This is a genomic window from Arthrobacter sp. MDT2-34-1 (assembly GCF_059091365.1).
The window spans coordinates 797,568-912,910 of the sequence record NZ_JBNHGO010000001.1 but is presented as its reverse complement, the minus strand read 5'-3'; the positions used below and the strand labels follow the sequence as shown (position 1 = coordinate 912,910).

General features: G+C 67.9%; 102 protein-coding genes, 1 tRNA gene and 1 pseudogene (2 of these 104 cut by a window edge). 60 read left to right on the top strand and 44 right to left on the bottom strand.

Annotation, left to right across the window (positions count from 1 at the left end; genetic code table 11):
- The 22 genes and pseudogenes from AC5RVV_RS04180 to murA all read left to right on the top strand — a co-directional run.
- Positions 1 to 782 carry the 3' portion of a homoserine dehydrogenase gene (locus tag AC5RVV_RS04180; protein WP_494001276.1) on the top strand. The gene continues 544 nt to the left of window position 1, outside the view, so the window shows 782 of its 1,326 coding nt (coding positions 545-1,326); the start codon falls outside the window, past its left edge; the stop codon is at positions 780 to 782.
- Entirely contained in the window at positions 783 to 1,883 is a 1,101-nt protein-coding gene (thrC, locus tag AC5RVV_RS04175; RefSeq protein ID WP_494000135.1) for a threonine synthase, read from the top strand.
- Complete coding sequence (gene thrB, locus AC5RVV_RS04170) at positions 1,876 to 2,862, top strand: homoserine kinase (protein ID WP_494000134.1); 987 nt, start codon at positions 1,876 to 1,878, stop codon at positions 2,860 to 2,862. Before thrC ends, thrB begins: the two co-directional genes overlap by 8 nt.
- A 320-nt stretch (positions 2,863 to 3,182) precedes the next feature.
- A complete protein-coding gene (rho, locus tag AC5RVV_RS04165; RefSeq protein ID WP_494000133.1) occupies positions 3,183 to 5,291 on the top strand; it encodes a transcription termination factor Rho in 2,109 nt (702 codons plus the stop codon).
- Between the two features lie 204 nt (positions 5,292 to 5,495).
- A complete protein-coding gene (prfA, locus tag AC5RVV_RS04160; RefSeq protein ID WP_494000132.1) occupies positions 5,496 to 6,575 on the top strand; it encodes a peptide chain release factor 1 in 1,080 nt (359 codons plus the stop codon).
- A 6-nt stretch (positions 6,576 to 6,581) separates the two neighbouring features.
- A complete protein-coding gene (gene prmC, locus AC5RVV_RS04155) occupies positions 6,582 to 7,427 on the top strand; it encodes a peptide chain release factor N(5)-glutamine methyltransferase (RefSeq protein WP_494000131.1) in 846 nt (281 codons plus the stop codon).
- Positions 7,428 to 7,445: 18 nt separating this feature from the next.
- Positions 7,446 to 8,105: pseudogene (locus AC5RVV_RS04150) on the top strand (L-threonylcarbamoyladenylate synthase); the annotation flags it as partial.
- 11 nt (positions 8,106 to 8,116) lie between these two features.
- Entirely contained in the window at positions 8,117 to 10,075 is a 1,959-nt protein-coding gene (locus AC5RVV_RS04145) for a polysaccharide biosynthesis protein (protein WP_494000130.1), read from the top strand.
- Positions 10,072 to 11,073: an MraY family glycosyltransferase gene (locus tag AC5RVV_RS04140; RefSeq protein ID WP_494000129.1), complete on the top strand. Its 1,002-nt coding sequence runs from the start codon at positions 10,072 to 10,074 to the stop codon at positions 11,071 to 11,073. The genes AC5RVV_RS04145 and AC5RVV_RS04140 overlap by 4 nt, the downstream gene beginning before the upstream one ends.
- A gap of 95 nt (positions 11,074 to 11,168) precedes the next feature.
- The gene (locus tag AC5RVV_RS04135) at positions 11,169 to 11,390 is read left to right on the top strand and encodes a hypothetical protein (RefSeq protein WP_494000128.1); all 222 of its coding nucleotides are present in this window, start codon (positions 11,169 to 11,171) and stop codon (positions 11,388 to 11,390) included.
- A gap of 730 nt (positions 11,391 to 12,120) precedes the next feature.
- Complete coding sequence (locus AC5RVV_RS04130) at positions 12,121 to 12,636, top strand: Cg1360 family ATP-synthase-associated protein (protein WP_494000127.1); 516 nt, start codon at positions 12,121 to 12,123, stop codon at positions 12,634 to 12,636.
- Entirely contained in the window at positions 12,626 to 12,898 is a 273-nt protein-coding gene (locus tag AC5RVV_RS04125; protein WP_494000126.1) for a hypothetical protein, read from the top strand. The genes AC5RVV_RS04130 and AC5RVV_RS04125 overlap by 11 nt, the downstream gene beginning before the upstream one ends.
- Positions 12,899 to 12,984: 86 nt before the next feature.
- Positions 12,985 to 13,791: a F0F1 ATP synthase subunit A gene (gene atpB, locus AC5RVV_RS04120; RefSeq protein WP_494000125.1), complete on the top strand. Its 807-nt coding sequence runs from the start codon at positions 12,985 to 12,987 to the stop codon at positions 13,789 to 13,791.
- A 64-nt stretch (positions 13,792 to 13,855) separates the two neighbouring features.
- On the top strand, positions 13,856 to 14,071 hold the full coding sequence (locus tag AC5RVV_RS04115) for a F0F1 ATP synthase subunit C (protein ID WP_494000124.1): 216 nt from the start codon (positions 13,856 to 13,858) through the stop codon (positions 14,069 to 14,071).
- Between the two features lie 46 nt (positions 14,072 to 14,117).
- Positions 14,118 to 14,666, top strand: a complete 549-nt coding sequence (locus AC5RVV_RS04110) for a F0F1 ATP synthase subunit B (protein ID WP_494000123.1) — start codon at positions 14,118 to 14,120, stop codon at positions 14,664 to 14,666.
- Positions 14,666 to 15,475 (top strand): F0F1 ATP synthase subunit delta, encoded by an 810-nt coding sequence (locus AC5RVV_RS04105; protein WP_494000122.1) that lies wholly within the window; start codon positions 14,666 to 14,668, stop codon positions 15,473 to 15,475. The genes AC5RVV_RS04110 and AC5RVV_RS04105 overlap by 1 nt, the downstream gene beginning before the upstream one ends.
- A 103-nt stretch (positions 15,476 to 15,578) precedes the next feature.
- Entirely contained in the window at positions 15,579 to 17,216 is a 1,638-nt protein-coding gene (gene atpA, locus AC5RVV_RS04100) for a F0F1 ATP synthase subunit alpha (protein ID WP_494000121.1), read from the top strand.
- A 71-nt stretch (positions 17,217 to 17,287) separates the two neighbouring features.
- Positions 17,288 to 18,181, top strand: coding sequence for a F0F1 ATP synthase subunit gamma (locus AC5RVV_RS04095; RefSeq protein WP_494000120.1), 894 nt, complete (start codon positions 17,288 to 17,290; stop codon positions 18,179 to 18,181).
- Between the two features lie 59 nt (positions 18,182 to 18,240).
- On the top strand, positions 18,241 to 19,704 hold the full coding sequence (atpD, locus tag AC5RVV_RS04090) for a F0F1 ATP synthase subunit beta (RefSeq protein ID WP_494000119.1): 1,464 nt from the start codon (positions 18,241 to 18,243) through the stop codon (positions 19,702 to 19,704).
- Between the two features lie 5 nt (positions 19,705 to 19,709).
- Positions 19,710 to 20,006: a F0F1 ATP synthase subunit epsilon gene (locus tag AC5RVV_RS04085; protein ID WP_494000118.1), complete on the top strand. Its 297-nt coding sequence runs from the start codon at positions 19,710 to 19,712 to the stop codon at positions 20,004 to 20,006.
- Between the two features lie 6 nt (positions 20,007 to 20,012).
- Positions 20,013 to 20,444, top strand: a complete 432-nt coding sequence (locus tag AC5RVV_RS04080) for a DUF2550 domain-containing protein (protein WP_493989254.1) — start codon at positions 20,013 to 20,015, stop codon at positions 20,442 to 20,444.
- 104 nt (positions 20,445 to 20,548) lie between these two features.
- Positions 20,549 to 21,829, top strand: a complete 1,281-nt coding sequence (gene murA / locus AC5RVV_RS04075) for a UDP-N-acetylglucosamine 1-carboxyvinyltransferase (protein WP_494000117.1) — start codon at positions 20,549 to 20,551, stop codon at positions 21,827 to 21,829.
- Positions 21,830 to 21,933: 104 nt separating this feature from the next.
- Here the strand turns inward: murA and AC5RVV_RS04070 are convergent, their stop codons facing one another.
- Entirely contained in the window at positions 21,934 to 22,137 is a 204-nt protein-coding gene (locus AC5RVV_RS04070) for a cold-shock protein (protein WP_494000116.1), read from the bottom strand.
- Between the two features lie 322 nt (positions 22,138 to 22,459).
- A complete protein-coding gene (gene nucS, locus AC5RVV_RS04065) occupies positions 22,460 to 23,155 on the bottom strand; it encodes an endonuclease NucS (RefSeq protein WP_494000115.1) in 696 nt (231 codons plus the stop codon).
- A gap of 99 nt (positions 23,156 to 23,254) precedes the next feature.
- On the opposite strand from nucS, the gene AC5RVV_RS04060 reads away from it, so the two are divergent.
- Entirely contained in the window at positions 23,255 to 23,581 is a 327-nt protein-coding gene (locus tag AC5RVV_RS04060; protein ID WP_494000114.1) for an Rv1322 family protein, read from the top strand.
- A gap of 7 nt (positions 23,582 to 23,588) precedes the next feature.
- On the opposite strand, the gene AC5RVV_RS04055 is transcribed toward AC5RVV_RS04060, so the two are convergent.
- Positions 23,589 to 24,926, bottom strand: a complete 1,338-nt coding sequence (locus tag AC5RVV_RS04055; RefSeq protein ID WP_494000113.1) for an AI-2E family transporter — start codon at positions 24,924 to 24,926, stop codon at positions 23,589 to 23,591.
- Positions 24,927 to 25,248: 322 nt separating this feature from the next.
- Between AC5RVV_RS04055 and AC5RVV_RS04050 the strand changes: the two genes are divergently transcribed.
- From AC5RVV_RS04050 to AC5RVV_RS04015, 8 genes are all read left to right on the top strand, one after another.
- Positions 25,249 to 27,039 (top strand): DUF8094 domain-containing protein, encoded by a 1,791-nt coding sequence (locus AC5RVV_RS04050; RefSeq protein WP_494000112.1) that lies wholly within the window; start codon positions 25,249 to 25,251, stop codon positions 27,037 to 27,039.
- Between the two features lie 78 nt (positions 27,040 to 27,117).
- Entirely contained in the window at positions 27,118 to 28,077 is a 960-nt protein-coding gene (locus tag AC5RVV_RS04045; protein WP_494000111.1) for a tetratricopeptide repeat protein, read from the top strand.
- Positions 28,078 to 29,190 carry an NADH:flavin oxidoreductase/NADH oxidase gene (locus tag AC5RVV_RS04040; RefSeq protein WP_494000110.1) on the top strand — a complete coding sequence of 371 codons (1,113 nt, stop codon included), beginning with the start codon at positions 28,078 to 28,080 and terminating at the stop codon, positions 29,188 to 29,190.
- Positions 29,191 to 29,238: 48 nt separating this feature from the next.
- Positions 29,239 to 30,195, top strand: a complete 957-nt coding sequence (locus AC5RVV_RS04035) for an ABC transporter ATP-binding protein (RefSeq protein ID WP_494000109.1) — start codon at positions 29,239 to 29,241, stop codon at positions 30,193 to 30,195.
- Positions 30,177 to 31,748 (top strand): transporter, encoded by a 1,572-nt coding sequence (locus AC5RVV_RS04030; protein ID WP_494000108.1) that lies wholly within the window; start codon positions 30,177 to 30,179, stop codon positions 31,746 to 31,748. Before AC5RVV_RS04035 ends, AC5RVV_RS04030 begins: the two co-directional genes overlap by 19 nt.
- 91 nt (positions 31,749 to 31,839) lie before the next feature.
- A complete protein-coding gene (locus tag AC5RVV_RS04025; protein ID WP_493979734.1) occupies positions 31,840 to 32,148 on the top strand; it encodes a DUF3039 domain-containing protein in 309 nt (102 codons plus the stop codon).
- Positions 32,149 to 32,235: 87 nt separating this feature from the next.
- The gene (locus AC5RVV_RS04020) at positions 32,236 to 33,666 is read left to right on the top strand and encodes an MFS transporter (protein WP_494000107.1); all 1,431 of its coding nucleotides are present in this window, start codon (positions 32,236 to 32,238) and stop codon (positions 33,664 to 33,666) included.
- The gene (locus AC5RVV_RS04015; RefSeq protein WP_494000106.1) at positions 33,663 to 35,450 is read left to right on the top strand and encodes a DEAD/DEAH box helicase; all 1,788 of its coding nucleotides are present in this window, start codon (positions 33,663 to 33,665) and stop codon (positions 35,448 to 35,450) included. Before AC5RVV_RS04020 ends, AC5RVV_RS04015 begins: the two co-directional genes overlap by 4 nt.
- Positions 35,451 to 35,465: 15 nt before the next feature.
- On the opposite strand, the gene AC5RVV_RS04010 is transcribed toward AC5RVV_RS04015, so the two are convergent.
- A complete protein-coding gene (locus AC5RVV_RS04010) occupies positions 35,466 to 36,083 on the bottom strand; it encodes an isochorismatase family protein (protein WP_494000105.1) in 618 nt (205 codons plus the stop codon).
- Positions 36,080 to 37,411 (bottom strand): nicotinate phosphoribosyltransferase, encoded by a 1,332-nt coding sequence (locus AC5RVV_RS04005; protein WP_494000104.1) that lies wholly within the window; start codon positions 37,409 to 37,411, stop codon positions 36,080 to 36,082. Before AC5RVV_RS04005 ends, AC5RVV_RS04010 begins: the two co-directional genes overlap by 4 nt.
- Before the next feature lie 143 nt (positions 37,412 to 37,554).
- Between AC5RVV_RS04005 and clpS the strand changes: the two genes are divergently transcribed.
- The 12 genes from clpS (at position 37,555) to AC5RVV_RS03945 (ending at position 48,831) form a co-directional block, all read left to right on the top strand.
- On the top strand, positions 37,555 to 37,887 hold the full coding sequence (gene clpS, locus AC5RVV_RS04000; RefSeq protein ID WP_494000103.1) for an ATP-dependent Clp protease adapter ClpS: 333 nt from the start codon (positions 37,555 to 37,557) through the stop codon (positions 37,885 to 37,887).
- Positions 37,888 to 38,463 (top strand): DUF2017 domain-containing protein, encoded by a 576-nt coding sequence (locus AC5RVV_RS03995; protein ID WP_494000102.1) that lies wholly within the window; start codon positions 37,888 to 37,890, stop codon positions 38,461 to 38,463. It begins immediately after the preceding gene.
- 377 nt (positions 38,464 to 38,840) lie between these two features.
- Positions 38,841 to 39,797 (top strand): glutamate racemase, encoded by a 957-nt coding sequence (murI, locus tag AC5RVV_RS03990; protein ID WP_494001275.1) that lies wholly within the window; start codon positions 38,841 to 38,843, stop codon positions 39,795 to 39,797.
- A complete protein-coding gene (locus AC5RVV_RS03985) occupies positions 39,794 to 40,588 on the top strand; it encodes an MBL fold metallo-hydrolase (RefSeq protein ID WP_494000101.1) in 795 nt (264 codons plus the stop codon). The genes murI and AC5RVV_RS03985 overlap by 4 nt, the downstream gene beginning before the upstream one ends.
- 169 nt (positions 40,589 to 40,757) lie before the next feature.
- Positions 40,758 to 41,546 carry a ribonuclease PH gene (rph, locus tag AC5RVV_RS03980; RefSeq protein ID WP_493979743.1) on the top strand — a complete coding sequence of 263 codons (789 nt, stop codon included), beginning with the start codon at positions 40,758 to 40,760 and terminating at the stop codon, positions 41,544 to 41,546.
- 52 nt (positions 41,547 to 41,598) lie between these two features.
- A complete protein-coding gene (rdgB, locus tag AC5RVV_RS03975; RefSeq protein WP_494001274.1) occupies positions 41,599 to 42,210 on the top strand; it encodes an RdgB/HAM1 family non-canonical purine NTP pyrophosphatase in 612 nt (203 codons plus the stop codon).
- Between the two features lie 680 nt (positions 42,211 to 42,890).
- Positions 42,891 to 44,396: an HNH endonuclease gene (locus AC5RVV_RS03970; protein ID WP_494000100.1), complete on the top strand. Its 1,506-nt coding sequence runs from the start codon at positions 42,891 to 42,893 to the stop codon at positions 44,394 to 44,396.
- A gap of 109 nt (positions 44,397 to 44,505) precedes the next feature.
- Positions 44,506 to 45,183, top strand: coding sequence for a DedA family protein (locus AC5RVV_RS03965; RefSeq protein ID WP_494001273.1), 678 nt, complete (start codon positions 44,506 to 44,508; stop codon positions 45,181 to 45,183).
- A 521-nt stretch (positions 45,184 to 45,704) separates the two neighbouring features.
- Positions 45,705 to 46,094, top strand: coding sequence for a GntR family transcriptional regulator (locus AC5RVV_RS03960; protein WP_494000099.1), 390 nt, complete (start codon positions 45,705 to 45,707; stop codon positions 46,092 to 46,094).
- A complete protein-coding gene (locus AC5RVV_RS03955) occupies positions 46,091 to 47,017 on the top strand; it encodes an ABC transporter ATP-binding protein (protein WP_494000098.1) in 927 nt (308 codons plus the stop codon). Before AC5RVV_RS03960 ends, AC5RVV_RS03955 begins: the two co-directional genes overlap by 4 nt.
- Complete coding sequence (locus AC5RVV_RS03950) at positions 47,014 to 47,703, top strand: hypothetical protein (protein ID WP_494000097.1); 690 nt, start codon at positions 47,014 to 47,016, stop codon at positions 47,701 to 47,703. Before AC5RVV_RS03955 ends, AC5RVV_RS03950 begins: the two co-directional genes overlap by 4 nt.
- Positions 47,704 to 47,814: 111 nt before the next feature.
- Positions 47,815 to 48,831 carry a 3'-5' exonuclease gene (locus tag AC5RVV_RS03945; RefSeq protein ID WP_494000096.1) on the top strand — a complete coding sequence of 339 codons (1,017 nt, stop codon included), beginning with the start codon at positions 47,815 to 47,817 and terminating at the stop codon, positions 48,829 to 48,831.
- Positions 48,832 to 48,857: 26 nt separating this feature from the next.
- Here AC5RVV_RS03945 and AC5RVV_RS03940 read toward each other — a convergent pair whose 3' ends face one another.
- Both AC5RVV_RS03940 and AC5RVV_RS03935 read right to left on the bottom strand, forming a co-directional pair.
- On the bottom strand, positions 48,858 to 49,784 hold the full coding sequence (locus AC5RVV_RS03940; RefSeq protein WP_494000095.1) for an SDR family NAD(P)-dependent oxidoreductase: 927 nt from the start codon (positions 49,782 to 49,784) through the stop codon (positions 48,858 to 48,860).
- Positions 49,785 to 49,788: 4 nt separating this feature from the next.
- A complete protein-coding gene (locus AC5RVV_RS03935) occupies positions 49,789 to 51,006 on the bottom strand; it encodes an ADP-ribosylglycohydrolase family protein (protein ID WP_494000094.1) in 1,218 nt (405 codons plus the stop codon).
- A gap of 146 nt (positions 51,007 to 51,152) precedes the next feature.
- Between AC5RVV_RS03935 and AC5RVV_RS03930 the strand changes: the two genes are divergently transcribed.
- The 4 genes from AC5RVV_RS03930 (at position 51,153) to AC5RVV_RS03915 (ending at position 57,888) form a co-directional block, all read left to right on the top strand.
- A complete protein-coding gene (locus AC5RVV_RS03930) occupies positions 51,153 to 52,202 on the top strand; it encodes an MIP/aquaporin family protein (RefSeq protein ID WP_494000093.1) in 1,050 nt (349 codons plus the stop codon).
- A gap of 91 nt (positions 52,203 to 52,293) precedes the next feature.
- Entirely contained in the window at positions 52,294 to 53,454 is a 1,161-nt protein-coding gene (locus AC5RVV_RS03925) for an exonuclease SbcCD subunit D (protein ID WP_494000092.1), read from the top strand.
- Positions 53,451 to 56,489, top strand: coding sequence for an AAA family ATPase (locus AC5RVV_RS03920; protein WP_494000091.1), 3,039 nt, complete (start codon positions 53,451 to 53,453; stop codon positions 56,487 to 56,489). The genes AC5RVV_RS03925 and AC5RVV_RS03920 overlap by 4 nt, the downstream gene beginning before the upstream one ends.
- Positions 56,490 to 56,571: 82 nt before the next feature.
- A complete protein-coding gene (locus tag AC5RVV_RS03915) occupies positions 56,572 to 57,888 on the top strand; it encodes an MFS transporter (RefSeq protein ID WP_494000090.1) in 1,317 nt (438 codons plus the stop codon).
- A 72-nt stretch (positions 57,889 to 57,960) separates the two neighbouring features.
- On the opposite strand, the gene AC5RVV_RS03910 is transcribed toward AC5RVV_RS03915, so the two are convergent.
- Positions 57,961 to 58,674 (bottom strand): IclR family transcriptional regulator, encoded by a 714-nt coding sequence (locus AC5RVV_RS03910; protein WP_494000089.1) that lies wholly within the window; start codon positions 58,672 to 58,674, stop codon positions 57,961 to 57,963.
- Positions 58,675 to 59,006: 332 nt separating this feature from the next.
- On the opposite strand from AC5RVV_RS03910, the gene AC5RVV_RS03905 reads away from it, so the two are divergent.
- Entirely contained in the window at positions 59,007 to 60,398 is a 1,392-nt protein-coding gene (locus AC5RVV_RS03905) for an MFS transporter (RefSeq protein WP_494000088.1), read from the top strand.
- A gap of 117 nt (positions 60,399 to 60,515) precedes the next feature.
- Here the strand turns inward: AC5RVV_RS03905 and AC5RVV_RS03900 are convergent, their stop codons facing one another.
- Complete coding sequence (locus tag AC5RVV_RS03900; protein ID WP_494000087.1) at positions 60,516 to 61,184, bottom strand: phosphoribosyltransferase; 669 nt, start codon at positions 61,182 to 61,184, stop codon at positions 60,516 to 60,518.
- A 369-nt stretch (positions 61,185 to 61,553) separates the two neighbouring features.
- Between AC5RVV_RS03900 and AC5RVV_RS03895 the strand changes: the two genes are divergently transcribed.
- Positions 61,554 to 63,098 (top strand): MFS transporter, encoded by a 1,545-nt coding sequence (locus AC5RVV_RS03895; RefSeq protein WP_494000086.1) that lies wholly within the window; start codon positions 61,554 to 61,556, stop codon positions 63,096 to 63,098.
- Between the two features lie 5 nt (positions 63,099 to 63,103).
- Here AC5RVV_RS03895 and AC5RVV_RS03890 read toward each other — a convergent pair whose 3' ends face one another.
- The 5 genes from AC5RVV_RS03890 to AC5RVV_RS03870 form a co-directional block, all read right to left on the bottom strand.
- Positions 63,104 to 63,952: a Rieske (2Fe-2S) protein gene (locus AC5RVV_RS03890; protein WP_494000085.1), complete on the bottom strand. Its 849-nt coding sequence runs from the start codon at positions 63,950 to 63,952 to the stop codon at positions 63,104 to 63,106.
- A 181-nt stretch (positions 63,953 to 64,133) separates the two neighbouring features.
- Positions 64,134 to 65,231, bottom strand: a complete 1,098-nt coding sequence (gene hpaD / locus AC5RVV_RS03885; protein ID WP_494000084.1) for a 3,4-dihydroxyphenylacetate 2,3-dioxygenase — start codon at positions 65,229 to 65,231, stop codon at positions 64,134 to 64,136.
- Between the two features lie 31 nt (positions 65,232 to 65,262).
- Positions 65,263 to 66,792 (bottom strand): 5-carboxymethyl-2-hydroxymuconate semialdehyde dehydrogenase, encoded by a 1,530-nt coding sequence (hpaE, locus tag AC5RVV_RS03880; protein ID WP_494000083.1) that lies wholly within the window; start codon positions 66,790 to 66,792, stop codon positions 65,263 to 65,265.
- Between the two features lie 110 nt (positions 66,793 to 66,902).
- Positions 66,903 to 67,592 (bottom strand): GntR family transcriptional regulator, encoded by a 690-nt coding sequence (locus AC5RVV_RS03875; protein WP_494000082.1) that lies wholly within the window; start codon positions 67,590 to 67,592, stop codon positions 66,903 to 66,905.
- On the bottom strand, positions 67,568 to 69,040 hold the full coding sequence (locus tag AC5RVV_RS03870) for a fumarylacetoacetate hydrolase family protein (protein ID WP_494001272.1): 1,473 nt from the start codon (positions 69,038 to 69,040) through the stop codon (positions 67,568 to 67,570). Before AC5RVV_RS03870 ends, AC5RVV_RS03875 begins: the two co-directional genes overlap by 25 nt.
- A 299-nt stretch (positions 69,041 to 69,339) precedes the next feature.
- Between AC5RVV_RS03870 and AC5RVV_RS03865 the strand changes: the two genes are divergently transcribed.
- The gene (locus tag AC5RVV_RS03865; protein WP_494000081.1) at positions 69,340 to 70,308 is read left to right on the top strand and encodes a zinc-binding dehydrogenase; all 969 of its coding nucleotides are present in this window, start codon (positions 69,340 to 69,342) and stop codon (positions 70,306 to 70,308) included.
- A gap of 88 nt (positions 70,309 to 70,396) precedes the next feature.
- Here the strand turns inward: AC5RVV_RS03865 and AC5RVV_RS03860 are convergent, their stop codons facing one another.
- From AC5RVV_RS03860 to AC5RVV_RS03835, 6 genes are all read right to left on the bottom strand, one after another.
- Positions 70,397 to 71,404 carry a serine/threonine-protein kinase gene (locus AC5RVV_RS03860; protein ID WP_494000080.1) on the bottom strand — a complete coding sequence of 336 codons (1,008 nt, stop codon included), beginning with the start codon at positions 71,402 to 71,404 and terminating at the stop codon, positions 70,397 to 70,399.
- Between the two features lie 87 nt (positions 71,405 to 71,491).
- A complete protein-coding gene (locus AC5RVV_RS03855; RefSeq protein WP_494000079.1) occupies positions 71,492 to 72,298 on the bottom strand; it encodes an alpha/beta fold hydrolase in 807 nt (268 codons plus the stop codon).
- A 2-nt stretch (positions 72,299 to 72,300) separates the two neighbouring features.
- Positions 72,301 to 72,633, bottom strand: coding sequence for a biotin/lipoyl-containing protein (locus AC5RVV_RS03850; RefSeq protein ID WP_494000078.1), 333 nt, complete (start codon positions 72,631 to 72,633; stop codon positions 72,301 to 72,303).
- A complete protein-coding gene (locus AC5RVV_RS03845) occupies positions 72,626 to 73,600 on the bottom strand; it encodes an alpha-ketoacid dehydrogenase subunit beta (RefSeq protein ID WP_494001271.1) in 975 nt (324 codons plus the stop codon). The genes AC5RVV_RS03850 and AC5RVV_RS03845 overlap by 8 nt, the downstream gene beginning before the upstream one ends.
- A 118-nt stretch (positions 73,601 to 73,718) precedes the next feature.
- Positions 73,719 to 74,765, bottom strand: a complete 1,047-nt coding sequence (locus tag AC5RVV_RS03840; RefSeq protein WP_494000077.1) for a thiamine pyrophosphate-dependent enzyme — start codon at positions 74,763 to 74,765, stop codon at positions 73,719 to 73,721.
- 181 nt (positions 74,766 to 74,946) lie between these two features.
- Positions 74,947 to 76,353 (bottom strand): amino acid permease, encoded by a 1,407-nt coding sequence (locus AC5RVV_RS03835; RefSeq protein WP_494000076.1) that lies wholly within the window; start codon positions 76,351 to 76,353, stop codon positions 74,947 to 74,949.
- Between the two features lie 100 nt (positions 76,354 to 76,453).
- Between AC5RVV_RS03835 and AC5RVV_RS03830 the strand changes: the two genes are divergently transcribed.
- Entirely contained in the window at positions 76,454 to 76,927 is a 474-nt protein-coding gene (locus AC5RVV_RS03830) for an Lrp/AsnC family transcriptional regulator (RefSeq protein WP_493979767.1), read from the top strand.
- Here the strand turns inward: AC5RVV_RS03830 and AC5RVV_RS03825 are convergent.
- Positions 76,866 to 77,441 (bottom strand): hypothetical protein, encoded by a 576-nt coding sequence (locus tag AC5RVV_RS03825; protein ID WP_494000075.1) that lies wholly within the window; start codon positions 77,439 to 77,441, stop codon positions 76,866 to 76,868. The genes AC5RVV_RS03830 and AC5RVV_RS03825 overlap by 62 nt on opposite strands.
- 261 nt (positions 77,442 to 77,702) lie before the next feature.
- Between AC5RVV_RS03825 and AC5RVV_RS03820 the strand changes: the two genes are divergently transcribed.
- The 6 genes from AC5RVV_RS03820 (at position 77,703) to AC5RVV_RS03795 (ending at position 84,503) form a co-directional block, all read left to right on the top strand.
- Positions 77,703 to 78,410, top strand: coding sequence for an NUDIX hydrolase (locus AC5RVV_RS03820; protein WP_494000074.1), 708 nt, complete (start codon positions 77,703 to 77,705; stop codon positions 78,408 to 78,410).
- A gap of 149 nt (positions 78,411 to 78,559) precedes the next feature.
- Positions 78,560 to 79,888: a quinolinate synthase NadA gene (gene nadA, locus AC5RVV_RS03815; protein WP_494000073.1), complete on the top strand. Its 1,329-nt coding sequence runs from the start codon at positions 78,560 to 78,562 to the stop codon at positions 79,886 to 79,888.
- Positions 79,885 to 81,591 carry an L-aspartate oxidase gene (nadB, locus tag AC5RVV_RS03810; protein WP_494000072.1) on the top strand — a complete coding sequence of 569 codons (1,707 nt, stop codon included), beginning with the start codon at positions 79,885 to 79,887 and terminating at the stop codon, positions 81,589 to 81,591. Before nadA ends, nadB begins: the two co-directional genes overlap by 4 nt.
- On the top strand, positions 81,588 to 82,490 hold the full coding sequence (gene nadC / locus AC5RVV_RS03805) for a carboxylating nicotinate-nucleotide diphosphorylase (RefSeq protein WP_494000071.1): 903 nt from the start codon (positions 81,588 to 81,590) through the stop codon (positions 82,488 to 82,490). The genes nadB and nadC overlap by 4 nt, the downstream gene beginning before the upstream one ends.
- Positions 82,487 to 83,629, top strand: coding sequence for a cysteine desulfurase family protein (locus AC5RVV_RS03800; protein ID WP_494000070.1), 1,143 nt, complete (start codon positions 82,487 to 82,489; stop codon positions 83,627 to 83,629). Before nadC ends, AC5RVV_RS03800 begins: the two co-directional genes overlap by 4 nt.
- A 97-nt stretch (positions 83,630 to 83,726) precedes the next feature.
- On the top strand, positions 83,727 to 84,503 hold the full coding sequence (locus AC5RVV_RS03795; protein ID WP_494000069.1) for a hypothetical protein: 777 nt from the start codon (positions 83,727 to 83,729) through the stop codon (positions 84,501 to 84,503).
- Between the two features lie 25 nt (positions 84,504 to 84,528).
- Here the strand turns inward: AC5RVV_RS03795 and AC5RVV_RS03790 are convergent, their stop codons facing one another.
- The 9 genes from AC5RVV_RS03790 to AC5RVV_RS03750 form a co-directional block, all read right to left on the bottom strand.
- On the bottom strand, positions 84,529 to 84,987 hold the full coding sequence (locus tag AC5RVV_RS03790) for a MarR family winged helix-turn-helix transcriptional regulator (protein ID WP_494000068.1): 459 nt from the start codon (positions 84,985 to 84,987) through the stop codon (positions 84,529 to 84,531).
- Complete coding sequence (locus AC5RVV_RS03785; RefSeq protein WP_494000067.1) at positions 84,980 to 86,089, bottom strand: LLM class flavin-dependent oxidoreductase; 1,110 nt, start codon at positions 86,087 to 86,089, stop codon at positions 84,980 to 84,982. Before AC5RVV_RS03785 ends, AC5RVV_RS03790 begins: the two co-directional genes overlap by 8 nt.
- Before the next feature lie 187 nt (positions 86,090 to 86,276).
- The gene (glf, locus tag AC5RVV_RS03780) at positions 86,277 to 87,443 is read right to left on the bottom strand and encodes a UDP-galactopyranose mutase (protein WP_494000066.1); all 1,167 of its coding nucleotides are present in this window, start codon (positions 87,441 to 87,443) and stop codon (positions 86,277 to 86,279) included.
- Complete coding sequence (locus AC5RVV_RS03775) at positions 87,437 to 87,745, bottom strand: hypothetical protein (protein WP_494000065.1); 309 nt, start codon at positions 87,743 to 87,745, stop codon at positions 87,437 to 87,439. Before AC5RVV_RS03775 ends, glf begins: the two co-directional genes overlap by 7 nt.
- Positions 87,742 to 90,144 carry a family 1 glycosylhydrolase gene (locus AC5RVV_RS03770; protein WP_494000064.1) on the bottom strand — a complete coding sequence of 801 codons (2,403 nt, stop codon included), beginning with the start codon at positions 90,142 to 90,144 and terminating at the stop codon, positions 87,742 to 87,744. The genes AC5RVV_RS03775 and AC5RVV_RS03770 overlap by 4 nt, the downstream gene beginning before the upstream one ends.
- A gap of 341 nt (positions 90,145 to 90,485) precedes the next feature.
- Complete coding sequence (locus AC5RVV_RS03765; protein ID WP_494000063.1) at positions 90,486 to 91,625, bottom strand: FUSC family protein; 1,140 nt, start codon at positions 91,623 to 91,625, stop codon at positions 90,486 to 90,488.
- A 33-nt stretch (positions 91,626 to 91,658) separates the two neighbouring features.
- Positions 91,659 to 94,961 carry an efflux RND transporter permease subunit gene (locus AC5RVV_RS03760; RefSeq protein ID WP_494000062.1) on the bottom strand — a complete coding sequence of 1,101 codons (3,303 nt, stop codon included), beginning with the start codon at positions 94,959 to 94,961 and terminating at the stop codon, positions 91,659 to 91,661.
- Positions 94,962 to 95,003: 42 nt separating this feature from the next.
- Entirely contained in the window at positions 95,004 to 96,497 is a 1,494-nt protein-coding gene (locus AC5RVV_RS03755; protein ID WP_494000061.1) for a malate:quinone oxidoreductase, read from the bottom strand.
- Between the two features lie 175 nt (positions 96,498 to 96,672).
- Complete coding sequence (locus tag AC5RVV_RS03750) at positions 96,673 to 98,352, bottom strand: ABC transporter substrate-binding protein (protein WP_494000060.1); 1,680 nt, start codon at positions 98,350 to 98,352, stop codon at positions 96,673 to 96,675.
- Between the two features lie 127 nt (positions 98,353 to 98,479).
- Here AC5RVV_RS03750 and AC5RVV_RS03745 point away from each other — a divergent pair, with 127 nt between their 5' ends.
- A complete protein-coding gene (locus tag AC5RVV_RS03745; RefSeq protein WP_494000059.1) occupies positions 98,480 to 100,210 on the top strand; it encodes an ABC transporter ATP-binding protein in 1,731 nt (576 codons plus the stop codon).
- Entirely contained in the window at positions 100,200 to 100,511 is a 312-nt protein-coding gene (locus tag AC5RVV_RS03740) for a hypothetical protein (RefSeq protein ID WP_494000058.1), read from the top strand. The genes AC5RVV_RS03745 and AC5RVV_RS03740 overlap by 11 nt, the downstream gene beginning before the upstream one ends.
- A 13-nt stretch (positions 100,512 to 100,524) precedes the next feature.
- Here the strand turns inward: AC5RVV_RS03740 and AC5RVV_RS03735 are convergent, their stop codons facing one another.
- The 5 genes from AC5RVV_RS03735 to bcp all read right to left on the bottom strand — a co-directional run bounded on the left by AC5RVV_RS03735 (position 100,525) and on the right by bcp (position 105,250).
- Positions 100,525 to 101,490, bottom strand: coding sequence for an ABC transporter permease (locus AC5RVV_RS03735; protein WP_494000057.1), 966 nt, complete (start codon positions 101,488 to 101,490; stop codon positions 100,525 to 100,527).
- Entirely contained in the window at positions 101,491 to 102,492 is a 1,002-nt protein-coding gene (locus tag AC5RVV_RS03730; RefSeq protein WP_493979914.1) for an ABC transporter permease, read from the bottom strand.
- 147 nt (positions 102,493 to 102,639) lie between these two features.
- Positions 102,640 to 104,331 carry an ABC transporter substrate-binding protein gene (locus AC5RVV_RS03725; RefSeq protein ID WP_494000056.1) on the bottom strand — a complete coding sequence of 564 codons (1,692 nt, stop codon included), beginning with the start codon at positions 104,329 to 104,331 and terminating at the stop codon, positions 102,640 to 102,642.
- Between the two features lie 275 nt (positions 104,332 to 104,606).
- Positions 104,607 to 104,691: transfer RNA gene (locus AC5RVV_RS03720), tRNA-Leu, on the bottom strand.
- Positions 104,692 to 104,776: 85 nt separating this feature from the next.
- Positions 104,777 to 105,250 (bottom strand): thioredoxin-dependent thiol peroxidase, encoded by a 474-nt coding sequence (gene bcp / locus AC5RVV_RS03715; RefSeq protein WP_494000055.1) that lies wholly within the window; start codon positions 105,248 to 105,250, stop codon positions 104,777 to 104,779.
- A 113-nt stretch (positions 105,251 to 105,363) separates the two neighbouring features.
- Between bcp and AC5RVV_RS03710 the strand changes: the two genes are divergently transcribed.
- Positions 105,364 to 105,822 (top strand): MarR family winged helix-turn-helix transcriptional regulator, encoded by a 459-nt coding sequence (locus AC5RVV_RS03710; protein WP_494000054.1) that lies wholly within the window; start codon positions 105,364 to 105,366, stop codon positions 105,820 to 105,822.
- A gap of 146 nt (positions 105,823 to 105,968) precedes the next feature.
- Here the strand turns inward: AC5RVV_RS03710 and AC5RVV_RS03705 are convergent, their stop codons facing one another.
- From AC5RVV_RS03705 to AC5RVV_RS03665, 9 genes are all read right to left on the bottom strand, one after another.
- The gene (locus AC5RVV_RS03705) at positions 105,969 to 106,373 is read right to left on the bottom strand and encodes a GlcG/HbpS family heme-binding protein (RefSeq protein ID WP_494000053.1); all 405 of its coding nucleotides are present in this window, start codon (positions 106,371 to 106,373) and stop codon (positions 105,969 to 105,971) included.
- 36 nt (positions 106,374 to 106,409) lie between these two features.
- Positions 106,410 to 107,444, bottom strand: coding sequence for an aldo/keto reductase (locus tag AC5RVV_RS03700; protein ID WP_494000052.1), 1,035 nt, complete (start codon positions 107,442 to 107,444; stop codon positions 106,410 to 106,412).
- A gap of 133 nt (positions 107,445 to 107,577) precedes the next feature.
- Positions 107,578 to 108,351 (bottom strand): cysteine hydrolase family protein, encoded by a 774-nt coding sequence (locus tag AC5RVV_RS03695; RefSeq protein ID WP_494000051.1) that lies wholly within the window; start codon positions 108,349 to 108,351, stop codon positions 107,578 to 107,580.
- Positions 108,352 to 108,361: 10 nt separating this feature from the next.
- The gene (locus tag AC5RVV_RS03690) at positions 108,362 to 109,156 is read right to left on the bottom strand and encodes a gluconate 2-dehydrogenase subunit 3 family protein (protein WP_494000050.1); all 795 of its coding nucleotides are present in this window, start codon (positions 109,154 to 109,156) and stop codon (positions 108,362 to 108,364) included.
- A gap of 46 nt (positions 109,157 to 109,202) precedes the next feature.
- Complete coding sequence (locus AC5RVV_RS03685; RefSeq protein ID WP_494000049.1) at positions 109,203 to 110,858, bottom strand: GMC family oxidoreductase; 1,656 nt, start codon at positions 110,856 to 110,858, stop codon at positions 109,203 to 109,205.
- Between the two features lie 37 nt (positions 110,859 to 110,895).
- On the bottom strand, positions 110,896 to 112,080 hold the full coding sequence (locus tag AC5RVV_RS03680) for a sugar ABC transporter substrate-binding protein (protein ID WP_494000048.1): 1,185 nt from the start codon (positions 112,078 to 112,080) through the stop codon (positions 110,896 to 110,898).
- A gap of 63 nt (positions 112,081 to 112,143) precedes the next feature.
- On the bottom strand, positions 112,144 to 113,181 hold the full coding sequence (locus AC5RVV_RS03675; protein ID WP_494000047.1) for an ABC transporter permease: 1,038 nt from the start codon (positions 113,179 to 113,181) through the stop codon (positions 112,144 to 112,146).
- 2 nt (positions 113,182 to 113,183) lie between these two features.
- Complete coding sequence (locus AC5RVV_RS03670) at positions 113,184 to 114,275, bottom strand: ABC transporter permease (protein WP_494000046.1); 1,092 nt, start codon at positions 114,273 to 114,275, stop codon at positions 113,184 to 113,186.
- Positions 114,275 to 115,343, bottom strand: partial view of a sugar ABC transporter ATP-binding protein gene (locus tag AC5RVV_RS03665; protein WP_494000045.1) — the 3' portion only. 671 nt of this gene lie beyond the right edge of the window; the window shows 1,069 of its 1,740 coding nt (coding positions 672-1,740); its start codon lies beyond the right edge, outside the window; it ends in the stop codon at positions 114,275 to 114,277. Before AC5RVV_RS03665 ends, AC5RVV_RS03670 begins: the two co-directional genes overlap by 1 nt.

Sequence of the window (115,343 nt, the reverse complement as noted above, 5' to 3'; positions counted from 1 at the left end):
AGGAGCTCGGCTACGCCGAAGCCGACCCGACCGCCGACATCGAAGGCCATGACGCCGCCGCCAAGGGCGCCATCCTGGCCGGGCTGGCCTTCCACACCGCGGTCGACCTGGCCGACGTCCAGTGCCAGGGCATCAGCTCCGTCTCCGCCGACGACATCGCCGCGGCCCGGGACGCCGGCTACGTGATCAAGCTGCTGGCGATCGCCGAGCGGCTGAGCGGCGCCGACGGCCGCGAGGGCGTGTCCGTGCGCGTCCACCCGACCCTGCTGCCGCGCCAGCACCCGCTGGCCGCCGTGCACGGGGCGTTCAACGCCGTCTTCGTGGAAGCGGAAAACGCCGGCGAACTGATGTTCTACGGCCAGGGTGCCGGCGGCGCGCCGACCGCCTCGGCCGTGGTCGGCGACGTGGTCAGCGCCGCCCGGCGCATGGTCGGCGGCGGCCCGGGCCGGACCGAAACGGCGACCGTGGACCTGCCCGCCGTCGGGCTGGACTCGGTGCGCACCAGCTACTACATCGGCCTGGACGTGGCCGACCGGCCCGGCGTGCTGGCCCAGATTGCCGGCGTTTTCGCCGAGCACGGGGTCTCCATCGAGACCATGCGCCAGACCATCCACACCGAGGGTCCGCTGGATCCCGCCCACGACGGCGGCGAGGTGACCGCCGAACTGCGCTTCGTCACCCACCGGGCCTCCGAGGCGTCCCTGGCCGCAACGGTCGAGGCCGTGCGCGGGCTCGACATCGTCAACGCTGTTACCTCTGTCCTGCGAGTAGAAGGAATCTAAGTGGCCCACCAATGGCGCGGCGTCATCCGTGAATACGCGGACCGGCTGCCGGTATCGGAGCAGACCGAGATCATCACCCTCGGCGAAGGCGGCACCCCGCTGGTGCAGGCCAAGGCCCTCTCCGAACTGACCGGATCCGAGGTCTACCTCAAGGTGGAGGGGATGAACCCCACCGGCTCCTTCAAGGACCGCGGCATGACCATGGCCATCACGGCCGCCGTGGAGGCCGGCGCCAAGGCGGTGGTCTGCGCGTCCACCGGCAACACCTCCGCGTCCGCTGCCGCCTATGCCACCCAGGCCGGGCTGAAGTGCGCGGTGCTGGTGCCGGCCGGCAAGATCGCCATGGGCAAGATGAGCCAGGCGATCGCGCACGGCGCCGAAATCATCCAGATCAACGGCAACTTCGACAACTGCCTGGAAGTGGCCCGCAAGCTCTCCGAGGCTTACCCGGTGTTCCTGGTCAACTCGGTGAACCCGGCGCGCATCCAAGGCCAGAAGACGGCGGCCTTCGAGACCGTCGACTACCTGGGCGACGCCCCGGACATCCACGTGATGCCGGTCGGCAACGCGGGCAACATCACCGCGTACTGGAAGGGGTACCAGGAGTACGCCGCGCCGTACGAATCGGCCGTTGCCGGCATGCTCCCTCCGGTCGCCACCAAGACCCCCGTGCTGTGGGGCTTCCAGGCCGCCGGCGCGGCGCCGTTGGTGCTGGGACACCCGGTGACCGAACCGGAGACCATCGCCACCGCCATCCGGATCGGCAATCCGGCCTCCTGGGACACCGCCATCGCCGCACGCGACGAGTCCGGCGGCCTGATCGACTCGGTGACCGACGACGAGATCCTGGCCGCGCACCGCTGGCTCTCCTCCCGCGAGGGCGTCTTCGTGGAGCCCGGCTCCGCGGCAGGCGTCGCCGGCCTGCTCAAGAAGCATGCGGCCGGCGAAGTGCCCGCGGGCAAGACCATCGTCATCACGGTCACCGGCCACGGGCTGAAGGACCCGCAGTGGGCCCTGCAGACCGAGGACGGCAGCGAGGCGGCGCCGGTCAAGGTGGACTTCGACGTGGTCAGCGTGGCCAGCGCCCTGGGTCTTGAGTAGCAGCACCTTGCCGGGGGAGGGCACCGCCGTGGCCGGCCGCATCGCGCCCGGCCAGCGCGTCACCGTGCGGGTTCCGGCCACCAGCGCCAATCTGGGCCCGGGCTTCGACAGCCTGGGCCTGGCCCTGGCCTACTACGACACGGTCACGGTGGAATCGACCGACGACGGCGTCTTCCACGCCTCCGTGAGCGGCGAGGGCGCGGCGGGGCTGCCCGCCGATGAAAGCCACCTGATCATCCGCACCCTGCGCGGCACGCTGCGTGAGGCCGGGTACGACGCCGGCGGGCTGCGCCTGCGGGCCCGGAACCTCATTCCGCACGGCCGCGGCATGGGATCCTCGGCCGCCGCCGTAGTCTCCGCCGTGCTGTTGGCCAACGCGCTGCTGCCGGAGCGGGAACGGCTGGGGGCGGGAGACATCCTGCAGGTTTGCTCGGCGCTGGAGGGCCACCCCGACAACGTGGCTCCGGCCCTGGGCGGACAGCTGGCCATCTCCTGGGAAGAGGCCGGCGTGTTCGCCAGCACCTGCGTGCCGATCTGCCCGGACATCGTGCCCGTGCTGGCCATCCCGGCCTACGAGCTTTCCACGGAAACCGCGCGCAACCTCCTGCCCGCGTCCGTGCCGCACCACGTGGCCGCCGCCAATTCCGGCCGCGCCGCCCTGCTGGTCCACGCGCTGACCCGCGATCCGTCCCTGCTGCGGGCCGGAACCGAAGACTGGCTGCACCAGCGGCACCGGGCACCGGCCATGGAACCCAGCGCCGCGCTGATCGCGGCGCTGCGCAGCCAGGGCCACGCCGCCGTCGTCTCCGGTGCCGGACCCACCGTGCTGACACTCGCCGCCAACGAGGCCGAAGCGGAGCAGGTCCAGCGGGCCATCGCCGCGCACTTGGAACGCCGCGACTCGCCGGGAAACTGGCGGGTGCTGAAACTGGCAGTGGACACAGATGGTGCTAAAGTGGAAGTGCACCCCCGGGATTAACCGGCGAGGACACCTGCCGGATGCTCCGGATCAAGCAAGCCGAGTAGCCGTTTGGGCAGGATCCCCGTTCCAGGTGCAGCCTTTCAGGAGCCTTCCGCGGCACTCAACGGCGTTGCTGCCGGCCATCGGCCGGACAGGACCTCACTCGTTCCATCCGGACGGCTTGTTTCAAGGTTTTTCATCTCTGATCACCCGGACTTGTTTCGGCACGACGCCGCAGGCAATACCGGACCCAGCCGGGCTTCTCATGCAACGGCCGGGTAGCAAACAACGCGGTGCGCTTCATATGCACACCGCCCGACGAGGGGGAAGGATCCTTCGTGACCGAAACCACTGACCTGACCGCAGGTGTGGAAACAATAGACTCTCCTGCACCGAAGAGTGCAGGCCTTGCCGGCCTGAAGCTGGCCCAACTGCAGGTGCTCGCCGGGCAGCTCGGCATCACCGGCGGCTCGCGGATGCGCAAGGGCGACCTGGTCGCCGCGATCTCCGACCACCAGCGTGGCTCCTCTGTGGCCGACCGCACAGCCAAGAAGGCCGAGCAGCCGGTGCGCACCGAAACTCCGGCGGCCAAGGAAGAGGCCACCGGCGCTGCAAGCGACGGCGCGACCGGCGGCACCGCCGGCGGCGACCTGACCAAGGCGGCAGAGCGGGTCAGCCGTACCCGCAACCGCAACCGCCGGGCCAGCAGCGACGGCACCGTGGCTGCCGCCGACGCGGAAGCAACCGCCGCCACCACCGAGGCCCCGGCCGACACCGCGCCGGCCCAGGCCCCCGCGGCGGACAACGCACCGGGCGACGGCGACGGACGTCAGGAGCGCCGCAGCCGCGGACGCAACCGCCGCTCCGAATCCGGCCAGCAGGACGCGGCCGAGACCAAGGCCGACGCACCGCAGGAAGCTGCCGACGGCAAGCCGGCCGAGGCTCAGCAGGACGAGAAGAGGGACGGCCAGGACGGCGCCGGCCAGCAGCAGCAGTCCGGCCGCGGGGACGGCCAGTCCGACCGCCGCAGCCGCAACCGCAACCGCAGCGACGCCGACCGCGACACCCGGGACAACCGCGACAACCGCGATTCCCGCGACACCCGGGAGCGCGACGCCCGCGATACCCGCCAGGATGACGGCGACGAGGGCGGCCGCGGCCGCAACCGCAACCGCCGCAACCGGCGCGACAACGACAGCAACAACACCCGCTACCGCGACCGCAACGAGCGTCGCCGCGGCCGCGACCGCGGACCCGAGGTCGACGACACCGAGATCTCCGACGACGACGTGCTGCTGCCCGTTGCCGGCATCCTGGACGTGCTGGAGAACTACGCCTTCGTGCGCACCTCCGGCTACCTGCCCGGACCGAACGACGTGTACGTCTCGCTGGCCCAGGTCAAGAAGCACAACCTGCGCAAGGGCGACGCCGTCGTCGGCGCCATCCGCGCCCCGCGTGACGGCGATTCCGGCGGCCAGGGCAACCGGCAGAAGTTCAACGCACTGGTCAAGCTCACCTCCGTCAACGGCAAGCCGGTGGAGGAGAACAAGGACCGCGTGGACTTCACCAAGCTGGTCCCGCTGTACCCGTCCGAGCGGCTGCGCCTGGAGACCGAGCCGAAGAAGATCGGCCCCCGCGTCATCGACCTGGTGGCTCCGATCGGCAAGGGCCAGCGCGGCCTGATCGTCTCCCCGCCGAAGGCCGGCAAGACGTTGATCCTGCAGTCCATCGCCAACGCGATCACCACCAACAATCCCGAGGTCCACCTCATGATGGTGCTGGTCGATGAGCGGCCCGAAGAAGTCACGGACATGCAGCGCACGGTCAAGGGCGAGGTCATCGCCTCGACCTTCGACCGTCCCGCCGACGACCACACCACCGTGGCCGAACTGGCCATCGAGCGCGCCAAGCGGCTGGTGGAGATGGGCATGGACGTGGTCGTCCTGCTGGACTCGATGACCCGCCTGGGCCGCGCCTACAACCTGGCCGCCCCGGCCTCGGGCCGCATCCTCTCCGGCGGCGTGGACTCCTCGGCGCTGTACCCGCCGAAGCGTTTCTTCGGCGCCGCCCGGAACATCGAAAACGGCGGCTCCCTGACCATCCTCGCCACCGCACTGGTGGAGACCGGGTCCAAGATGGACGAGGTCATCTTCGAGGAGTTCAAGGGCACCGGCAACATGGAACTGCGCCTGTCCCGCTCGCTGGCGGACAAGCGCATCTTCCCGGCCGTCGATGTCAACGCCTCGGGCACCCGCCGCGAGGAGAACCTGCTCTCGCCCGAAGAGGTCAAGATCATGTGGCGCCTGCGCCGCGTCCTCTCCGGTCTGGACACCCAGCAGGCGCTGGAACTGCTTACCGGCAAGATCCGGGAGACGCAGTCCAACGTCGAGTTCCTGATGCAGGTCCAGAAGACGACGCTCGGCTCGAAGGCCGAAAACGACAAGTAGCTGGGTTACCGCTCAGAATTTTCTCCGGCCCCGCCCCTTCGCGCGGAGGCTCTCGTCCTACGGACTCGAGCCTCCGCGCTACGGCAGGCCCGATGCCACTCCCGGGCCGGAGAAAGATTCTGAGCGGCTTGTCGTTTAAGGCGCCTTACCTGCCGTTCCTTTCGTTGCTATTTAGACTTGTTGTGAGTCGAAAGAGGTTTGAAGATGTTTGAGTCCGTTCAGGGGCTTCTTGACGAGCACGCCGAGCTCCAGAAGGAATTGAGCGACCCTGCCGTCTATTCCGACCAGGCGCGCGCCCGGAAGCTGGGGCGGCGGTCGGCGGAGCTGAACGGCATCGTCGAGGCGTACAAGCGCTGGTCGCACCTGGCGGACGACCTCGAAGCGACACGCGAGCTCGCCGACGAGGATCCCGAACTGGCGGCCGAGGTGCCCGGACTCGAAGCCGAACTCGAAATCGCCCAGGAACGGCTCCGCCGCCTGCTGATCCCGCGCGATCCGGACGACGCGCGCAACGTGATCATCGAGGTCAAGGGCGGCGAAGGCGGCGACGAGGCGGCACTGTTCGCCGGCGACCTGCTCCGGATGTACATGCGCTACGCCGAATCCCGCGGCTGGAAGACCGAAATCATTTCCGCGACGGAGTCCGACCTGGGCGGCTACAAGGACGTCCAGATGGCCATCAAGGGCAACTCCAACGACCCGTCCGAAGGCGTCTGGGCCAGGCTCAAGTTCGAGGGCGGCGTGCACCGCGTCCAACGCGTTCCGGTGACCGAATCGCAGGGCCGCATCCACACCTCCGCCGCAGGCGTCCTGGTGCTTCCGGAAGTGGACGAGCCGGAAGAAGTGGATATCCATCAGAACGACCTGAAGATCGACGTTTACCGTTCCTCGGGTCCGGGCGGCCAGTCGGTGAACACCACCGACTCGGCGGTGCGCATCACCCACCTGCCCACCGGCATCGTGGTCGCGATGCAGAACGAGAAGTCCCAGCTGCAGAACCGCGAGGCCGGCATGCGCGTGCTCCGGGCGCGGCTGCTGGCCCACCAGCAGGAGCAGATCGACGCCGCGAACTCCGAGACGCGCAAGTCGCAGATCCGCACCATGGACCGGTCCGAGCGCATCCGTACGTACAACTTCCCGGAAAACCGGATTGCCGACCACCGCACCGGCTACAAGGCCTACAACCTGGACGCGGTGATGAACGGTGAACTGGAACCGGTGATCCAGTCCGCCATCCAGGCGGACGAGGAACACCGGCTGGCCGCCCTGGGCGAGGAAAACTAGCCGGCAGTGCCCGCCACGAACCTGGCCGACGCCCTGTCCGCCGCCGTCGCGCGGCTGGCCGAGGCCGGCGTCCCCTCGCCGCGGGTGGACGCCGAACTGCTCGCCGCACACCTGCTGGGCGTCTCCCCGGGGCGAGTCCGCGCGCTGGCGCTGCTGGGAGCGGAAGCTCCGCCCGGGCTCGAGGACCTGGTGGCCGAGCGGGCCACCCGCATCCCGCTGCAGCACATCACCGGCCGCGCCTATTTCCGGCATCTCGAACTGCAGGTGGGACCGGGCGTGTTCGTCCCGCGGCCGGAAACCGAAACCGTTGCCCAGCACGCGATCGACCGCGCCCGCGCCCTGCCCGCGGCCAAAGTGGTGGACCTGGGCACCGGCTCCGGCGCGATCGCCGCCGCCGTGGCCAGCGAAGTTCCCACGGCCACCGTCTACGCGGTGGAACTGAGCGCCCTCGCCCACGCCTGGGCCGAACGGAACCTGGCGCCGCTGGGCGTCACCCTCCTGCGTGAGGACTTGCGCACCGCGCTGTCCGCGCACGACGGAACGTTCGACGTCGTCGTTTCCAATCCGCCGTACATCCCCGCCGAAGCGGTCCCGCGCGAGCCCGAAGTGGCCGAGCACGACCCGCAGATGGCGCTCTACGGCGGGGGAGCGGACGGCATGGAACTGCCGGCGGCAACGGCGGCGACGGCCGCGCGGCTGCTGAAGCCGGGCGGCCATTTCATCATGGAGCACGCCGAAGTCCAGGCCGCTGCCGTGCACTCCCTCTTGCGCTCGGCCGGATGCTGGGACCAGGTGGCCACCCGTTACGATCTGAGCGGGCGTGAGCGGGCCACGTCGGCTCGTCGGTTATGAGAATGGAACAATGAGTCTGTGAGCACTACGTATAACTGCGACGACGCCGCCGCCCGCAGCGAGGGTCTGGCGGCAGCCCAGGCCGCCATCGCCGACCGGCAGTGCGTTGTCCTGCCGACCGATACCGTCTACGGGATCGCCGCCGACGCGTTCTCGCCGCAGGCCGTGGCCACCCTGCTGGCCGCCAAGGGACGCGGGCGCAAAATGCCCCCGCCGGTGCTGGTGCCGCGGCCGCAGACCATGGACGGGCTGGCCACCGACGTGAGCGACGAGGCCCGGGCCCTCGCCGACACCTTCTGGCCCGGCGGGCTGACCCTGATTTTCCGCGCCCAGCCGTCGCTGACCTGGGACCTGGGCGAGACCAAGGGCACCGTCGCCCTGCGCATGCCCGACGACGAACTGGCGCTGGAACTGCTGGCGGCCACCGGGCCGCTGGCCGTGTCCTCCGCGAACCGCACCGGGCAGCCGTCGGCGCAGACGGCCGCGCAGGCCAAGGAACAGTTGGCCGAGTCGGTGGAGGTCTACCTGGAAGACGGCTTCCGGCCCGTCGACGGCACGACCGCGGTTCCCTCCACCATCGTCGACTGCACCTCCGCCACGCTGCGGGTGGTCCGCGAGGGCACGATCAGCTTGGAAACACTGCGCACCGTCGTGCCGGGCATCCTGGGCTTGGGGGAGACTGTAGAGGCATGAGCCACGATTCCGCTCTTCCCCGCGGCAAGACCGCCAGCAGCGACCGGGCCCTGTGGCTCTGGTCGCAGATCCTGCTGGACTCCCTGGCCTGGGTCCTGGCCATCGTGCTGGCCGTCTTCCTGCGCTACGAGATGACGCTGAGCCTGACCAAGATTCCCGGCATCATCCTGCTCTGCGCGGTGGCCATCGCGGCCCAGATGGCCGTCGGGTCTGCGTTCGCCCTCTATAAGGGCCGCTACAGTTTCGGCAGCTTCCACGAGGCCAAGCTGCTGGTCATGGTGACGATCTCGGTGTCGTTGATCCTCAGCGTCGGACTGCTGCTGTTCGGCATCTCGCTGGGCATCGCGCGCGGCACCGGCCTGATTGCCTTCCCGTTCGCCTGCCTGTTCATGGCCGCCGTCCGCTACCTGAAGCGGATGTATGTGGAAAGCAAGGCCAAACCGGGCGACGAGGCGGAGCGGACGCTGATCTACGGCGCCGGTTTCGTCGGCAACAACATCGTGACCCGGATGAGCAACGATCCGGCCTCGCCCTGGCTGCCGGTGGGGCTGATCGACGACGATCCGGCCAAAAAGCACCTGCGCATCGCCTCCGTCCCGGTGCTGGGCCGGATGGAGGACCTGCCGGAGATCGCCCACCGCACCGGGGCGACCGTGCTGCTGGTGGCGATCGCGGACATCGACTCCGCGCGGATGCGGCAGATCTCCGACAGCATCGCGGGCCGGAACATGCGGGTGCTGGTGGTGCCGCCGCTGAAGGAAATGCTCACCGGCCGCCAGGACTTCTCCTTCCGCGAGGTGGACATCGAGGACCTCATCGGCCGGCAGCCCGTGGATATCCACGTCGAAGAGATTGCCCACTATGTCACCGGCAAGCGCGTGCTCGTCACCGGCGCCGGCGGGTCCATCGGTTCCGAGCTGTGCCGCCAGATCCACGCGTTCCAGCCGGCCGAGCTGATCATGCTGGACCGCGACGAGACCGGGCTGCAGGGCACGCAGATCTCGATCACCGGCAAGGGCCTGCTCACGGGCAGGGACACCGTGCTGGCCGACATCCGCGACCCCGCCGCCCTCGAGGCCATCTTCCTCGACCGGAAGCCGGAAGTGGTGTTCCACGCCGCGGCGCTCAAGCACGTGTCGCTGCTGGAGCAGTACCCGGAGGAGGCCTGGAAGACCAACGTGCTCGGTTCGCTGAACGTGCTGCGCGCCGCCCGCGCCGCACACGTGACGACCTTCGTCAACATTTCCACGGACAAGGCCGCCAACCCCACCACCGTGCTGGGCCATTCCAAGCGCGTGGCGGAGAAGCTGACGGCCTGGGTGGCGCAGCAGTCCGGGCAGAAGTACGTCTCCGTCCGGTTCGGCAATGTGCTGGGCAGCCGCGGCTCGGTGCTGCCGCTGTTCAGCGAGCAGATCCGCAAGGGCGGTCCGGTCACGGTCACCGACGCCGCGGCCACCCGCTTCTTCATGACAATTCCGGAAGCCTGCCAGCTGGTGATCCAGGCCGGCGCGATCGGCAGCGGCGGGGAAGTGCTGATCCTCGACATGGGCGAACCGGTGAAGATCCTGGACGTCGCCGAGCGGATGATTGCGATGTCGGGCAAGGACGTGGAAATTGTCTTCACCGGCCTGCGCCCCGGCGAAAAGCTGCACGAGGACCTGATCGGTGAGGGCGAAAGCGATTCCCGTCCCCTGCACCCCAAAATCTCGCACGCCTCCATCGAGGGCCTGGACCCGAACCTGATGAGCCTGGCCGAGTGGAAGAGCCGGCAGGACCTGATCTCGGCCTCGACCGGGGCGATAAACGTGGTCCCGGCGGCAGCGGCCGCTGACGACGAACTCGACGACGTGGTCCCGCCGGCAGCATCCGCCGACGACGTCATCCCGCCGGCAGCGGCAGCCGACGACGAGCTCGAGGCCGGGCTCAAGGACGACGGGCGGGAGCGGGCGTCGTGACCGCAGCCGTGGTGGCCGTTGCCGCGGCACTTCTGCTCAGCCTGTTGCTGCCGTTCGCGCTGATCCCGGTGCTCAAGCGGCTCGGCGTGCTCGACGTGCCGAACGAGCGCTCCTCGCACACCCGCGTCGTCGTCCGCGGCGTGGGCATCACGGTGGCGGCCGGGCTGCTGGCGGGGCTGCTGATCGCCGCGCTCGGCGGCGCCGTCGAGGCGCCGCAACTGCTGCTCGCGGTCGCCGGGGTGGCCGCCGCCGCCGCGCTGTTGGGCTGGATCGAAGACTTCCGGGGACTGTCCATCCGCGGCCGGGCCGCGCTGCAGCTGGGCATCGGACTCGGCGGCACCGCACTGGCCATCGGACTCACCGGCCAGACGTGGTGGTGGCTGCCGCTGGGCGCCCTCGCCCTGGCGGCCTACATCAACATCGCCAACTTCATGGACGGCATCAACGGGATTTCCGGGTTGCACGGCACGGCCGCCGGACTGATGTTCGCCGCTACCGGCGCCATCACCGGCCACGGCTGGCTGGTGGTCGGCGGGACCGTGGTGGCGGCCGCCTTTGTGGCGTTCCTGCCCTGGAACCTGGGCCGCGGGAACGTCTTCCTGGGCGACGTCGGCAGCTACCTGCTGGGGGCGGGCCTGGCCATGCTGGGCATCACCGCCTTTCTGGACGGCGTGCAGGCGGAGTACCTGCTGGGACCGGTGGCCATCTACCTGGCCGATACTCTCGCCACGCTGCTGCGCCGGATCAGCGCGGGGGAGCGGTGGTACACGCCGCACCGGCAGCACGCCTACCAGCGGCTGACGGACGTGGGCTTCAACCACGTCCAGTCGGCGCTGCTGGTCACCGGCTGTACGTTGCTGACCGGTTTCTGCGGCTACCTGGCGGCCGAATCGGGCCTCGCGGGCAAGGCGGCAGCCATCGCCGCGTGCGCCGCCGTCGTTGTTTTTTATCTGCGCGCGCCGGTGCTCTTTAGGAGGGGACGCGCCCCTGTAGCGTAGTACATCGCTACAGCGCCGGTACTGTTCTTATCGACCGAAACGCTTCCCAATAATTTTCGAAACCGCGTCAGGGAGAGTTTAGCGATTCTGAGGTTATGGCGATCCTAGATGGGACAGCTTTATTAGAAGGTTGGCGCCTGAATCCGATGACGCAGTTGCCACTGCAAGGCATGTCGTCGATTTTCTTCCCCAAGCATTACGAAGCGATCTTTGAATCAAACGGATTCAGGGACGCGCCGCATATCGTGCCGTTAATTCACGACGGCCCAGCTGTGTCGACGGCAGAACGACCGGCAGGAACCGAGCGATGGCGATGAAAAGGGGTGCCGCCGAGGCAGCACCCCTTTTCTGATGCGTCGTCTCTAACAGACCGTTGCGTCGGTCGCGGCTGGGCTAAGCGTCCCACCAATTCTGAACGTGGCAGTCTGGTAGGGCCCAATCAACTTGCAGGACGGATCGGGAAAGAACGGAACAGTCGGCCGCATGTAATAACTTCCACCACAGATATTCTTCACCGTTGCATAGCGACTGGAGCCGCTGTAGAAGTTATTCACAAGCTGAGCGCATCCGGCAGCGCTGGCGGGTGCCGCGAGACCAATAATGGACCCGCTGACGAGGATTGTCAGAATGCTCAATTGCGAGATTAGTTTTTTCACGGTCGCCTCTCCGAAAACCACGTGCTTGCTAGGACGAAAGTGATGTTATAAAGCGACTCCTCATTGGTCAATCGTTTCATTGATTTCGCAACCACTGAGGCTTGAGAAAAAATTTTTAGTGCGGTGCGGAGCGCGCTTGTGCGGTTATTCCTTGCGCGCGAGTAGCCGGTGACCTATCATGCGCATTCCCGTCCAATGTCCCAAAATGGGAAGATCACGAAGAAGCGGTAGTGGGCGGAGCCATCTCGTAAAGCTGCCGGAGGCTGTCCGAACGATCGGAACTAGCTAGCTCAAGCAGCGCTGCATGGTCGGCGCGGAGTTCTATCTCATGTAGAATTATTCCGGCCGGTTCCGGCCAGCTCACTACGACTGCGACCGAAACGGACTTCCCATGCGAGCTACCTACCACGACGGCGCTCCTGCCGCTGGCGGAGCAATCGACGCATCCGGTCCGACGCGGTCGCTATGGCTGAAGATCCTGCGCGCTTCTCTGACGGCAAGTGGTGCAGCCGCGCTGTTAATCATCGCGACGTCGGCCACCGTAGTCGGTGCGGCCGGTGCCCTGAGTGCCCTGCTCGGGGCGGCGCTGGTGGTGCTGTTCTTCGCCATCAGCCTGCTGGTGGGCCACTACGTGGGACGGTCCAACCCTTCCGGCGCCATCGGCGCCTTCATCGCCACCTACATCATCAAAGTGGTGGGCTTTGGGGCGGCTCTCTTCCTCATCGGCACCCCGATGTGGCTCGAGCGGACCTGGTTCTTCGTTGCGGCGGTGGCCACCGTGGTGGTCTGGCAGGCGGCCGAAGTGTTCGCCTTCTCGCGCACCCGCCATCAGTTGTACGCCGATCCCGAACCGGAGCCGGCGGACCGCCGGCAGCAAGCGGAAGGGGAGATTGGACATGGCGGCTAAAGGCACGCCCGGCCCCTCCCGGAGCGGTTCCGGGGACGATGCCACCTACCAGGGCGGCAACACCGTCCTCACCTATATCCTTGGCGGGATCATCGCCTGGGGTTTGGTAGGCTGGGGTTTGGACTATCTGTTGGATACCCGCTGGCTGATTTTCGTCGGTGCCGTTCTGGGCGCTGGAGGCGGATATTATCTGGCCCGCAAACACAACCTCACGCGCGGCGCCCGGCGCCGCCATGAGGATGGCGCGGGGGACCACACCTAAATGTCAGAAAACTTTATATGGTGGCCTGCCTCGATGGCGACCCACCCTGAAACGCCCAAAGATGGACACTGCAGAGAGGAAACGCGTTGATCGCGCTTGCGCTTCCGGCGGCCGCTGATGAAGGTGGCTTCGTCCCACCGACCCTCGAAGATATGCATCTACCGGAGGTTCTCCCGTGGATGGCCCCGTACGGTGAGGGCTTCGGCAAGCAGATGCTGCTGGTCCTGCTGTCCGTCGCACTGATTTCCTGGTTCTTCGTGGCGGCCTCCCGCCGCCGCCAGCTTGTCCCCGGCAAGCTGCAGCACCTGGGCGAGATGAGCTACAACTTCGTCCGCAACTCGGTGGGCAAGGACATCATCGGTGAGCGCGACTTCAGGCCGTTCGTCCCGCTGCTGATGGCACTGTTCTTCTTCATCCTGGTGAACAACCTCTTCGGCTCCATTCCGCTGCTGCAGCTGCCGACCCCGTCGCACGTGGGCACGGCCTACGCCCTGGCCGGCGTCGTCTACATTACGTGGATCGCCCTGGGCATCAAGAAGCACGGCGTCGGCTACTTCAAGCTCGCCGTCGTTCCCACCGGCGTTCCGAAGGCGATCCTCCCGCTGGTCGTCCTCATCGAGATCATCTCCACCTTCCTGGTCCGCCCTGTGACGCACAGCCTCCGTCTGTTCGCCACCATGCTGGCCGGCCACCTGATCATCATGCTGGCCGCCGCCGGTTCACAATACCTACTGGTCGAAGCCGACTTCTGGTTCAAGCCGCTGGGAGTGCTGACCATTGCGGGCGGTGTCGCCATGTACTTCTTCGAAATCCTGATCCAGGTCCTGCAGGCATACGTGTTCGTCCTGCTGACCGCGATCTACATCCAAGGCTCCTTGGCCGAGGAACACTAAATTTCCCCTCTGGGGAAGCGCCTGAACCAACAACCTGCCCGACGGGCATCTTGAAAGGAACAAAATGGAAATCCACGGTAGCCTCAACCTCATCGGATACGGCCTCTCCGCAATCGGCGGTGCCATCGGTGTGGGTCTGGTCTTCGCCGCGTACATCAACGGTGTCGCTCGCCAGCCCGAGGCACAGCGTGTGCTGCAGCCGATCGCCTTCCTGGGTCTGGCCCTGACTGAAGCTCTGGCTATCCTCGGACTGGTGTTCGCGTTCGTCATCGGTGTCTAAGACCGAACGCTTATTTTCCACACCGAATAGATAGGACGGGTGAGATATGAATCAGGCAATGATCCTCGCCGCCGCGGAGGGTGTTAACCCTCTGATCCCTAACATCTGGGAAATCGTCGTCACGCTGATCGGCTTCGCGATTCTCATGTACATCGTCGCCAAGTTCGTCGTTCCGGCGTTCGAGAAGACGTATGCGGAGCGCACCGAAGCTATCGAGGGCGGGATCGCCAAGGCGGAGGCCGCCCAGGCCGAAGCCAGCGCTGCGTTGGACGAGTACAAGCAGCAGTTGATGGACGCCCGCGCGGAAGCCAACCGCATCCGCGAGGACGCCCGCGCCGAAGGCGCCCAGATCCTGGCGGAGCTGAAGGAAAAGGCCCAGGCAGAGGCTGCACGCATCAGCGAGCAGGCCCAGGTCCAGATTGATGCAGAGCGTCAGGCAGCCGTGACATCGCTGCGCAGCGAAGTCGGCACCCTGGCCACCGAACTGGCCGGCAGGATTGTCGGCGAGTCGCTGAACGACGACGCGCGCGCTGCCCGCGTCGTGGACCGCTTCCTCGCCGACCTTGAGTCTCAGAGTGCAGGTGCTGCTAAATAATGGCCGGTGTATCGAGCGAGTCACTGAAAGCGGCACAGCAGGAACTGGAGGCTAAGCTTCCCACCGCTTCGCTGTCCCTGGCAGAGGAACTCTTTGGGATCCTGGGCCTGCTGGACAGCAATGCCGGTCTGCGCCGTGCCCTGACCGATCCGGCGCGCGACAGCAGCGAGAAGGCCGACATGTTCGGCCGCCTCCTCGAGGGGAAGGTCTCGGCGGATGCCCGGGCCATCGCAACCTCGTTGGCTGCAGCGCGTTGGGCCTCCGCGCGCGACATCGGGGACGCCTTGGAGACCTTGGCGGCCACGACGGCTGTCGCAGTCGCAGAGGGCCAGGGTGTTGACGGACTCGAAGGTCTGGAGAGGGACCTGTTCGCGTTCAACCGCATTGTCGGGTCGGACCACGGCCTGCAGCGTGCCCTGCTGGAACCCCAGGCTTCGGACGAAGCCAAGTCGGCGCTGGCACTGAAGCTGGTGCCGGCCGCGGGCCCCGTGGCACAGCTGCTGATCCGGCAGGCGGTAACCGCCCCGCGCGGCATCAAGCCCACGGCCCTGGTAGAGCGGTTCATCCAGTTGGTGGCCAAGCGCCAGCAGCGTTGGATCGCGGAGGTCAGCGTTACCCGTCCGCTGACCGGCGAACAGATGAGCCGCCTGCAGGCCGGGCTCAACCGGTTGTACGGCCGGGAGCTGCGGATCCACTTCAACGTTGATCCACGGCTGGTTGGCGGCGTGCGGGTCATGGTCGGGGATGAGGTCGTGGATGCGTCCGTGATCTCCCGCCTGGCCGAACTCCGCCGGAGTCTCGCGGTTTAGTCTCCTCGCGGAGACTGGGCCGGAAGCCTCACACAGACTGAAAAACACACCGGTCGTCGCGCACCACGCGATGATCATAAACACAGGAGAGCAGGGACTGCAGATGGCCGAATTGACCATCAACGCCGACGACGTCCGCAATGCGCTGAACGAGTTCGCGGCGTCCTATGAACCCGGAAGCGCCGAGCGGGTCGAAGTCGGCCACGTGACCACCGCCAGCGATGGCATCGCCCGTGTCGAGGGTCTTCCCTCGGCCATGGCGAACGAACTGCTGCGTTTCGAGAACGGCGTCCTGGGCCTGGCCCAGAACCTCGACACCCGCGAAATCGGCGTCGTGATCCTCGGTGAATTCACCGGCATCGAAGAGGGCATGGAAGTTCACCGCACCGGTGAGATCCTGTCCGTACCGGTCGGCGACGCCTTCCTCGGCCGTGTCGTGGACCCGCTGGGCCTGCCCATCGACGACAAGGGCCCGATCGAATCGCACGAGCGCCGCGCACTGGAGCTGCAGGCTCCCGGCGTTACCCAGCGCAAGTCCGTGCACGAGCCGCTGCAGACCGGCATGAAGGCCATCGACGCGATGATCCCGATCGGCCGCGGACAGCGCCAGCTGATCATTGGCGACCGCCAGACCGGCAAGACCGCCATCGCCGTCGACGCCATCTTGAACCAGAAGGCCAACTGGGAGTCCGGTGACGTCAACCGGCAGGTCCGCTGCATCTACGTGGCGATCGGCCAGAAGGCATCGACCATCGCCGCCGTCCGCCAGACCCTGGAGGACAAGGGTGCGCTGGAGTACACCACCATCGTGGCGTCTCCGGCCTCCGATCCCGCCGGCTTCAAGTACCTGGCGCCGTACGCCGGTTCGGCCATCGGCCAGCACTGGATGTACTCCGGCAAGCACGTCCTGATCATCTTTGATGATCTCTCCAAGCAGGCCGAAGCCTACCGCGCCGTGTCGCTGCTGCTGCGCCGCCCGCCGGGACGCGAAGCCTACCCGGGCGACGTGTTCTACCTGCACTCCCGCCTGCTGGAGCGTTGTGCCAAGCTCTCCGACGAGCTGGGCGCGGGTTCGATGACCGGCCTGCCGATCATCGAGACCAAGGCGAACGACGTCTCGGCCTACATCCCGACCAACGTCATCTCCATCACGGACGGCCAGATCTTCCTGCAGTCCGACCTGTTCAACGCCAACCAGCGTCCCGCCGTGGACGTCGGCGTGTCCGTCTCCCGCGTGGGCGGTGCGGCACAGGTCAAGGCCATGAAGAAGGTTTCCGGCACGCTAAAGCTGGACCTGGCCCAGTACCGCGACATGCAGGCGTTCGCCATGTTCGCCTCGGACCTCGATGCGGCGTCGCGCCAGCAGCTGACCCGCGGTGCGCGCCTCATGGAACTGCTGAAGCAGGGCCAGTACACGCCGTACCCGGTGGAAAACCAGGTCGTGTCCATCTGGGCCGGCACCAACGGCTACCTGGACGATGTTCCGGTCGAGGACGTTACCCGGTTCGAGACCGAGTTCCTCTCGCACCTGCGGCACCGCAGCTCGGTGCTGACGACGATCGCCCAGACGAATCTGCTCGAGGATTCGACCGTGGACGAGTTGAAGTCGCAGATCGTGGACTTCAAGCAGGGCTTCTTCGGGGAGGGCGACAGCCGTCTGGTCGGCGCCGGCCACGAAGAGTACGACCCCCTGGCCGAAGACGAAGTCGCCCAGGAACAGATCGTCAAGCAGAAGCGCTAATTCATCTTCGTTGGCCGGGCGGAACCACTTGAGGGTTCCGTCCGGCCGCCGAGGACGAGGAAAGGAAGAGTATGGGAGCCCAGATTCGGGTCTACCGCCAGAAGATCGCATCGACTTCGTCGCTGCGGAAGATCTTCAAGGCGATGGAGCTGATCGCCGCCTCACGCATTGGCAAGGCCCGCAGCCGCGTCGCGGCCTCGTTGCCGTACGCCAATGCGATCACCCGTGCCGTTTCTGCCGTGGCCTCGCAGTCCGAGATCGACCATCCGCTGACCACCGAGCCGGAGCAGATCCGCAGGGCCGCCGTGCTCGTGCTGACCTCCGACCGCGGTCTGGCGGGATCGTACTCCGCGTCCGTGCTGAAGCAGGCCCAGGCCCTGACCGAGCTGCTTCATGGAGAAGGCAAGGAAGTCCGCCACTACCTGGTCGGCCGCAAGGCGCAGGCCTACTTCGACTTCCGGAACATTGCGTACCAGCAGGTCTGGACGGGCGGAACGGACGCTCCAGAGTTCGCGACCGCCCGCGAGATCGGCGATGCGCTGCTCTCCGACTTCAACACGCCGTATGAGGACGGTGGCGTAGACGAGCTCCACATCGTCTACACCCGCTTCAAGTCTATGGTTACCCAGGAGCCCGCGGTCATCCGACTGCTGCCGCTGGAAGTCGTGGAAGAAGAGGCCACCGCAGAGACCGATCTGCTGCCGCTGTACGAGTACGAGCCGGAGCCCGAGCAGGTTTTGGATGCACTGCTGCCGCGCTACATCGAGTCGCGCATCTTTGCCGCGTTGCTCCAGGCTTCTGCCAGCGAGCTGGCAGCACGACAGCGCGCGATGAAGTCGGCCAGCGACAATGCCACCGACCTGATCGAGAAGTACACCCGTCTGCGCAACAACGCGCGGCAGGCAGAGATTACGCAGGAACTCACCGAGATTGTCGGTGGCGCGGACGCCCTGGCAGCGTCCTGATAAGTCCCTGCAGCAACAGCACACATAAACCACGCCATCGAAACTGAGAAGTGAGAAAGATGACTGCCCAAACCATCGAGCACGGAGCCGGTTCCGTCGCTACGGGCGCTACCGGCCGTATCGCCCGTGTCATCGGCCCGGTTGTCGACGTCGAATTCCCGGCGGACGCAATCCCCGCAATGTACAACGCCCTCACCGCTGAGGTCACCCTCAACGGCGAGACCCGCACCATTACCTTCGAGACCGCGCAGCACCTGGGCGACAACATGGTCCGCGCCATCTCGCTGCAGGCCACCGACGGCCTGGTCCGCGGCACCACGGTCCAGGACCTCGGGTCCCCGATCACCGTGCCCGTGGGCGACGGCGTCAAGGGCCACATCTTCAACGTCCTGGGCGAGCCGCTGGACGTCGAGGCGTCCCAGCTGGAGATCACCGAGCGCTGGCCGATCCACCGCAAGGCTCCGAACTTCGCCGAGCTGGAAGGCTCCACCGAGATGCTGGAGACCGGCATCAAGGTGATCGACCTGCTCACCCCGTACATCAAGGGCGGCAAGATCGGCCTGTTCGGCGGCGCCGGCGTGGGCAAGACCGTGCTGATCCAGGAAATGATCACCCGTGTGGCCCGCAACTTCGGCGGTACTTCCGTGTTCGCCGGTGTTGGTGAGCGTACCCGTGAGGGCAACGACCTCTGGGTGGAAATGGAAGAAGCCGGCGTGCTCAAGGACACCGCCCTGGTGTTCGGGCAGATGGACGAGCCGCCGGGAACGCGTCTGCGCGTGGCCCTGTCCGCCCTGACCATGGCGGAGTACTTCCGCGATGTGCAGAAGCAGGACGTGCTGTTGTTCATCGACAACATCTTCCGCTTCACGCAGGCCGGTTCCGAGGTTTCCACGCTGCTGGGCCGCATGCCCTCGGCCGTGGGCTACCAGCCGAACCTGGCCGACGAGATGGGCGTGCTGCAGGAACGCATTACCTCCACCAAGGGCCACTCGATCACCTCGATGCAGGCGATCTACGTCCCCGCGGATGACTACACCGACCCGGCTCCGGCGACGACCTTCGCCCACCTGGACGCGACCACGGAACTGTCCCGTGAAATCGCCTCGCGCGGCCTGTACCCGGCCGTGGATCCGCTGACCTCGACGTCGCGCATTCTGGATCCGCAGTACATCGGGCACGACCACTACAACACCGCGGTGCGCGTGAAGCAGATCCTGCAGAAGAACAAGGAACTGCAGGACATTATCGCCATCCTCGGCATTGACGAACTGGGCGAAGAGGACAAGATCGTCGTCGCCCGTGCCCGCCGCATCCAGCAGTTCCTGTCGCAGAACACCTACACCGCCAAGCAGTTCACCGGCGTCGAGGGCTCCACGGTCTCCATCAAGGACACCGTGGAAGGCTTCCGGGCCATCTGCGACGGCGAGCTCGACCACATCGCCGAGCAGGCCTTCTTCAACGTGGGCGGCCTGGACGACGTGGAGCGCCAGTGGGCCAAGATCCAGGAACAGACCGGGAAGTAAGGCCTGTGGCTAATATTTCTGCTGAACTGGAAGTTGAGATTGTTGCCGCCGACCACTTCGTGTGGTCCGGCCCGGCAACAATGGTCAGGGCGCGGACCAGCGACGGCGAGATCGGGATCCTGCCCGGCCACAGCCCGGTGCTGGCGGTCCTGGCCGCCGGCGAGCTGGTCATCGAGCCGGTCTCCGGTGAGCGCATCAACGTGAATGTCGACGGCGGGTTTTTCTCGGTCGACAGCAACCGGGTCGTCATCGTCGCAGACAACGCGACGGTGGGCGACGAGGCTACGGCGGGAACCCGCTAGCCGCCGGTGAACGGTCTCGACGTCACGTTCGCCATACTGGCCGCAGTCTTCCTGCTGCTGGTGTTGGCACTGGTCGCCTTCGGGGTGCGCCGCTACCAACTGCGGCGCGCCCTTGGCACCTTCGACGCCTCCATCGCCATGCTGCCCGGCAGCTGGCAGATGGGGGTTTGTCGTTATACGGACACGCACCTGGAATGGCTGCGCCTGTTGTCGTTGAGCCCCAAACCGCGCTATCGGTTCCGGCGCAGTTCGCTGGAACTGCAGGGCTGGCGGCAGCCGACCGAAACCGAGCGGGCCAAGATCCAGCCCGGTGCGATCGTCGTGATGCTCACGCACGAAAAACAGGATCTGTCGATGGCCATGACCTTCGACGTCTATGCGGGTCTCTCGTCCTGGCTGGAAGCCGGGCCGGTGATCGGCATCGGCACCTGGCGCTGAGATCTCTCTGCGGCGCGGCTCTTCCAGGAGCCGCGCCGTCCGTCTTTAACCGGCCCAGCCGTTCATAACCGGCGCAGTCCCGCCCCAACCGTAGGATGGTTTCCATGGAGAACGTGATCGTGGTGCATGGCCCCAGCTCGCTGAACGGGCGGGTGGAGGTTCCCGGCGCCAAGAACAGCGTCCTGAAGCTGATGGCCGCGGTGCTGTTGGCACAGGGCCGTTCCACGATCACGAATGTGCCGGACATCCAGGACGTCTGGATCATGTCGGAACTGCTGCGTCGGCTCGGCTGCGGGGTGGATTACGATGTGGACGCCGCCAGCGTCCACATCGACGTACCGGAGGCGCCGGCCCACCAGGCAGACTACGACCTGGTCCGCGCCATGCGGGCCTCCATTTCCGTGCTCGGCCCGCTCGTGGCACGCTGCCGGCAGGCGGAAGTGGCACTGCCCGGGGGGGACGCCATCGGCAGCCGCGGCCTGGACATGCACCGGGCCGGGCTGGAACAGATGGGCGCCCACATCAGCATCGACCACGGCTACCTGGTGGCCAAGGCGCCGCAGGGGCTGCACGGGACCCGCCACCGCCTGCCGTATCCGTCGGTCGGCGCCACCGAAAACCTGATGATGGCCGCGACCCTGGCCCGGGGAGTGACGGTGATCGACAACGCCGCGCGGGAACCGGAGATCACCGACATCGCGGACCTGTTGGTCTCGATGGGTGCCCGGATCGAAGGGATCGGCTCGCCCACGCTGGTCATCACCGGCGTGGAGAGCCTGCAGCCCGTGCGCCACAGCACCGTGCCGGACCGGATCGTCGCCGGGACCTGGGCCTTCGCCGCTGCCGTCACCGGGGGAACCGTGGACGTGGCCAGGTCCAATCCCGGCCACCTGGCCGTGGTTTTGGACAAGCTGGAACAGGCAGGCTGCCGGATCACCAGCAGGGACGACGGATTCACGGTGGAAGGACCGGAGCGCCCGCGGCCGATCAACGTCTCCACGCTGCCGTACCCCGGCTTTCCCACGGACCTGCAGCCGTTCGTCGTCGCGCTGAATGCCGTGGCAGACGGGCACGGCATGGTGACGGAAAACGTCTTCGAAGCGCGCTGGGGTTTCACCTCCGAACTGGCCCGGCTGGGAGCGGTGGTGCGGCTGGACGGGCACCACGCGCTGATCAAGGGCGTGCCGCAACTCTCCGGCGCACCGGTCGAGGCCAACGACATCCGGGCCGGCGCCGCGCTGGTGATCGCGGGGCTGGTGGCCGACGGTACCACCGAGATCCACGGCGTCGAGCACATTGACCGGGGATACGAGCGGTTCGACGAACGCCTGCGCGCACTGGGCGGAGACGTGGTCCGGCTGGGACCGCCGAAGCTTCCCGCCTGACGCCGCAACGTCCGACGCCGGAAAACACAGAACCCCTCCGAAGGCATCGGAGGGGTTCTGTGTGCGTTGCGGTGCCGTGGGCGGCCCGCCCTGCCAAGCCGAAGCTAGATGACAGTGACGCCGGTGGCCTGGGGGCCCTTGGCGCCCTGGCCGATCTCGAAGCTCACGCGCTGGTTTTCGTCGAGGGTCTTGAATCCGCCCGACTGGATTTCAGAGTAGTGAACGAAGACGTCGCCGTCGGCCTCATCCAGTGTGATGAAGCCGAAGCCCTTTTCCGCGTTAAACCACTTAACGGTCCCCTGTGCCATTTAAATCTCCTCATCGTGAAACAAAAACAAGCCGGCACACCTCGTACCAACCCGGTTACTCCGTGGAAGATCCAAACGACAAGGCCTGCGGGCCGGACGCCGTGGAGCTTCACACTCGCAACACGTCTTGCGAGCATGAAAACCACACCTACACAAAGACTGAGTTAAGCATCACATAAGCCCCATGGGCGGTCAACGGTACAAAGAACAATTCAATCTTTTATTAAGCGAGAGTTCGGCGCGGGGTTAATTACCGCCAGGCGGGCCACGAGCGCGGCACCAGCGGCAGGAGAGCGGGCGCTGTTGCACGCCCACCGGAGCGTCAGAACAGGCGGGAGTCGGCGTCGTCCACGCCGCGCATCTCGTCGTAATCGAGGGTCAGGCATTCGATGCCCCGGTCGGCGGCAAGCACGCGCGCCTGCGGCTTGATCTGCTGGGCCGCGAAAATTCCCTTGACGGGAGCCAGCAGGGGATCGCGGTTGAGCAGCTCCAGGTAGCGGGTCAGCTGTTCCACGCCGTCGATGTCGCCGCGGCGCTTGAGCTCCACGGCCACGGTCCCGCCATCGGCGTTGCGGGCCAGGATGTCCACCGGCCCGATCGCCGTCATGTATTCGCGCCGCACCAAAGTGTGGCCGGGGCCGAGGCGGTGGATCTGTTCGGCCAGCAGGCGCTGCAGGTCGGCCTCCACGCCGTCCTTGACCAGCCCAGGGTCCACGCCGAGGTCGTGGCTGTATTCGTGCAGGTGCTCGTGGATGCTGATCACCAGGCGGTCGTCGCTCTTGGCATGCTGGACGTGCCAGACTTCGCGGACGCCCGAGGAGGCATCATCGGCCTCCGGCTCCGCCACCCGGAGATTCGCCGGCGGGCTCATCCAGTTGAGCGGCTTGTAGGAACCGCCGTCGGAATGGATCAGGACGGAGCCGTCCGCCTTCACCATCAGCAGGCGGGTGGCCAGCGGCAGGTGGGCGCGGAGGCGGCCGATGTAGTCGACGGAGCAACGGGCAATGACAAGACGCACAGTAGGCCACTTTACCGGTGCCGGCTGCGTGGTCGGTCCGGTGCCGCGGCGGGCGGGCGCGGTTCGGCCGGGGCCGCGCCGGTGGGGCAGAATGGTGGCATGCCCCGTTCCAACCGCCCGCGCCGCCGCTCAGGGGCGGGCAGCAGCAAGTGGACGCGGGCCAACGAGCTGGACCTGGACCGCGCCCGCGCCGGCATTCCGGAGCGCCAGAACGCGCCCGACGGCGAATGGAACGTGCGGCGCATCACCCCGTCGAACGCCGCCAAGGAGTACACCTGCCCGGGCTGCAACCGGACGATCGGCCCGGGGATCGAGCACCTCGTCGCCTGGCAGGCCGACTCGCTGTTCGGCGGCGAGACGGCGCTGGCCGAGCGGCGGCACTGGCATCCGCGCTGCTGGCAGACCCGCAGTTTCCGCTACCGCTGACCCGGCCTCAGTTCCGGTCCTGCCGGACGATGAAGACGTCCTTCAGCAGCAGCATCACCGACGCCGCGGCCGGAATCGCCATCAGGGCGCCCAGCACACCCATCAGCGAACCGCCGGCAATCACGGCGATCACGGCAACGGCGCCGGGGACGGCCACCGCGCGCTGCATGATGCGCGGCGAGACGAAGTAGGCCTCGATCTGCAGGTAGGCAAAGTAGATGACGGCGAACAGCAGCGCCGGCTGCCAGCCCACGGTCAGGGCAACCAGCGAGACGAACCCGCCGGCGATCACGGCCCCGATCAGCGGGATGAAGGCCAGCAGGCCGACGACGAAGGTCAGCAAGGCCGTGAACGGCACCTGCGCAATGGTCATGGCTATAAACGCCACCGCCGCGTTGATCAGGGCCACGCAGGCCTGGCCGATCACATAGCTGCCCACGCTGCCGGTGATTTCTTCGGACAGGCGCTGCACCTGTCGCCGCTTGGACCGCGGAGCGAGCCGGTAGGCCCACACCTTCAGCGCCGGGAGCGACGCCAGGAAGTACAGCGTGAGCACCAGCACGATCAGCGCCCCGAACGCACCCTGGAGCACGGCACTGCCGACGCCGAGGACGCCGCCGAAGATGCCCGTGACGTTCTCGGAACTGGCAAAGAACCGCTCCAGTTCGATGTCGATGCGCTCCCGGACCTGGAACTGCGCATCGATCGTCTGGAAGAAGGCCGAGTTCAGGATGTCCTCGACATAGCGCGGAGCGTTGGCCACGATCTGCGTGGTCTGGTTGACGATGGTCGGGATGAGCGTGGAGATGAACGCGGCGATCAGCCCGGCCAGGATCAGCACCACAATGATGACGCCGGCCGGACGCGGCAGCCCCTTGCTTTCCAGCCAGCGGACGATCGGATCGAGCCCCAGGGCAATGAAGAGCGCCGCCGCGATCCACGCCAGCAGCTCACCGACGTTGGTCAGCACAAAGTAGAGCAGCAGCGCGAAACCGACGCCGACCGTGGCCATGAATCCGAAGTGGATCGGGTGCCGGGCGGGGGAGAAGTCGGTGCCTGCGGCGCCGTCGCGGGCGGCGGCGGGGGAATCGTCCTCGGGCGGCATCTGGAAGCGGACGCGCGGCCGGGCGCGGGGCATCGACGCGCCGAGGCGCCCGAGGGCGCCGAGCACGGCGTGCCGGCGAGCCGCCATGACCGGCGCCGAGGCCGGAGAGCCGGCCGTCGCGGCGGGATCCGTGGCCGGCGCGGCGGGATCCGGGGCCGGTGCCGCGAGGTCGGCGGGCTGGCCCTCGGCCGGCGATCCGTTGCCGGCGGCGGGCGTGGGAGCATCCCGGGGTTCGCTCACGCAGCATCCTCTCTTCCGCCTGCAGCCGCTGAAGCAGCGGGCGGGCGCACTTGTCACGCGCTAAGCAACAACGGCGCAGGATAGGGGCAATTCTGAGCGAAAGACTACCAGTCCGGTATGGTGTGGCAGCGGATGCCGACGGCAAAAAGGGCAAAAGGCGGTCCGCGGCGGACCACGCGGTACGGCCGCGCACGGACGGCCGAGAGGGTTCGTTACCATAGGGTTATAAAGCATGACCGATGGCGGGCACCCCGGCCGGCCCTGGAGGCTTGGGCGTCCCTGCGGCCCTTCCCTCCTGCAGCGATCGACGATTGGTATTTTTGTGCGTTTTAAGATTTCAGTGGCCCTGATGGTGATCGGCCTGCTGGCCATCGCGCTGGGCATCGCCCAGCGGACCGTGTGGGCGCCGCCCGAGCGTGCCTCGGCCACCTACACGGCAGCCGATGCAACCGCACCCGTGACCGTCATCGAACCGGAAGTCTTCGGTGTCCACGAAGAAGAAGTGGACGTTTCGGTGGAGGCCGACGGCGAGTTCCTGCTGGTCATCGGCCGAGCGGGCGACGTCGAGGCCTGGGTCGGAGAGGCGGCGCACACCTCCCTGACCGGCATCGAGGACGGGCAACTGCAGGGGACCGTGACCGAGGGCGAGGCCAAGGTGCCGAACCCTGCGGGCTCCGACCTGTGGGTGAGCCAGCAGCAGGCCGAGGGCAGCCTTGAGCACCGGTGGCTGGCCCCGGCCGACGGCGAGTGGTCCATTCTGCTGGCCGCGGACGGCACCGAGCCGGCGCCGACGACGGTGACCGTCACCTGGCCGAACGACACCTCCGTGCCGTGGTCGCTGGCCCTGATGATCATCGGAGCCCTGCTGCTGGTGCTCGGCGTGGCGATGGCCGTGGTGTCCCGCCGCCCGAACCGGCCGGTCCCCGGCGGCGACTCCGATCCCCGGGGCGGCGGCGGCCGGCCGAACGCAGGCGGCCCGGAAACGGCACCGCTGGCTCAGCGGGGCGGCAGTGTTCCGGCCGGCCGTCCCGGCCAGGCCGTGCCCGGAGGCGCGGGTCTGGAAAAGCCCGAACAGGGCGAGCGGTCACCGGGCCGCCGTTCCCTGATGGAACGCCCGAAGCTGGGCCTGCGCGCAGCCGCCGCTGCGGGAGCGGCCGTGGTCCTGGCCTCCGGCGCCGTGCTTCCCGCCCACGCCGCCTCTCCGGCCGCCCCGTCCCAGGACGCAGGGGAAGCCGCCGGCCACCCGGTGGTGCTGGAGGGCCAACTGACCCGGATCATGGACTCGGTGGCGAAGGCGGTCTCCGACGCGGACTCGGCGCGGGATTCCGGCAAGCTGAAGCCGCGGGTCGCCGGTGCCGCCCTGACCGTCCGCGAGGCCAACTACAAGGTTCGGGCCGAAAACGGCGAGGCTGCGGCTCCCGTCCCGGTGGCTGCCGGGCCGATCCTGACCTCGATGGTCAGCACGAGTGCCGACTGGCCGCGGACGGTCGTGACGGTCACGGAGGGCGAGGACAATCCGGTGCCGCAGGTGATCGTGCTGGTGCAGCAGGATCCGCGTTCGAACTACCGGATGGTGGGCGCGCTCCAGATGCTGCCGGGCACCACCTTCCCGCAGGTCTCCACCGAGAGCGGCGGGACGCCGGCCGTGGCGCCGGACGACGGGGAAGGCCTGCTGCACGCGCCGCAGGCGGCGGTGAAAATGGTCGCGGAGAACCTCGACGACGGCAAGCACAAGGACGCGATCGGTAAGAACACCTTCTCCGAGCAGATCCAGGCGTTCCAAAAAGACCAGGTGAAATCCAACAAAAACGCCGACATCTCCTTCAGCCGCAGCGTCGACGACGGCTCGCTGCGGGCGCTCCGCACCGCCGACGGCGGCGCCGTGGTGTTTGGCCACATGGAGTCGGTGATGAGCAGCGTGCCGGCCGAGGCCGGCGCCACCGTGGAACTCTCGCCCGAGTTCGCGGCGCTGGCAGGGGATGACTCCACCACCGAAGGCGTGGACGTGACCTACGGCGAGTCCGTCTTCCTGTACGTGCCGCCGGCCGGTTCCGACGACCGGCTCACCCTGGTGGGCGTCGCCCAGGGCCTGGTGGACGCCGAGCTGAAGTAGCCCCGGCCGACCGGGCCGCGACGCCGGCTCGGTCGGGCAAAATTCCGGGCGTCGACCGAGACGTATTAGTGTGATGTCATGACCACTCCAACTCCAGGACAGGGCCCCGCGCCGTCTTCCGTCAGCCTCCGCGGCGCCGTCGACCTGTCCGCGCTGAAAAAGCCGCAGCCGCCGGCGGGAGGCATGCCGGCCGCTGGCGCGCCGGCAGCGGGTGAAGGCGAAGCTCCGGGCTACATCGTCGAGGTCAACGAGCAGAGCTTCCAGCCGCTCGTCCAGCTGTCCGCACAGGTCCCCGTGATCGTGGAACTGACCGCGTCATGGAGCGACCTGGCGCAGCAGTTGGCCTCCGCCATGGCGGAGGTGGCGAACGAGTTCGCCGGCCGCTTTGTGCTGGCCCGGGTCGACGTCGATGCCAGTCCCGGCATCGCCCAGGCCTTCCAGCTGCAGAGCGTGCCGGCCGCCGTGGCGCTCCTGAAGGGGCAGCCGATCCCGCTGTTCCAGGGGGCGGCGACGGCCGACGAGCTGCGGCAATTCGTCAACGAGCTGCTCAAGGTGGCACAGGCCAACGGCGTCACCGGCACCGCGCCCGGTGCGGGGGATGCCCCGGCCGAGGAAGAGAAGCCGCTGCCGCCGCTGCACCAGGAAGCGTTCGAGGCCATCGAGGCCGGCGACTTTGATCGCGCCGCTGCGGCATACCGGAAGGCGCTGGCCGAGCAGCCGGCGGACGACGAGGCGCGCACCGGCCTGTACCAGGTCCAGCTGCTGCAGCGGCTGCAGGGGGCCGATGCGGCCGGGCTGCGGGCCGCTGCCGCCGACCGGCCCGACGACCTGCAGGCCCAGCTGGCCGTTGCCGACCTGGACGTCTCGGGCGGCCATGTCGAGGACGCCTTCGCCCGCCTGGTGGGTTTCATCAGCCGCCACGCCGGGGATGAGCGGGAGGCCGCCCGGGCCCGCCTCGTGGAACTGTTCGACGTGGTGGGCAGCACCGACCCGCGGGTGTCCAAGGCACGCCAGGCTCTGGCCAGGGCGCTCTTCTAAATGGCGCAGGCTGTGGCCGGCGGCCTGTTCGAGCCGCTGAAACTGCGCGGTCTTCAGCTCCTGCACCGCGGCTGGGTGGCGCCGATGTGCCAGTACTCGGTGCGGCGGGAGGACGCGCCCGGGACGCCGAACGACTGGCACCTGATGCATCTGGGCCAGTTCGCCGCCGGCGGGGCCGCGTTGATCCTCACCGAGGCGACAGCGGTTGACGCGGCCGGCCGGATCAGTCCCGAGGACACCGGCATCTGGACCGACGACCAGGCCCAGGCGTGGGGCAGGATCACGGAGTTCGTGCACCGCTACGGCTCGGCGGACACCAAGATCGGGATCCAGCTGGCCCACGCCGGGCGCAAGGCGTCGACCTACGCGCCCTTCGCCCCGAAGTCCGGCTCGGTGCCGCCCGCCGAGGGGGGCTGGCGGACCGTGGGCCCGACGGCTGCCGCCTTTGGCCGCTACGCGGCGCCGGACGCCCTGGACGAGGCCGGCATCCGGCGGGTCATCGCGGACTTCCGCGACGCGGCGGCACGTGCCGTCTGGGCCGGCTTCGACACCGTGGAGATCCACGGCGCCCACGGCTACCTGCTGCACCAGTTCCTCTCGCCGCTGGTCAATACCCGCACCGACGGCTGGGGCGGTACCGCGGCCGGGCGTGCCCGGCTGCTGCTGGAGGTGGTGGAGGCGGTCCGCGGCGTCATCCCGGACGCCATGCCGCTGCTGCTCCGCGTCTCCGCCTCCGACTGGTCGGACGGCGGGCTGGAACCGGAGGCCGTGGCCGACGTGGTGGAACAGGCCGCCGCCCGCGGCGTGGATCTGGTGGACGTCTCGAGCGGCGGCGCGGTGCACGGGGCGAACATCCCGCTGCGGCCGGGATACCAGGTGCCCTTCGCGGCCGCCATCCGGCGCCAGGCGGGCATCCCGACCGGCGCCGTCGGACTCATCACCACGGCCGCGCAGGCCGACGCGATCATCAGGGAAGGCTCGGCGGACGCGGTACTGCTCGCCCGGGCGGCGCTGCGGGACCCGCACTGGTGGCAGCGCGCCGCCGTCGAACTGGGCCACGAACTGGCGTGGGCGCCGCAATACGAGCGTGCCGCGGTGGCGGAGAAATATTAGTCCTTGCGGATGACGTCCCGGTGAACCCCCGGTTGTTAGCGTGGACACATGACTTCGCACCCATCACACCCTCCGGTCCAGCAGCCGGACGAGCAGAACAGCAGCGCGGAACCGGTGCCGGGCGGCGCCGCCCCGCAGGGGTACCCGGCGCCCGGCCCTTCGGACGCTGCGCCGGCTGCCGCGCCCGCCCAGGCCCCCGTTCCCGCCCAGGCCCCCGTTCCCGCCCAGGCTCCCGTTCCCGCCCAGGCACCCGTTCCCGCCCTCGCGGTGCGCGGTCTGGCCAAGCGCTTCGGCGACAAGATCGCCGTCAACGGCGTCAACCTGGACGTGCCCGCCGGGTCCTTCTACGGGCTGGTCGGGCCGAACGGGGCGGGCAAGACCACCTCGCTCTCCATGGCCACCGGGCTGCTGCGGCCGGATTACGGCCAGGTGTGGGTGCACGGCGTGGACGTCTGGGCCGAGCCGCTGACGGCCAAGCGCCTGATGGGCGTGCTGCCCGACGGCGTCCGGCTGTTCGACCGGCTGACCGGGGAACAGCTGGTCACCTATGCCGGGCTGCTGCGGGGCATGGACCGGGAGACCGTGGCCGCGCGCGTCCCGGACCTGCTGCGGGCCATGGACCTGACCAACGACGCCGGCACCCTGGTGGTGGACTATTCCGCCGGCATGACCAAGAAGATCGCCCTGGCCACCGCACTGATCCATGCGCCGAAGCTGTTGGTGCTGGATGAACCGTTCGAGGCGGTAGACCCGGTCTCCGCGGCGAACATCCGCGACATCCTCCACGACTACGTGGACTCCGGGGGCACGGTGATCGTCTCCAGCCACGTCATGGACCTGGTCCAGCGCATGTGCGACCACGTGGCCGTGATCGCCGGCGGCAACGTGCTGGCCGCCGGCACCGTGGACGAGGTCCGCGCCGGCGCGAGCCTGGAAGAGCGCTTCGTCCAGCTGGTCGGCGGACGGACCCAGGCGGAGGGGCTCGAGTGGTTGCGCACCTCGTAAGGCTGAAGCTGGCGCTGCTGCGCAACGGCTTCAAACGCAGCCCGTGGCAGCTGGTGGGGGTGATCCTCGGGGGCCTGTACGCGATCGGCATGCTGGCCCTGCTGATTTCCGGACTGTTCTTCCTCAGCTACACCGAGCCGGACATGGCCCGCATGGTGGTGGTGCTGGGCGGCTCCGCGGCCTTCCTGGGCTGGGCGTTGATCCCCATGATGGCCACCGGCGTGGACATGACACTGGACCCGGCCCGGTTCGTCACTTACGCCGTGCCCATGCGCCAGCTGCTGCTCGGGCTCGCCATCGGCGGCCTGGTCGGCATCCCGGGCGTGGTGACGCTGGTCGCCGCGCTCGGGCACGCGGCCGCCTGGTGGCAGCACCCGGCCGCGCTCGTGGCCGCCGTCCTGTGCGCCCTGATCGCAACGCTGACGTGCGTGGTGCTCTCCCGCGTGACGACGTCGGCGTCCACGACGCTGGCCAGCTCGCGCCGGTTCAAGGACCTCAGCGGCGTCATCGGCATCATCCCGCTGGTGCTGCTGGGACCGCTCATGGTCGGCATCGTCGAGGGGTTCCGCAGCTCGCAGGACTTCCTGCCGGCCCTGGCCGAGGGCCTCGCCTGGTCGCCGCTGGGAGCGGTCTGGGCCGTTCCCGGCGACCTGGCCCTGGGCAACTGGGGCCCGGCCGGCGCCCGGCTGTTCATCGCGGTGGCCTTCCTGGCCGTGCTGGCCTGGCTCTGGAAGCTCAGCCTGGCCCGTGCGCTGGTCACCCCGCCGTACAACGCCGTGTCCCGGAAGGCCGGCGGCAGGCTGGGCTGGTTCTCCCGGATGCCCGGAACCCCTGCCGGAGCCGTGGCGGCGCGCGCGCTCATCTACTGGTTCAAGGATCCCCGCTACGGGGCGTCCCTGGTGTCCATTCCGCTCATACCGGTGGCGGTCTTCTTCGGCCTCTCGCAGACCGGCGACTTCACCTTCATGCTGTGGATGGGCCCGATGATCGCCTTCCTGCTGTCCTTCGGCATCTCCGCGGACATCGCCTACGACAACACGGCGTTCGCGCTGCACGTCACCACCGGCGTGAGCGGACGCGCCGACCGGATCGGCCGGGCCGCGGCCTGCGCGGTGATCGCGCTGCCGGCCACCGTCGTGCTGACCGTCCTGCCGTTCGTGTTCATCGGCGGGTGGCACCTGCTCCCGCCCGTTGCCGGGGTGGCCCTCGGCGTGCTGCTGACCGGCCTGGGCCTGTCCAGCGTGGTCTCGGCCCGTTACACCTACAACGTGCCGCTGCCGGGGGAGAGCCCGTTCAAGACCCCGCCCGGCTCGACAGCCCGGATGATGCTGGTCCAGCTCGGTGGGCTCGGCGTGCTGGTGCTGCTCTCGCTGCCGGAACTGGTGCTGGCGCTGATCGGTGTCTTCACCGGCGACGCGCTGTGGGGATGGCTGGCGCTGGCGGTCGGCCTCGTGCTCGGTGCGGTCCTGCTGGTGGTCGGCATCGAGCTGGGCGGCCGCTGGTATGACCGCCGGACGCCGGAACTCCTCCAGGCCGTGGCCAAAAACAAATAGCACACAAACCCAGCCGCAGCGGCGGGCGACGACGACGGGGGAGCCGGGCTCCGCCGTCGTCGTTCCCGTTTCAGGGGTTAAGATGGGTGGCATGAGTCTTCCTCCGGATCCTTTCGAAAACGACCCCCGCGCGCCGCAGACCCCGGGCGGGTCCACCGCGACGATCGAGCGTGAAGAACTCCGCGAAGAGCTTGAGCCCGGCGACCGCGAACGCTTCGCGCACTACGTCCGCAAGGAAAAGATCATGGAGTCGGCGCTGTCCGGCGAACCGGTGATCGCCCTCTGCGGCAAGGTGTGGGTGCCCGGCCGCGACCCGAACAAGTTCCCGGTATGCCCGGACTGCAAGGCCATCTACGAGGGCCTGCGCCCCGGCGGCGACGATTCCGGCAAGAAGAAGTAGTAACTTTCCCCACCCCACGAGCGCGGGCGCGTCCGGTGCCCGCCGCGCTTCCCCCTGCCTGCCAAGAAAGTCAGCCCTGGTTTTTTGATGCCCGAATCCACCGCCATCCGCGCGCCCGGCGCCATGTCTGCTGCCTACCGGCCGCTGACCATCGGCCTGCTGACGGTGATCACGCTGGCGGCGTTCGAGGCCGTTGCGGTGGCGACGGCGATGCCGGTGGTGGCGGCCGACCTGGAGGGCAAGTCCGCCTACGGGCTGGCGTTCTCCATGTTCCTGACCGCTTCGCTGCTGGCCAGCGTGGTGGCCGGAGTCTGGTGCGACGCGAAGGGCCCGCGCCCGGCCCTCGCCGCGGGGCTGGTGCTGATGGTCGCCGGGCTGGTCCTGTCCGGGGTGGCCGGGGAGTTCTGGATCTTCACCGCGGGCCGCGCCGTGGCCGGGCTGGGCGGCGGGTTCGCAATCGTGGCCGTCTACGTGATCATCGGACAGGTCTATCCGCAGCGGCTGCAGCCGGTGGTCTTTGGCTGGCTGGCGGCGGCCTGGGTGGTGCCGTCGCTGGTGGGGCCGCTGGCCGCCGGCGTCGTCGCCCAGTACCTTTCCTGGCGCCTGGTGTTCTACGGCGTGGCGCCGATCTTCCTGCTGGCCGTGCTGGTCATCTGGCCGCAGACCGGCAGCGTGGGAGCCCCGGAGAACCCGACCACGGACAAGCGCGGCGGGCGCCTGCAGGCGATGCGGGGTCTGCTGCTGGCCGGCGGCGTGTTCCTGGCCCAGTGGGCCCTGTTCGAGGCGGTCGCCGGCGGGTCCGCCGGGAAGCTGGTGCTGATGTACGCGCTGGCGGCCGGCGGCGTGGTGCTGGCGCTGGCGGCGCTGCCCAAGCTGATGCCGCCGGGCACCTTGCGGCTGCGTCGCGGGCTGCCCAGCGTGATTGCCACCCGCGGACTGATCAACCTGGCATTCTTCGGCGCCGAGGCGTTCATCCCGCTGATGCTGGTGGCGGCGCACGGCATCTCGCCGGCCACCGCGGGCCTGGCCCTGACGGCCGGCGCGGTCGGCTGGAGCATCGGCTCCTGGCTGCAGGCACGCGTCGAGACCGCCCGGCACCGGATGCTGGTGATCGGATCCGGCATCCTGACCGCCTGCATGGGGCTGATGGCGCTGGTGTCCGCGCCGTCGGTGCCGCTCGCGGCGCTCATCGTCGTCTGGGCGCTGGCCGGGTTCTCGATGGGCATGGCCTTGTCCACCACGTCCGTGATGGTGCTGAAGCTGTCCGCCCCCCAGGAGCGCGGACGGAACTCCGCGTCGCTGCAGCTGGCCGACCAGCTGGGCGGCGTGGTGGGTACCGCCGGGGCGGGCGGATTGTTCGCGCTGCTGCGGGATCCGGACAACCCGGGCTCGGTGGGCGTCTACGTGGTCATTTGGCTCGTGCTGGCCGTGGTGGCGGCGGGCGGGATCGCCACCGGCTGGCGCAGCGCGGAACGGATTGGAAACGGACAGGAACAACGGGAGGAGGCCGGCACATGAGCAACGACACACTATTCGGCGCCGGACCGGTGCTGCCGCCGGCTTACCCGGAACGGGCCGCCTGGGGCACCGCCCCCAAACTGCGCCAATGGCAGGCCGAGGCCCTGCAGAAGTACTTCGAGATGGCCCCGCAGGATTTCCTGGCCGTGGCTACCCCCGGCGCGGGCAAGACGACCTTCGCGCTGCGCGTGGCCACCGAACTGGTGGACCGGGGGATCGTCAACCGGATCACCGTCGTCGCCCCGACCGACCACCTCAAGCGCCAGTGGGCGGACGCCGCGGCGCGCGTGGGGCTGGCGATCGATCCGAACTTCAAGAACTCGGACGGTTCGCACGGCCGCGATTTCATCGGCGTCGCCGTTACCTACGCGCAGGTGGCCATGAAGCCGCTGTTGCACCGGGCCAAGACCGAGGCCGCCAAGACGCTGGTGATCCTCGACGAGATCCACCACGGCGGCGACGCCCTCAGCTGGGGCGACGGCATCCGCGAGGCGTTCGAACCCGCCGCCCGGCGCCTGGCGCTGACCGGCACCCCGTTCCGCTCGGACACGGCGGCGATCCCGTTCGTGGAGTATGCCGAGGACAAAGACGGCATCCGCCGCTCGCGGGCGGACTACACCTACGGCTACGGCAGCGCCCTGCGCGACCACGTGGTGCGCCCGGTCATGTTCATGGCCTACTCGGGGCAGATGCGCTGGCGCACCAGTTCGGGGGACGAGTACGCCGCGTCGCTCGGCGAGGCCGCGGTCACCAAGGACATCACGGCGCAGGCCTGGCGCACGGCGCTGAACCCTCAGGGGCAATGGATCCCGTCGGTGCTGGCGGCGGCCGACAAACGGCTGACCGAGGTCCGCCGGGCGGTGCCCGACGCCGGCGGGCTGGTGATCGCCACCGACCACGAGGACGCGCGGGCCTACGCCGGCCAGCTGAAGAAGATCACCGGGGAATCCGCCACCGTCATCCTTTCCGACGACGCCGGCGCCTCCGAAAAGATCGAGGCGTTTTCCGCCGGGGACAGCCGCTGGATGGTCGCCGTCCGCATGGTCTCCGAAGGCGTGGACGTGCCCCGCCTCTCGGTCGGGGTCTACGCCACCTCGACGGCCACCCCGCTGTTCTTCGCGCAGGCGGTGGGCCGCTTCGTGCGCGCCCGGAAGCGCGGCGAAACGGCGTCGGTGTTCCTTCCGTCGGTGCCGAACCTGATGGAACTGGCCAACCAGATGGAGCTGGAGCGCGACCACGCGCTGGACCGGCCGGACAAGGACAACGACGAGGGCTTCATTCCCGAAGAGGCCCTGATGGAGCAGGCCAACCGGGAAGAGTCGGCCTCGGATGCGCTGACCAAGCAGAAGTTCGAAGCGCTGGATTCCCAGGCGTCCTTCGACCGCGTGCTGTTCGACGGCGCCGAGTTCGGCACCGGCGGAGAACTCGGCAGCGAAGAGGAACTGGACTTCCTGGGCATCCCGGGGCTGCTGGACGCGGAGCAGGTGGGCATGCTGCTGCGCCAGCGCCAGCAGGAACAGCAGTCGCGCAAACGCAAGCGTTCGGGCGGGGCCGCGGATCCCGAGCCGGCCCCTGCCGTGGTTGACCACCGTCAGCTGACCGAACTGCGCAACCAGCTGGCCAAGAACGTGTCCGCCTGGTCGGCGCGCTCCGGCATGCCGCACGGCGTGGTCCACTCCGAGCTGCGCCGGGTCTGCGGCGGCCCGCCGGTGGCCCAGGCCAACGAGGAGCAGCTGAACCGGCGCCTGAAGAAGCTCCAGGACTGGTTCATCGGCCGGAAGTAGCCGGCGGCCGGCCGGCTACTCGATGACGTCGATGCCGTAGTCGCTGAATTCGGCCAACGTCTTCTCGACGCGCCCGGCGTTGATTCCCGCCGACAGCGCCAGGTTCACGGCGGTGGCGTAGCCGGCCTGGGCGGCGTCGAGGGCGGTCTGGCGGACGCAGTAGTCGGTCGCCAGCCCGGCCACCACCACCTCGTCCACTCCGTGCTCCTGCAGCCAGTCGTCCAGGCTGGGCATCTCGACCAGCTCTTCCTCCTCGTCGCCCTCGCGCTCTCCGGTGGCCACCTCATCCGCCGGCGCCAGCAGTCCGTCGAAGCCGGAGTAGCCGGCGTCGTACTGGCCCTTGCGGAAGTAGGCGTCGATCCGGTCGGTGTCCAGGTCGGGATGCAGGTCAGCCCCGCGGGTACCGGCGACGCAGTGCCGCGGCCAGCTGTCCACGAAGTCCGGCTCGTCGGAGAAGTGGCTGCCCGGATCCACGTGCCAGTCCTGGGTCGCGACCACGACGTCGTATTCGTCCGGCCGGGTCTCCAGGTGCTCGCTGATGTCGGCGGCAGTTTTCGCTCCGCCGTCGACGGCCAGGGCGCCTCCCTCGCAGAAGTCGTTCTGGACGTCGACGATGATCAGTGCGCGTGTCATGGCTGCTCCTCGAATTCGGTGGGAATGGCGGCCTCGCCGCGCTGCAGCCGGTTCACGGCGCCGGGCAGCTCGGCCATGGAAGCGGTGTGGCGTTCGGCGGCGCGGCGGACGCCCTCGGCGCCGGTCCAGCCGTCCGCCAGCTTGCCGTTCGTGACGAACTGCTGCAGCAGCGGGCGGTCGTTGCCGTCGTCGAAGGGCGGGTGGCCGATGCCGACCACCTCGGCCGTGGCCGACCCGTGCTCGTCCAGCCGGCGCAGCGCGTATTTGCGTCCGCCGACGGAAATCTTGTTCTTCGACGCCTTCGCCACCGACACCTGCTCGCCGTTGCTGCCCTCGCGGCTGACCAGTTTGTAGACCATGCTCGCCGTGGGCGCGCCGGATCCGGTGACCAGCGCCGTGCCGACGCCGTAGGAGTCCACCGGAGCCGAGGCGAGCGCCGCGATCGCGTATTCGTCCAGGTCCGAGGTGACGGTGATGCGGGTGTGGTGGTTGCCCAGATCGTCCAGCAGCTGGCGCACCCACTGGGCCTGGGCGATCAGGTCGCCGGAATCCAGCCGCACGCCGCCCAGCTCCGGACCCGCCAGGTCCACGGCCGTCCGGACGGCGGTTTCGACGTCGTACGTGTCCGCCAGCAGGGTGGTTCCCACACCCAGCGAGGCCAGCTGCGCCTCGAAGGCCTGCTGCTCGGTGTCGTGCAGCAAGGTGAAGGAATGGGCGGCGGTGCCCACCGTCTTGACGCCGTACCGGTAGCCGGCTTCCAGGTTGGAGGTGCTGGAGAAGCCGCCGATCACCGCGGCCCGGGCGGCAGCCACCGCCGACTCTTCGTGCGTGCGGCGGGACCCCATCTCGATGCAGGGCCGGCTGCCGGCGGCCCCGGTCATCCGCGAGGCGGCCGAGGCGATGGCGCTGTCGTGGTTCAGCACGGACAGGATGAAGGTCTCCAGCACGCAGGCCTCGGCGAAGCTCGACTCCACCACCAGGATCGGCGAATACGGGAAGTAGGCCTCGCCCTCGGCATAGCCGTAGATGTCGCCGGAGAACCGGAAATCGGCCAGCCAGTCGATGGTGCGCGCGTCGACCACGCCGGTGCGGGCCAGGAAGTCCAGCTGGTGCTCGGAGAACGTGAAGTGTTCCAGGCCTTCCAGGATCCGGCCGGTTCCGGCCACCACGCCGTACCGGCGGCCTTCCGGCAGCCGGCGGGCGAACGCCTCGAAGACCGAACGCCGGTGCGCCGCGCCGGAGTGCAGGGCGGCCTGGAGCATGGTCAGCTCGTAATGGTCGGTGTACAGGGAGGTGCTGGGGTGCGCCCAGCCGGCTGCGATGTTCACATCCCCGACTCTAATCCTGTTTCGCCCTCCGGGCAGTTCCGCGCCGCCGTCGCCGTCCGGGCAGTTCCGTGCCGCCGTCGCCGTCCGGGCAGTTCCGTGCCGCCGTCGGGCCGGAAGGGCGCGCCCTGCCTACAATGGAAGCCATGACCGTGAGCATCCTTCCCTCCTGCACAACCGTGCTGGACTCGGATATCGAGACGTCCCGCCGCGCGGAATCCGCCGAACTTACGGCCAGGGACACCCCGTGGGTCGTGATCGTGTGGAACGATCCGGTCAACCTGATGAGCTACGTCAGCTATGTCTTCCAAAGCTACTTCGGCTATTCGGAAACCAAGGCCCGTAAGCTGATGCTCGAGGTGCACCAGCAGGGGAAGTCGGTAGTGGCCACGGGCAGCCGCGAGCAGGCCGAGCGGGACACCGTGGCGATGCATTCGTTCGGCCTGTGGGCCACGTACCAGAAGGCGGACCAGGCGTAGATGGCCAAGGCATTCAAGCACACGCGCAAGGGAATCACCGGGTTCCTGGAACCCGCCGAGCGGGACCTGATCCGGAAGCTGTTCGCGGACGTCGTCGCCATGCTGGAAGTCGACCGGCAGGACGAGGATCCGCTCGCGGCGATCGTCGGCCTGGACATGGATGCCGCCAAGCCCCGGGACCCCGCGCTGCTCCGGTTGCTGCCGGATGCTGTGGAGCACGACGACGGCGAGGCCCTGGAGTTCCGCAAGCTCACCGAACGCTCGCTGCGGGACGACAAGCTCGGGGCGCTGCGCGCCAGCGCGCTGCTGCTCGAACAGACGCCGCTGCACCTGACCGACGAGCAGGCCCGGCTGTTCGCCCGGGCCGTGAACGACGTCCGCCTGGTGCTGGCCGAGCGGCTGGAGCTCCGCACCGACGAGGACGCCCAGGCCCTGCATGAGATCGACGACTGGTCCCAGGCCGAGGACCTCGAGACCTATCTGGCGCTGGTCTACAACTTCATGACCTGGCTTCAGGAGACCCTGATGCAGGCGTTGCTGGACGGGCTGGACCACCCGTCGGGCCGGCACCGCTGAGCCACGCCCCGGCGCGCCGGCACCGCTGAGCCACGTCCCGGGCGGGCTGGCACCGCGGAGCCACGCCCCCGGCGCGCCGGCACCGCTGAGCACGCCCCGGCGGGCCGGAATCGCGAGGCTACGCCAGTCGCGGCGGCACTTGGAACCGAGGCGCCTGAGATCGCGGGGCCACGCCCTGCCTCGGCCCGGCCACGGCCGCTGGGCATGGGCCGCAACCTTCTCCAGTCCGCGCCCAGGCGGCGCCCCGGTCGGGAGGTCGCCGTCGGCGGGGAAACACTGTGAGATGGCTAACAGAAGCCGCGCAGAAGTTCGCTCAACCGGCTGCCAACGTCTTATCCTCTAGTGAACATGAGCCCGGAAAGGCAGTGAAACTGAAGATGTTGATCCAACCTGCAGCTCCGATCGGCATCTTTGATTCCGGGGTGGGTGGGCTGACCGTGGCCCGCGCAGTGATAGACCAGCTGCCCAACGAATCCATCTTGTATGTTGGCGACACCGCAAACGGTCCCTACGGGCCGCTGCCGATCGCCGAGGTGCGCGCGAACGCGCTGGGTGTGATGGATGAACTCGTGGACGCCGGCGTGAAGCTCCTCGTGATCGCCTGCAACTCCGCCTCGGCCGCCGTCCTGCGCGACGCCCGGGAGCGCTACACTGCCCGCTACGGCATCCCGGTGATCGAGGTGATCCAGCCGGCCGTCCGCCGCGCGGTCGCCTCCACGCGGAGCGGCAGGATCGGCGTGATCGGCACCTCGGCCACCGTCGGTTCCCGCGCCTACGAGGACACCTTCGCCGCCGCGCCGCACCTCGACGTGACCTCCGTGGCCTGCCCCCGGTTCGTGGAATACGTTGAGGCCGGCGTGACGGCCGGCCAGGAGCTGCTGTCCACCGCCGAGGAGTACCTGGAGCCGCTCAAGCGTGCCGACGTGGACACGCTGGTGCTCGGCTGCACGCACTATCCGCTGCTGACCGGCGTGATCTCCTACGTCATGGGCGACGGCGTGACGCTGGTTTCCAGCGCGGAAGAGACCGCCAAGGATGTTTACCGGTCTTTGGTGTCCCACGATCTGCTGCGTCCGGAAGGGACGCCGGGCCGGCACCACTTCATTGCCACGGGCGACGCCGCGTCCTTCGAGGTGCTGGCGCGCCGGTTCCTGGGGCCGGAAGTGATCGCCGTGGAGCATGTGGAGCACGTGGCGGCGCAGTATCCCACCGGGAGCATGGCCAGGATCACCCCGGAGATGGTTGCCGCCGCGCGCGCCGGGGCGCAGGCGGGCCCGAAGGTTTCGCCGTTTGCCGGTGCATCGGGGCAGTACAACCCGGGGGAGCGGGCATGAACCTGACCATCATCGGCTGCAGCGGCTCGTTTCCCGGACCGCAGTCCCCGGCGTCGTGCTATCTGGTCAGCGCCCACGACGGCGAGCGAACCTGGCGCATCCTGCTCGACCTGGGCAACGGCGCCCTGGGCACCGCCCAGCGCTACATGGCGTTGGAGGATATCGACGCCGTCTTCCTGAGCCACCTGCACCCGGACCATTGCATGGACCTGTGCGGCCTGCATGTGGCGGTGCGCTGGAATCCCGACGGCTGGACCAAGGGCCGCATCCCCGTGTGGGGGCCGGCCGCCACGGCGGACCGCATGGCCACCGCCTACGGGCTGGAATTGGATCCGGGCATGAAAGAGGAGTTCGACTTCCACGTTTGGGCGGAACGGGAACCGGTGAAGCTGGGCCCGTTCACCATCACGCCGTATCCGGTGCGCCACCCCGTCGATGAGGCCTACGCGATCCGGGTCGAGGCTACGGAGCCCACGTCCGAGGGGCCGGTCACGCGGGTGCTGGCCTACTCCGGTGACACCGACAGCTGTCCCGCACTGGTCGAAGCGGCGTTCGGCGCGGACATGTTCCTGTGCGAGGCGGCCTTCCACGAGGGACGCGACGACGCCGTCGACGGCGTGCACCTCACCGGAAAGCGGGCTGGTGCCGCTGCCACCGAGGCGCAGGTCCGGCGGCTGCTGCTGACCCACCTGCCCGTCTGGAACGACTCCGTGCGTACCGTCGAGGAGGCCCGCGAAACCTACGTCGGCGATCTCGCGGTCGCGGTAGCCGGCGTCAGCTACGTCGTTTAAGCGGCAGCGGGGCGGTGGCGGCGACGCCTTCCGGGCGGCTCTTGGACGGAGTCGGGCGCCGGCGTCTAGGCGGCCACGGCCCGGTGGCGGCTACGTCTTCCGGGCTGCGGCGGCTGCGAGCTCCGGCCCCCGAGCGACCGCGGCCGCTGCGAGCCGATAGGGTGGACTCATGATTGATGTTGATCCAGGTTCCGCCATGCCCGCTGCCGCCGCCCGCGCCGACGGCCGGACGCCCGAGCAGTTGCGTCCGATCAGCATCACTCGCGGCTGGTCCAACCAGGCTGAAGGATCGGCGCTGATCGAGTTCGGCAACACCCGCGTGCTTTGCACCGCATCGGTGACCGCGGGCGTGCCCCGCTGGCTGAAGGGCGAAGGACGCGGCTGGGTGACGGCTGAATACGCGATGCTTCCCCGTGCCACCAACACCCGTTCCGACCGCGAATCCGTCAAAGGCAAGATCGGCGGCCGCACGCACGAAATTTCACGGCTGATCGGTCGCTCGCTCCGCTCGGTCATCGACACCAAGGCGCTGGGGGAGAACACCATCGTCTTGGACTGCGACGTGCTCCAGGCCGACGGCGGCACGCGCACCGCGGCCATCACCGGCGCCTTCGTGGCCCTGGCCGACGCCTTGCACTGGGCTAAAGAACAGAAGCTGATCGCCCGTTCGGCCCGCCCGCTCACCGACACCGTCGCGGCCGTGAGCGTCGGCATTATCGACGGCGTGCCGATGCTGGACCTGCCCTACGTCGAGGACGTGCGCGCCGAAACGGACATGAACGTGGTGGTCACCGGATCCGGACAGTTCGTGGAAGTCCAGGGCACCGCCGAGGGCGCGCCGTTCGACCGTGCGGAACTCGACGCGCTGCTGGACCTGGCTCTTGCCGGCACCGCCCAGTTGGCCCAGATCCAGCGGGACACGCTGGCGGAGACGCTGGGTGAAGTCATCCGTGGCTGACACCGCGGCCGCAGGCGCCGAGCCCGGCGGAGCGTCGGACGCCGGGCAGGAGATCGAGCCCCGGCTGGTCTTGGCCACCCGCAACCAGGGAAAGCTGCGCGAATTGCGAGACCTGCTGCGCGGCCAGATACCGGGGCTGGACGTGGACACCCAGGTGATCGACGCTGCCACCGCAGGGGTCCCGGACGTTGCCGAAACCGGACTCACCTTCGCGGAGAACTCCCTGTTGAAGGCACGCGCAGTGGCCGAAGCCACCGGACTGGTGGCGGTGGCCGACGACTCGGGCCTGGCGGTTGACGTACTCGGCGGGGCGCCCGGCATCTTCTCGGCCCGCTGGGCCGGGAAACACGGCGACGACGAAGCGAACCTGCGCCTGCTGTTGAACCAGTTGTCCGACATCGCGCCCGAGCACCGCGGGGCCGCGTTCGTCTGCGCAGCAAGCGTCGTGTCGGCGCGTCTCGAAGCCGTCGAGGAGGGCCGTCTGGCGGGCACCCTGCTGGCCGAACCGCGCGGCTCCGGCGGATTTGGTTACGACCCCATCCTGCAGCCCGCGGGGATGGACCGCAGCTGCGCCGAACTGCGGCCGGAGGAAAAGAACGCCATTAGCCACCGCGGCCAGGCCTTCCGCGCCCTGCTGCCGCACATAGTGGCGGCACTCGGCTAGGAATCGGAAAGGCCGTGCCGCAGCGCAGCCGGGGACCCGCCGCAGCGGTGGGGCCACTGTCGGCGGCTTGCGGCGCCCCCACACCTGCGGACTGACCGCTTTCTGCGGAGGATTTCTACATCTCCCGAAACTGTCAGTGACGGCGGATAGTTTGTTTTCAGTAGCAGTTGAGCACCATCGTTGGCCGCCGGGTAGTGCGTTTGCCGGCGGCGTCTGCGGATCCGTCCAGGGTTCGTGACCGTTCGTAGTCGAGGCCATGCAGTACGCATGCTGAAGATTGAGACGCTGAGATGTTTGATCCGGCCGTACCCGATCCTCTCGCCGCAGCAGCGCTAGCGCCCAGATCGTCTGCCACGGCGCCGAGTGCCGCAGCCACCCCTGCCGCAGCCCCGGGCGCCCCAGCATCTCCCGCCGCCGGATCACGCGCCGCAGCATCGCCTGTTGCAGGACCACCTGCCGCAGCCCCGTCTGCTGCAGCCGCGAAAGCCACAGCATCGCCTGCAGCAGGACCACTTGCCGGAGCCCCGTCTGCCACAGCCCCGTCTGCCACAGCCCCGCCCGCCCAAGCATCACCTGAAGCAGGATCACCTGCCGCATCCCCGTCTGTCACAACCCCGGCCGCCCCGGTATCGCCTGCCGGCGAAGGTTTGTTGCGGGGCGCCGGGCCGGTGGCGGCTCCGTTGGATTCTGCCGGCGTTCGGGCTGCGGCCGTTGCCCTCGAGGGCATCGACGTGGGTGCGTCGGAGCGGGAGTTGGTGGAGGAGCTGACGGCGTTGGAGGGTTTGAAGGCTGCCGCCGCGGCCGCGCAGGCCAGGGTGCAGGTCGCGTTGGAGGAGTCGGTGCGTGCCCGCCGTGCCGCCGCCGGGGTCCCGAAAGACCGGCAGGGCGCCGGGGTGGCCGCCCAGATCGGGTTGGCTAGGCGCGAGTCTCCGCACCGTGCCGCGGTCCTGCTGAACCTGTCCCGGACCCTGGTAAGGCAGATGCCGCACACCCTGGCCGCCCTCGCCGCAGGGGACCTGAACGAATACCGGGCCGAGATCCTGGCCCAGGAGACCGGCTGCCTGTCCCCGGAGCACCGGGCCCGCGTGGACCGGGAACTGGCCGGGAACCGGGACCGGTTGCACGGGCTCGGGAACCGGGCGCTGCGGGCCGAAGCCAAACGCCTCGCCTACCGGCTCGATCCCCGCTCGGTGGTGGACCGGGCGGCGAAGGCCGAAGCGGACCGGCATGTGTCCTCCCGGCCCGAGCCCGACACCATGGTCTCGGTCCGGACCCTGCTGCCGGTGGTCCAGGGGGTGGCGGTGATGGCCGCCCTGCACAAGGAAGCGGACCGGCTGCGCAGCACGGGAGACCCCCGGTCGCGGGGCCAGCTGATGGCCGATACCGTGTTCGAACGCGTCACCGGCCGCAGCACCGCCGACCCGGCCCGGCTGGAAATCCAGTTGGTCATGACCGACCGCGCCCTGCTCCGGGGCGAGGCCGAACCGGCCTGGCTGACCGGGCACGGCATCGTCCCGGCCCGTTACGCCCGCAACCTCACCCGTCCGCCGCAACCGCCGGCAGCCGACGGCAGCCCGCCGGGCGGGGCCGGGCAGCAGGCGCCGCCGGCCGGGACCGAGCCGGGGTGGAAGACCGCCCGCGAGCAGGCCCAACGCAACAGGGTGTTGAAACAGGCCAGCGTGGAAGACGTCTGGGTCCGCCGCCTCTACACCGCGCCTGCGACCGGGCAACTGCTGGGGATGGACTCGGCCGCACGAAAATTCCCGGACGGGATGCGCCGGATGATCCACGCCCGCGACGCGGTCTGCGCAAGGCCCTGGTGCGACGCCCCGATCCGGCACATCGACCACATCGTGCCCTGGACGCAAGGCGGTGAAACGACCATGGCCAACGGCCAGGGACTGTGCGAACAATGCAACCAGTCAAAGGAAGCCGAAGGCTGGTCCAGCCGCACCCTCGACGGACCGCACCACACGGTGGAAACCACCACCCCCACCGGACACACCTACACATCCACCCCGCCACCACTGCCAGGCACACTCGCTGCAGGTGGTGCCTTCAGATCCGTGATCGCCGCCGAAGCGGCTCTAGGGGAGTCGACAGTGCGGGCACGGCGCCGTCGGCGCTTCCGACTGATGTGTAGGCGCAGTTCCCCACATCCAGCAATCAGGGCAATGAAGTTATAGCTGCGCGGATTGCGAGCGAACTGCACCTCTTCGGCTGTCCGCACCGTCCAGACCCGACGCCCGGTTCGGTCATGACGGGGGCGGTAAGGCAGACTTGTACACGATGAGCATGCTGATCCCTTACCTGATGTCCGGTCCCCGCCCTGCCCAGTCCGCAGATGATACCTCTGCCCTCACCGGGGTGGCCGAGTGGGCCGTAGGGCTGATGGAAGGCATCGGGGCACCAGGGGCGGGTCTGGCGATCGCGCTGGAGAATCTTTTCCCGCCACTGCCCAGCGAAGTGGTGCTCCCGCTGGCAGGCTTCACGGCCAGCCGCGGCAGCTTCAGCCTTATCGAGGCGCTGGTATGGACCACGCTGGGCTCGATTATCGGCGCGTGGGCGCTTTACGGGCTGGGCGCTTGGCTGGGCCGACGGCGCATGCGTGCCATCGCCGACAAGCTTCCGCTGATCGACCTGGAAGATGTGGACAGGGTGGAAGCCTGGTTCAACCGCCACGGCTACAAGGCAGTCTTCTTTGGTCGCATGATCCCTATCTTCCGCAGCCTGATTTCCATCCCCGCCGGCATCGAGCGCATGCCTATGGGCAAGTTCCTCGCGCTCACCGCAGCCGGGAGCCTGATCTGGAACAGCATCTTTGTGCTGGCCGGCTTCTACTTGGGAGAGAACTGGCACATCGTGGAGGAGTATGCCGGCGTCTTCCAGAAGATCGTGATTGTCGTCGTCGTTGTTGCGGGTCTGTACTGGTTGACCACCAGGATCCGCAAAATCAGGAACCGGCGGGCTTAGCCGTAGCGCCAGGGATCCTTTCCTAGCCGCTGGTGGCGCCCCGCCGGCACTTGGCCCCTTGAGCGGACACCGCCGCCGCACTGATGAGTCCTGCTCTAGCCCCCACCGGCCCTTACGGCGACGGACGCCACGCCGCTGATACCCCGCTGCCTTTACACCTTGACGGGCCCCCGGCCGCCGCCGTGCTGCCCTCACGCCGTTGACGGGCCGCCGGCCGCCAGGCATCGCCCTCACACCCCTTGACGGCAGTCCGCCGCCACCGTGATCCCTCACATCCTGGACGGGGCCTGCGCCGCCACCGTGATGCCCGCTGGCCCAAGTGCGCCGCCGCCGTATTGACGGGAACTGCCTGGCGTCCGCACCCCGGAGCCCGCGTACGAGCTCCGGGCCGGCTCGGCCTAGGCGTTCAGTCGCCCCATCCTCCTCCAGTTGACAACAGCTCGACCTGTTGTATGGTTAGCTACACAAGTAATGAACCCCTGCACCGAAAGGCGGTGCAATGGGCCGGGAAAGGAGCGGCAGTGATCGATGACTCCAAGCCGATCTTCCTCCAGATCGCCGAACGAGTTGAGAACGACATCGTGGACGGGGCGCTGGCCGAGGAAGGCCAGGTGCCGTCCACCAATGAGTTCGCCGCCTTCTACCGGATCAATCCCGCCACCGCGGCCAAAGGCGTCAACCGCTTGGTCGATGACGGGATTCTGTACAAAAAGCGGGGGATCGGCATGTTCGTAGCCGCCGGAGCCCGCTCCCGCTTACTGGCCCGCCGGCGTGACGACTTCTACCGCGAGTACGTTCAGCCGATGGCCCGGGAAGCACGAAAACTGGGTATCAGCACCGATCAGCTGACCGCAATGCTCCACCGCACCGAGTCCACCAGCGACATGACAGAGGGAAGCGTGTCCCCATGAGCTACCAGAACACACCCGCCATCGAACTGAGGCAGGTGAGCAAGTCCTACCGCGATGCCAAGGCACTGGACAACGTCAGCCTGCGTCTGGAGGGCAACCGGATCTACGGTCTGCTGGGTCGAAACGGCGCCGGCAAGACCACCCTGATGTCGGTGCTCACTGGCCAAGGCTTCCAGAGCAGCGGTGAAGCCTTGGTCTTCGGGCAGCACCCGTATGAAAACGACGCCGTGCTGTCGCGGATCTGTTTCATCCGGGAATCACAGAAGTACCCGGACGATTTCACCCCCCGGCAGGCGTTCAAGTCCGCAGCCCTGTTCTTTCGGAACTGGGACCAGGCCTACGCAGACCGGTTGGTCGAGGATTTTCAGCTCCCGCCCAAACGGCGGATCAAGAAGCTTTCCCGCGGCCAGCTCTCCGCCGTCGGCGTGATCATCGGGCTGGCGTCCCGCGCGGAGATAACATTCTTCGACGAGCCGTATCTGGGGCTCGACGCCGTGGCCCGCCAGATCTTCTATGACCGGCTGGTCGAGGACTTCGCTCACCATCAGCGCACCATCATCCTTTCCTCGCACTTGATCGACGAGGTGGCGAACCTGCTGGAGCACGTCGTGCTGATCGACCGCGGCCGGATCATCATGGACGACGACGCCGAAGCGATCCGCGGGACGGCCTTCACCGTGTCCGGCAGCGCCGCAGCAGTCAGGTCCTTCGCGGCGGGGCGGGAAGTGTTGCACCGCGAATCGCTGGGCTCACTGGCCTCGTGGACCATCGACGGCAGGCTCTCGGATGGCGAACGCGCCGAGGCTGCGGAACTCGGTGTGGAGTTGGCGCCGGTGTCGCTCCAACAACTGGTCGTGCGGAAGACCACTGCTGCAACCGATGCCGTCGCCGATGCCGACTCCGAGCTGGAGGTCTTGAAATGAACCGCGTCATCAACGTAGCGCGCATGCAGTTGATCAATAAGTGGACCTTCCTGGGCATCCCCGCCGTAATCCTGCTGGCCTCCTTTCTGGTGACCCTGGCCATCTGGGCGATGATTCCTGCCGACGGCGGGACGCTGTATTCCGGAACCGCGCAGGCGGTGATGTGGTACTTCCTGGCGCTGGGCATTCAGTCGCTGACACTGACGTTCCCGTTCTCGCAGGCGATGAGCGTGAGCCGCCGTACCTTCTACCTCGGCACCGTCGGCCTGTTCGCCGTGGTCGCCCTTGCCGTCAGTGTCCTGTACTACCTGCTGGGCCTGCTGGAAGTTGCCACCGGCGGCTGGGGCTTCAACGGCAGGATGTATGCCCTGGGCTGGATCGCCGACAGCAGCCCGGTGGTGCAGATCCTGTTCTACTTCATCGCCATGGTGGCGTTGTTCATGATCGGTTTCTGGTTCGCTACCATCTACAAACGCTGGCAGGCGACCGGGATGTTGGTCACATGGATCGCGCTCGCCGTGGTCCTGATCGGGCTGCTGGGCCTGATCGCCTGGCAGGGCTGGTGGCCGGCCGTCGGCGGGTGGCTGGTGGCCCAGACCCCGCTGAGCACCTCCGGCTGGACGGCGCTGTTCTGCGCGGTCCTGGCGGCCGGGTCCTACCTGACCCTCCGCCGGGCCACCCCCTGACCCAGCCCTGACCAAGCCGCCAGGACGGCGGCCCCAGCGCTCGTGCCGGGGTCGCCGTCGACGCGTGTTGCAGGCGCAGAACCGTCGGTGCCGTCGCTTAGGGTTGAACGCGTGGCAGTTGACTTCACGGCGATCGATTTCGAGACGGCAAACGGGTTCCGGGGCTCCCCATGCTCCGTCGGCTTGAGCAAGGTCCGTGACGGTCGGATCGTCGAGGAAGCCTCCTGGCTGATGCGGCCGCCGGAGGGCTTCGACCACTTCGACCGGCGCAACGTCCAGATCCACGGCATCACCGCGGGCATGGTCGCGGGAAAGCCGCGTTTCGGCGAGATCTTCGCCGACCTGGCAGCCTTCATCGGCTCCGACGTGCTGGTCGCCCACAACGCCGCCTTCGACATGGGCGTGATCCGATCGGCTCTGGAGGTCTCGGAACTCTCCGGGCCCGCCTACGACTACGCCTGCACCGTCATCCTGTCGCGGCGCAGCTATTCGCTGGTGTCCTATTCCCTGCCGTTCGTCGCCGAGGCCGCAGGCGTGCCGCTGCACAACCACCACGACGCCGTGGCGGACGCGCGGGCCTGCGCCGGCATCATGATCGACATCGCCGGCCGCAACTCGGCCGGCAGCATTCCCGAGCTGCTGACCGCCCTGCAGTTGCGCGCCACGCGCCTGGAGGCCTACCTCCACGGCAGCGCGGCGGTATCCAAACCCACCCGGACGGCGCTCGAGCGGCAGGCGCTGGGGGCGGCCGGGGGCGCGGCGCCGTCGTCGGCCTGGACCTACTGGCCGGACGAGGGGGAGAACCCCGAGCCCAACCACGCGGCCGACGATTCCCACCCGCTGTACGGCCAGACCGTGGTCTTCACCGGCAATCTGGGCCTGTCCCGGCAGGAGGCGAAGAACCGGGCGGCGGAGCTGGGGGCCCGGCCGGCCAGCAACGTCACCCGGAAGACCACCGTGCTCGTCGTCGGCGACGGTTTCGTCGCCTCCGACCTCAAGAGCGGCCGCGTGACGGCCAAGGCACACAAGGTGCTGCAGCTGCACAGCAAGGGCCAGCAGATCGAGGTGCTGTCCGAAGGCGAGTTCTTGCAGATGATCGGGGGACGCTGGCCCGCGCACAGCGCCTGACCCGCCGCCGTCGAAAGCCGCCGGAGTCAGAGCCGGAGGCCTACCCCGGTGAGTTCCTCGGACAGGTCGATCAGCCGCGAGGCGGCGTTGCGCTCGCGGGCGGGCCGCCGCGGCGCGACGACGGCGGGGCGTCCGGTCAGCTGGAACGGCCCGTCCGGTCCCCAGTAGTCGCCGTTGCGGACCTCCTCGGCGGCTGCCGCGTGCACCAGCGGCCGGGCGCCGGCGTCCTTGCCCTGCGCCACCAGCCCGAAAAGCACCCGTTGCCAGCCCGCCGCCGGACGCGACAGCTGCAAGCCCGGCCGGTCCGGGGTGAAGTATTTGCGCGCGTACCCGGGATGGGCCACCACGGAAGCGACCGGCGAGCCCACCGCCTCCAGCCGGTTCGCCAGCTCGAATCCGAAACTCGTCACCGCCAGCTTGGACAGCGCGTAGGACCGGTAGCTGGAGTACCGGGCCGGCAGAGCGGCCCGGCGGAAGTCCGGCCGGACCCAGCGATGGCTGATGCTGCCCACATGCACCACGCGGCCGCGGCTGCTGCGCAGCACAGGCATCAGCCTGGCGACGAGCGCGAAGTGGCCCAGGTGGTTGGTGCCGAACTGCAGTTCGAAGCCGTCGGCGGTGAACTGCAGTTCCCGGGAACCGATTACCCCGGCGTTGGCCAGCAGGGCATCGATCCGCCCCCGCTCGGCAAGTTCGCCTGCCGCTTGCCGGACCGAGGCCAGATTGGCAAGATCCAGCTCCTGGAAGTGCACGTCCGCGCCGGGCACAGTGCGGCGGACGGCTTCCATGGCTGCCCGGGCGCGTGCCGCATCACGGGCAGCCATGACCACCGTGGCTCCCGCCGCGGCCAGCTGTTCACTGGCGAAGTAGCCGAGGCCGGCGCTGGCACCGGTCACGAGGATCGCCTTCCCGTCCTGGCGGGGCAGCGCGGGGGCAGCGCGGTCGTGGTCCACGGGCTCAGCCCTGGGTTTGCGCCAGGAAGCGCTCCGCCATGCCGAGAATGACGTCGGCGGCCTCCAGCGCGCCCAGCCATTCGGCGGGGAGCGCCGCCTCGCCATAATGGGCGCCCAGGAGGTTCCCGGCGAGGCTGCCGGCCGAGTCGCTGTCGCCGTCGTGATTGATGGCCGCGGCGACCGCCCGGCGGAAGTGGTGCTCCGGCGTCGTGCTGTCCGCCGTCGCCAAGACGGCGTAGAGGGCGATGGCCAGGGCTTCCTCGGCCACCCGGCCCAAGCCCAGCGTGGCGGTCAGCACGGCCGGCTGCACGGGGCCGCCTGCCGACAGCTCGATTGCGGCGCGCAGCCGCCCGGCCAATTCGGCGGCGGCCGGATCCTGCTCGGTGCGGGCCAGCAGGGCCACGGCGGCGCCGGGCAGCGTGGCCTGTTCGTGCACCAGCAGCCGGATCAGCGTGGCGAACGTTGCCGCGCTCTGGTGGGCCGTCGGATGGCCGTGGGTGAGCGCGGAGCCGTCCGTGGCCAGCCGCTGGACCGTCTGGTCGTCGACGAACGGCAGCAGCCCGAACGGAGCCGACCGGACCACCGTGCCGGAGTCCTTCGAGTCCCGGTTGACCGGGCGCGCCCGCGTTCCCATTTCCCCGGTGGCCAGGCCGGACAGGCAGGCGGCGCCGGGGGCGCGGCGTGCGTGCAGCACGTCCTGTTCGTCGATCCAGCGCGGCTGGGGCTCCGGCGCATTGTCCGGAAAGCGGCCCTCCTGGGTGGCGTACCAGCGCAGGTAAGCCAGCCAGAGGCAGGCGGCTTCGTCGGCGGCGGTACCGGCATTGGCCCATTCCAGCGCCTCGGTCAGCCCGTCGAGGGTATAAAGCGTCAACTGCGTGTCGTCGGAGAAGTGGCCGGGCTCCGCCAGCTGGGAGAAGTCCCGCAGCCCGTCCGCCCCGAAGCGCCCGGCGATCGCGTCGAAGGAGTCGAATTCGACGCCGGCCCCCAACTGGTCCGCCAGGGCGCCTCCGAGCAGGCAACCGCGCACCCGCGAGGCGAAGTCCGGCACCGCGTGGGCCGTGGTCTCCGGCTGGGTCACGGGCGGCGGCACGGCGGCGGGAACCGGTGTGGGCTGGGCGGCGCCGGGAGCGGGCCGCATGGTGCCGGGAGGGGGCGGCGCGCTGCCGGCGAAGTCCGGCGCGTCGGCGGAGGGGGAACCGGGGAGCGGGGCATCGTTAGTCACGACTACCAGCTTAGGCGCGGGACCGGACCTTTCGCCGGGCATCCTTCCCGGGCAGCACCCAGCTTTCTCACAGACCCCGATGCCAGAGTGGAGTAGTTTTGAGTAACGCGCCGGCTGCTGGCCGGCCCTGCAGAAGGACAGTATCCATGGCAGCAGCCCACCCCGCGTCACCGGCTCCGGCCGTCCACGCCGCCCCGCCCCGGCTCGGCGAGGGGCGCAGCTACTCGGCCCGCATAGGCGCCGAAGCGGCAGGTTCGTTCCTGCTCTTTTTCGGCGCCCTGGGGATTGGCATGTTCAATCCGCAGGGCGGCTTCAGCGTCCCCTTCGGCTTCGGCCTGGCGGTCGTTGCCGGCATGCTTGCGTTCGGCCACGTCTCCGGCGGTCACTTCAACCCGGCCATCACGCTGGGCAGCGCGCTCGCGGGCCGGACCTCTTGGAAGTCGGTGCTGCCCTACGTCCTGGCGCAGCTGGCCGGCACCTCGCTGGCCGCCGTCGTGCTCTGGGTGATCATGGGCAGCCACCCGGTCAGCGCCCAGTCAGCCGGCGTGTTCACGTCCATCTCCAACGGTTACGCCGGCGGCGACGAACTGGGCTTCTCGATGGCGGGGGTTTTCCTGGCCGAAACCGTCGCCACCGGGCTGCTCGTGGCGGTCTACCTCGGTGCCACCTCGTCCCTGGACCGGCTCCGCAGCGCCCCGTACGCGGTGGGGCTTGCGTTCGGCGTGCTGACCGCCGTGATGCTCCCGATTTCCAACGCCGGACTGAACCCGGCCCGCTCCACGGCCGCGGTGTATTTCGCGGACGGCAGCCCGCTGGGCGAACTGTGGCTGTTCTGGGCGGCCCCGCTGCTCGGTGCGGTGATCGCCGGGCTGCTCTACCGCAGTGCCGAACTGGTGCCCGGGCCGCGCAAGGCAGCCAACGACGGCGATGCACCGGCTGCATCTTCCGGCAAGCCTGTGGAGGGGAAGACTGCCACTGGCGGCGGCGTTTCGGCCGGCACGGTGTCGGCCGGAGGCGCGGCCGCCGGATCCGCGGCAGGCTCGGTGCCCGCCGGGTCCGCCGCCGGACGTGAGGTTCCCGACGTCGCGGTGGAGGACCAGCCGGACGAGCCGGCGCCGGCGGACGATCAGGGCGCCGCCGAAGCCCGCGACTTCTTTGACCGCAAGCCGAACCGGACACGCCCGGACGGCGAATAACCACCAGGTCCCGCGCAACGGCACGTCCCGATTTCGGGACGTGCCGTTGCGCTTGTCCGAAACTGTCCCAGGCGCCGGATAGTTTGGAAATATGAGGTTACTGCACACGTCCGACTGGCACCTGGGCCGTTCTTTCCACGGCGTCGGGATGCTGCAGGCGCAGCACGCTTTCGTGGAGCAACTCCTGCAGACAGTGCGCGAGGAGGGCATCGACGTGGTGCTCATCGCGGGCGATGTGTACGACCGCGCGCTTCCCGGTGTAGATGTGGTCAACCTCTTTTCCGATGCCTTGTCGCGCATCCGCGGTGCCGGGGCAACGGTGATCCTGACCAGCGGCAACCACGATTCGGCCACCCGGTTGGGCTTCGGCTCCGGCATCCTGGCCCACGGCGGGGTCCATATCCGCGCCCGGCTGGACCAGCTTGCGGACCCGGTGGAGCTGGACCTGGACGGGGCGACCCTGGCCGTGTACGGGATCCCGTACCTCGAGCCGCGGCTGTGCGCGGAGGAGCTGGGCGCGGAGGCCCCCAGCCACACCGCCGTCACGCGGTCGGCGCTGGGCCTCGTCCGTGCCGACCTTGAGCAGAGGCGGGCCGGCGGCGCCGTGCATTCCCTGGTCATGGCGCACACCTTTGCCAGCGGCGGCGTCACCTCGGACAGCGAACGGGACCTGAGCATCGGGGGAGTGGGAGCGGTCCCGCTGGATCTGTTCGACGGCCTCGACTATGTGGCGCTGGGCCACTTGCACGGGCGCCAGGCGCTGAGCGAAACCGTGCGCTATTCCGGCTCACCGCTGCCTTATTCGTTCTCCGAGGCGGGCCACGAGAAGGGCGGCATCATCCTCGAATTCACCGCGGACGGGCTCGCGTCGGTGGAAAACGTCAGCTGGCCCTCCCCGCGCAGGCTCGCCGTGCTCAAGGGGACCATGCAGGACCTGCTCGAATCGGCGGACCACGCCTGGGCGCAGGACGCCTATTGCCAAATCACGGTCACCGACGACGAACGCCCAGCGAAGGCGATGGAACGGCTGCGGGCGCGCTTTCCCGACACGCTGGTGCTCAACTTCGAACCCGCCTCCGGGCCGCGCCGGGACACCATGAGCTACAGCCAGCGCATCGCGAAGGCCCAGGACGACCTGGAGGTCTGCTGCGGCTTCCTGGACCACGTCCGCTCCCGGCCGGCCGACGAAGCCGAACGCGCACTGTTGGTCGATGCGTTGGCCGCCGTGCAGGCAGCGGAGGCCGCGGCATGAGGATCCACCGGCTTCAAATGCAGGCCTTCGGGCCGTTCGCTGCGCGGGAAATTATAGACTTCGACGAGCTGGGAGAGCAGGGGCTGTTCCTGCTCAACGGGCCGACCGGGGCCGGCAAGACCAGCATCCTGGACGCCATCTGTTTTGCGCTGTACGGGTCCGTTCCCGGCGCACGCCAGCAGGGGAAGCGGCTGCGCAGCGACCACGCCGAACCCGGGACAGAGCCGGAAGTCGTGTGCGAATTCTCCGCCCGCGGCAGACGGTTCGAAGTGACCCGCAACCCGCAGTGGGAACGGCCCTCGTCCCGGGCCAGGTCCGGATCGGTGACGGAGCAGGCGCGCACGCTGCTGCGCGAGAAGATCAACGGGGCCTGGGTCCAGAAAAGCGGCCGCAACGACGAGGCCGCGGCCGAGCTGCTGGCCGTCCTGGGCATGAGCCTGGAACAGTTCACCAAGGTAGTCCTGTTGCCCCAAGGCGACTTCGCGGCGTTCCTGCGCGCCGACGCCAGGGAACGCCGGCCGTTGCTGCAGCGCCTGTTCGCGACCGACCGCTACGAGGCGGTGGAGCAGGTCCTGGCGGACGAAGCGGCCAAGGCACGCTCGGACTACCAGGCCGCGGTGGCAGGATCCGACCACCTGCTCGCCCGGGCAACAGAGGAAGCAGCCCGGCATCTGGCCGCCGAGGACATGCCGGACCAGTCAATGCCTGCCGCGGACCTGCTCGCCGCCCTTGAGTCCTCGATGGCGTCCGCGGCCGGCTCCGTCCGCGACCTGGCCGAGCGCGGACAAGATGAGCTGGGCCGGCTGCGGGAGGCCATTGCCCGGCACGAGCGGGCGCTGGCCGACCACGCGGAATTGGCGGCGCTGGAGAAACTGGCAGCCGAGCACCGCAACGGCGCCGACGGCCACGCAGCGCTGACCGAAACCCTGGCATCGCACCGGGCCGCGGAACTGCTGGCGTCGCCCATCCGGCACCGGGATCAGGCGGCACTCGCTGTGGAACGGGCCGGGAAAGAGTTTCTGGACCGGATCGACGAGGCCGAAGCCCATCCGCTCTTCCCAACATTCGTTTCCCGCCGCCCCGACCCCGATGCCGCGGGACAGGCGCTGCTCGAGGAGGCGGCGGCACAGCTCTCCGCCGAGCTCGGACGAATCCGCGCCCTGCTGCCGGAAGAGCAGCGGTTGCAGGCGGGGGCTGCCGACGTGCGGCGGTTGGAACAGCGCGCGGGCCGATTGGCCAAGGACATCGGTGCCGCGGAAACTACCCGGGAACGGCTGGCTGAAGTCGGCCGCGGGCTGCAGGAGGAATTGGCCACGCTGGCGGCAGCCTCCGACGACGTCGGCCTGCTCACCGAGCGGCTGGAACAGGCCCGGCAGCTTCGGGACACCGTGGCCGACTACGGCGCCTGCTTGGCCAAGACCGACGAGGCCCGCCGGAACCGCGATGCGGCGCACGCCAGGCAACTTCGGCTCAAGGAAGCCTGGCTGTCGCTGTTGGAACAGCGGCTCGATCAGGCCGCAGCGGAGCTCGCCGCCAACCTTGCAGAGGGAGACCCCTGTCCGGTGTGTGGCGGAACGGAACATCCGCAACCGGCCGCGGCCGCCGGCGGGCACCTGGTCACCCGCGAACAGGAAACAGCAGCCCGGGAGGACCACGCGGCGGCGGAAGCCACGTACTCCCAGGCCCGCGAGGCGTGCGCGGCACTGGAACAGCAACTCTCGGCCCTGGCCTCCCGCGGCGGCGCGACCGACGCCGCCGAAGCAGCCGCCGCCGTCGTCGCCGCCCGTGCCCGTTTGGACGAGGCCGTCGCGGTGCGGGAACGGCGCACAAAACTGCAGGAACGGGCGGCCGCCACGACCGAGCAGCTCGACGAGAACGGCCGGCAGCTGTCGGTTCTGGCCGTGGCCAAGGCCTCCGCCGATTCCGACCTCAAGGCCGGGAGGGAACGCGTGCAGGAACTCGAGCAGAAGCTGCGCGAGGCCCGTCCGGACGGAGGCAGCCTGCACGAACACGCGGCCTCGCTGTCCCGCCTCGACCAACTGCTGGCCGCTGCCCTGGACGTCCTGGGACAGCACCGCCACTGCGGCAACGCGTTGGAGCAGGCCGAAGCCGATCTGGCCTCGGCCATCGGGCAGTCCAGCTTCGCCTCCGAAGACGAAATCCGGGTGTCCCTGCTGGCACCGGCACAGCTGCAGGAACTGCAGCGGCGCCACACCGCCTACACCGAAGCAGGCCAGCGGGTGCAGGTGCTGGAGTCCTCCGAAGCCGTCGTCCGTGCCCGCACCGCGCTCGAGAAGGGCGAAACACTGCCGGGGACCGCGGAACTGGACGCGGCACGCGGGGAAGCCGCGGTCCTGGACGGGTTGGTGCAGGAGCACCACGTGCGGCACGGGGTGCTGACTGCGTCGCACCAACAACTTGCCAGCTACCGCCGGCGTTTCGACGAGGAACAAGTCCGCTTGGCCCCGATCGCGGAACGGCACGAGCTCCTGCAGTCGGTGGCGGACACGGTCAGGGGACTGGGCGAGAACGAACGCAAGATGACGCTCACCACCTACGTCCTGGCCGCGCGGCTGGAGCAGATTGCGGCGGCGGCTTCCGAACGCCTGATCGCCATGACCGACGGGCGCTACACCCTGGTCCACGACGACTCGAAGTCCGGCAACAAGAAGTCGGGCCTGGGATTGCACGTCAGCGACGAATGGACGGGGCAGCGGCGCGACACCTCCACCCTGTCCGGCGGCGAATCCTTCATGGCCTCGCTCGCGCTGGCACTCGGCCTGGCCGACGTAGTGCAGGCAGAGGCAGGCGGCGTGGACATCGAGACGTTGTTCGTCGATGAGGGATTCGGCAGCCTGGATGAGCAGGCATTGGAGCAGGTCATGGATGCGTTGGAGGGACTGCGCGACGGGGGCCGGGTCATCGGCCTGGTCAGCCACGTAGCGGAGATGAAGCAGCGGATCGGCGCCCAGCTCCAAGTCACGAAGGGGCGCCACGGCTCCTCCGTCCGCACCGTGCTTACCGGGGCCGCCTGACCACCGGTATGATGGTTGTGTTATCCGGGTTGTGCGCATCGGGAGGCGGGACGATGCGCGGTTCGAACCAACGGAAAAACCGATGACTGCTTCTGATTCCGGCGCGCCCGCCCAGCAACAAGCCCCCGGCAACGACACCTCCGGCCGCCGACGTCGCAAGACCCGAAACCCCTTCGGCCGCTACGCGCGGCTGGCGCGGATGGCCGGAGCCTCTTTTCTGGCCATCGGATTCCTTGCCCGGCTGCCGCTGGCGATGCTCACGGTCGGCGCCCTGACACTGGTCACCGTCAGCACCGGATCCTACGCCTCAGGCGGTTTCGCCGCAGGTGCCGTAGGCATCGGCTCGGCCGCCGGTGCGCCGCTCTTCGGCTACCTTGCCGACCGGGTCGGTCAGCGGCCCGTGCTGCTGGTCGCGGCTGCCGCACACACCTGCGCCATCGCCGTGCTGCTGACCTGCGTCTACATCGGAGGCAGTGGAGCCGGCCCCGTGGCCGTGCTTGCGGCGTCCTTCGCCGTCGGCGCCACCTGTCCGCAGGTCGGCCCGCTGGCCAGGGTGCGCTGGATGGCGATGACCCGCAAGGACAAGCCGGTATTGGACACGGCGCTGTCCTACGAGAGCACCGCCGACGAACTGACGTTCGTGCTCGGACCGGCCCTGGTCGGGCTGCTCGCGGCGCTGATTGCCCCGTGGCTGCCCTTCGTGCTGGCCGCCGCCCTGACCGTGACGATGGTGACTGCCTTTGCCGTCCACCCCACCTACCGTGCGGTCGTCCCGGTGACGCCAGGACTGGTCAAGGCGCATCCCGGAGCCGCCGCGGCTGCCTCGCCGGTGCGGATCAACTGGCCGCTCGTCGCCATCCCCGTGCTGGGGATGGTGGCCATGGGCGTGTTCTTCGGCGCAACCCAGAACGCCCTGAGTGCCTTCGGCGGCAGCTTCGGCGCGGCCGACACCGCGGGCCTGCTGTATGCGCTGCTGGGCCTGACGTCGGCCTTCGGTGCCCTGTCCGTGGCCTACTGGCCCGCACGGTGGAAGCATTCCAGCCGCTGGGTCGTGTGCGCGGCGGCGATGACGGCGTTCTGCGTCCTGCTGCTGCTGCCCGCCGAAGTGCTGCCGATGATTTTCGTGCTGCTGGTGGTCGGCGTGCCCGTCGGACCCACCATGGTCACCATCTACGGCATCGGAAGCCTGGTCGCTCCGGACGAGCGGCTCGGCACGGTGATGACGCTGCTCGCCAGCGGCGTCGTCCTCGGCTCTGCCATTGGCTCGGCGGTAGCCGGGGCGCTGGCCGAGAACCTGGGACACTCCGGTGCGTTCCTGGTGTCGATTGCCGCCTCAGCCATGCTGCTGGTGCTGGGCCTGGTCGCTGCCGCCGTCGTCCGGCGCCGCGGGGACGCCTGACCGCCGCCCGCCTGCCGCCGTCGTCCGGCGCCGCGGGGACGCCTGACCGCCGTCCGCCGGCCGCGGCCGGGCTTAGTGTAGCTCCGCCTCGATGACTGCGGCTGAGCGCTTCAAGGCCTCGGCAATTTGTTCATCTGGAGTGTCGGTCCGGATGTAGACCACGGCCACGGCAGCCGGGAGCTGCCCCGGGACGGTGACCGGCACGGCGACCGACGAGACGCCGGGGATGACCTCGTCATGGCTGATGGCATACCCGGAGGCCTTGGCGAGCCGGGCCTCCGGACGGATCGGCTGGCCCGGAGCATGCTGCTCCCACTGGTCCCGGGTCAGGGCCGATTGGATGGCGATGCCCGGGGCTCCCGCGGCAAAGGAATGCCGGGTGCCCGGACGCTGCACCAGTGCCGTCGTATGCCGCGGCTCCACGGTCAGCAGCGTCACGCAGTCGTGCTGGTCCCAGACCGCGACAAAGGCCGTCATCATCAGGTCGTTGGCGAGTGCTGTCAGCTCCGGAAGCGCCGCCGACTGCAGGTCCCGCGAAACACCCCGGGCCAGCGCGGCCAGGCCGGGCCCCGCCTGCACCCTGCCAGCCGAATCGCGCATCAGCAGCGAATGGTCCTCGAGCGTGCGCAGGATCCGGTAGGCGACCGAGCGGTGCACCCCCAACGCCTCGGACAACTCGGCGATCGTCATCGGCGACGGCGCCTCCGCCAGGATCTCCAGGGCCCTGATGCCGCGCGACAGGGTCTGCGAGTGCGCCGGGGCGGGTTTGATGGGGGTCTGGCTCATCGGTACATCCTCTGGAAAGTCCTGGACGGGAAATGCGGCGGGAACCGGTCACAGTGCTTGTGCCGGCCCTCACAGGTCCCATTGTTCTATATCGGGACAAAGCGTCCAACTATAGAACGCAGCGCCGTGCTCGGCCGCTTCTTTGGGGTGTGGGCGCTCACGGGCTCCGGTCGTTCCCACAGGAGAGCGACGTCGTGGCGCACCACGGCAGCGTTTGGGCGTTATGGAAATGATATGGCGGCGCTATGTGTGGCCCGTCACTGTCCGGTAATATGGCTCCAGTCACATTACCGACCGTTCGGTAACCGTTCTGTGAATTCAACGGAGAAAATATGTCAACGTCAGAAGAGCTGGCAGGCAACCTCAGCCCAGCAGCCCGCCGTGAAGAGCGCAAGGTGCTCGCGGGCACCTTGGTCGGTACCACCATCGAGTGGTACGACTTCTTCATTTACGCGCAAGCCGCCGGCCTGGTGCTGGCTACGTTGTACTTCGCGCCGCTGTCCCAGGAGAGCGCCGGCCTGGCGCAGATCGTTTCCTGGGCCTCGCTGGGTATCAGCTTCCTGTTCCGCCCGCTCGGCGCCATCGTCGCCGGCCACTTGGGCGACCGTTTGGGCCGGAAGATGATGCTGGTCTTCACGCTGGTGCTCATGGGCGCCGCGACATTCCTGATCGGCGTGCTGCCGACCTATGGGGACATCGGGATCACGGCCCCGATCCTGTTGGTGTTCCTGCGCATCCTGCAGGGATTCTCGGCCGGCGGCGAATGGGGCGGCGCCGCGCTGATGTCCGTGGAGCACGCGCCGGTCAACAAGCGCGGCTTCTTCGGTGCCTACCCGCAAATCGGTGTTCCCATCGGCATGATCCTTGCCACCGGTGTGATGTGGCTGATGACCACTATCCTCAGCGAGGATGCCTTCCTTGCGTGGGGCTGGCGCGTACCGTTCCTGTTCTCGGTCGTGCTGATCCTGGTCGGCTACTTCATCCGCCGCTCCGTGTCCGAGTCCCCGGTCTTCAAGGAGATGCAGGAGCGCAAGAAGGAATCGGCCGCTCCGCTGGGCCAGCTGTTCAAGCACAACTGGAAAGAGGTCATCCTCACCGCGCTGATCTTCATTGCCAACAATGCCGCCGGATACCTGCTGATCGCGTTCTTCGCTTCCTACGCCACCAAGCCGGCGGACGCCGGAGGCCTGGGGATGGACCGCCCATCGGTCCTGTTGGCCACCACGCTTGCTGCTTTCGGCTGGTTGATCTTTACCATGTACGGCGGAATCCTCTCCGACAAGATCGGCCGCATCCGCACCTTCCAGATTGGCTACGTGTGGGTCCTGCTGTGGCAGATTCCCATGTTCATGCTCATCGACACCGCGAGCATCCTCCTGATGGGCATCGCGATGTTCGTGCTGACCATCGGCCTGGGCCTGTCCTACGGCCCGCAGTCGGCCCTCTATGCCGAAATGTTCCCGGCCAACGTCCGATACTCCGGCGTTTCCATTGGCTACGCCATTGGTGCCATCCTTGGCGGTGCCTTCGCTCCGTTGATCGCTGAGTTGTTGTTGGGCCGGACCGGAAGCACGATCTCCATCGGGATCTACATCATGGTGCTGTGCGTCATCTCGCTCGTGGCGGTCTCCGTGGTCAAGGAAACCAAGGGCAAGAACCTGCGCGTGGAGGAAGCACACCAGGAGTACCTGCAGCAGCACCCCGAAGCGCGCGAGAACCGCTAAGTCGCGCCAGTCACCAGAGGCCACCAGCTAAGGCCTCCGCGGGACTGCAGAGACGGACCGCCGCCGGCAGTGATGCCGGCGGCGGTCCGCTGTTCTTTAACCTGGCGGCGGCAGCCGCTACCGGGGCAGCGCTGCCATGACCTCGTCGTCGCTGACCTGGCCAAAGTATTGGTAGGCCTCGCCTACGGCTCTGAAATTGCGTGGCTGGCGCAGGCAGATCACGGCATCGGCCAGTTTCTGTAGCTCGGCACAGGCCTGCGGCGGGCCCACCGGCACCGCGACGACGATCTCGCGGGGGTCGCTCTGCCGTACGGCGTTGATCGCAGCCTTCATGGTGGCGCCGGTGGCCAACCCGTCATCGCAGAGGATCGTGGTCCGGCCGCGCACCTCTGCCGTCCGGCCCTGGAGATACGCTTCCTGCCGCCGCTTCAGTTCGGCCCGTTCCCTGTCCTGGACCTCCTGCAGCCGCTGTTCGCTGTAATTGCGGCGGCGCAGTTCTGCCACTATCGGTTCCACCATGACGACGGCGGTGTGCCCGCCATGGGCGGCCAAGGCACCGAAGGCGACCTCCGGCTGGCCCGGAATGCCTAGTTTGCGGACGATGAGCGCGTCGAAGTCGGCGGCCAGTTCTTTCGCCAACACCGCGGCCACTGGGACGCCGCCGCGCGCCAGGCCAAGCACGGTGACGTCGTCGCGGCCGCGGTATGCTGCCAGTTCGGCCGCCAGTTGCCGGGCGGCATCGGGTCGATCGGCGAAAGGGGCAGGTGCTCCGCTCAACAGTCCCACGGTTTCAGTATCCTCTTGCGTTTCCCGGGTCGCGAGGGGGAGCGAACGCCCTCCGCGGCGGCGGAATGTGACGTGGGGGGCGTTCGGCCGGCCCAACGTAGCGGCTATTGCTCGACCGCCTGATAGACCGCTTAACCTGCATGGGTAGTTCTCCCCATCGCGGGTCGGATGCCCGCGGGATATGCTCGTGACAACGGTGGGGCTCGGAACGGGGGCCCGCATCGCGTCGGCTGGACTTGGGTCCGGCCGTGGAAGAGCCGGACCCGCAGGATTCCCCCAACGCCTGCCGCTCCGGCTCTTTCGTTTAACGCGGCTGTCGCCGCAGGCGCGCGGTTTGGCAGCGGAGCCGTCCCGGCGTATGAATGGTAGGTGACCCAAGCCTCCGACCCCGCTCCCGAGAACCGATCAGCGCCCCGACCGGCCAGCCCCGACGGCGCCGAGGCCGGCTTCGTCCCCGACCCCGGCCGGTGGCGGATCCTGGCCGTGCTGCTGGTGGCCATCTTCATGTCGCTGGTGAGCGTGAGCATCGTCAACGTGGTGCTGCCGTCCATCCAAACCGGACTGGGCGCGTCGGACTCGGACCTCCAGTGGGTGCTCTCCGGCTATGCGCTGACTTTTGGTGTGGTGCTGGTGGCCGCCGGACGGGCGGGCGATATTCTGGGCCGCGGCCCGCTGTTCATCGCCGGCGTCGCGCTCTTCACGCTCTCCTCGGTGGCCGCCGGACTCGCTCCGGATCCGCTCAGCCTGAACATCACCCGCTTCGTGCAGGGCCTGGGGTCGGGGCTGCTGAATCCGCAGGCCGTGGGGATGATCCAGCAGTATTTCCGCGGTGCGGAACGCGGCCGTGCCTACGGGGCGCTCGGCAGCGTGATTGGCGTGTCGGTGGCCGTCGGGCCCCTGTTGGGCGGAACGATCATTGAGTTCGCCGGTGTCCAGGACGGGTGGCGCTGGACCTTCCTCGTGAATGTACCGGTCGGGATCCTGGCCATCGTGCTGGCGCTGATGTGGTTCAAGCCGCGGCACACTGCCGTTGACCCTCCAGGGGAAGCAGACCGCGAAGGCGCCCCCGGACAGCCCCCGGTAGCCAAGCCCGAACGCGACCTCGATCCCGTCGGGGCCGTGCTGCTGGGCCTGTCGGTGCTGGCGCTGCTGCTGCCCTTCGTCGAACGCGGGGCCGGTGCATGGATCTGGCTGCTGCTTCCCGGCGGCGCGGGACTGCTGGCGCTGTGGGCGTGGTGGGAACATACTTACCGCCACCGCGGGCGCAGCCCGATGGTCGACCTGCGGATCTTCCGCACCCACAGCTTCTCCGCCGGCTCGCTGATCGCCGGCCTGTACTTCATGGGCGTGACCAGCGTCTGGGTGCTGGTGGCGCTCTACATCCAGCAGGGGCTGGGCGGCAGCGCTCTGGAGGCGGGGTTGATCGGGCTGCCTGCCGCGCTGCTCGGCGCCTATTCGTCGCACTGGTCCGGCAAGCGGGTGCTGGAGCGGGGGCGGCAAATGATCGTCGCCGGGATCCTCTGCGCGTTGCTGGGGCTGGCGTCGACCATCGCCGTCATCCAACTGGAGGCAGCCGGGTTGCTCAGCATCTGGTGGATGCTGCTGACGCTGTCGTTCATCGGCATGGCGCAGGGCCTCATTATCACCCCCAACCAGACGCTGACTTTGGCCGACGTGTCGTTGGAGTACGCGGGGAGCGCCGGGGGAGTGCTGCAGACGGCCCAGCGCATCGGCACCGCCGTGGGCATCGCGGTCATCACCGCCGTCGCCTTTTCCGTCCAGGCCCGGTCGGGCTGGACCGAGGCGATCACCGCAGGACTGGCCGTCACCGCCGCGTCCGTTGTCGCCACGCTCGTCATCGCCGGAACCGACGCCCGCCGCGCCTCCCGCAGGTCCAGGCCGCGGCGGGGCTGAGCCGGTCAGCTCAGCCGGACCTCGACCTGCCCCTCGCGGACGCGTGTTTCGTAGGCTGGCTGCTCGGAGCTGGCGGGGCCCCTGACGATGCTGCCGTCCGCCAGGCGGAAGCGGCTGCCGTGCCAGGGGCAGGTGATGCACCCGTCGTCGACCTGTCCTTCTGCCAGCGGCCCGCCCATGTGGCTGCAGACGCTGTCCAGCGCCCGGACGGTGCCATCGCTGCGAAACAGGACCAGCGACACGTCGCCGGCGTGCGCCAGCTGCGGCCGGCCCTCGGGCAGTTCGCTTTCCGCCAGGACGGGGGTCCACTCGACGGGACCTTTCCGCCACGCCGTGTGGTTGACGTTGACGCCGCGGGCGTAGCTCAGGTGGCCGCCCAGGTAGCCGCCGGACATCACCAGCCCGAAGCCGCCCAGCGCGAGCACCTTGGCCAGCCCCCGGCGCTCGCCGCGGCGGGCCAGGAAGGAAGCGGCGAAGCACACCAACGCCGCCGAGTTGGATGCGGCGTGCACGATGCCGAGCCGGCGGTCCTCGCCCTGCGTATCCGACCAGTCGTTGAGCCCGGCCCACGCCGTGGGTACGGCCGTGAGGATTCCGGAGGCGACCAGGAGGTCGGCCGCGGGCTCGGCACGGCGGCCGCCCACCGTGTCCAGCAGCGTGGACATGGTCCAGGCACCGATGGGAAAGTCGGTCAACAGCGGATGCAGCGGGTGGCCCACGAAGCTGCCGCTGAGGACGTTCCTGATCGGCCGGGGTCTGACGATCCTGCCCACCAGCCCGGCCACCGGTTCGGCGACCTTGTCCAGAGCCTCGGTACGTTCTATCCGTGCAACGACGGTACGCAGAATACTCACGCCGTTTCCCCCATCCCCTAGAACGGTCGGCACCCCGGACCGCCCCGTCGGCCGGGCGCCGGCACCGCGTGTAGGTGCCAGTGTGGCATCCGGCGGCGGGGCGGGCAAGGCCACAGACGCCGCTGGGCGGCTTCCCTGCGGAAGCCGCCCAGCGGCGTCGTCATGCGGTCGAAGACCGGGACTAGACCTGGTTGCCGATCTTAAAACCCTTCGACGCCTGGCCGCGGAAGGTGCCGTCCTCGTCGTCCGCCCGGGTGAAGGAGAACCCGTCGGCGCCGATGGTCACCTCCATCTCCGAGTTGTCGGTGCGCTCGATGACCTCCTGCGGGTTGCCGTCGAGGTCGAGCACCAGGGACGCCTCGGTGTACCAGGACGGGACCACCGGGTTGCCCCACCAGTCGCGGCGCTGGTTGTCGTGGACATCCCAGGTGATGACGGGGTTGTCCGGGTCGCCGGTGTAGTAGTCCTGGGTGTAGATCTCCACGCGGTGGCCATCGGGATCCAGGATGTACAGGTAGAAGGCGTTGGACACGCCGTGGCGGCCGGGACCGCGTTCGATCCGGTCGGACATGCGCAGGGCGCCCATCTTGTCGCAGATCTGGATGATGTTGTGCTTCTCGTGGGTGGAGAAGGCAACGTGGTGCATCCGCGGACCGTTGCCGCCGGTGAGGGCGGTGTCGTGCACCGTGCCCTTGCGGTGCATCCAGGCCGCGTAGGTTACGCCGTCGGAGTCCTTGATGTCCTCGGTGACGCGGAAGCCCAGGTCCTCCAGGTACTTGCGGCCGCGCGGGACGTCCGGGGTGACCTGGTTGAAGTGGTCCAGGCGCACCAGCTCGCCGGCCGAGTAGAGGTCGTAGCGCATGTGCAGGCGCTCCACGTGGTCCACCTCGTGGAAGAACTCGTACGGGAAGCCCAGCGGGTCCTCCACGCGGACGGAGTCGCCGATGCCCTTGACGAAGCCTTCCTTGCGGCGCTCGGTGCGGCAGCCCAGCTCCTGGTAGTAGGCCTCGGCGCGGTCCACGTCCTCCGGGGACCGCACGCGGTAGGCGAAGGCCGCCACCGCGGCGATCGGGCCCTTGCGCAGCACCAGGTTGTGGTGGATGAACTCTTCGAACGAGCGCAGGTAGATTGCCTCGTCGTCTTCGTGGGTCACGTGCAGGCCCAGCAGGTCCACGTAGAAGGCGCGGGACTTGGCCAGGTCGGTGACCACAATCTCCATGTAGGCGCAGCGCAGGATGTCCGGGGCCGGAACCGAGGGCTTGGGGATTTCGTTGCTCATAATTCTCTCCTTCGAGCGGTAGGGGTAGGTGTCAGGCGTCCGGGATGGCGGCAGCGTCTTCGGCCTTGCCGAAGACCGGGTTGTGCACCTCGCCGAGGTTGATGTGCACGGCCTGCTGGTCGGTGTAGAAGTCGATGGAACGGTAGCCGCCCTCGTGGCCCAGGCCGGACGCCTTCACGCCGCCGAACGGGGTGCGCAGGTCGCGGACGTTGTTGGAGTTCAGCCACACCATCCCGGCCTCGACATTCTGGGCGAAGTTGTGGGACCGCTTCAGGTCGTTCGTCCAGATGTAGGCGGCCAGTCCGTACTTGGTGTTGTTGGCCAGTTCGAGGGCCTCCTCGTCCGTATCAAACGGGGTGATGGCCACGACCGGACCGAAGATCTCCTCCTGGAAGATCCGGGCGTCCGGTGCCACGTCGGCGAATACGGTCGGCTGGATGAAGTTGCCCTCCGGGAACTCCGCGGGACGGCCGCCGCCGGCGGTCAGGCGGGCCTCCTGCTTGCCGATCTCCACGTAGGACATGACCTTCTCGAAGTGCTCCGGGTGGACCAGGGCGCCGACCTCCGTCGTCTCCTCGTGGGGGAGTCCGACCTTGACCCGCTTTGCCTGGGCGGAGTAGCGCTCGACGAATTCGTCGTAGATGCTCCGCTGGACCAGGATGCGCGAGCCCGCGGTGCAGCGTTCGCCGTTGAGCGAGAAGACGCCGAAGATCGTTGCGTCGATGGCCGCCTCCAGATCGGCATCCTCGAAGACGACGGCGGGGGACTTGCCGCCCAGCTCCATGGAGAGGCCCTTCAGGTACGGCGCCGCGTTCGCGAAGATGATCTGGCCCGTGCGGGATTCGCCCGTGAAGGAGATCAGCGGGACGTCCGGGTGCTTGACCAGGGAGTCCCCGGCGTAGCCTTCCTCGCCGTAGCCGTGGACGATGTTGAAGACGCCCTCGGGCAGGCCGGCCTCTTCGAAGATTCCCGGCCACAGGGACGCGGAGAGCGGGGTGAACTCGGCTGGCTTCAGGACCACGGTGTTGCCGGTGGCCAGCGCCGGACCCAGCTTCCAGGACTCCAGCATGAACGGGGTGTTCCACGGCGTGATCAGGCCCGCGACGCCGATCGGCTTGCGGTTGACGTAGTTGGCCTGGCGGCCGGGAACCTTGAAGGCGTCGTCGTGCTGGGCGACGATGAGGTCGGCGAAGAAACGGAAGTTCTCCGCCGCGCGCTGGGCCTGCCCCAGGGCCTGCTTGATGGGCAGCCCGGTGTCGAAGCACTCCATCTCGGCCAGTTCCTGGCCGCGGGACTCGACGATGTCGGCGACCTTGTGCAGCACGCGGGAGCGCTGGCGCGGCAGCATGGTGGGCCAGGGGCCGTTCTCGAAGGCGTCCTTGGCGGCGGCAACGGCCGCGGCAACGTCGGCTACCTTGCCGGAGGCAGCCTTGATGTACGGCTTGTTGGTGACCGGGTCCAGCACGTCGAAGGTGTCGCCGTCGATGGAGTCGACAAGCTTGCCGCCGATGTAGTGCTGCAGGTGGGTGGGCAGGTTGTCCGGGACAAAGTGCTCGGCCATGATGGTCCTTTCCATGGGGGTTGAATGGTCGGTAGTCGGTGAGGTCTGGGCTGTGTGTGGTGCTTGGCCGCTGACGACGGCGGGGTGTCGCCGTCGGCAGCGGTCGCGGCCTACAGGGGCGAGGGCGGCAAGCCGTCCGCGGCCAGGTAGGCGTTGAGCGTGTTGGTCCGGTGTGCCCGGGCCGCCTTCTCCACTTCGCCGGCGCTGGCACCGGCGTCGATCAGATCCAGCAGTTGCTCGTGTTCCTCGACGGAGGAGCGGGCACGGCCGGGGATGTGGCTGAAGCTGGAGGCCCGCATGGCGTTGAGCCGGTTCCAGCCGCGGTGCACCAGGTCCAGGATGTGCGGGTTGGGGCAGCGTTCGTACAACCCGGCGTGGAACCGGTCGTTGAGCTGGGTGAAGCGGCGCGGATCGAAGTCTTCCAGGCAGCGGCGCAGCTCGGCGTTGACCGCTCGCGCCTCGGCCAGGTCCGCGGCGGAGAGCAGCGGCGCGGCCAGGGCCGTCGCCGCGCCCTCGATCACGGCCAGCGTCTGCATGGTGTGCAGGTACAACTCGGCGTCGACGGCCGCGACCGTCGCCCCGATGTTGCGCTCGAACGTCACCAGGCCCTCGGCCTCCAGCCGGCGGATTGCCTCGCGCACCGGTACGGTGCTGCAGCCAAGCTCCGCGGCGATGGTCCCGAGGACCAGCCGGTAGCCGGGCACCAGCTCGCCCTTGGCGATCCGCTCGTGCAGCAGCTCGTAGGCCTGTTCCGACTTGCTGGGGGCCAGGGTGGTCACTTCGGCTGCTCCGCGACCCATGCCTCGTAGCGTGCGCGCCATTCGGCGTTCAGGGGGAACAGGCCCTCGATCTTGTGGCCTTCCTTGACCATCTCGAAGACGAAGCTGTCCTGGCGTTCCTGTTCGACGACCTCGTCCGCGATCTCGGCGGCCAGGGCCGGCGGGATCACCAGGATGCCGTTGTCGTCGGCCACGATGATGTCGCCGGGCTGGATGGTGGTGCCGCCGCAGGCGACCGTCACGTCGGTGTCCCAGGGCACGTGCTTGCGTCCCAGCACCGCCGGGTGGGCACCGTTGTAGAACGTCGGGATGTCCAGCGCCGCCACCTCGGAAAGGTCGCGGACGCCGCCGTCGGTAATGATGGCCTCCGCGCCGCGCACCTGGGAGCGCAGGGCGAGGATGTCGCCGAGGGTTCCGGAGCCCTTCTCGCCGCGGGCCTCCATGACCAGGATCTCGCCCGGACCGAGCGCGTCGATGATGCGCTTCTGCGCGTTGTAACCGCCGCCGTGCGACTTGAACAGGTCCTCGCGGTTGGGCACGTAGCGCAGGGTACGGGCGGTGCCGATGACCTTCTGGCCGGGCTTGGTGGCCAACAGGCCGTCGACGCTGACGTTGTTCAGCCCGCGCTTCCGCAGCGCGCCGGAGATGGTGGCGGTGGCGACCGACAGCAGCTTGCCCTTGACGTCCTCGGTCAGCGCGGACTTGCCGGTGATTGCCGGCGCCAGCCCGGCCGCTTCCTCGCTGCCGAAGGCATCGATCCGGTCGGCGTCGGTGATCCTGGGAGTGTTGCCGAAGGACGCGAATTCCGCCTCGCCCTGGGTGACGGTGGTCGACAGGCGGCCGGTGCTCAGCCCTGCGGCTTCGTCGGAGACCTCGACCTCGACGACGTCGCCCGGCACGATCACGGAGGAGCCGGCCGGGGTCCCCGTAAGGATGATGTCCCCCGGATGCAGCGTCATCAGCTGCGACAGGTCGGCGACGATCCGGGCGAAGGAGAAGATCAGGCCCGCGGTGGTGTCGTCCTGGACGACCTCGCCGTTGACCCAGGTGCGGATCCGGAGGGCGTCCGGGTTGACCGACGCCGCGGGCAGCAGGGCCGGGCCGATCGGGGTGAAGCCGTCGCCGGACTTGGAGCGGACGTTGGAGCCCTTATCGGCGTACTTGATGTCGTAGACGCCCAGGTCGTTGCTGGCGGTCACGTGGCTCACATGGTCCCAGGCCTCGTCGATGCTGATGCGGCGGGCAGGCTTGCCGATGATCAGGGCAATCTCGCCCTCGAAGGCCAGTAGCTCGGTGCCCGCGGGGCGCTCCACGGTGCCGCCCGAGAGGGCCAGCGAGGAGGAGGCCTTCATGAAGTAGGAGGGGTGCGCCGGAACCCGTCCGCGCTGTGCGGCCCGGGAGTTGTAGGACAGGTGTACGGCCAGCACCTTGCCGGCGTCCTCCAGGATCTGGGTATCCACCGTTTGCAGCGTGCCCGCGGACTGGGTGACGTTGGCTTCGGACAAAGCATCCTCCTGTGAAGTACGAAATCGTATATGATCCATCATGGCCTGTGGCGAGTGCCACGTCAAGAACATCGCGAACCTTTTCTTGAACGGTCGGTCGGCCGACCCGATGAGCTGCATGCCTGTCTGCGAAGGTCACGGTGGGAGCAGATACCCGTCAGAAATGCCAACCCGCTTCCACCGTGGCGTAAGGCGAGTCAACGTTCGCATATCTTGCATCTCCCGGTAAACCGCCTAGAGTGAATGCATATGCATGGATTTGCGTGCGTACCGCTCAAGGAAGTGATTGTGTAATGAAGGCTTGGCAGTTTACAGAAATCGACGCACCTCTCTCGCTCAATGAAGTTGCCGCACCGGAACCTGCTGCGGATGAAGTTGTCCTGGACATCAAGGCCGCCGGGCTGTGCCACAGCGATGTTGGGTTCATTGACGGCACCTTGACGTCGCTGCTTCCGTTCCGGCCTATCACGCTCGGCCATGAGATCGCCGGTATCGTCTCAGCGGTCGGTGCGGATGTCACGACCTTCTCGGTGGGGGACCGAGCCGTTATTCCCGCCGCGATCGAAGGCCCCGGCACCTCGCTTAACGGGGGCTTCGCAGAAAAGGTGAAGGCCCCCGCACGGTTGGTGGCACCGTTGCCGGACGGCGTCCCGTTTGATCAGGCGGCGGCCGCGACGGATGCCGGTATGACTTCCTACCACGCCATGATGGTTCAGGGCAGACTCAAGCCGGGGATGAAGGTCGGGGTTATCGGCCTGGGTGGTCTGGGATCACTCGGAGCGCAGACGGCGATAGCCAACGGCGCAGAACTTTACGTGGCCGAAGTCAATGAGAAGGTGCACCCGATGGCACTCGAGATCGGTGCCACAGCAGTAGCCAAGGACATTCGGGATTTTGCCGACAAGGAACTGGACCTGGTAGTCGACTTTGCAGGCTTCGGCACTACAACCGCCGGTGCCGTCGACATCGTTCGTCGCGGTGGCCGCGTCGTCCAGGTGGGGCTCGGACGGAGCGAAGGCACCATCAACCTCCAGCAGCTCACGCTGAACGAAGTCGAGCTGGTCGGTTCCCAGGCAGGAACACTGCAGGACTGCGCCGACGTGCTTCAGCTGATGGCGGATGGAAAACTGTCGGCCCACATCAGCCAGATTTCCTTCGACGAAATCGGAGAAGGCATCGGCAAGTTGGCTCGCGGCGAGGTTATTGGCCGGCTGGTCGCTTTGATCGACTGATCCAGCGAAGTCCGCGGTTCCTGGACACACAACACAAGGCACCTCCAGCCCAAGTTGGAGGTGCCTTGTGTTGCGTTCAATGCCTCGTTTAACCCACGCTGGGAGCGCGGTTCGGCGGTGCGGGGATAGCCACGTTCCCCGTGATGTGCCCGCCGGTACGCTCTTCGATCGCCCCGGCCGAGTCCGAGCCGGTCGTACCGTTCAACAGCGCAGGTGACGCCAACGCAGGGGATGACAACACGGGTGCCGTCGCTACGATCTGCTCCGGCAGCGGCGCCTCCGCCAGGTTCCGCAAACTCAGGGCCACTTCGTGCGCGGTCGGACGAGCCTCCGGGTCGCGGCGGGTCATCCGGGTCAGCAGGTCCGCCCAAGCGGCGGGGAGGGCGTCCGGAATCTCGGGGTCGCGCAAGAGCCGGGCAAGGGCCGCTTCCATCGGTGTGCCGGAGAATGCCTTTTCGCAGGTAAGGCATTCGAGCAGGACCAACGCCAGCGAGTACACGTCACTGGCCGCGGTGACGGGGTTGCCCAAGGCCTGTTCGGGGCTGAGGTAGTTCGCGGATCCGATGGTCGCACCCTGGGCGGTGGCCATGGTGGCTTCCACCATCCGGGCGATGCCGAAGTCGGTGAGCTTGGGGTGGTGCCGCGTATCTTCTGTGTGGCCGTTGGCCAGCAGAATATTGGCCGGCTTCACGTCCCGGTGCACGACACCCTGACTATGGATGTAGTTCAGCGCGTCGGCCAAATCTGCCCCGATCTGCGCGGTCTCCACCTCGGAGAGAGGCCCGCCTTTCAGCCGCCGCCGCAGGTCGGACCCTTCAATCAGTTCCATCACCAGGTAACTGGTGGTCGCGCCATCGTCGGCTGTGTGCAGTCCGGCATCCAGCAAAGTCACCAAACCGGGGTGGTTCAGCGTGGCCAGCAGCAGGGTTTCGGTGTGCTGCCGCCGGTACTCGTCATCGTCCGGCGTCGTCGGTGCGAACATCTTGACCGCCACGTCGCGGCCCAAAGATTCGTCCACGGCCCGATACACGGACGCTGCCCCGCCGGTGCCTATGAGCTCCCGTGTCCTGTAGCGCCCGCCCAGGAATACCTCCATCAAGCCTCCACGCCCCAGGAATTTACGTTCATCGAGAATTGTACCGACCAAAAGCTCCGTTGGCGGCACCGAAAAATGCGCGAACGGTTAACCAGCGAGGAATTCGATGGCGGCGGTCTTGAAGGCCCGGGAGGTCACGGCATTGGCGTGCGTACGTGCGGGCAGCCACATCAGCTCCGCCGCGTCGGAGAGTGCAGCCAGCTCCGGTGCGGTGACCGCCAGATCGTCCTTGTCGCCGGCCACCAGGAGCACCGGCATCCTCGGCACGGCCTCGGTCGGGACGAAGGGTTCGGTTTTGATCGCCTCGATCATGGTCATCAGCGCGAAGATGTCGTTCGACGGCACCAGCTTGGCCATCCGCAAAAGCTCGGCGGTGTTGACGTCCTCGATGGGCGTCCCGTCCGCCAGGAAGCGCTGGGCAGCGCGCAGGTCGAAGTCCGCCAAGGGGTCGCTGCTGCCGGGTCCGCCGAGCACCATCCGCCGGACGAGTTCCGGCTGGGTGGCGCCGAACTCCCACGCCAGCCGCGCTCCCAGGGAGTAGCCGATCAGGTCAACCCCGGTGTCGGCGTCGTTCTCTTTCAGCGGACGGACCTTGGCGTCCTGGACCAACTGCAGCAGGTCGGCGCGGATCCGGCTGGGGGCGTAGGCGTCCATTTCTTCGGGAGCGGCGCTTTCGCCGTGGCCGGGAAGGTCCACCGTGACCACGCGCCGGCCGGCCTGGGTCAGCGCCGTAATCCAGCCGGCGTCCTCCCAGTTGAGTTTGCTGGAGGAAGCGAAACCGTGCAGCAGGATCACCGGGCGGCGCGGGCCCTCGGTCCTTTCGGCGGCCTCGTGCACCTGGACGTGCAGGCGCGGATCGAGGCCTTCAACGGTGTGCTGCGGGGTGTTTCCCATGCTCAGTCCTCGTCGTCGAGCGCCGCCGTCAGGCGGACGCGGCGCTTGGGCGCTTCTTCCTTCGGTACGGTGCCCACAATACCGGCGGTGTCATCGGGAACCTCGAAAACGATCAACGGTTCGCCCACCTTGATGATGTCGCCGGGTTCCCCATGGATTTTCACCACTTTGCCCGCCTGCGGGGAGGGCAGTTCAACGGCGGACTTGGTGGTCTCCACCTCGACCAGCGGGTGGTTGCGCTCGACCTGCTCGCCCTCGGAGACGAGCCATTCCAGCACGGTTGCCTCGATCAGGCCCTCACCAAGATCCGGCAGGGGGAACGTAATTTCAGCCACGGCGATACTCCAATACTCGCTGGATCCCGAACAGGATGCGGTCAATGTTGGGTACGTACTCGTCTTCCAGGTCTCCCGAAGGGTACGGTACGTCGAATCCGGTCACGCGCTCAACAGGTGCCCGCAGGGTGTTGAAGCAGCGCTCGGTAATCAGCGCGGCTACTTCCGCACCCAGGCCGGAGGTCAGCGGTGCCTCGTGCACGACGACGGCGCGGCGCGTCTTGGCCACGGAAGCGGCCAGTCCTTCGGCATCGATTGGCTTCAGCCAGCGCAGGTCCAGCACCTCGATCTCGATGCCGTCCTCGGCGGCGAGCTCGGCGACCTGCAGGCAGCGGGCCACCATGGCGCCCCAGGCCACCAGGGTCAGGTGCCTGCCTTCGCGGACGATCCGCGAGCCTTCGGGGGAGTAGCCGTCCGGCTCGGGGGAGGTGTCCACCGGCCCCTTCTGCCAATAGCGGGACTTCGGCTCCATGAAGATCACCGGGTCGGGCCGCGTGGCCGCGTGCTTGAGCAGGTGGTACGCCTCGTTCGGGCTGGACGGGGAGACCACCTTCAGGCCGGGTACGTGGGCGAACAGCGATTCCAGCGACTCGCCGTGGTGTTCGGGAGCGCGGATGCCGCCGAAGCTGGGTACCCGCAGCGTGATGGGCATCGGCATGGTGCCGCGGCTGCGGTAGTTCATTCGGCCCACCTGGCAGACAATCTGGTTGATCGCCGGGTAGGCGAACCCGTCGAACTGCACCTCGGGGATCGGGTGGTAGCCGGCCATGGCCAGGCCCACCGACATGCCGAGAATGCCGGATTCGGCCAGCGGGGTGTCGAAAACCCGAGCTTCGCCGAACGTCTTTTGCAGGCCATCGGTGATGCGGAAGACGCCGCCGAGCTGTCCGACGTCTTCGCCCAAAACCAGTGCCTTGGGGTTGTCCTCCAGCACCTCTGCCAGCGCGCGGTTCAGTGCCTGCTGCATGGAGAGCTGTTCGACGGCGGTGACGTGGCCGGGTTCCACCACGTCCGCGGATTCCTGCTGGGCGCTGGCTTCTGTGGTGTTGTCGAAGGCGGCTTCAAGGTCGCTCAGGGTCTTGTGCTCAGACATGCTCGGACTCCTCCCGCCAGGCGCGTGCCTGGGCCTTCAGCGCGTGTGTGGGTTCCTGGTAGACGAAATCGAACATCTCCGTGCCGGGACGGGAACCAAGTGCCGCCACGCCTTCCCGGATCTGTTCTTCTTCCGCCTTGGCGGCCGCGAGCACCTCGGCGAAGAAGTCCTCGCCGGCGATGCCCTCGGCTTCCAGCCGGGCCCGCATGCGCAGCAGCGGATCCTCGCCGCCGTCGGCGCGTTCCTCGGCCAGGGTGCGGTAGCGGCCGGGGTCGTCGCTGGTGGAGTGCGGGCCCCGCCGGTACGTCATGGCTTCCACGACGGCCGGCCCGTTGCCCGCCCGGGCATGGGCGAGGGCGGCGGCCGTCGCCTGGTGGACCGCCACGGCGTCGTTGCCGTCCACCTGGAGGGACGGCATGGCGTAGCCGGCCGCCCGGGCGGCAACCGAGCCCCCGGCCACCTGGCGCTCCGTCGGCACCGAGATCGCAAAGCCGTTGTTTTGGATGAAAAAGACGACGGGAGCCTTCATGACCGCGGCGAAGTTCATGGCTTCGTGGACGTCGCCCTGCGAGCTGGCGCCGTCGCCGAAGTAGGTGATGGCCACGCCGAGTTCTCCGGCCGGGGCGCCGGAGAGCGTCTGCCCGTGCGCCCAGCCGACGGCGTGCAGCACGGAGCCTGCCACGACGGCTTGGATCGGGGCGAAACGGGTGGCCTGGGGATCGTAGAGCCCGCCGTGCCAGGTCGCCTTGTGGGTGGACATGTACTCGACCATGTCCACGCCCACCGTCCGGGCCACGCCCATCTCGCGGTAGGTCGGGAAGACGAAGTCGCGGGACATGTCCAGCGCATACCCGCTGCCCACCTGGGCGGCTTCCTGTCCGAGTTCCGGCGCGTAGCCGGGAATCAGGCCCTGGCGCTGCCACCGGATGGCCGATTCGTCCAGGTGGCGGACCGACACCATCAGCCGGTAGAGCTCCTTGAGGTCCTCTGCGGACAGGTTCGGCCGGGCCGACGGGTCCAGGGAAAGAACGCTGCTCATGCCTGCTCCTCCACGTAGTTATGGTGCCGCCGCGTCCCCGCGGGGAGGAGCGCGACGGCGTCACTTGCTTACGGTGACACTAGTCACCCCGCGCGGAGTGCGCAATCTGCCACATGATCACCAAGCAGTGTGCACAGTTAGCTGCCCCTAATGGCAATAGCTATAAGCAGATTGCATACTGCTAACGGCGAGGTGAACTTTCGGCAGGTGTTCGGCGCGCGGCAATTCTTGCAGCTGCAGCTATCGCGGCGATCAGCACCAGGGTCGAGAGCAGCTGAATTCCCGTTGTCGGGGAGAAGAAGCCAAGCACCAGGATGGCGGCCAGCAGGGCAAGACCCGCGTACGTCATCGCCGGGAAGCCCCGCATCCGGAACGGCAGCTCCGTGCCTTCGCGGTCGGCCCGGCGGCGCAGCACCAGTTGGGACAGCAGGACGATCCCCCAGACCACCAGGCAGGTGGACCCGACGACGTTCAGCAACACCGGCAGGACGCGCTCGGGGAACAACAGCTCGAGTACGGCCGCCACAAAGCCAAACGCCACGGACGCCATTACCGCCCTGACGGGAACCCGCCGGGTGCTGAGCCTCCCGAGGGAAGCGGGCGCCTCGTTCCGTTCCGAGAGAGAGAAGATCATCCTGGATGCGCCGTACAGGTTGGCGTTGAGCGCCGAGAGCAGCGCTACCGCGGCGACCAGGGTGATGGCCACATCCGCGCCGGGGATCTGGGCGATCGAGAGCACCGCGGCAAAGGGCGAGGCCAGTGCCTCCGAATCCCAGGGCACCGTCAGCGCGATCACCAGCACCGAGCCGAAGTAGAACACCAAGATGCGCCAGACGACGGTCCGGATGGCCTTCGCCACGCTGGCTCCCGGGTTTTCCGTTTCCGCGGCCGCAACGGCGACGATCTCGGTCCCGCCAAAGGCGAAGATCACCACCAGCAGCCCGGCGCCGATGCCGGCGATGCCGTTGGGGGCGAAGCCGTCCTCGCCGAAGATGACGCCCAACCCGGGCGACGGGACATTTGGCAGCCAGCCGAACAGCAAGGCGGCGCCGATGGCGAGGAACGCCAGGATGGCGATGACCTTAAAAATGGCGAACCAAAACTCGAATTCTCCGTAGTTGCGCACCCCGAACAGGTTGACCGCGGTGAAGACCACCATGAACACCAGCGCGAGCAGCCAGACGGGCAGCGCCGGCCAGACCGTGGCCAGCAAGCCCGCGGCGCCCACTGCCTCGGCCGCGATCACCACCACCAGCTGCAGCCACCAGAGCCAGCCGATGGTGGCGCCGGCGGTGCGGCCCAGCGCCTTCTCGGCGTACGTCGAGAAGGCACCGCTGCTGGGGTTGGCGGCGGCCATCTCGCCCAGCGCCCACATCACGATGATCACCAACGTGCCCGCGAGCAGGTAGGAGATCAACACGGCCGGACCGGCGGCTTGGATGCCCGCTCCGGAGCCCAGGAAGAGCCCGGCACCGATCGCGCTGCCCAGTCCCATCATGATCAGCTGGCGCTGCTTCATCCCGTGGCCGAGCCCGGCGGGCGGTCGGGCGCCCGGGTCGCGGTGGTGAGTGGCGGTAAAACGCGGCATCGACTGTCCTGTCGTTTGGCGAAAGCAGCCCGTAAGCTGACAATTTGTCTAGCAGTGTCCCACAACTGGCGGCACCGAACCCGAAAGGACGCACAGCGTCATGCAGATCGACTCTCTCGATGCCGATATCGTCACGCTGTTCACGGAGGACCCGCGGATGTCCGTTCTGGAAGCGTCCCGGGTGCTGAAAGTAGCGCGTGCCACAGTACAGGCCCGACTGGACAAGATGCAACGCGCCGGCGTGACGGCGGGCTGGGGGCCGCGGCTTTCGCCCGAGGCACTGGGGTACGTGGTGCGAGCCTACTGTTCGTTCGTGATCCGCCAGGAGTCCGGGCACGACGCCGTGGCCGCCGCGCTCGCCGACATTCCCGAGGTGCTGGAACTGCACACCGTCTCCGGTGAAAGCGACCTGCTGGCTTGTGTCGTCGCCCGGTCGAACGCGGATCTGCAGCGGGTGCTCGACCAGGTCATGGCGACCAATACGGTGCTGCGGTCGTCGTCCGTGATCGTGCTCAACAGCCACTTCCGGGAGCGGACCCTTCCGTTGGTCCAGGCTGCCGCCGATCCTCGCTGACCCCGGAGGAAAGGGCGGCGCCGCCGTCGTCGACGTCGACGTCCCGGATGACCGCCACACGGCCGAGCCCCGCGGCGGTTCCGGCAATCACCGCGCAAATGGCAGGCAGCGGAGCCGTGCCCGGAGCCAGCAGGGCAGCGGTTCCCCACGTGAGTGCGGCCAGCCCTGCTGCAAATACCAGCACATGCACCCACTGCCGGCGAACCGGGCGCAGCAGCAGGCCCAGCAGCAGCGCGAAGGGGGCGCCCAGCAGGGCGGCGAAGAAAAAGCTGATCGTCAGCACCAGGCCCCAGAAGCTGAGGGCAGCGGAGTGCGGCGACGACAGCTCGTCGATGATGCTCAGGACCAGCGAGATGACGAACCACGCCCCGACGGCGACCAGCCAGCCCTTGATGAAGGCGTAGCGGCCAAGGATGACGCGATGGTGCGGCGGGCGTTCCTTCCTGCCATACCTGCGCCTGAGGATTTCGTTGTTGTCCGGTGGTACGAACCGCCGCCGTCCCCGTGGGTGCATGGCTGAAGCCTAGCCCGGGGAGTCCGGCGCCACGCGGGCGGCCACGCCGGAATGCCGCTGTGCGTCCATTCCCTCGTGTCAGTCGGAGGTCGGTTGCGGCTTGCGGTGAGAGGAGGGCGGGAGGCCTGCCCCGGTCCGCCATAATCCCGGCGCCGTCACAAATCGCTCGCGTTGGGGTGTGATTGGGTCAACATGACCATAACCGGCTAGAATGAGTTCTAGTCACTGTGACTTTTACTCGAAACCGGGGAGGAGGCGGCCATGCCGATTCACGCGGCCAATGTGTCGGAGCGGGCGCAGCAGCCCCCTGAACTGGCCATCTCCACGGTCATCTTCGCCCTCCGTCCGGACCAGGAGGCGGGTCGCCCCACCTTGTGGCTGCCGTTGGTCCGCCGTACCCGCCAGCCCTTCCGGGACCTGTGGGCGCTGCCCGGCGGTCCGTTGAGTGCAGCCGAATCCCTCCAGGACGCCGCGGCCCGGAACCTTGAGGAGACCACCGGCCTGCAGCCGAGCTACCTGGAGCAGTTGTATGCGTTCGGCGGCCTGGACCGCTCACCGGCGCAGCGGGTGGTCTCCATCGTCTATTGGGCGCTGGTGAAGCCGGACGAGGCGGCACTGGCCCGCGAAACCGAGAACGTGCGCTGGGTCCGCGCCGATGAACTTGGCCAACTGGCGTTTGACCACAACCAGATCGTGGATTACGCGCTGTGGCGGCTGCGGAACAAGGTGGAATACAGCTCCATCGCGTATGCCTTCCTGGGATCCACTTTCACACTGGCCCAGGTCCGCGAAGTGTACGAGGCCGTGCTGGGCAAGCAGTTGGATCCCGCCAACTTCCGCCGCCAGCTGCGGGCGACCCCGGACATCGAACCGACCGACGAGTACCTGCAGGGCGGCCGGCACCGGCCGCCCCGGCTCTACCGCTACACCGGCAGCGCCGCGCAGCTCAGGGGCAGCCCGCCCGCCTAGCCAGTTCCCCGGCCGCACCAGCAGCAAAGAACCGGCGGCAACCGGCAACCGTCCCGCGGCAGCCGGTACCCGCCGCCGCACCCGCCACCCAAACCGCAGTCCGCCAGGGAACTCCCGAACCGACCCCCTGCCCAACAACGGAGAACACCATGTCATCGGTCAACAGCACCATCCAGCTGATCACCCGCGAGGAAGCGCTTGCCGGCTCCCGCGCGCCCGCCGCCTCCACCTGCACGCCTGATCTGGCCAAGGGCCCGTGGGCCTTCGACACCGCCGCGGGCAGTGGTGCCTGGGCGCCCTCCTACGGGCCGGGCGCGTCGATGGCCGATCCGGCGCCGGCCGCCACCCCGCGGCAGGGCGAAATACCGGCAGAATACCGGCTCGCCGGCGACGAGGAGCTCGAGGAGCGGATCCTGGCAGCCAAGGCAAAGCTGGGCGACAAGCTGGTCATCCTCGGCCACTTCTACCAGCGCGACGAAGTGGTCAAGTACGCAGATTTCGTGGGCGACTCGTTCCAGCTGGCGCGGGCCGCCAAGGAAAAGCCGGAGGCCGAAGTCATCGTGTTCTGCGGCGTGCACTTCATGGCGGAAACTGCCGACATGCTCTCCGGCGAAGACCAGGCCGTGATCCTGCCGAACCTGGCCGCCGGCTGCTCCATGGCGGACATGGCGGACATCGACTCGGTGCAGGCCTGCTGGGACCAGCTCGCCGGCGTGCTCGGCAGCGGTCCGGACGCCGACGGTAAGGTTCCAGTCATCCCGGTCACCTACATGAACTCGTCGGCCGCGCTCAAGGGCTTCTGCGGAGAGAACGGCGGGATCGTCTGCACCTCCTCCAACGCCGAAACCGTTCTGGAGTGGGCCTTCGAGCGCGCCCACCGGGTCCTGTTCTTCCCCGACCAGCACCTGGGCCGCAACACGGCCAAGGCCATGGGCGTGCCGCTGGAGCAGATGCCCATGTGGAATCCGCGCCAGTCCCTGGGCGGCAACGACGAGGCGGCGCTGCGGGAATCCCGCGTGATCCTCTGGCACGGATTCTGCTCGGTGCACAAGCGCTTCACCGTGGACCAGATCGAGAAGGCACGCGCCGATTACCCGGGCGTCCGGGTGATCGTGCACCCCGAATGCCCCATGCCGGTGGTCGACGCCGCGGATGAATCCGGTTCCACCGACTACATCCGCAAGGCCGTGGCCGCCGCCACCGAGCCGACCGTCTTCGCGATCGGCACCGAGATCAACATGGTCAACCGGCTGGCCGCCGAGTACCCGCAGCACACCATCTTCTGCCTCGACCCGGTGATCTGCCCGTGCTCCACGATGTACCGGATTCACCCGGGCTATCTGGCTTGGGTGCTGGAAGCCTACGCCGGAACCGGCCAGCTGCCCGGCGGTGAAGTCCTCAACCGGATCACCGTGCCCGATTCGGTGGCCGTTCCCGCCCGCGTGGCGCTGGAACGGATGCTGGCAGCCAGGCCGTGAACCTCGAACCAACCCGGCGCGTGGCGGTGGTGGGGTCAGGCATCGCCGGGCTCTACGCCGCCGCGCTCGCCGCGGAACGCCCGGACACGGCCGTCACCCTGATCACCAAGGGCGGGCTGGCCGAGTCCAACACCTGGCACGCCCAGGGCGGAATCACCGCGGTCACCGCGCAGGGAACCGCGGCCGGCGATTCCGTCGCGGCGCACATTGCCGACACGCTCGCCGCCGGCGCCTTCATGAACGACGACGGCGCCGTGCGCCTGCTGTGCGCAGGTGCGGCGGCGGAAATCGCCACCCTGGAAGAGTGGGGCGTGGACTTCGACCGGCACGGCGGTGAATTGTCGCTCGGGTTGGAAGGGGCCCACTCGGCGCCGCGGATCCTGCATGCCGGCGGTGACCGCACCGGGGCAGGCATCGCCGAAGTGCTGATCCGCGTGGTCCGCGGCCTGGCGGAGGCGGGCCGGCTGGAGATCCTTGAGCACACGATGGTGCGGCGGCTGCTCACGGCCGGCGCGCGCGTGGCGGGCGTGGAGCTGATGCCCATGGGAGCAGGCGCGGTGCCCGACTACCTGGACACCGACGTCGTGATCCTCGCGACCGGCGGCGCCGGGCAGCTGTACCCCGCCACCACCAACCCCGCCGCCGCTACCGGCGACGGCGTGGCGCTGGCCTGGGAAGCCGGTGCGGTCCTGGCTGACCTTGAGTTCATCCAGTTTCACCCCACCCTGCTGGACCCGGCGGCGACCGGCGGCAGGGCCTTCATGATTTCGGAGGCGGTACGCGGCGAAGGCGCCGTGCTGGTGGACGCGGCGGGGGAGCGGTTCATGCCGGCGCTGCATCCGGACGCCGAGCTGGCGCCCCGTGACGTGGTCTCGCGCTGCATCCACAACCAGCTCCGGCTGCAGGAGGACAACGGGCTGCTGCCGCAGGTCTTCCTGGACGCCACCGGACTCGAGCGGGAGAAGGGCGCCGGTTTCCTGGCGGCGAGGTTCCCGATGATCGACGCCACCGTCCGTTCCCTGGGCTTCGACTGGACGCGGCAACCGCTGCCGGTGCGTCCGGCCTCGCACTACTGGATGGGCGGCGTGCGGACCGACCACGACGGCCGGACCTCGGTGCCCGGGCTGCTGGCCGTGGGCGAGGTCGCCCGCACCGGAGTGCACGGGGCCAACCGGCTGGCCTCGAACTCACTGCTGGAAGGCCTGGTTTTCGCCCGCCGTGCCGTGCGCGCGCTGGACCGGCCGGAGGCCGTGCCGGTGTTCGGTGCCGTCCCGCTGGACGTCGGGGCCCCGCCGGGCCGCCCGTTGCGTGCAGGGGCCCGCCCCGGCCGACAGGACGCGCCGGCCCACACCACTGCGTGCACCCGGCAACAGATCCAGGCCGTGATGGCGGCCGCCGCCGGCGTGGTCCGCGATGGGCCCACGCTGCGGGAAGCCGCCCGCCAGCTGGCGCGGTGGCATGTGCCCGTCACCGACGCCGCCTCGGCCGAGGACGCCGCACTGCTGACGGTGGCACGGCTGGTGGTTGCGGCCGCCGCCGCGCGGCGCGACAGCATCGGCGCCCACTACCGCAGCGATCACACCCGGGCCCCGGCGCACCGCCGGCACCTGGCCTATGTGAACGCCGCCGCGGTCCCCGCCCCCGCCACCTTTTCCCCAATGTCTTCCCCCACGTCCCAGCCAGTCCTGCAGGAGCAGCCATGAACCATATCCAGCCGATCGACCGGACCGCCATGGAGCGAATCGTCGCCGGGGCGCTCGCCGAGGACGCGCCGTGGGGCGACGTCACCTCGGCTACGCTGATTCCGGCCGACGCCACCGCCACGGCGGAGCTGGCGGCCCGCGAGCCCGGCGTGTTCTCCGGCGGTCCGGTGCTGGCCGAGGTCTTCCGCCAGGTGGATCCCGACGTGCGGGTGGAGCTGAAAACCGGCGACGGCGCCGCCTTCGGGGCCGGCGAGGTGCTGGCCGTCCTGACCGGAAACGCCCGCTCCATCCTGCTGGGTGAACGGGTGGCTTTGAACCTGCTGCAGCGGATGAGCGGCATCGCCACGCAGACCGCGGCCTTCGTCCGGGAAGTGGCCGGTACGGCGGCCCGGGTGGTGGATACCCGCAAGACCACCCCCGGCCTGCGGGCGCTGGAGCGCTATGCCGTGCGCTGCGGCGGCGGACACAACCACCGCTATTCGCTCTCCGACGCAGTGATGGCCAAGGACAACCACCTGGCCGTGCTCACCGCCGACGGCAGCCGGGACCTGACCGAGGCGCTGCTGGAGGCGAAGGCCAGGCTCCCGCACACCGTCCACTTCGAGGTGGAGGTGGACAGGGCCGAGCAGATCGAGCCGGTGCTGGCCGCGGGCGTGGACACCATCATGCTGGACAACTTCAGCGTGGACGAACTCCGCGCCGGTGTTGCCCGGGTGGCCGGACGTGCGATCGTCGAGGCCAGCGGCAACGTGCGGTTGGAGACCGTCGGCCGGATTGCCCGGACCGGGGTTGACGTCATCTCGTCCGGCGCGCTCACCCACAGCGTGCGGTCGCTGGACCTGGGCCTGGACATCCGCATTGCCGCGGGGCAGGCGGCCGAAGGGGCGTCGTCGTCGTGATTTATCTGGACGCTGCGGCGACCGCCCCGGTGCGCCGCGAGGTGCTGGAGGCCCTGTGGCCGGCACTGACGCAGGACTTCGGCAATCCCTCGAGCCACCACACCGTGGGAGAGGCGGCGCTGCGGGCACTCGATTATGCCCGGGGCACGGCCGCCGGGGTGCTGGGCTGCCGCCCCGGCGAGATCATCTTCACGTCCGGCGGGACCGAGTCCAACAACCTGGCGGTCAAGGGCATTGCGCTCGCTTCCCCGCGGGGCAGGCACGTCGTCACCAGCGCCGTGGAACACCCCTCGGTGCTGGAGGCGGTCGACTACCTGGCCCGGTTCCATGACTTCGAGGTCACCCGGGTGCCGGTCGCTGCCACGGGCATGGTCCGCGTGGACGAACTGGAGGCCGCGCTGCGCGACGACACCACGCTGTGCACGGTCATGTACGCGAACAGTGAGGTAGGCACCATCCAGCCGGTCGGGCGCATCGGCAGGCTCTGCCGGGCCGCCGGGGTCCCGTTCCACACCGATGCCGTGCAGGCTGCCGGCTGGCTGGACCTGGACGTCGCGGCGCTCGGGGTGGACGCCCTCAGCGTGTCCGGTCACAAGCTGGGCGCGCCCAAGGGCTGCGGGCTGCTGTATGTCTCCGGCCGGGTCCCGCTGGAGCCGGTGCTGCACGGCGGCGGGCAGGAGCGCGGCAGGCGGTCCGGCACCGAGAACGTCGCCGGCGCGGTCGCCGTCGCCACCGCGCTGTCGCTGGCCGGGGGCGAGCAGGCGGCCGACGCCGACCGGCTCACGCGCTACCGCGACTACCTCATTGACACCGTCCTGCGGGAACTGCCCGGCACCATGTTGACCGGTCATCGCACCGAACGGCTGCCCGCCAGCGCCTCCTTCTGCTTCCCGGGAACCTCCGGCGAGGCGGTGCTGCTGGAACTGGAACGCCGCGGGGTGGTCTGCTCCAGCGGGTCGGCCTGCGCCGTCGGCTCCGACGAGCCGTCCGCGGTGCTGCTGGCCATGGGAATCGAACCTGCCGTGGCGCAGACCGCGGTGCGGCTGACCTTCACGGCCGGCGTGAAGGAAGCCGAGATCGCCCTGGCGGCCCGCTCCGTCGTCGCCGCCGTCCAAGAGGTCCAGGCGCTGCGGCGCTAAGGTTCCCGACGACGCCCCGGGACACGGCGCGGTCCTATACCGGACCGGTCCTCCCGCTGGGTACGGTGGAGTCCTCACGGACCGGAGGGAGCGCAGCATGATCAGGCGAAGGATGCCGGGCCGGGGTGCCGCCGCGGCGCTGTGCGTGGCGCTCGTGTCCGGCTGCGGCCTGCTGCCCGACGACGGCGGCGCGTCGGCCGGAGCGAGTGCGTCGCCGTCGGGTGCGGCCGGCGGGGACGCCGCCGGACAACCCGCGGCGCCGCCCGGCAAGGAGCCCGTGCGGAAAGCGACGATCGACGGCTGGAAGGTCTACACCGATCCGGACCGAGTGATCAGTTTCGAGGTTCCGGGCGAGTGGGTGGTGCAGCGGCAGGTCAAGCCCACCCAGCCCTCGGACGACGGGCTGCACCTGGACGTCCGGGACTCTTCCGGTAAGCTGGCCGCCGAACTGCACACCCGGCTCAAGCTGCCCAAGGCCGCCTGCGAGGGCGCCGTCACCGAACTGCGCGTGCTGGTCAGCGAGCCGGCGAAGGTGCCCGCCGTGCCGTCCGACGACACGGTCGAGCCGCTGTTCGTCTACCGGACGCTGCTGGGCCACCGGTACTTCGGGTCGATGGGGCTGACCGACAAAACGGCCGGCGACGGCTTCCAGGCCTGCCTGGTGGAAAACACCGTCAACGGTCCGGACCCGGTCGGCACCTACTCCTTCGGCACGGCCGTCCGCCACGGCACTCCGGCGCCCGGCGACGAGACCGGGCTGCTGGATGCCTACGGCCTCATCGCGGAGGCGGAGAGCTACGTCTCCGGCAAGCACTTCAAGACGCTGCGGCAGGTCATCATGACCCTGCAGGTCGTTGAAGATCCGCCCGCCTGAGCCGCCGGCACCCCGCCGGGTGGCTTCAATCGTTCGCCAGCCCGGCCCGAAGCTTGTCGGTCAGCTCCTGGAGCTGTCCGAATTCCTCCTCGGACAGCAGCGGGGCGAGCATCGAATGCAGGTGCTTGACGTGCTGCCGGCCGATCTCCTTCTGCAACGCGCGGCCCTCGTCTGTCAGCGAGATCTCGATGCCCCGCTGGTCGTTGCGGGCCGTGCGCCGGAGGACCAGGCCCTTCTTCTCCAAGCGGTCGACCATCCGGCTGAGGCTCGGCTGGCTGATCAACAGTGCCTCGTTCAGCTCGTTCAGCCGGCTCCAGCCGCCCGGGCACCGGCTCAGGTTGAACAGGACGTCGTACTCGCGCATGGCGAGTTTCCTGAACTCGGGCAGCTGCTGCATCCGGCGCATTACCGCCACCTGGGTGCGGAACAGCGATTCCCAAGCCGCCGCCGTCGTCCTGATCTCAGGACCGGATGAATCAGCCATGGGACACCGACTCGGCGGGCGCTTCCTTGGCGTCGCGGGCGGCCTTGCGGCTGGCGTGGGTCGGGGCTTCCGGAACATGCGCCGGCTTGCGGGCGGCAAACTCCTTCTTCAGCACCGGGAGCACCTCTTCGCCGAACAGGTCCAGCTGTTCCAGCACGGTCTTCAGGGGCAGTCCCGCGTGGTCGATCAAGAACAACTGGCGCTGGTAGTCGCCGAAGTAGTCGGCGAAGGCCAGGGTCTTCTCGATCACCTGCTCCGGGCTGCCGACGGTGAGCGGGGTCTGCGCGGTGAAGTCCTCCAGCGACGGTCCGTGGCCGTAGACGGGTGCGTTGTCGAAGTAGGGGCGGAATTCGTTGACCGCGTCCTGCGAGTTCTTGCGCATGAAGAACTGTCCGCCCAGGCCCACGATGGCCTGGTCGGCGGTGCCGTGGCCGTAGTGCTCGTAGCGCTCGCGGTACAGGCCGATGAGCTGCATGTAGTGCTCCTTCGGCCAGAAGATGTTGTTGGCGAAGAAGCCGTCGCCGTAGTAGGCCGCCAGCTCCGCGATCTGGGGCGTGCGGATCGAGCCGTGCCAGACGAAGGGTGCAACGCCGTCCAGGGGCTGGGGCGTGGAGGTGTAGTTGTGCAGCGGGGTGCGGTGCTTGCCCTGCCAGTTGACGACCTCTTCGTCCCAGAGCTTGCGCAGCAGGGCGTAGTTCTCCACCGTCAGCTCCAGCGAGTCCTGGATGTTCTTGCCGAACCAGGGATAGACCGGGGCGGTGTTGCCGCGGCCCAGCACCAGATCCACGCGGCCGTCGGCCAGCTGCTGGAGCATGGCGAAGTCCTCGGCGATCTTCACGGGATCGTTGGTGGTGATCAGCGTGGTGGCGGTGGACAGCGTGATCCGCTCGGTCTGCGCGGCGATGTAGGCCAGCAGCGTGGTGGGGGAGCTGGAGAAGAACGGCGGGTTGTGGTGCTCGCCGATGGCGTAGACATCCATGCCGATGTCTTCGACCTTCTTGGCAATGGCGACCGACGCCTTGATCCGCTCGCGCTCGGTGGGCATGCGGTTGGTGGTCGGGTCCAGGGTGACGTCGCTGACGCTGAATACGCCGAGTTCCATAATGTACCTTTCGTGGTGCTTGCTACGCATCAGTTTACATGCATTTGCATTCACTGTTGTTAACGGCAGGCACGCGAAAAAATTCCGGGACAGGTTGTTTGACGGGTCACCGTGCCGCGGGTGGTCCCGGCAGGGCTTTCCAGGCATGCGCACCGCCGGCTTGATGCGGCAAGGAGAGGGGCCGGGGTTACGTCGACGAGCGACCGAGCAGGGGGCCGATCGAGTTGTCGACCAAACCCAGCGCCGACGCTATGGCCATGTGCATGTCCAGGTACTTGTAGGTGCCGAGGCGGCCCCCGAAGAACACGTTCGGTTCCTGCCCCGCGAGGCGACGGTACGTCCTGAGCTTGTCCCGGTCCTGGCTGGTGTTGATCGGGTAGTACGGTTCGTCGTTCGCGCCCGCCGTCCGGGAGTATTCGCGGACGATCACGGTGCGGTCATCGGGGTACTGCCGTTCGGGATGGAAATGACGGAATTCGTGGATGCGGGTCCACGGGACGTCTTCGTCGGCGTAATTCATCACGGGCGTGCCCTGAAAATCCGCGATCGACAGGACTTCCTGCTCGAAGTCCAGGGTGCGCCAGGACAAGGCGCCGGCCGAGTATCCGAAGTAGCGGTCCAGCGGCCCCGTGTACACGACGGGCACGTCGGGCGGGAGGTGCGGACGGACGTGGAAAAAATCGGTGTTCAGTTGCAGGTCGATCAAGGGCGACCGGAGAAAGCCGCCAAGGAAGGTGCCGTAGCCCTCCGTCGGCAGGCCCTCGTAGGTGTCGGTGAAGTAGCGGTTGTCGAAGGTGTAGCGCACGGGCAGCCGCGTGATGATGTCGGGGCTCAGTTCCCGCGGGTCGGTCTGCCATTGCTTGGCCGTGTAGCCGCGCACCAGGGCCTCGTACAGCGGTCGGCCGATCAACGAGACGGCCTTCTCTTCCAGGTTGCCGGCCGCCGAGGCCGGTACTTCCTGCGCCTGGTGGCGGATCAACTCCCTGGCCTGGTCCGGCGAGAGGTGGCGGCCGAAATAGGCGCAGATCGTGCCCAGGTTGATGGGCATCGGATACACATTGCCCTTGAAGACCGTAAACACGCGGTGCTGGTAGCCGGTGAACGAAGTGAACCGGTTGACGTAGTTCCAGACCCGTTCATTCGACGTGTGGAACAGGTGCGCCCCGTACCGGTGGACTTCGATCCCGGTCTCCGGTTCCTCCTCGGACCAGGCGTTGCCGCCCGGGTGGGAACGGCGTTCAAGTATCAGCACGCGGGCCCCGTACTCACGTGCGGCGGTTTCGGCAACGGTCAGTCCGAAGAGGCCTGCGCCGACGACAATGAGGTCGGGACCGTGGTCTCCGGCCGCTACCATTTCAGCGCCTCGGCGGTCAGGCACGGGGCCGGGGTGCCGCAGGTTGCGCATTCTCCCTGTTCGTCGCCGGCCGGCGGATGAAGCATGAGGCCGGCGGAAATCCTCGCCAGCAACGGTGCCCGAAGGTACGGCGTGGCCGAACTAACGGCTGCCTCGGCGAGCGCCGGAACGGCAGGGCCGGTCAGGCGTCTCCTGCCCAACGCGGCGTCCTGCAGGCCGGCTATTGCCGCGCCGACTCCGCGTTCGTGGGCGCGTTCCAAATCCTCCACGTCGGAGCGTTGGCGCTCGGCCCCCGAGCTCATGCCGTTTCTTCTTCCGCCAGTTCTCCTGCCGCGGCTCCTTGAGAAATCAAACGGTGCATTTGTCCGGCAATCGCATCCCAGCCGAGGAGTCTCTGCAAGGGCCGCATTCGCCGGTCCCGTTCGGCCGGGGAATCACCGGGCGCGGTCTGGATGGCATCGGCGAAGCCTGCGGCGTCCTCCTGGATGTGGACGAGCCCCCGGTACCCGGCGACCACATCCGGAACGGGCGTCGACACCACGGGAAGGCCGGCGGCCAGATACTCGAGGGTCTTCGTCGGGCTGATCGACCGTGTCGCCTCGTTCATGGCGAAGGGCATCAAGGCAACGTCGAATTCGGCCATGACGGCGGGCAACTCGGCGTATTCCGCCATTCCGGTGTACTCGATGTTTGGAGCCTGCGGCAGCGTGGCCGGATCGATCTTGGCGACCGGTCCCACGATCCGAAACAACCAGTCGGGAAGCATCGCGGCGAGCTCCTCCAGCAGGCCAAGATCGAGCCGCTCGTCGATGACGCCCACGTAGCCCGCCACCTTCCGGAGGCCGGGGGCCCGCTCCTCGCGGAGCAGCCGGGAGGTTTCATAGTGCGCGGCGTCCACACCGCTGGGAAAGAGATGGCAGGAATCGCCCACGTAGCGGCTGACGCTGCGGTGCAAGGAGGCGCCTCCCGCAAAGACCACATCGGATTCCGCCAGCGCCTGGCGTTGCCGGGTCTGCATGGCTTTGGGGGCATGGCGAAACGACGCCAAATCATCCATGACGTCATAGCAGAGGGCCCCGGGCTCGAGCGCGCGCGCTATCTCCAGCGCCATCGGCGTATAGATCAAGACGTCGGGCGAGGCCGGCCGTGCGTGGGTCGCCAGCAAGTGGCGGAACAATGCGCCGTATTCTTCCGCGCCGGGTGCGTCGAATCCCGGGGCGGCCAATTGCCCGTCAACCGAGGGAATTTCAAGCCATACCCTGGTGATGCCGTCCACGTCCTGGTGCCGCAGGACCGGTTGTTCGACCTTGGCCGGCAGTGGTTCCTCCAGAAACCATGTGCGGGCACCGGTCCGGGTGCGGGCGGCGGCAAACCGGGAGACAAGATGTTGCGGGCGCTGCCAGACCCAGGTCCACCTCAGGTGGGACAGCACGACCAAGTCAGGGTCTTCCAAGGGGTTCATCCTGTGTTCCTCTTCGTCGGCGTTGCGGGCGGGCGGGACGATCTCCTCTTCGGGAGGATCGCGCCAGGGCCAGTGGCTCATCTGGGGCAGCAGCCCCCGGAGCTGGCTGTCGCACGGCGGTTGAAATCGGTACGCGGGCAGGTCGCAGCTGGGGGTTCCGGATGCCGCAGCCATCCAGGCGTCCGTGAAGCAGGTGGTGGCCGTCCGGCTTCCCCACGCGGCGGCGCCCACGACGCCGACCGGGTCCGGGCGGCGGGCGGCGCGGGCGAGCATGGAGTCCCAGTCGCAGGAGTCCACGAAGGGAAACCAGCAGTACCCCTCGAGCCGGATCCCGCGGGAGAGAGCCAGTTCGTACTGTTCAAGGGTGTATCGCAACCAGGACGCCCGGTCGGAGGCCGTTCCCCGGATGTTGGTCTCGCTCAGGAGCATCGGCAGCCCGTAGCGGGAGCCGTAGTGCTCGGCCACGGCCGCAAAACCCAGCGGGTGGGGCGATGGCGCGTGGGCGCGGGACTCCTCATACCACCATTCGGAGTGGCAATAATAGTCGAGGCCGAGAACGTCCACCCGAACGGGGTCCAGGTGAAGCAAGTCCTCGCCGCCGTGCTTGACGATCTCCCTCAGGAAGGGGCGGCCCTCGGTCAGATCGTGTCCGAGCACCAGATCCAGCAGCACGTGGCGCCGGTCGTTGGCGAGAGCCGCGTACTCCGCCGGGCCACCCGCAGTTCCGTCATGGTGTTCGCAGGTATCCACCCAGACGTGGCGGGCTTCGGGCAGCAGCTCCGACCAGCACCTGGCCGCCTCCGCGATGGCCGGCAGGACGGTGCGAACGAGGCGCACAAAACCGTCGATTCCCCTGTCGTAGGGCGGCCACAAGGCCTCATGGCCGCAGAGGAAAAGGGTGGCGAAGGGCTCATTGAACAGCGTGTAGGACGTCAGCCAGGGATAGCGCCGGGCCACGGCCTCTGCATACCGCAGGAAAGCGGGCGCAAACCTCCGGTCCCTGAAACCGTCGTCGAGCCACTGCGGGTAGCTCGTGTGGTGCACCAGGTCGACGATTGGCTCCATGCCGCGGACCCGCAGGTACTGGAGCTGCCGGTCGGTCTCGGACCAATCGAACTCGCCTGGCTCTGTTTCCACGCGGTGCCAGCGAATCGGAAACCGCACGCTGCCTACGCCTGCTGCGCGCATGTGGTCCAGGTGGCGGCCCCAGTGGGCGTAGCTTCCGGTCAGCTCCGCCACGTCCCGGCGGTGTACCGGCAGGTACGTACTCTCAAATGCGCCGACAAAGGGAACAGCGGCAACGCGGCCAGGCACGGAAGGGAGGCTCTCGCCCAGATCCGACACATCATTCTCCCGGTCCGGAGGATCTTAGTGCCAGCTGCTCGACACGAGTAGGTACATAAAACTCGAATTTCCCGGCAAGAGGAACCCCTTGCAGCCGGTTCAACGTTTCATCGAATGGGATTGGCCGGCCGGGCAGGCCGATACCCTCGGGGTAGAGAGAGGGGAAGTACCCGCGCCGCTAGGGGCGTCTCGGCGGGCCGGCACCCTCCGGCTTGAGAGGGGAGGTACCCGCGCCGCTACGGGGCCTGGCCGCCGGAGCGGTCCTTCACGTGCCGGCCAAGCGCGGCCAGTATGCGTTCCAGGCTGACCGCCACGGATCCTGCCGCCGTGGCGGGGGACTCCGCGGACACCGAGCCCGCGACGACTCCGGTGAGGCGGTGCTGTGCATCGCGCGCGGCGGCCAGCTTGTCCGGCAGGTCCTCGGCGGTCATGCTCCTGATGGCCTCGGCCGTGGCGTCCAGGGCGTTGGCCATCGGTGCCAGCACGGGGTCGGGAAGATGCAGTGTTTCGTCCCAAATCACGGCGGCGAGCACCTCGGTCATGTCCTGGGTATGGAAGGCGGCACGCTCCAGCGTGCGTAGATTCCGCCAATCGGTGTCCAGGTCCCGGTCGTGGAACTTGCGCCGCGGATTGGCCTTGCGGCTGCGGTCGGCGGCCTGCACGGCCTGCCGCACCTGGTTGCCCAAGCGGGTGATGCTCTCGCCGTTCGTCGCCCAATCCTTGTGTTCCGGCGGCCAGTTCTCCCGGAGCGCCTCGGCCATGTCCTCCAGCTGCCGGGCGAGGTCGGACTGCAGCTGCTGCAGGCTGCGTCCCACCGCGTTGAAATTCAACGGCGGGAACAGCAGGAAGTTCACAGCGATGCCGACGGCCACCCCCACCGCCATCTGCACCGCATAGCCGAGCGAGTAGTCGCCGGCATTGGACCCGCCCACCAGCAGGACGAACAGCGCGGCCATGGGAACCCATTCCCGGCCCGCCCCGAGCCGCGGCAGCCCCGCAACCAGCACGCCCAGGAACACCAGCAGGCCCACGGTGACGAAATGCGGGCCGACCGTCAGGAGCAGGAGCATGGCCAGGCCGATGCCCAGCAGCAGCCCGGCCAGCGTCTCCGCGGAGGTCTTGACGGAGTCGGCGACGGTGGAATACATGCTGATCAGCGCGCCCAGCGGCGCGTAATAGGGGTACTGGTCCACCTCGCCGGGCAGCCGCAGGGCGATGAACCAGGCGATGGCGCACGCCAACGCGGTCTTGAACGCCAGCTGGACCCGGCGCCACCCGCCCATCTGCTGGCCATACTTGCGCAGCGGGGCGGGGAGCCGGTCGGTGAGCCGGTCCAGGCGGCCCGGCCCGGCGGGCATGGTTTCCGGTTCTGGCATGTTCAGCACCTCCACGGTTCCGGGTTAGCCGGATCAGCGTCCGGCCGGAACCAGTTCTGCCTCGAGTGTATTGCGCTGGTATGCCCGACGCTCGCGCCGGCCTTCGACCAGCCGGTACAGCACCGGCACCAGCACCAGCGTCAGCGCGGTGGAGGACACCAGGCCGCCGATCACCACCACTGCCAGCGGCTGCGAGATGAAACCGCCCTCACCGGTCAGTCCCAGCGCCATCGGCGTGAGCGCAAAGACCGTGGCGAGCGCCGTCATCAAGATGGGCCGCAGCCGGCGCCGTGCGCCGTGCGTGATCGCGTCCGCCACGTTCATGCCGGGCCGGCCGTCGTGGGGGCGCCGGTACTGGTTGATGAGGTCGATCAGCACGATCGCATTCGTCACCACGATGCCCACCAGCATCAGCATGCCGATCAGCGACGGCAGCCCCAGCGGGATCCGCGTGATGACCAGCAGCCCGATGGCCCCCGTGGCCGCAAACGGAATGGAGACGAGCAGGATCAGCGGCTGCACCAGGGACTTGAACGCGGCCACCATGATCACGTAGACAATGGCGACGGCGGCCAGCAGCGCCCAGCCCAGCTGTTCAAAGGACTCGGCCTGCTGGGTGGCCGCGCCGCCCAATTCCGCCGTGACCCCGGCCGGCAGGTCGGTGCCGTCCAGTGCGGCCGCCACCTCGCTGCTGAGGGCACCCAGGTTCTCTCCCTCCGGGGTCACGGAGACGACGGCCGTGCGTTCGCCGCCGCTGGCGCTGATCGACGTCGGCACGTCGGTTTCCTCGACCGTGGCCAGGTCCGTCAGCGGCACCGGCCCGGCCGCCGTGGGCACTTCGACGCCGCGCAGTTCCTCGACGCTGGAGAAGTCGCTGCCTTCCCCGATCAGCACCGGGAAGTCGGTGGTGCCGATCCGCACGGTGCCGCCGGGCAGCGGGCTGATTGAAGACGCCAGCAGGCCCGCGACCTGCTCCTCGTCCAGCCCGGCGGCCACAGCCTTGGCCCGGTCCACGGACACCTGGACCACCGGCTCGGCCGCCGAGAGGTTGCTGGACACCTCTGCGGCCCCCGGCACCTCCCGCAGCAGCTCCACCAGCCGGTCGGAGGCATCCCTCAGCTCCTCCGGGCCGTTCGCGGAGATCTCCACGTCCACGGTGCTGGAGGTGCCGAAGCCCCCGCCCTGAGTGCCCAGCGTGAACGTCGCCTCGCCGGGCAGCTTTTCGACGGCGGAGCGGACCCGGTCGCGCAGCGCCGCCTGGTCAATGCCTTCCTCGGTGATGACGGTGTACTGAGCCACCGAGGCACCCGCGGAGAGGAACGTCCCCAGGCCGCCGCCGGCGTTGCCCATGGTGACCTGGACCGCCTCGATCCCGTCCATCCCGGCCAGCAGCTCCTCGACCGGGGCGGCCGCCTCGTCGGTGGTGTCCAGGCTGGTCCCGGCCGGCATCTGCTGGCGCAGGCTGAAGCTGTTCTGTCCGCTGTCGCCGAGCAGGTTGGTCTGCAGCAGCGGCACCATGGCGGCGGTGCCGGCCAGCACCAGCAGGGCGGCCACGGTGGTGATCACCGGGTGCCGCTGGGTGCCGGCGAGCACCGGCAGGTAGCCGCGCTGCAGCAGCGAACGGCGTTCCTTCTCGGAGGCCGCCGCACGCACTGCGGACGTGTCGGGGTGTCGCTCCGCCGCGGGGGACTTGACGAACCAGTAGGCCAGCACCGGCACGATGGTCAGCGACACCGCCAGGGACGCGAGCAGGGCCAGCGCGGTAGTGATGGCGAACGGCCGGAACAGTTCGCCGGCCAGATTCCCGACGAACGCGATCGGCAGGAACACCGCAACGGTCGTCAGGGTGGACGCGGTGATGGCCCCGGCGACCTCGCGGACCGCCGCCAGGATGGCGTCGCCCTTGGGTTCGCCGTAGTTCAGGTGCCGTTTGATGTTCTCGACCACCACGATCGAGTCGTCCACAACGCGCCCGATGGCGATGGTCAGCGCGCCGAGGGTGAGGATGTTCAGCGAGTAGCCCAGCGCATTGAGGCCGATGAACGTGGCCAGCAGCGACAGCGGGATGGAGATCGCCGTGATCAGCGTGGAGCGTACGGAGAGCAGGAAGACCAGGATGATCAGCACCGCGAAGCCCAGCCCCAGCAGGCCCTCGGTGGTCAGGTCTTTGATGGACGTCTCGATGAACGGGGCCTGGTCGAACACCGTGGTGATCTGCGCGCCGTCGCCCAGTTCGGCCTCCAGTTCGGGCAGCAACTCGCCGATGGCGTGGGAGATGGCCACCGTGTCGCCCTCCGGCGTTTTGGTCACGGCCAGGGCAAGCGTCAGTTCGCCGTTGGTCCGGGTGATCGAGGTCTGCTCGTCGTCGGCGATGTCGACGTCGGCCACCTCGCCGATGGTGGCAGGGTCGGCCGGCGCAGGGTCCGGCGCCTGGCCGGGCTGGTCCGGTGCGGGCACGGTGTCGGGCACGGGTACCTGGCCCTGCTCTGTCCCGCTGCCCGGCGGGGCGGGCTGGCCTTGGCCGGGGAACTGCCCGGGTGCCCGCCCCGCCTCCGGTGCGGAGCGCGCCGAGGGCTGCTCCGCCGTCGTCGTTTCAGCGGGGGAGAGCGGCAGGTTTTCGATGGCCGCCAAGCTGTCCAGCGGGCTGCCGATCTGCACGGAGAGGCTCTGGCCGTCCTGTTGCACGGCGCCGGCGGGGACCAGGCCGCCGCTGTTGGCCAGGCTGTCCACAATGGCGGAAACGCCGACGCCGGCCTCCGCCATGGCATCGTCGTCAGGCACGATGGCGATGTGCCGGCCGGGGCCGCCGGAGACCTCGGCCCCGCGCACTCCAGGGATGTTCTGCAGCCGGGGCACCGTGAGGCGGTTCAGCTCGGTGCTCAGCTCGCTCAGGGTCAGGTCGGAGGACACCGCCATGAAGACGATGGGGAAGTCATCGATGCTGCCGGCCAGCGACAGCGGCGAGACGTCGTCGGGCAGTTGCTGGCGGACGTTGGAGATGGCACGGTCCACCTGGCTGCGCGCCCGGTCCAAATTGGTGCCGTAGACGAACGTCAGGTTGACGGTGGAGAACCCGTTACGCGACACCGCCGAGGAGGACTCGAGGCCCTCGACGGCGGTGAGCGCGCGTTCGAGCGGTTCGCTGACCTGCTTGTCCACTACCTCCGGCGACGCGCCGGGCATGGAACTGACAACGGTGATCCGCGGGAACTCGAGCGAGGGGATGAGTTCCTGCTTCAGCGAACCCATGGTGATCACGCCGAAGACGGCCACGAAGACCGTAATCAGCGCGATCAACGCACGATTCGCCAGGGACAGCGTTGCCAGCTTGTGCATGGCTTGAAGCTTAGTTCAGCGGTCGTACGGGGCGGACGGGGATCATGCCAGCTCGAGTACCCGGTCGGTGTCGGCGGTGATTTCGGCCAACAGCGAGGGGTTCTCGTTCAGGTTCACGCCGTAGCCGGGGAGCATGTCCTTCAGCTTGGGTTCCCAGCTCTTGAACTCCAGCGGGAAGCAGCGTTCCAGCAGGCTGATCATGATCGGCGCTGCGGTGGACGCGCCGGGGGAGGCACCGAGCAGGGCAGAGATGCTGCCGTCGGCGGACGCGATGACCTCGGTGCCGAACTGCAGGGCGCCGCCCCGCTTCGGGTCCTTCTTGATCACCTGGACACGCTGGCCGGCGGTGATCAGCTCCCACTGGTCGCCGGCGACCTCCGGGTGGAAGGCGCGCAGGGCCTCGTTCTTGCCTTCGCGGGTCTTGAGCACCTCGGTGACCAGGTACTTGACCAGGCCGAAGTTGTCCTTGGCCACGGCCAGCATGGGCACCAGGTTGCCCGGGCGCACGGACGTGGGCAGGTCCAGCAGCGAGCCGGTCTTGAGGAACTTCGGCGAGAAGCCGCCGTACGGGCCGAAGAGCAGGGAGCGCTTGCCGTTGACGAAGCGGGTGTCCAGGTGGGGCACCGACATGGGCGGGGCGCCCACGGAGGCCTGGCCGTAGACCTTGGCGTTGTGGGCGTTGATGACGGTCTCGTCCGTGCAGCGGAGGAACTGTCCGGACACCGGGAAACCGCCGTAGCCCTTGGACTCGGGGATGCCCGAGCGCTGCAGCAGGTGCAGGGCGCCGCCGCCGGCTCCGATGAACACGAAGCGGGCGTTGACCTTGGTTTTTTCGCCGGTGGCGTTGTTCCTGATCTCCAGGGTCCAGCGGCCGTCGGTGTTGCGGGAGACGTCCAGCACCCGGTGGCCGTAGTTCAGTTCCACGCCATGGGCGGTCAGGTAGCCCGCGAGCTTCCGGGTCAGGGAGCCGAAGTCCACGTCAGTGCCGCCGGCGACGCGGGATGCGGCCACGCGCTGCTGCGGATCGCGGCCCCGCATGATCAGCGGCGCCCACTCGTTGATTACGGCGTGGTCTTCGGAGAACTCGATCTGCTCGAACAGCGGTTCCTGCTTCAGCGCTTCGTGGCGGCGCTTGAGGTAGTCAGCATGGTCATCGCCCCAGACAAAGCTCATGTGCGGCAGCGGGTTGACGAATTCCCGGGGCGACGAGATGTGGCCCTCGCGGATCATGTGCGACCAGAACTGGCGCGAGACGTTGAACTTCTCGTTGATGCCCACGGCCTTGGCGGTGGGAACGGAACCGTCCGCCGAGGCGGGCGTGTAGTTCAGCTCGCAGAGCGCGGCGTGTCCGGTGCCGGCATTGTTCCACGGGTCCGAGGCTTCCAGACCGACCTCGTCCAGGTTCTCGAACAGGCTAATGCTCCAGTCCGGCTGCAACTGCTTGATGAAGGAGCCGAGGGTGGTGCTCATGATGCCGCCGCCAATCAGCGCGACGTCGACGTTCTGGGATGATCCCGAGGGAATGTTTGCAGTCAACTTCAATCTCCAATAGCAGCTGTGCCAGCAATTAGAAGCCTAGCGCCCTGCGCCAGCGAGACTAAAATCTGCCGTCTTCGATGTGACCCAGTAGACAGACGCGGCGGGATCTCCAACGTTACAATTTTCCGCCCGAGGCGGCCCGTCACCTACGCACCGGGCGCCGCAGCCGGCGTCAATCCTGCCCCAGCTCGATCTTGTTGTAGACCTCGTCGAGCATCGGGCTGGCCGGGTAGCTCACGACCCGGGGCCCCATGGCCAGGGCGGAGATGGGGAACGCGAGCGGCACCGCGGGGACCGCCCGCGCCAGCTGCTCGTTGATGCTGTGGTAGGCCTGCACGCGGTCTTCGCCCTCGGGGAGGGTCTTGGCACGGGCTATCTTGCTGCGGATCTGCGCGCTGTCGTAGCCGAACTCCATCGACTTGCTGCCGAAGAGCGGGCCCACGAAGTTGTCCGGGTCGCGGTAGCTGCCGCTCATGCCGGACAGGTGGAGGGCATGGCCGGTGGAGCCCTGGATCGTGTCGAGGTAGCCCTCGTCCCAGGGAATGGGCATCGGCTTGATATTGATTCCGACGGCGGTGAGCTGGCGGCTCAGCTCCGCGTACACCTTTTCGGGGGTCGGCAGGTAGGCCCGCGTGACGCCCAGCGGATAGTAGAAGGTGAGTTCGGCGCCATCGTACCGGGCGTCGGCCAGCAGTTCGCGCGAACGCTCCGGATTGTATGCGTAGTAGGGGATGGTCTCATTCGTCACGCCCAAGCTGCGCGGGATGAACTGCATGGCCTCCTTGGTGCCCTGCAGGAAGAAGCTGTCGATCAGCGCCTGCCGGTCGATCGCGTGGGCGATGGCCTGGCGCATGGTGATGTCGTCCAGCCCGTCGGCCGCCTGGTTCATGCCGAGGTAGACCACGGAGAACGGGTCACGCTGCAACACCTGCATGCCGGCCCGCGCCAGATCCGCGTACGTGGCCGGGGTGACCAGATCGTAGCCGTCGATGTCCCCGGCTTCCAAGGCGCGCAACCGCGTCATCGGATGCGGGAGCGCCTTGAACACCACGGTGCGCACGTCGCCGGCGGCACCCCAGTAGCCCGGGTAGGCGGAGAGCACCACGCGGTCCCGTTCCCAGTTGGCGAACGTGAACGGGCCGGTCCCCACCGGGGCCAGGCCGTAGCGGGATACCTTGTGGCCGCCGCGGTCCTCCGTCAGCCGGTCGGCCGCCCCGGCCTTCAGCGCCGCCGGAGAGGAGATGGCAAAGGCCGGCATGGCCAGCGATGCGACCAGGCCGGTGAACCGGCGGGTCAGGTTCAGCTGCACTTCCAGCGGGCCCAGCACCTCGCAGCTGTGGTAGAGCGATTCGTCCTCGTCCTCGGCGAACGCGCCGAAGACCGACCGGAAGGCCAGCCCGCCTTCCACCGGCCGGGCGTCGCCGGGGAGCCGGTACCAGCGTTCGAAATTGGCGCGGACCGCTTCGGCATCGAACGCCGTTCCGTCATGGAAGGTGACACCCGGGCGCAGCCGGAAGCGGTAGGAACGGCCGTCGTCCGCTTCGCTCCATTCGGAGGCCAGCCGCGGCGCCGGAACGCCCGTCGCCGGGTCCACCCCGACGAGTGTTTCGAGGATCTGCCGGGTCACCCGGTAGGACTCGGTATCCAGTGCCAGCGCCGGATCAAGGGTCACCGGGGCGGCGGCAATGCCCATGGTGAAGGTGGTGTCCGCGGGCGAGGCCGTCGGCGGCTCGCTGGCCGGGGCGGTTGACGGGGCGGGCCTGCCCGGTTCGGGGGTGCAGCCGGTGAGCAACACAGCCGCTGCCGCTGCGCCTGCCTTCAGCACGGTGCGGCGCGCGGTGGGTGGTGTCACGCTTCAGGCTCCTCGGGGCAGGCGGGGATGATCCTCAAGTCTAATCGACTCCCGTCCTCGACCCCGCGCGGCGAATTCCCGATGAGAGATAGGCCACATCCGCGCGTCTTTGGGGCAGGATGGGACCATGACCGAACATGCCGACGACGCGGCCCTGCTCGAGGTACGGGACCTGGCCGTTGCTTTCCGCACCACCTACGGGCAAGTCTCTGCGGTGGAGGGCGCCTCGCTGCGCCTGGAACCGGGCAAGACCCTGGCGATCGTGGGTGAATCCGGATCCGGGAAGTCCACCACGGCGATGGCCGTGATCGGGCTGCTGCCGGATAACGGACGGGTGACCGCCGGGAGCATCCGCTTCGACGGCCAGGAGCTCGTGGGGATGCCGGAGCATCGGATGCGCACGATCCGGGGCCGCCAGATTGGCCTGGTCCCGCAGGACCCGATGTCCAACCTGAATCCGGTCACCAGGATCGGCTCGCAGGTGGCGGAGACCCTGCTGGTTCACGGCATGGCGACCAGGCGGGACGTGGACCGGAAGGTTGTGGAGGTCCTGGAGGCTGCCGGACTGCCCAACGCCAGGGAACGCGCCAAGCAGTACCCGCATGAGTTTTCCGGCGGGATGCGCCAGCGCGCCCTGATCGCCATCGGCCTGGCCTGCCAGCCGCGGCTGCTGATCGCCGACGAGCCGACGTCGGCGCTGGATGTGACGGTGCAGCGCACCATCCTGGACCAGATCGAGTCGATGACCCATGAATTGGGGACGGCGGTGCTGCTCATTACCCACGACCTGGGGCTGGCGGCCGAACGGGCGTCGGAACTGGTGGTGATGCACCGCGGCAAGGTGGTGGAGACCGGGCCGGCACGGCAGCTGCTGGAGGATCCGCAGCACCCCTACACCCGGGCGCTGGTGAAGGCGGCGCCCAGCGTCGCCGCCGTGCGCCTGATGCCGGGGGCGTTCACCGGCAACGCGGCGGTGCGGGCCGAACGGGCGGAGCAGGTCTTCCAGGAACACGTCACCGAGGCTCCCGCGGCCGCCGAGGCGCAGAAGACGGACAACATCGTGGAACTGCGCGACCTGACCAAGGTGTACAAGATCCGCGGCCAGGCCGAGGACTTTTACGCGGCGAAGAACGTGACGCTCGACATCCCGCGCGGACACACGGTCGCTATCGTCGGGGAATCGGGCTCCGGCAAGACCACTACCGCCCGGATGCTGCTGAAGCTGATCGAACCGACCAGCGGCACCATGACCTTCGACGCAATGGATGTGGCCAACCTGACCAAGGCGCAGCTGCGGGACTTCCGCCAGCGGGTGCAGCCGGTGTTCCAGGATCCGTATTCGTCCCTGAACCCGATGTTCACCATCGAGCGGATTGTCGAGGAGCCGCTGTCCACCTACAACCGCGGCAGCGCGAGGGAACGCTCGGTCCGCGTGCGCGAGCTGATGGACGAGGTGGCGCTGCCGCAGAACATGCTGCGGCGCTACCCGTCCGAACTCTCCGGCGGCCAGCGCCAACGCGTGGCGATTGCCCGCGCCCTGGCCCTGAAGCCCGAGCTGATCATCTGCGACGAGCCCGTCTCCGCGCTGGATGTGCTGGTGCAGGCGCAGATCCTGAAGCTGCTGGGCGACCTGCAGGCGGAGCTGGGCCTGAGCTACCTCTTCATCTCCCATGACCTGGCCGTGGTGCGGCTGATCTCGGACTACGTCTGCGTGATGAAGGACGGCGAACTGGTGGAGGCGGCCAGCTCGGAGGAAGTGTTCACCAACCCGCGGCACCCCTACACGCGGCGCCTGCTGGCGTCCATACCGGGCAACGAACTGGACATCCAGGCGGAGGATCCGGAGATTGCGTCCTGAGGATACCGGGCCCGGGGCCGTCCCGGAGCCCGACGACCACCGGCCGGAAGGCTTCGGCTTCCGGACCGGGGTGCGCAGCGCCGCGGTGGCCATCGGCTTCGCGGTCTTCGTGCTGGTGATCGGCACGGTGCTGCTGGCGGTCGGGGCCGTCATCTTCATCGGCGAGGGCAGGTGGGGCGCCCTCTGGTGGCTGGCGGCGCTGGAAGTGCTGTTCATCGCCGGCTTCGCCGCCATGATGCACATGGCCCGCCAGCGACGGCGCCAGGACGGCGGAGCCCCGCCGGCCACCCTGGCCGGCTGATCGGCAGCTGCCGCTACTTGGCCCGCGTCTTGGGATCCAGCGCTTCCCGCAGGGACTCGCCCAGCAGCGTGAAGCCCAACGCGGTGACGGCGATGCACAGGCCGGGCAGGAACGCCAGCTGCGGCGCGATGCCCAGTTCTGCCTGGGCGTAGGTGAGCATGCGGCCCCACTCGGCGGTCTGCGGGCGCCCGCCGCCCAGGCCGAGGAAGGAAAGCGCCGCGGCGTCGATGACGGCGGTGGCCAGCGTCAGCGTGGCCTGCACGATGACCGGACCCACACTGTTGGGCAGCTGGTGGCTCATGATGATGGTGCCCCGGCTCAGGCCCAGCGTCTGCGCCGCCAGCATGTAGTCCGCACTGCGTTGCGAGATCATCGACGACCGCAGCAGCCGCGCGAAGATCGGCAGCTGGGCCACGCCGATGGCGATCATCACCGCGTACGCCCCCTGCCCCAGGATGGCCGCGATGGATACCGCCAGCAGCAGGTTCGGCACGGAGAGCAGGATGTCGACGCCGCGCATGATCACGCTGTCGATCCAGCCGCCGAAGCCGCCGGCGAGGATGCCCAGCAGCATGCCCCCGGCCAGCCCCATCGCGGTTGAGACGACGCCGATCAACAGCGAGGCCTGCGCGCCCCAGATGAGTTTGCTGAACAGGTCCCCGCCGAAACGGTCCAGCCCCAGCGGAAATCCTTCCACCTCGCCGAAGCCGGGAATGTGCGTGGGTGTGATGTACGTGCGGCCGGGCAGATCCTGGCCGCCATAGGGTGCCAGCACCGGCGCCAGCACGGCGGTCAGCACGAACAGGCCCACGATGACGGCGCCGGTGATGGCCTGCGGATTCCGACGGAGCCGCCGGAACGCGTCCTTCCACAGGCTGGTGCCGCCGGGCCCGGTGCCGGCGGGAGCGCCGGGTGCACCCGGTGGCTCCGGGGTGGTGCGGATGTCGCCGCCTGACTGCGGCGGAAGCGTTGTGCTCATTTAAACACGCACCCTCGGGTCGATGATGCTGTAGGAAACGTCCACGACCAGGTTGATCAGCGAATACAGCACGGCGATGAAGATGATGAACCCCTGCAGGACGGGGTAGTCCAGGTTGAAAATGGCGTCGCGCAGGAACCGCCCGATGCCGTTGAAGGCGAAGACCGTCTCGGTCAGCACGGCCCCCGAAATCAGCAGCCCCAGCTGCAGGCCGATGGTGGTGGTGACCGGCAGCATCGCGTTGCGCAGGATGAACCGGTTGCGGATGGTCTTCTGCAGCAGGCCCTTGGCGCGGGCGGTGCGCACGTAGTCAGCATTCTGCACCTCGAGGACAGACGCCCGGGTGATGCGCACGATGATGGCCAGCGGGATGGTGCCCAGCGCGATCCCGGGCAGCGCCAGGTGCAGCAGCGCATCCCAGGCGGCATCCCATTCGCGGGTGAGCAAACCGTCGAGCACATAGAAGTCGGTGACGTGCGTGGCGTTGATCCTGGGGTTCTGCCGGCCGTCGGTAGGGAACCACGGCAGCTGGATGGCGAACAACCACTTGAGGATGAAGGCCAGGAAGAAGACCGGGACGGTGATCCCCACCAGCGACAGCACGACGGAGGAGTGGTCGGGCCACTTGCCGTAGTACCTCGCGGCCTGGTAGCCCAGCGGAATGCCGATGCCGACGGCGATGATGAGGGCGACGATCGTCAGCTCCACCGTCGCCGGAAAACGGGTGGCGAACTCCGTCAGCACGGGCCGGCCGGTGAGGATCGAGGTGCCGAAATCGCCCTGGAGCAGCTTGCCCATGTAGACGAAGTACTGCTCGATCAGGGGCCGGTCGAAGCCGTAGAGTTCGTTGATCCGTGCCACCGCCTCGGGTGTGGCACGGTCGCCGAGCAGCGCCGTGGCGGGCCCGCCGGGCAGGCTGCGGACCCACAGGAACAGCAGCAGGGAAAGCCCGAAGAGCGTCGGGATGAGCAGCGCGATGCGCTTGATAATGACTCTGAGCACAGCGTCCTTCCGGATCCCGGTCCCGGCGTTGCGCCGGATGCGGTGGAAATTGCCTCTTCGGCGGCAGGCCCGGCGCCGCCCGCCCGTAGTTCGGGCCGGGGGCCTGCCTGCCGGGATCCGCGGTATGCGGACCCCGGCAGGACGGGGTTACTCGCTGAGCTCGATGGCGTTGAACACCTCGTCGTTCACCGGGCTGGCCGGGTAGGAGGTAACCCGCGGGGCGAACGCGAGCGACGGCGCCGGGTGTGCCAGCGGGATCGCCGGGAGGTACTGCGCGATGTCCTCGTTGATCTCCTCGTACAGCGGCGTCGCCTCTTCGATGCTGCTGGTCTCACGTGCCTTGGACAGCTTGCCGAAGAGCTCCTTGTTGTTGAAGCCGAACTCCGGCTTCTCCTGGCCGAAGAAAACCCCGACAAAGTTGTCGGTGTCGTTGTAGTCGCCGGTCCAGCCGAGCAAGTGGATGTCGTGGTCGGCGCTGGCCTGGATGCGGTCCAGGTAGTCCGGCGACCACTTGTCCGGCTGGGCCTCGATGGTGATGCCGACCTCCTCGAGCTGGGCGCTCAGGTTGGTGAACACCTGTTCCGGCGTCGGCATGTACGGCCGGGACACCCCGGTCGGGTAGTTGAACATCAGCTCCAGGCCGTCGCCGTAGCCGGCCTCTTTGAGCAGCGCCCGCGCCTTCTCCGGGTCGTACTCGTAGGTGGTGACGTCGTCGTTGTAACCGTTGACCGTGTCCGGAACGAATTGCGTGGCGACCTTGGTGCCCTCGGGCAGCGTCTGGCGGACCAGCGCGTCCTTGTCGATCGCGTGGGCGATCGCCTGCCGGACCTTGAGGTCCTTCAGCGCCTCCTGCTCCTGGTTCATGCCCAGGTACAGAATGGTGAACGGATCGCGTGCAATGACGTTGAATCCGGCGTCGGCCAGCGACTGCGTGTCGGCCGGCGCCACCAGGTCGTAGCCGTCGATGTCCCCGGCCTCCAGCGCCTGCCGGCGGGCATTGGGGTCTTCGATAATGCGGAAGATGATCTCCTGGACCTGGCCCTGTTCGCCCCAGTAGCCGTCGAAGGCGGACAGCTGCAGGGACTCGCCGACCGACCAGCTGTCGAACTTGAACGGGCCGGTCCCCACCGGGTGGCCCATGGCATATTCGCTCAGCTCCGGCGCCTCCTCCGAACCCCCGACGTCGTCGGCTTTGAACTTCTCCAGGGCGGTGGGGCTCTGCATCGCGAAAGCCGGCAGCGACAACGCCGGAATGAAACCGGCGAAGGGCTGGGCCAGGTTCACCGTCACCTCGGTGTCACTGACCGCCTCGCAGGAGTCGTAGACTGCGGTCTCGGGGGAGTCCGAGTAGCCGCGGAACAGCGAGCCGTAGTAGTAACTCACCGACTGGGACTGCTGGATCCCCTCGAAGTTGTACCAGCGGTCGAAGTTGAAGCAGACGGCATCGGCATTGAAGTCGGTGTCGTCGTGGAACTTCACGCCCTCCTTGAGCTGGAAGGTGTAGGAGAGCCCGTCGTCGGACATCTCCCAGGATTCAGCCAGCAAGGGTTCAGGGTCCGGCGTTCCTTCTTTGACGCCGACCAAGCCCTCGAAGATCTGGCGGCTGACGCGGAAGGACTCGCCGTCGCTGGCGAAGGCCGGATCCAGCGACTTGGGATCCGACGACGCGGCGAACACGAAGGTCGGATTGACTCCCTCCGTCTCGCCCTGTGCTCCGCCGCCGCGCTCGCTCTCGGCACAGCCGGACAGGACGAGTGCGCCGGCGGCCAGGCCGGCAATGACCGCTCCGGCGCGCCGGCCGCTTCGCTGGCCTCCGGAAAAGATGTCAGTAAATGACATGGACTGCTCCTCGGGGACGTGAGGTGTGACGCCGACTTTGTGTACGGCAGCCGGCGGAGGCGCGGTGGCGCGTCCGCTTGATGAGAGCTTAGTCACATGTCTGATTGAAAGCATCGGTTTCAGGTTCGGCGGTTGGGCCAAAACCATCACAATTTGGTGACGAGTCCCGTGCCTGATGGCGCGACGACGGCGGTGGAGGCCTCCGGGCCCCTGGGCCCGGAGCGGGCCGTGGAACGCCAGGAGCCCCGCAACGTACGTGGCGGGGCTCCTGGTGATGGTGCGCAAGGCGGGACTTGAACCCGCACGTCCGAGGACACTGGAACCTAAATCCAGCGCGTCTACCAATTCCGCCACTCGCGCATTCGTTCCGGGCATGCCGGAACAGGAATCAGTCTACCGGCACGGCGGCACTCGTCTGGCGGGGACTTGTGCCTCGTGCAGACACCTAATTGTCCAGGCCGAGGTCGCGGCGCAGCTTGGCCACGTGGCCGGTGGCCCGGACGTTGTACTGGGCCAGCGCCACCTTGCCCTCGGGATCCACCACGACCGTGGAACGGATCAGGCCCTCGTAGACCTTGCCGTAGTTCTTCTTTTCGCCCCAGGCCGCGTACGCCTCGGCTACGGCATGGTCTTCGTCTGAGAGCAACGGAAAGTTCAGTTCTTCCGTCTCCGCGAACTTCACCAGCTTCGGCAGCGGATCGGGGGACAGTCCCAGCACCGCGTATCCGGCGCCCTTCAACGAGTCGAGGCTGTCGCGGAAGTCGCAGGCCTGCTTGGTGCAGCCCGGTGTCGAAGCTGCGGGATAGAAGTAAACCACAACGTTTTGGCCACGATAATCGGCCAGCGAGACGGTGTTGCCCGCCGAGTCCTGCAGCGTGAAATCCGGCGCGGTGTCGCCGGTCGACAGTCGTTCGGCCATGGGGCAGCTCCTTAGGGATCCGGGGTTTCACACCAGCATAGCCAAGACAGTCCTCCGGCCGTTCCGACTACGTACGTATACTTGAGTGCATGCCGGATTTGAAGAATTGGCCGATGCCACGGTTGCTCTCCACCGCCGCCCGGCTCGTCGAGCACGAATGGAACGACAAACTGGCCGGCCTCGGCCTGACCCACGCCGGCGTCATTGCCCTTGAGGTGCTGGCCGCCGAAGGGGAAATGACGCAGGCGCAGCTGGCGACCCGCGTCCGGGTGCAGGCACAGACCATGGGCAAGACCCTGGGCAGGCTGGAGGTCCACGGGCACATCATCCGTGCCCGCAGCGATGTGGACCGCCGGCGGCAGATCGTGCAGATAACCGACGAGGGCAAGCGGGCCCTCAAGCATGCCGCCGAACTGGAGCGGCTGCTCAGCAGCGGCAGCGGCGACCAGATGGATGAGCTCAAGGAGCGGCTGACGGTGATCATCCGCAGGCTGGGCAACAGCCGCTTCGGTATCGGCGCGGTGGAAACCATCGACATCGCCGAGATCGACGGCTACGAGGACGGCGACTGACCCGCCGGCGTCCCGGTCGGCCGGAACCCGGCATCCTAAAGGCGTAGCCGGCGCTGCACTAGGCGCTCCCTTGCTGCCAACCGGACGCGGCAGCGTAGGGCCATGGAAAACGCTGCCCCCTTCGGCAGAGGAGAGTCGCAGCGGGTTTAGGGAATGGTGCGGGGTGCAGTAAGAGCGGTCTTGAGGATATGAATGTCTTGTTCAGTCGTTCCTCCCGAGATCCCGACACCGACTCTTTCGCCTCGTTGGAGCTGTACAGGTGCCCCACCGCCGAAGGCGATGAGTTTGCTGCCCGAGTTCACGGCCAGGCCGTAAAGGGGCTGCCCTGGTTGTACTTGCGACGTGAGTTCTTCTGTTTCCACGTTGAACGAGGCGGCTGTGTAGGCCTTGCGGAAGGCCATGTCCAAAGAGTGGAGGGGTGCGCCGTCCATGCGATGGAGAAGCACCGGGTTGCCGTGGATGTCAACGACACTGACGACGATGCGGATTGCCAGTTGTTCGGCTGCTTCTTCGGCGATGGCGGCGATCTTGATGACTTCCTGCAGCATCATGGGGGCCTTCCTGGATTTGCTGATCCTTAGTCGTCCTCATGGGGAGGTTCCGGGTGTGGGGGAGGCGGAGCTGATGAGTTGCTGGTGCTTCAGTTCCTGCCACACCTCGACGGGGATCCGCTGACTCAGCCATTGGTAGTTCTGCTCTTGTTGCATGATGGTGCGGGCGCCGAGGCAGACGTTGGTGACGGCAGGGTGGGCGGCGCCAAATTGCAATGCCACCGCGCCCAGAGGCACTCCGTGGCGGTCGGCTACCTCTTGGTAAGGACGGATCTCGCTGAGGGTTTCACGCGTTGCCGGAGCGTAGTCCATGCGGGCTCCGGGTTTAGGGCCGGTGGCTAAGATGCCCGATCCAAAGATTCTGCCGTTGATGACGGCGATCCCGCGTCGCAGGCAGAGTGGGAGAAGCTCGTCCTGCGCCTCGGTGTTCAGTAGGTTGTAAGTACCGGCGATCAGAATGCAGTCAATGTCGGCTGCTTCTGCCGCTGCCATGCAGACATCGACCTCGTTGACGCCTATGCCCACGGCCCGCACTACCTTTTGGTCCCGCAGGGATAACAAGGCTTTGAACGCGCCGTTTAGGGCTTCCTGAAATCGGCGGGGTTGGTCGGCGCCGTGAGTCCAACGGTCCGTGTCGTGAACCAGGAGCACGTCGAAGTAATCCGTCCCCATCCGCTGCATGCTGTCTTCGACCTGGCGCATCACACCGTCGTAGGAGTAGTCGTATTCGATGCGGAACGGCGGGGTGTTGCACCAGGGGGCGGTACTGAAGGTCCCCGGGCTTGCGGGTTTTAGGGTTCGCCCGACTTTTGTGGCCAAGACGAACGTTTCTCTGTCCTCATCGGCGAGGACATCGGCCAGCCGGTATTCGGCAAGGCCATGGCCGTACATGGGTGCAGTATCGAAGAACCGGACGCCCGCGTCCCAGGCATGACGTACCAGTGCCCGGGCATCCTCTGTAGGTATGGGGGTGCGCATGTTTCCAAGAGCCACTGAACCGAATCCGGCAAGTGTGCAAGACCAGTCGAGCCGCCCGAACCTGCGCCGTTGCGTGGGAGCGTACGGTGCCATGGGTGTCTTCCTCAAGGTGGATCAACGTGCTGGGTGCCCGGGGAGGTGGTGCCGCGTCGTTGGCCGTGGGGAACCTTCACCGGTTCCTTCGGCGGCCCATTTCATAACGGTCCCACCTCCCCTGTACCGCGGTTTAGCGGGCTGAGGCGTCTGCACTTACTGAGGCTTCCTGTCCCGCCGCCTGGGATGAGCGTTCGACGAGGGCCGCGAACTCGTCGCTGGACATCACGTCCGCGTACTGAGCCTGGATGTTGCGCAGGGATTCCCAGTACTGCCCGTATCCTTCGGGTGTTTCGTGGTCGAACTCGGGGTTGCGGCCGTGGGTGTTGAGGGGAATGGCCGTGCCGGTATCGGCCACGACGATCACTTTGTATCCCCTGTCGAAACCGTCGCGTGCCGTGGTCGGTACGCAGTTGGCGGTCGAGGAGCCCACGATCACGAGGTACTCGGCGCCGTCCTGCTGGAGGTACTCGTTGAAGGCCGTTCCGTAGAAGCTGCTGTTGCGGTGCTTTTGGAAGACCGGTTCGCCCTTTTGCGGTTCGAAACCTTTGCAGAGTGCGCCGTTCCACGTCCCGTGGTTGAAGGGCGAATCGGACTCTCTCCAGGACGGGTACTTCAGCCCCCAGATGCCGATGTCGTAGCCTTCGGGGTGCATGCCCCACATGGACCAGACGACCTTGATTCCCTTTTCGCGTGCGAGTTCGATCATTCTCTTGGCCGGCCCGAGGGATTCCTGCCCGGAGGGCGCTCCACCGACGCTCTGAATGTAGTCTGCCCCCTCCGGATCGAGGCAGAGATTTTGGATGTCGAGCGCATGGACCACGGTCTTGCTTAGATCTATGGTCTCGGGGATGAAGGTGTAGGAACGGTCGACGTATTTGTTGAGCTTGTCTTCGTAGGCGGTCATTGTCTTTCCTTTACTTACTGGATTCCTCGGTACGGTCCGATGATGCTGAAGCCGCCTCGGCGGCTTGGCTACCGGCAGGGTCTTCGCCACCGTCAGTCACGTCTTGTTCCGGGCCGTGCTTGAAGCCCGGGACCAGTTCCTCCCAGTCGTATTCCTGGATGAAGTACTCGGCCGTGCTGTAGGTGCCGTCCATGGTGTCGCGCAGGTTTTTGGGCCCGTCGAAACCGACCATTTTCCAACCCATCTGGTCCTTGTTTCCGCCGTAAACCGGGTCGGCATAGAAACCTTGGCGGACATGCAGGCACAGGGTGTCAAAGAAACTTTTGTCTTCATCGGTGTTTCCCTGAAGCCGCGAGTAGTACACCTCCATCGAGGTCAGCGAGACCGGCACCGGTTTGGGAGCGCCGCTGACCTGTTCCAGCACCTGGTCTTGGACTTCTTCGGTCGCGTCCTTGAAGGACTCCGCCCGCAACTCGCGCGACCGGCGGTCGAGTTCATGGACCCCTTCGCGGTAGAGCCGCTGCAGGTCGGCGATGCGTGCCCGGGCGGATCGTGCTTCCGGACCGGCCAGGGCCAGGAAGCCGGTCCCGTCAGCCGCCGCATAGAGGTAGTCGATGCCTGAGAGGTAGCGGTCGATGAAGACGATCACCCTCGCCTCGCGTGCCCCTGGATCATGGTCGGTGGGCATGACGCGTGCGCCGGCGGCTTCTATGGTTTCCCACTCGTGGTCGGTGAAGAACAGTTTTTCGTCCGAGTCGGGGTCGATGTGGATCGGGACGATTTCCCAGTCGGCTTTCGAAACCATCGTGTCTTCCTTTCTGCGATTCTCTAACGCGCGGCAGTTACAGCCGCTAGCTGCGGCCCTTGAGGTAGGTGCCGGCGATGTAGTCTGCGCAGCGCCAGGAGTGGGCCATGATCGTGAGCGTGGGGTTGACGCCCATGGCGGTGGGGAAGCCCGCGCCGTCAAGCACGAAGACGTTGTCCACCGAGTGAGCCTGGCCCCATCCGTTCAGCACCGACTTGCCGGGGTCGGTTCCCATTCGGACCGTGCCCTGCTGGTGGCAGGCGTTGCCGGTGAATTCATCTCCCAGGTAAACGGGGGTGGTTTTCGTTGCCCCGGCCGCCTGGAGGATTTCCACGTTTTTGTCGATCTGCCATTTGCTCATGGCGATGTCGTTGGCGTGGGGCTTGTTCGTGATCCGCGCTACGGGCAGGCCCCAGGCATCCTTGATGTTGGGGTCGAGGTCGACCCGGTTGGTCTCCTGGGGCATGTCCTGGAGGATGAACCCAATCTTCATGGAGTAGTCGAAGTAATTTCGGTCGGCGTCCTTCATGGCTTGGCCCCAGGTCGGGCGGCCGGGCATGATCGCGTTGATGGCCTGTCCGATCTGCGTGGTGGCGATGATGCCGCCGCCGATGTGGCCCCTGCTTTCGTCCGTCTCGTAAAAATGCGTGGAGCCGCCGCTTTGGTAGTTTCCCGTCCAGCCGCGCAGCGGTTCCTCGATGTCCTTGTCGAACAGTCCGACCGCGAAAATGTATTCGTGGAAGGTGGCGTTCTTGCCGACAAGGCCGGAATCGTTCGCGAGACCTTCGGGGAACCGGTTCGACGTGGACAGCAGCATGAGCCGCGCCGACTCGATGGCGCCGAGCGCCAAGACAACTACGGCGGCGTCCTGTTCCACCTCACGGCCCTCGGGGTCGATGTAGACGACGCCGGTGGCCCGGCCGTCCTTGCCCAGTTTGACTTCCCTGACGTAACTGTCGGCCCGTACTTCCAGGTTGCCGGTGGCGAGGGCCTCGGGGATGTACGTCGTCGCCACGCTGGACCGGGTTTGGGTGGGGTCACCGTACTGGTTCCAGAAACTGGTCCGGTTCACCGCCGCCCTGCCCAGGGCGTTGCCTTCGGTCAGGTGGGACATCGGCAGCGGGAAGGAATTGATGCCCAGCTTGTTGGAGCCCTCATAGAATTTCTTGCCGAACCGGGTCGGAGGCAACGGCCCGCTGGGGTACGGCTTGCTGCGGAAGCCTTCCCCCCGGTCGGCACCGGTAAGGCCCGAGATGCCGTAGCTCCATTCAACCTTGGTGAGGTATGGTTCCAGGTCCTCGTAGCGGTAGGGCCAGTCGGCCAGGCTCGCGCCTTCCAGATCCCCGTGGAGGGAGTGGAAAATGAAGTCCGATTCCCTCGGCCGGGGCATCCAGCCGGCCATGTGGCTCGTTCCGCCGCCGACGTTTGAGGGCACGGGGGAGAAATTGAAGATCCGGGCTTCCGAGTTTTCGTCCCGGCGCACCGTCCTGGGCATCAGCTTCACGTCCGGCCACAGGTAGCTGCGGTTCTGGAACTTCAGTTCGTCGCCGGAGTAGTGTTCCTCCGGGCGCAGCCACGGGCCCTTGTCGAATCCAACAACTTTGTAGCCGGCTTCGCTGAGAACCTTGACGGCGGGCCCGCCCCCCGCTCCCAGTCCGACGACGACGACGTCCACCGGGTCCATTTTTCGATTGCTGCTCACAGTAGAACCTCTCAGTTCGGTCGTTGTTCGGGAAGGCCTAGTAGCTTCCCTCGCCCTGCTGGCTTTCCTGCAGGACGGCTTGGTGCCACTCGACGTTCGTCTTGTCGACGACATCGGTCGGGATGCGGACGAACTGGTTGACTTCCATGCCCAGAAGCTCATGCGCGAAAAGGGTTTCGATCATGCTGTGGCCCATTTCAACGCTGTTCACATCGACGGTGGCGGTGAGCTTGCCGGCTTTGATGGAGTCCATTCCCGAAATCAGGCCGTCAGCACCGATGGTGATGATGCCTTCCTGCCCGTCCCAATGCTTGAGGCCGCGTGCGTCGATGGCCTGGGACGCGCCGAGCGCCATGTCTTCGTTTTCACCGTAGATCGCGTTGACATCGGGGTTTTTGGTCAGCAGGTCCTGTGCGGCCCGGAGACCTTTGTCCCGTACGTAGCCGCCGTCGGCCTGTCCGACGATCTCGATGCCGGGGTACTCCGAGATGGCTTTCTTGAAGCCCTGCTGGCGCAGCTTGGTCCAGTCCGATCCGGAGGGCCCCATGATCTGGATGACCTTGCCTTTGCCCTTGAGTTGGTCGCCGATGTATTGCCCGGCGATGTAGCCGGACTGCCAGCGGTCGTCATAACCGATGTTCGAGACGGTGTTAAGACCTCCGGTGGGGTCCTCGGCTTGGGAAGGATTGGCCAGTTCTTCAGTGGAGTTGAACTGGTAGAAGTCGACGCCCTCTTCCTGTCCGCGGCCGTACAGTTCCTGCATGGTCGCGGCGTTGGCGGCAGAGCAGACGAAGACCGCATCGAAGTCCCGAGCGATATACCCCTGGACAATGCCAAGGGTTTCCGTGCCTGAATGGGCGTCGTTGAGGGCGCCCTGCCGCTCCCAGGTCCATTTCACACCGAACCGGTCCTCGTATTCCTTCATCTTGTTGAAGGCCGCTTTTTCGACCTGGGTGTAGAACTCGGAGAGGATCGGGGGAGCAAAGCCGACTTTGATTTCACGGCCGTCCACTATTTCGCGGATGGCGGCATCGGCGGCCGAGTCCGGGTTGACCGCGGCACCGGCGCCTCCGCCCCCGCCTCCACCGGTGCCGGTCGGCGTCTCGACCGTGGTGCAGCCGGTCAGGATGAGGGCTGCCGCGACTGCTCCGGAGGCGAGGGCGCTGCGGGTCCGGGCGTACCGACGGCGGCCCGCGGGCCCGGTGGTGTCAGTTGTGGACATTGTCTTGCCTTTCATTTTTGATGGTCCCCGCAGCAACGGGGAGACCGGGGAAGCTGGTTTCGGCTACACGGGGGCGACGTCGAGCACAACGGCCCGCCGTTGCCGGACCCGGGCGTTGATGATGGCGCTGATCCGGTTCGCGAGGACGGCGATGATCAGAATCGAGCCAATGACGATCTTTTGATAGCTGGACGGAACGCCCGCGAGGTTGATGATGTTGATGGTTGCGGCCAGCGTGATGGCGCCGAGCACGGCTCCCAGGATGCGGCCCCTGCCGCCACTGAGCGCCGCACCGCCGATGACGGCGGCAGCGATGGCCTGGATCTCGTAACCGACACCGAGGTCGGCCGGGACGTTGGTATTACGGCCCGCCAGGATGACGCCGGCGATCGCGGCGCATAGCCCGCTGATGACGTAGGCGATGATACGGACCCGGTCCACCCGCACGCCGGACTGTACGGCGCCGGTCCGGCTGCTGCCGACCGCGAAGAGGTGTGTCCCCAGGCGGGAGGATCCCAAAATCCCGCCAAGGAGCAGCGCCACGATGAGGGATATCACCATGGGCAGGGTGAGGGCTCCGGCCAGCGGGCTCAGGCCGCCGATGACATAGAACTCGGGGACCATGTAGCCGATGATGGGAACTCCCTGGGTCCAGATGTAGAGGATGCCGCCGGCGAAGCCGAGCATTGCGAGCGTGGCAATGAAGTCGGGCAGCCCGACCCGGGTGACGAGCAGGCCGTTGCCGATCCCGATCAAGGCCCCGGCAAGCAGCGCTGCGAGGATCGCGGCGAACAGCGGCATTCCGGATTTCATCGTCTCGGCTGCCACCCCCGCGCAGAGTGCCATGGCTGCGCCGATCGAGAGGTCGATGCCTCCCGCGATCAGGACGACGGTCATGCCCATGGCCAGAATCATGACCGTGATGCTGCTGTTGAGGATGTTGAACAGGTTTGACGGAGCCAGGAACACCGGCAACGTGAACGCCGCAATCAAACAGGCCAGTACCAGCATGGCCAGGACGCCGAGGGTGGGGTCCAGCAGGATCCGGTCGACGATGCGGCCGACCAGGCCGGTGTTGCGTTTGGGGGTTGAAGTGCTCATGGTCAGTCCTGCTGTTCGGTCACGAACGGACGGGAACCCGCGGCCGGCTTCTGTGCCTGCTGCTGGGCCGGGGCCGGGGGAGTGTCGTGCGGAGTGTCGTGCCTGGGGGGCGCGTCAAGACGGGAGCGTTTGCCCATATTGAGTGCGTATTGCTGGACGCGGCGGTCGAAGACCACCCCGGCGACGATGCAAAGGCCGGTAACGATGCTGAAGTAGACGGGGTCGACGCCGTTGAGGCGCAGGCCCTGCTGCAGGGTTGCCAGCAAAAGGCCGCCGACGACAGCGGCCCAGACCGAACCGCGGCCGCCGGCAAGGCTCACGCCTCCCAGAACGGCGCCGGCGATGGCAATGAATTCGTAGCCGCCGCCCAGGAAGGCCTGTACGGCGCCGAGGCGGGAGGCAATGAGGACGCCGGCTGCTCCGGCGAGCATGCCGGAGACGATGAAGGTGCCCATCCTGACGCGGAGGACGTTGACGCCGGCGACGTTCGCCGCGTCGGCGCCGATGCCGATGGCATATATGCGCCGGCCGAACACCGTCTTGGCCAGGAAAAGCTGCATGATGACCAGCAGGATTGCGGCGATCCAAAAGGCGCTCGGGATGCCCAGGAAACTGCCGTAGACGATATCCGAAAAGCCCGGCGTCGTCACGCCTTGGAGAGGTACCTGTTCTGTCAGGACGATGAGCAGCCCGCTGGCGATGTTCAGCGTGGCCAGCGTGACGATGAAGTCGTTGATACCGAACTTTGTAATGAGCCATCCGTTGAACAGGCCGAATGCCGTGCCGGTGGCGACGCCCACGAGGACGCCCACCAGTGTCGGCGCCCCGCTGAGCAAAGCCCACATGGTCGTTCCGGCACTCAGCCCGGCTACCGTGCCGACGGACAGGTCGATGCCTCCGGCCACGATGACGATTGCCACCCCGACGGTAATCAGCAAGACGGGGATGGCGTTGTTAATGTAATCGGTGAGGCTTTCCGGTTGCAGGAAGACTGGCGACATCAGCTGGAACACGATGACCAGGACGATCAGGGCGACCGCGATCGGAACGCCGCTGGTCGAAAGTGTGCGGGATACTGCCCGTTGAAATTTCATCATTCGCTCCTGCCGGCGGATAGCGCCAGAATTCTGTTCTTCACGCCCTCAAAGTTTCCGGCGGCCAGTTCCTGTTGCAGCGAGGTCACCGAACCCACCAGTCGGCCTTTTTTCAGGATCAGGACACGGTGGCTGAGTTCCAGCAGTTCGGCGATTTCCGAGGCAATCACGATGGCGGCCCCGCCGGCGGCGACGAAATCGCGGATGAGGTTGTGAACCTCCACCTTGGCCGAGACATCGATACCCTGGGTCGGTTCGTCGAAGATCAGCAGCGAGGGCTTGGTATTCAGGCAGCGGGCCACGATGGCCTTCTGCTGATTTCCGCCGCTCAGGTTTCGAATCTTTTCCCTGACGCTTGGGGCACGGATCGCCAAGCGCTGCCGGTAGCTCTCGGCCTGGTCCATTTCATCGCGGTTTTTGACCAAAAAACCAAGCTGCGTGACGCCGCCCAAGCTGGAGATGGAGATGTTTTCGGCAACGGAAAATTCCGGGAGAATGCCCAGCTGCTTGCGGTCTTCCGGCAGCATGGCCAACCCGTGACGGTATGCCGAGCTCGAATCGCGGAGGCGCAGGGGTTGCCCGTTGAGGTGCATTGTTCCGCTGCTCATCTTGTCCAAGCCCATGATGACCCTGGCCAACTCGGTGCGTCCGGCACCGGCCAGGCCCGCTATGCCCAGGATTTCGCCCTTACGAACGGACAGCGAAATGTCCTTCAAGACGTGGCTGCGGTGCACATTCTCCAGCCGCAGCACTTCCTTGCCGGTGTCGGCCGCGGCGTGCGGCGGCGTGCCGCTGGCCGCACCGAATTCGCCGGCGGCGATTCCAAACATCATGCCAAGCAGTTCATCGACGTCCGTCTCTGCGATGGCGGCAGTCCCGGCGTTGGCCCCGTCGCGGAAGACGGTGGCGGTGTCCGCCAGACCGAACAGTTCCTCCAGGTGGTGGGTTACCCACAGCAGTGGCACGCCCCGCGCCCTGAGCTTGCGCATGTGTTCGAATAGGTGCCGCTTTTCTTCTTCTTCGAGCCCGGACGTCGGCTCGTCCAAAATCAGGACGCGGGGGTCGAAG

Excerpts from the sequence above, each read along its gene's own strand:
- AC5RVV_RS04125 (WP_494000126.1), top strand. The coding sequence starts at position 12,626 with ATGGCGGCTAAAGGCACGCCCGGCCCCTCCCGGAGCGGTTCCGGGGAC.
- AC5RVV_RS03765 (WP_494000063.1), bottom strand. The coding sequence starts at position 91,625 with ATGCCAGAACCGGAAACCATGCCCGCCGGGCCGGGCCGCCTGGACCGG.
- AC5RVV_RS04130 (WP_494000127.1), top strand. The coding sequence starts at position 12,121 with ATGCGAGCTACCTACCACGACGGCGCTCCTGCCGCTGGCGGAGCAATC.
- AC5RVV_RS03700 (WP_494000052.1), bottom strand. The coding sequence starts at position 107,444 with ATGGCACCGTACGCTCCCACGCAACGGCGCAGGTTCGGGCGGCTCGAC.
- AC5RVV_RS03905 (WP_494000088.1), top strand. The coding sequence starts at position 59,007 with ATGTCAACGTCAGAAGAGCTGGCAGGCAACCTCAGCCCAGCAGCCCGC.
- AC5RVV_RS03860 (WP_494000080.1), bottom strand. The coding sequence starts at position 71,404 with ATGGAGGTATTCCTGGGCGGGCGCTACAGGACACGGGAGCTCATAGGC.
- AC5RVV_RS04025 (WP_493979734.1), top strand. The coding sequence starts at position 31,840 with ATGAGTCTTCCTCCGGATCCTTTCGAAAACGACCCCCGCGCGCCGCAG.
- AC5RVV_RS04070 (WP_494000116.1), bottom strand. The coding sequence starts at position 22,137 with ATGGCACAGGGGACCGTTAAGTGGTTTAACGCGGAAAAGGGCTTCGGC.
- AC5RVV_RS04110 (WP_494000123.1), top strand. The coding sequence starts at position 14,118 with ATGAATCAGGCAATGATCCTCGCCGCCGCGGAGGGTGTTAACCCTCTG.
- rph (WP_493979743.1), top strand. The coding sequence starts at position 40,758 with ATGATTGATGTTGATCCAGGTTCCGCCATGCCCGCTGCCGCCGCCCGC.
- AC5RVV_RS03995 (WP_494000102.1), top strand. The coding sequence starts at position 37,888 with ATGGCCAAGGCATTCAAGCACACGCGCAAGGGAATCACCGGGTTCCTG.
- hpaD (WP_494000084.1), bottom strand. The coding sequence starts at position 65,231 with ATGAGCAACGAAATCCCCAAGCCCTCGGTTCCGGCCCCGGACATCCTG.
- AC5RVV_RS03785 (WP_494000067.1), bottom strand. The coding sequence starts at position 86,089 with ATGGAACTCGGCGTATTCAGCGTCAGCGACGTCACCCTGGACCCGACC.
- AC5RVV_RS04015 (WP_494000106.1), top strand. The coding sequence starts at position 33,663 with ATGAGCAACGACACACTATTCGGCGCCGGACCGGTGCTGCCGCCGGCT.
- AC5RVV_RS03695 (WP_494000051.1), bottom strand. The coding sequence starts at position 108,351 with ATGACCGCCTACGAAGACAAGCTCAACAAATACGTCGACCGTTCCTAC.
- AC5RVV_RS03790 (WP_494000068.1), bottom strand. The coding sequence starts at position 84,987 with ATGGCTGATTCATCCGGTCCTGAGATCAGGACGACGGCGGCGGCTTGG.
- AC5RVV_RS04095 (WP_494000120.1), top strand. The coding sequence starts at position 17,288 with ATGGGAGCCCAGATTCGGGTCTACCGCCAGAAGATCGCATCGACTTCG.
- glf (WP_494000066.1), bottom strand. The coding sequence starts at position 87,443 with ATGGTAGCGGCCGGAGACCACGGTCCCGACCTCATTGTCGTCGGCGCA.
- AC5RVV_RS03775 (WP_494000065.1), bottom strand. The coding sequence starts at position 87,745 with ATGAGCTCGGGGGCCGAGCGCCAACGCTCCGACGTGGAGGATTTGGAA.
- AC5RVV_RS03825 (WP_494000075.1), bottom strand. The coding sequence starts at position 77,441 with ATGCACCCACGGGGACGGCGGCGGTTCGTACCACCGGACAACAACGAA.
- AC5RVV_RS04105 (WP_494000122.1), top strand. The coding sequence starts at position 14,666 with ATGGCCGGTGTATCGAGCGAGTCACTGAAAGCGGCACAGCAGGAACTG.
- nadA (WP_494000073.1), top strand. The coding sequence starts at position 78,560 with ATGTCATCGGTCAACAGCACCATCCAGCTGATCACCCGCGAGGAAGCG.
- AC5RVV_RS03680 (WP_494000048.1), bottom strand. The coding sequence starts at position 112,080 with ATGTCCACAACTGACACCACCGGGCCCGCGGGCCGCCGTCGGTACGCC.
- AC5RVV_RS03690 (WP_494000050.1), bottom strand. The coding sequence starts at position 109,156 with ATGGTTTCGAAAGCCGACTGGGAAATCGTCCCGATCCACATCGACCCC.
- AC5RVV_RS04010 (WP_494000105.1), bottom strand. The coding sequence starts at position 36,083 with ATGACACGCGCACTGATCATCGTCGACGTCCAGAACGACTTCTGCGAG.
- bcp (WP_494000055.1), bottom strand. The coding sequence starts at position 105,250 with ATGGCCGAACGACTGTCGACCGGCGACACCGCGCCGGATTTCACGCTG.
- AC5RVV_RS03845 (WP_494001271.1), bottom strand. The coding sequence starts at position 73,600 with ATGCAGCAGGCACTGAACCGCGCGCTGGCAGAGGTGCTGGAGGACAAC.
- AC5RVV_RS03835 (WP_494000076.1), bottom strand. The coding sequence starts at position 76,353 with ATGCCGCGTTTTACCGCCACTCACCACCGCGACCCGGGCGCCCGACCG.
- AC5RVV_RS03875 (WP_494000082.1), bottom strand. The coding sequence starts at position 67,592 with ATGGGTCGCGGAGCAGCCGAAGTGACCACCCTGGCCCCCAGCAAGTCG.
- AC5RVV_RS03910 (WP_494000089.1), bottom strand. The coding sequence starts at position 58,674 with ATGAGCCAGACCCCCATCAAACCCGCCCCGGCGCACTCGCAGACCCTG.
- AC5RVV_RS03710 (WP_494000054.1), top strand. The coding sequence starts at position 105,364 with ATGCCACGGTTGCTCTCCACCGCCGCCCGGCTCGTCGAGCACGAATGG.
- AC5RVV_RS03915 (WP_494000090.1), top strand. The coding sequence starts at position 56,572 with ATGACTGCTTCTGATTCCGGCGCGCCCGCCCAGCAACAAGCCCCCGGC.
- hpaE (WP_494000083.1), bottom strand. The coding sequence starts at position 66,792 with ATGGCCGAGCACTTTGTCCCGGACAACCTGCCCACCCACCTGCAGCAC.
- AC5RVV_RS04035 (WP_494000109.1), top strand. The coding sequence starts at position 29,239 with ATGACTTCGCACCCATCACACCCTCCGGTCCAGCAGCCGGACGAGCAG.
- murA (WP_494000117.1), top strand. The coding sequence starts at position 20,549 with ATGGAGAACGTGATCGTGGTGCATGGCCCCAGCTCGCTGAACGGGCGG.
- AC5RVV_RS03735 (WP_494000057.1), bottom strand. The coding sequence starts at position 101,490 with ATGAGCACAACGCTTCCGCCGCAGTCAGGCGGCGACATCCGCACCACC.
- clpS (WP_494000103.1), top strand. The coding sequence starts at position 37,555 with ATGACCGTGAGCATCCTTCCCTCCTGCACAACCGTGCTGGACTCGGAT.
- AC5RVV_RS03840 (WP_494000077.1), bottom strand. The coding sequence starts at position 74,765 with ATGAGCAGCGTTCTTTCCCTGGACCCGTCGGCCCGGCCGAACCTGTCC.
- AC5RVV_RS03670 (WP_494000046.1), bottom strand. The coding sequence starts at position 114,275 with ATGAAATTTCAACGGGCAGTATCCCGCACACTTTCGACCAGCGGCGTT.
- atpD (WP_494000119.1), top strand. The coding sequence starts at position 18,241 with ATGACTGCCCAAACCATCGAGCACGGAGCCGGTTCCGTCGCTACGGGC.
- AC5RVV_RS03950 (WP_494000097.1), top strand. The coding sequence starts at position 47,014 with ATGAACCGCGTCATCAACGTAGCGCGCATGCAGTTGATCAATAAGTGG.
- atpA (WP_494000121.1), top strand. The coding sequence starts at position 15,579 with ATGGCCGAATTGACCATCAACGCCGACGACGTCCGCAATGCGCTGAAC.
- AC5RVV_RS03795 (WP_494000069.1), top strand. The coding sequence starts at position 83,727 with ATGATCAGGCGAAGGATGCCGGGCCGGGGTGCCGCCGCGGCGCTGTGC.
- nadC (WP_494000071.1), top strand. The coding sequence starts at position 81,588 with ATGAACCATATCCAGCCGATCGACCGGACCGCCATGGAGCGAATCGTC.
- AC5RVV_RS03830 (WP_493979767.1), top strand. The coding sequence starts at position 76,454 with ATGCAGATCGACTCTCTCGATGCCGATATCGTCACGCTGTTCACGGAG.
- AC5RVV_RS03925 (WP_494000092.1), top strand. The coding sequence starts at position 52,294 with ATGAGGTTACTGCACACGTCCGACTGGCACCTGGGCCGTTCTTTCCAC.
- AC5RVV_RS03965 (WP_494001273.1), top strand. The coding sequence starts at position 44,506 with ATGCTGATCCCTTACCTGATGTCCGGTCCCCGCCCTGCCCAGTCCGCA.
- AC5RVV_RS03725 (WP_494000056.1), bottom strand. The coding sequence starts at position 104,331 with ATGTCATTTACTGACATCTTTTCCGGAGGCCAGCGAAGCGGCCGGCGC.
- AC5RVV_RS03760 (WP_494000062.1), bottom strand. The coding sequence starts at position 94,961 with ATGCACAAGCTGGCAACGCTGTCCCTGGCGAATCGTGCGTTGATCGCG.
- AC5RVV_RS03705 (WP_494000053.1), bottom strand. The coding sequence starts at position 106,373 with ATGATGCTGCAGGAAGTCATCAAGATCGCCGCCATCGCCGAAGAAGCA.
- AC5RVV_RS03855 (WP_494000079.1), bottom strand. The coding sequence starts at position 72,298 with ATGGGAAACACCCCGCAGCACACCGTTGAAGGCCTCGATCCGCGCCTG.
- AC5RVV_RS03930 (WP_494000093.1), top strand. The coding sequence starts at position 51,153 with ATGGCAGCAGCCCACCCCGCGTCACCGGCTCCGGCCGTCCACGCCGCC.
- AC5RVV_RS03675 (WP_494000047.1), bottom strand. The coding sequence starts at position 113,181 with ATGAGCACTTCAACCCCCAAACGCAACACCGGCCTGGTCGGCCGCATC.
- AC5RVV_RS04020 (WP_494000107.1), top strand. The coding sequence starts at position 32,236 with ATGCCCGAATCCACCGCCATCCGCGCGCCCGGCGCCATGTCTGCTGCC.
- AC5RVV_RS03820 (WP_494000074.1), top strand. The coding sequence starts at position 77,703 with ATGCCGATTCACGCGGCCAATGTGTCGGAGCGGGCGCAGCAGCCCCCT.
- murI (WP_494001275.1), top strand. The coding sequence starts at position 38,841 with ATGTTGATCCAACCTGCAGCTCCGATCGGCATCTTTGATTCCGGGGTG.
- AC5RVV_RS04045 (WP_494000111.1), top strand. The coding sequence starts at position 27,118 with ATGACCACTCCAACTCCAGGACAGGGCCCCGCGCCGTCTTCCGTCAGC.
- AC5RVV_RS04135 (WP_494000128.1), top strand. The coding sequence starts at position 11,169 with ATGGCGATCCTAGATGGGACAGCTTTATTAGAAGGTTGGCGCCTGAAT.
- AC5RVV_RS03985 (WP_494000101.1), top strand. The coding sequence starts at position 39,794 with ATGAACCTGACCATCATCGGCTGCAGCGGCTCGTTTCCCGGACCGCAG.
- AC5RVV_RS03920 (WP_494000091.1), top strand. The coding sequence starts at position 53,451 with ATGAGGATCCACCGGCTTCAAATGCAGGCCTTCGGGCCGTTCGCTGCG.
- prfA (WP_494000132.1), top strand. The coding sequence starts at position 5,496 with ATGTTTGAGTCCGTTCAGGGGCTTCTTGACGAGCACGCCGAGCTCCAG.
- AC5RVV_RS04145 (WP_494000130.1), top strand. The coding sequence starts at position 8,117 with ATGAGCCACGATTCCGCTCTTCCCCGCGGCAAGACCGCCAGCAGCGAC.
- AC5RVV_RS04060 (WP_494000114.1), top strand. The coding sequence starts at position 23,255 with ATGCCCCGTTCCAACCGCCCGCGCCGCCGCTCAGGGGCGGGCAGCAGC.
- AC5RVV_RS03955 (WP_494000098.1), top strand. The coding sequence starts at position 46,091 with ATGAGCTACCAGAACACACCCGCCATCGAACTGAGGCAGGTGAGCAAG.
- AC5RVV_RS03745 (WP_494000059.1), top strand. The coding sequence starts at position 98,480 with ATGACCGAACATGCCGACGACGCGGCCCTGCTCGAGGTACGGGACCTG.
- AC5RVV_RS04040 (WP_494000110.1), top strand. The coding sequence starts at position 28,078 with ATGGCGCAGGCTGTGGCCGGCGGCCTGTTCGAGCCGCTGAAACTGCGC.
- AC5RVV_RS04115 (WP_494000124.1), top strand. The coding sequence starts at position 13,856 with ATGGAAATCCACGGTAGCCTCAACCTCATCGGATACGGCCTCTCCGCA.